This window comes from Pelomonas caseinilytica, assembly GCF_021353235.1.
GTDB classification, from domain to species: Bacteria; Pseudomonadota; Gammaproteobacteria; order Burkholderiales; family Burkholderiaceae_C; genus Pelomonas; species Pelomonas caseinilytica.
The window spans coordinates 1-113,050 of sequence record NZ_JAJTWT010000008.1; the positions used below are offsets into that span (position 1 = coordinate 1).

Consider the following 113,050-nt stretch of genomic DNA (forward strand, 5'->3'; position numbering starts at 1 on the left):
GTTCGACCGACTGGGCCTGCCCCGACTCTCCTGACCTCAAGCGCTCGAACCGCCTGGTGCGGACCCGCATGCCAGGTGGTGTGGCAGGGGCGCCTCCTGAGATGGAGGTCCCCTATGCCGATCATGTCGCCGTCATGGGCGGGTCACACACTGCCGGCATGGATGACATCACAACAACAACAAAGTTCAGCCTGCCGCACCGTGTGAAGGCCTGGTGCGGGCGACAGAGGGAGGCCTACCGGCGCCATGCCTTGCGCACCGCCTGCCCGCGGGCGACCGAAGCGGCCAGCCGGATTCCCGCGGCCGTGCGCGAAGCCTGGCGCGGGCATGCCGCCCGGGAGCTGCCAGGCCTGCCCGTCGATGATGGCGCGTGGCTGCGCTGCAGCATCGGCCTCGCACAGTTCTTCGAGGCCTGCCGCCTGCAGGAGGCGCACGGCCCCTGCGCCCTGCCCAGCCGGGCGGCCGACTCCGTCTGGCATGCCTGGCTCGCCTTCGATCCCGAGGGCCTGGCCGCCTGGCAGCAACGGCACTTCGGCCGCGTGCTTGACCACGTCGAATCCCACGCCCTCGGCGCGCCCCTGGAAGCCTGCCTGGCGCGCAGCTGGGCCGGGGCCTGCCGCAGCGAGGGCCTGAGCCCCCTGGCGCGGCGGCTGCCGCTGCTGTTCGCCCTCGACGGGATGCTCCGGGTGCCCACGGGCTGGGCCTACCGCCACGAGGGCGCCACCCTCGTGCACCAGCCCATCGACGGCTTCGGCCAGGCCAGCGGCGCTGCGGTGGCGCATGCGGCGGTCGGCGCCGCGGCGCTCACGGCCATGAGCCTGGTGACGCCGCTCGAACTGCGCGCCAGGCGTCGGGACGACGGCGCAGGCGCGAGCTGCGGCAGCAGCGTGGCCAGCGACGGCCCGGGCTGCTCCGGCGACGCGGGAGCCGGCTGCGATGGCGGCGGCAGCAGCTGCGGCTCGAGCTGCGGCGGCGGTTGCGGCGGAGGCGGCTGACGCCGCCGTTCAGCGGCGCGCCACCTGGAAGGTACCCACCGCGTTGGCCAGCGACTGGGCCTGCTCCCGCAGGCTTTCCGCCGCTGCGGTGGACTGCTCCACCAGGGCCGCGTTCTGCTGCGTGACCTGGTCGAGCTGGGTGATGGCGATGTTGACCTGGGCGATGCCGTCGGACTGTTCGGTCGCCGCGGTCGTGATCTCGCCCATGATGTCCTTGACGCGCTGCACGGCACCGACGAGTTCGTCCATGGTCTTGCCCGCCTCGGCCACCAGGCGCGCGCCAGCCTCCACCCGCTCGACGCTGCTGCCGATGAGGCTCTTGATCTCCTTGGCGGCGTCGGCGCTGCGGCCGGCCAGCGAACGCACCTCGCCAGCGACGACGGCGAAGCCCCGGCCCTGCTCGCCGGCGCGTGCGGCCTCCACGGCCGCATTCAGCGCCAGGATGTTGGTCTGGAAGGCGATGCCGTCGATGACGCCGATGATGTCGGCGATCTTGCGCGAGCTGACATTGATCTCGTCCATCGTGTGGACGACCTGGGCCACCACCTCGCCGCCGCGCTGGGCGACGCTGGCCGCCGACACCGCCAGCGAATTGGCCTGGCCGGCCGACGCGGCGGAGTGCTGCACGGTGCCCGTGAGCTCCTCCATGGCACTGGCGGTTTCTTCCAGGCTGGATGCGGCCTTCTCGGTGCGGGCGCTCAGGTCCTGGTTGCCGCTGGCGATCTCGGCCGAGGCCGTGTTGATGGACTCCGCCACCTCGCGGATGCCGCCGATCGTCTGGGACAGCGTCTCGCGCATGCGGCGCAGTGTGGTCTGGAGCTGGCCGATCTCGTCCGCCCGGGCGGCCATGCCCTGGCCCGAGGGCACGAGGTTGCCATCGGCCACGCGCTCCGCCAGCTCGTTGGCGGCGAGCAGCGGCTGGGTGATGCCGCGGGTGATGACCCAGGCCGCGCCTGCGCCCAGCGCCAGCATGAGGGCGCCCAGGCCGATCAGCACGGCACGTCCGCTGGCGGCGGCGGCGTCGATGTCGGCGGCCGTCTTGTCGATCTGGGCGCGCTGGAAGTCCAGGAACTCCTGCATGCGCTGGAGGTAGGCCTTGGAGACGGGGATGAAGGTGTCGGTCAGCAGCTTGTCGGCGGCTTCGGCCTGGCCGTCCTTCTTGAGCTTGACGATCTCTTCGCGGGACCGGATGTACTCCTGCCGCACCTTGGCGATGGCGTCGTAGATCGCCTGCTCCTCGGGTGTGCGGACCAGCGCCTTGATCTTCTCCTGCATCTCGCCCGAGGACTTGGTGGACTGGGCCTGGTCCTCCGCGAAGAGCTGGGCCAGCGACGAGTCCGAGCTCTTGGCGATGGCGATGGTGCGGCGCACCCCCGCGTTGATGTTGCGGTTCCAGTCCGCGATCAGCCTTTCCTTGGCCAATGGCTCGGCCATCATCTGCCGCGTGGCCGCAGCCGTCGCCCCCAGGCGCCAGGACGCCAGCGCGATGACCAGTGCCGCCAGCGCGAGGACCAGCGCAAACCCCGCCGCCAGCCGCATTCCTATCGTCAGTTTCATGGTGCTTGCTCCTCGCTCGTTGTCGAGCCCCTCTTGTCGGGGGCTGACCATGCTAGCGCCGCAAGCCTCTGGCAAAGCGATGAAAACCCGGTCGCGGCCGCCTGCGCCTTGTGCGGTGGCCTTCGTTGCCAATTACTCCTCGTCCCGGCCCGGCCGGGGCGCCGGTGCCGTCGGTCAGCGTGACGCCGCCAGCAGGGCGCGGTAGTCGTCGACGCTGGCCAGGCGGGGGTTGGTCTTGTGGCAGTGGTCGACGAGGGCGTGCTCGATGATGCGGTCGTCCAGCTCCGGCCCCACGCCCATCGCGGCCAGGCCGGCAGGCAGGCCCAGGCGGGCGTTCATCGCGGCGATGGCATCGGCCACTGCGTCGGCATCGCGGCCGGGCAGGTCCATGGCCTGGGCCAGGCGCTCGATGCGCCGCTCCCGCCTGACGCCGTCGGCCTGCGCGTTGAAGCGGATGACGGCCGGCAGGAAGACGGCGTTCAGCGTGCCGTGGTGCAGCCGCGGGTTCAGGCCACCCAGGGCATGGCTGAGCGAATGCACGGCGCCCAGCCCCTTCTGGAAGGCCATGGCGCCGTGCACGCTGGCGCACATCATGTCCAGGCGCGCGTCGCGGTCCTGCCCGTCGCGGGTGGCGCGTTCGATGGCGCCCCAGCCGCGGCGCAGGCCTTCCAGCGCGATGCCGTCGGCCGGTGGGTTGAAGGCCGGCGCGAGGAAGGTCTCGATGCAATGGGCGAGGGCGTCCATGCCGGTGGCCGCGGTCAGGGCGGGGGGCAGCTTGAGCGTCAGCGCCGGGTCGCAGATGGCCGCCTTGGGCAGCAGCTCCCAGTTGTGGAAGCCCAGCTTGCGACCGTCGTCGACGATGAGGATGGCGCCGCGCGCCACCTCGCTGCCGGTGCCCGCCGTGGTCGGCACGGCGATCAGCGGCAGCACCCGCGAGGTGATGTCCCCCGCGCCGCCCTCGATGGTGGCGTAGCGCTTGAGCGGCCCCTCGTGCGTGGCCGCGATGGCTACGCCCTTGGCCAGGTCCATGCTGGAGCCGCCGCCGATGGCGATGAGGCCGTCGCAGCCGGTGTCGCGGGCGGCCTGCACCGCCAGCCGCACGGCGGCCTCGGTCGGGTTGGCGGGCGTCTGGTCGAAGACCGGGGGCTTGGCGGCGAAGGCGGCCAGGGCCTCGTCCAGCACGCCGGCCGCGCGCACGCCGGCATCCGTCACCACCAGCGGCCGGCGGATGCCGAGGCGCTCGCACTCCGCCGGCAGCAGGCGGCTGGCGCCGAACTCGATCTCGATGCGGGTCAGGTAAAGGATCTGGGCCATGTCGCTCTCCGCGCTGTGCAGCGGCATCGTAGTTCGCGTGGCCGGGGCGGGAAGTCATGCACGCGACGCGCCGCGGCGCCACGGACAATGCCGTCATGACCGCGCCGACTCAGTTGCTCACGCCGCGCATGGCCGGGTTGCTCGAACGCATCCACCGGGCCAACCGGCCACCTTTGCACACCCTCGCGCCGCGCGAGGCCCGCATCGCCTACCGCATGGGCGCCGAGATCCTCGACCTGCCACGGGCGCCCCTGGCCCGCGTGGAGGACCTGGAGGTCGCCGGCCGGCCGGCGCGGCTCTACGCCCCGAGCGGGGCGGCCCTGCCGCTGATGCTCTACCTGCACGGCGGCGGCTTCACCATCGGCGACCTGGAAACCCACGACAGCCTGTGCCGCCAGCTCAGCCTGCGCAGCGGCGCGGCCGTCGTCGCGCTGGACTACCGGCTGGCGCCCGAGCACCGCTTCCCGGCCGCCGTCGACGACGCCTGGGCGGCCCTGGCCTGGCTGCACGAACGGGCCGGCACGTTGGGCCTGGACGGCTCCCGCCTGGCCGTGGGCGGCGACAGCGCCGGGGGCACCCTCGCGGCGAGCACCGCCTTCTTCGCCCGCGACCGCGGCCTGCCGCTGGCCCTGCAGCTGCTGATCACGCCCGGCACGGCCAGCCAGCCCTGCACGGCCTCGCACCGGCTCTTCGCCAACGGCTTCCTGCTCGACGCGGCCGGCATCGCCTGGTTCTTCGACCACTACATCGACCGCGGCCAGCGCCACGACTGGCGCTTCGCGCCGCTGGAGGCCGAAGACCATGCCGGCCTGGCCCCGGCCTGCGTCGTGCTGGCCGAATGCGACCCCCTCGTCGACGAAGGCCTGGCCTACGCCGACACGCTGAGGGCCGCGGGCGTGGCGGTGCAACTGGAGCTGTTCCGTGGCGTCACGCACGACTTCATCAAAATGGGCCGCCACATCCCCGAGGCCTTGACGGCCCTCAATGCCTGCGCCGAGGCGCTCAAGAACCATCTGACCCCATGAAACGCACCGACTTCCGCCACCTCGAGCCCCTGCGCGTGCGCTGGGCCGAGATCGACGCCCAGGGCATCGTCTTCAACGGCCACTACCTCACCTACCTCGACACCGCCATCAGCGGCTACTGGCGGGCCCTGGCGCTGCCTTATGCGGAGACGATGAAGGGCCTGGGCGGCGACCTCTACGTGCGCCGGGCGACGCTGGACTACCGCGGTTCGGCGCGCTACGACGACCGGCTGGACGTGGGCATCCGCTGCCGCGAGTTCGGCGGCAGCTCCATGATGGTGGACGGCGCCGTCTTCCACGGCGACCAGATGCTCGTGCAGGCCGAGACGATCTACGTCTTCGCCGACCCCGACACGCAGTCGCCGGTGCGGCTGCCCGACGCGCTGCGCCGCGTCATCCTCGACTTCGAGGCCGGCCAGCCGGTCGTCGACGTGGCCGTGGGCCCCTGGAGCGAACTCGGCGAGGCGGCGGGCGCCATCCGGCGCGAGGTCTTCATCGAGGAACAGCACATCCCGGCCGACATGGAATGGGACGCCGCCGACGCCAGCTGCCTGCACGCCCTGGCGCGCAACCGCTTCGGCATGCCTCTCGCCACGGGCCGGATGCTGGAGCACGTGCCGGGCGTGGCCAAGATCGGCCGCATGGCCGTGCGCCGCTCCATGCGCGGCGGCCAGATCGGCCGCCAGGTACTGGACGCGCTGATGGCCGAGGCGCGCCGCCAGGGCTACCGCGAGGTGCTGCTGCATGCTCAGCTGTCGGCGGAGAACTTCTACCTGCGAGCGGGCTTCCAGCGGCGGGGCGAGCCCTTCGAGGAGGCCGGCATCGGCCATGTGGAGATGGTGCGGGCGCTGTGAAGCGCCGACGGCGCTAACCGAGCATCTCGAAGCGTTCCACCTTGCGCTCGCTCGCGAGCCAGCGCTCCAGCGCCACGGCCACCTGCGGTTCGCGGTGGCTCCAGCCTTCGGGGTAGATCTCCATCCACGTCCAGTGGCCGTCTTCGTCCGGCCGCGGGCGCCGCAGCAGCTCGATGGGCGCTTCGACCCGCGCCTTGCGGAAGGCGACGAGGGCCTCCTCGGCATGCTCCGCAGCGACGCGGTAGTACACGTACAGCTGCACGCTCACTCCTGCGGGGGGATTTCGTAGGGCAGGGGGCGCGGGTCCAGCCTGGGGCCTGAGGCGCTGCCGAGATGCAGGCTGCCGCCTTCGAGTGCCGCCAGCTTGATTTCCGCCGCGACGAGGGTGCGGCCTCCGCGCGAGCCGCTGCCGGCCACGACGCCGGCCGGCTGTTCGGGGTCGGCGCTGTGGAAGATCTCCTGTCCCACCGTGGCGGGCGACGCCGCCTCGAAGACCTGCAGCCGCCGCTTCAGCGTGCCGCGGTACTGGCTGCGGGCGACGATCTCCTGGCCCGGGTAGCAGCCTTTCTTGAAGCTCACGCCGCCGAGCACTTCGAAGTTGATCATCTGCGGCACGAAGGCCTCGACGGTGGCGCCGCGCACCCAGGCCATGCCGGCCTCGGCCTCGGCGAAGGCCCAGTCGTCGGGCGACAGGGGAGCGCCGGCCGGGGCGGGCGCATCGGCGGGCTGGATGCGCAGGGCGCGGCCGGCACCGGGCAGGCTCACCTGCACGGCCTGGCCGTCGCGCTGCAGCGTCCAGGCGTCAGCCGCCGGCACGCCCATCAGGCCGTAGACGGCGAACTCGCCGCTCGCATCGCTCAGCTTGCACTTGGCGCGCAGCACGAACATGGACAGGCGCTTGAGTGTCGCGGCGAGCGTCTCCGCCGGCAGGGCCAGCAGGATCTCGTCGTCGCCCTGGCGCCAGCCCACCATCGTCGCCAGCAGGCGGCCCTTGGCCGTGCAGAAGCCGGCGAGCCGGGCGTGCCCGCGGTCGAGCAGGGCGAAGTCCTGGGTCAACTGACCGTGCAGGAAGGCGGCGGCATCGGCGCCCTGGGCGCGGATGACGCCCCAGTCGGAAAGCAGGAGCTGCGAGGTGTGCGACATGGGCGGAATTATCATCGGCGCCCTTTGAACGGCCGGTTGGCAGGGCTATGAAGTGGGTGATGCGGGCGCTGCTCGCGGTGTTGTTGATCGCGGCGCTGGTCGCGGGTGCCGTGTGGCAATGGCTGCGCAGCCCGATGGCGCTGGCGGCGCCGTCGGTGGAGCTGTCCATCGAGCCGGGCACGAATCCGGCCGAGGTCGCGCGCGCCTGGGTGGCTGCCGGCGTGCAGGTCGACCCGCGCTGGCTCTACGAGTGGTTCCGCTGGTCGGGCCAGGCCAAGCTGATCCGCGCGGGCAGCTACGAGGTGCACGCCGGCATCACGCCGCGCGAACTGCTCGACAAGATGGTGCGTGGCGACCAGGTGCTGGAGCAGTTGCGCCTCACCGAGGGCTGGAACTGGCGGCAGGTGAGGGCGGCTCTGGCCGCAGCCCCGGCGCTCAAGGCAAAGACGGCCGCCATGAGTGATGCCGAGGTGATGGCCGAGCTGGGCGAGCCGGGCGTGGCGCCTGAGGGCCGCTTCTTCCCCGACACCTATGCCTACAGCCGTGGCGTCAGCGACCTGACCGTGCTCAGGCGCGCCCATGAAGCCATGCGCCGGCGCCTGGCCGCGGCCTGGGCGGCGCGCTCGCCCGGCCTGCCGCTGAAGAGCGCCGACGAGGCCCTCATCCTCGCCTCCATCGTCGAGAAGGAAACCGGCACCGCCGCCGACCGCAGCCGCGTGGCCGCCGTCTTCGTGAACCGCCTGCGCCTGGGCATGCCGCTGCAGACCGACCCGACCGTCATCTACGGCCTGGGCGAGGCCTTCGACGGCAACCTGCGCAAGCGCGACCTGCTGGCCGACACGCCCTACAACACCTACACGCGCGGCGGCCTGCCGCCCACGCCCATCGCCATGCCGGGCGCGGCCTCGCTGAAGGCGGCCCTCAACCCAGCGCCGGTCAAGTCGCTGTACTTCGTCTCGCGGGGCGACGGCAGCAGCGAGTTCAGCGACGACCTGGACGCGCACAATCGCGCCGTCAACAAATACCAGCGCGGAGGCAAGTGAGCCAGGGCCGTTTCATCAGCTTCGAAGGCATCGACGGTGCCGGCAAGTCCACCCACATCCAGGCCGTGGCCGACTGGTTCCGCGCCCGCGGCGACGACGTGCAGCTCAGCCGCGAGCCCGGCGGCACGCCGCTGGCCGAGACGCTGCGCGACATCGTCCTCAAGCAGCCGATGGGCAGCCTCACCGAGCTGCTGCTGATGTTCGCCGGTCGGCGCGACCACGTCGAGACCGTCATCCGTCCGGCGCTCGCGGCCGGCAGGACGCTGCTGTGCGACCGCTTCACCGACGCGAGCTTCGCCTACCAGGGCGGCGGACGCGGCCTGCCGCTGACCGTGCTGGAGCCCCTGGCCGACTGGGTGCAGGAAGGCACCGAACCCGAGCTGACGCTGTGGTTCGACCTGCCGCCGGCCCAGGCCGCGGCCCGCCGCGCCGGTGCCCGCGAGGCCGACCGCATCGAGCAGCAGGACCTCGACTTCTTCGAGCGCGTGCGCGCGGCCTATGCCGCGCGGGCGGCGAAGGCGCCGCGGCGCATCGTGCGGGTCGACGCCAGCGGCACGGTGGAGCAGGTGGGCCGTGCGGTGCTGGCCGTGCTGTCGGAGCGCTACCCGCCATGCTGAACGCCGACCTGCCCTGGCTGGAAGCGCCCCTGGCCGACGCCCTCGCGCGGGCCCGCTCGCATGCCCTGCTCGTGCAGGGGCCGGCGGGCGTGGGTCAGCTTGAACTGGCCGTCAAGCTCGCGCAGAGCTGGCTGTGCGAGGCCCGCGCCGGGGCCGCACCGGCCTGCGGCCAGTGCGCCAGCTGCCGGCTCTTCGCCAGCGGCACGCATCCCGACTTCCAGCTGCTGATGCCCGAGGCCCTGGACGCCGCGGCCCGCGAGTCCCTCGGTCTGCCCTTCGAGGAGCCCGACGCGCCCAAGGCCGGCAAGGCCAAGCCCAGCCGCGAGATCAAGGTCGAGGCCGTGCGCAGCCTGCTCGCCTTTGCCCAGGCCACGTCGGCGCGCGGCAAGGCCAAGGTGGCGGTCATCTTCCCGGCCGAGGCGCTCAACGGCGTGGCGGCCAATGCCCTGCTCAAGACGCTGGAGGAGCCGGCCGGCCTGCTGCGCTTCGTGCTGGCCAGCCACGACAGCGCCAGCCTGCTGCCCACCATCCGCAGCCGCTGCCAGCCCCTGCCGCTGGCCTTGCCGGCGCGCGCCGCCGCGCTGACCTGGCTGGCGGCCAAGGGCGTGGACGGCGCCGAGGGCCTGCTCGACGCCACCGGCGGCCGGCCGCAGCAGGCCCTGGCCTGGTTCGAGGCCGGCCTCACCGACGCCGCCTGGCAGGCCATGCCCAAGCGCGTCGCCCGCGGCGAGGTGGCAGCCCTGTCCGACTGGGCGCCGCCCCGCGTCATCGACGCCTTGCAGCGCCTGTGCCACGACCTCGTGCGGCGCGCGCACGGCCAGCCGGGCCAGTTCTTCGCGCAGGCGGCCCTGCCGTCGCCGCGCCGCACCGCGCCGCTGCTGGCCTGGGAGGCCGAGCTCCGCCGCGCCGCCCGCCATGCCGAGCACCCGCTCAACGCCAGCCTGTGGATCGAAGCCCTCGTGGCCCAAGCCCAGGCGGCGATGGGGGCGGCTGCCCGGTGAATACACTCGCGGCATGAGCGACGCCACTTCAAAGCCCGGCCCGAACACGCAATTCCAGCCCAGCCAACTGGGCGGGTCGCTGCCGTTGCCCACGGTGGGCGGGCAGGCCGGCTCGGGCGCGCGTCCCAGCGTCATCCAGCTCGTCTTCCGCGAGAAGTCGGCCCTGTACGCCGCCTACATCCCCGCCTTCACGGAGGGCGGCCTGTTCGTGCCGACCACGCGCGACTACAAGCTGGGCGAAGACATCTACCTGCTGCTCGCCCTGCCCGAGGACAACCAGCGCTATCCCGTGGCCGGCAAGGTCGCCTGGCTGACGCCGGCCAACGCCTCGGGCGGCCGCACGCAAGGCGTGGGCGTGCGCTTCCCGGGCGACGAGAAGACGCGGTTGATCCGCGTGCGCATCGAGGAAATCCTCGGCACGGCGGTGTCGTCGAGCAAGCCGACCCAGACCCTCTGATGTTCATCGACTCCCACTGCCACCTCAGCTTTCCGGAGCTGAGGGAGAGGCTTCCCGACATCCTCGCGGCCATGCGCGCCGCCCAGGTCGAACAGGCCATCTGCATCTGCACGCAGATGGAGGAGTTCGAGACGGTGCATGCGCTGGCCGTTGCACACCCCCAGCTGTGGGCGACGGTCGGCGTGCATCCCGACACCGAGGACATGCGCGAGCCCGACGTGGCCGAGCTGGTGCGCCTGGCGGGCCTGCCGCGCGTCGTCGCCATCGGCGAGACGGGGCTGGACTACTACCGGCTGAACGGCCGCAGCGTCGCCGACATGGAGTGGCAGCGCGAGCGCTTCCGCACCCACATCCGCGCCGCCAGGCAGGCGCGCAAGCCGCTGGTCATCCACACCCGGGCCAGCGCGGCCGACACGCTTCGCGTGCTCGACGAGGAGGGCGGCGAGCAGGCAGGCGGCGTCTTCCACTGCTTCACCGAGACGGCTGAGGTGGCCCTGGCGGCGGTCGAGCGCGGCTACTACATCTCCTTCTCGGGCATCGTCAGCTTCAAGAACGCGCAAGACCTTCGCGACCTCGCGCGGCTGCTGCCGCTGGACCGCATCCTCATCGAGACCGACAGCCCCTACCTCGCGCCGGTGCCCTTCCGGGGCAAGACCAACTCGCCCGCCTACGTGCCGCACGTGGCCCAGGCCGTGGCGGACGCCATCGGCCTGCCGGTGGTGGAGCTCGCCGCGCACACGACGGCCAACACGCGGCGCCTGTTCGCCCTGCCGGAGGCCTTGCCATGAAGAGCCGCTTTGCCGCCTTGCTGCTCGCCGGGACCGCCGTGGCGGCCATGGCCGCGCCCATCGACGACCTTGTCATCGCCGCTGAAATGAACGAGCCGCGCGCCGTGCTGGCACTGCTGCTGAAGGGCGTGGACCCCAACCAGCCCGATTCGCGCGGGCGCAAGGCCCTCTTCATCGCCGTGCGCGAGAACTCGCTGCGGGCGCTGGACAGCTTGCTCGCCTCGCCGCAGACCCACGTCGACGAGCCCAACGACAAGGGCGAGACGCCGCTGATGATCGCCGCCATCCGCGGCTCGCTGCCGGCGGTCAAGGCCCTGGTCAAGCACGGCGCGGCCATCAACCGCGAGGGCTGGACGCCGCTGCACTACGCCTGCAGCGGGCCGGACAACGGCGTCGCAGCCTGGCTGATCGAGCACGGGGCCGACATCAACGCCCGCTCGGAGAACGGCACGACGCCGCTGATGATGGCGGCCCGCTACGGCAACGGCGACCTCGTGCCGATGCTGCTCAAGGCCGGTGCCGAGCCCCGCGCCGCCAACGAGCAAGAGCTGACGGCCGCCGACTTCGCCCAGCGCGGCGACCGCGACGTGATGGCCAAGGAGCTGCGCCGCATCATCCAGGAGCGCCAGCGCGCGGCCGATGCGGCCAAGGCGGCCGGCACCGCCAAATAGTTCTCGGCCAGGCGGGCGTGTAAGGCAAAGTCTTACAGCGCCTAGCGCGCTGAGCCGACTGTCGCGGAAAACCGCGGCTGCCTACAGTGGACTCACCGTCAAACACGAGGTCCGCCATGCTGTCCACCACCCCCAATCTGGTCGATCCCTTCGCGATGCTGATCGCGCCCGAACAGGTGATGAACGCCATCGAGCGCTCCGACCGCCTGGCCCGCCTGCAGCGCCGCGTCTACCGCCCGCTGGACCGGCCGTGGATCCCGATGAAGGGCAGCGCCGAGTTCGACAGCGAGATCGATGCCGAGCCCGACGTGCCTGACCTCTCCGACACCGAATGAAGCAAAACGCCCGCATCAGCGGGCGTTTTTCATGAGCGGGCCGCGAGGGCGGTCAGACGCGCTTGCGGTACTCGTGGGTGCGGGTGTCGATTTCGATCTTGTCGCCGTTCTCGACGAACAGCGGCACGGCGATCTCGAAGCCGGTGCCCTTCAGGCGGGCGGGCTTCAGGACCTTGCCCGAGGTGTCGCCCTTGACGGCCGGCTCGGTCTCGATCTCGCGCACGACGCTGGTGGGCAGTTCGACCGAGATGGCCTTGCCGTCGTAGAAGGTCACTTCCACGCCCATGCCGTCTTCCAGGTAGGAGATGGCGTCGCCCATGTTCTCGGCCTCGACCTCGTACTGGTTGTACTCGGTGTCCATGAAGACGTACATCGGGTCGGCGAAGTAGGAGTAGGTGCACTCCTTCTTGTCGAGGATGATCTGGTCCATCTTGTCGTCGGCCTTGAAGACCAGCTCGGCGCCCGCGCCGTTGAGCAGGTTCTTCATCTTGATGCGCACGGTGGCGGCGCCACGGCCGCCGCGGCTGTATTCGGTCTTCAGGACGACCATCGGGTCCTTGCCCTGCATGATCACGTTGCCGGCGCGGATTTCTTGAGCGAGTTTCATGGTGTATCGGGGGTAGAAGGCCGGAACGCTCCGGCTGCAGGCGGCGCACCAGGCTCCCGAAGACTCCGTCCCGGCTTGGCGCGGCAAAGCCAGCTATTCTAGCTGGGAAACCCTAGGAAGCTCCGCAGCTGGCTCAGCAGGTCAGGCTGGGCCGCCAATTGCTCACGCCAGGCCGGCGCATGCGCGTGGGCGGCGTCCAGGCCCTCCAGCGTTGCCGGCAAGGGGGCGAGCCCGTTCCAGCCGCGCCACACGCGGCGCCACGCCCCGGGCAGCGCGGCGCGGTCCATGAAGGCTTCCAGCTTGGCGTGGTGGGCGTCGTCGTGCTGTGGGTAGATGTGCCAGACGAAGGGCTTGCCGGCCCACTGGGCGCGCACGAAGGAGTCCTCCCCCCGCACGAAGTTGAGGTCGCAGGCCCAGAGCAGACAGTCGTAGTCGTCCTGGCTGAGGTAGGGCAGGGCGAGGTGGCGCAGGCCGGGGCGGTCCGCCACCTGCTGCTGCAGCGGGCCGGGGCAGGCCAGCAGCAGCGTGGGCGCCTGGGCGAGGGCATCGAGCAGGGCCGGCAGGCCCGGGTTGGCATAGGCGAACAGGCTGACGACGCGCTCCTGCGGCCGCGGCCCCCAGCCCTGGGTGGCCAGCCAGGTCGGGCCGTCGAAGGCGGCGATGCGCTCCCTGAGGCCGGGCTCGCGCAGCAGCCCGCCGGTGCGCGGCGTGAAGCCCGGGTAGAAGAAGTGCTTGGCCAGCCCGGCGCCCGGGCCGCTGGACTGCGGCGAGGCCAAGCCGTGGCAGCGCTCGACGTAGTCTTCGGCGCTGAGGTATTCGAGGTTGATCCAGCGCGGGGTGGGCTGGCGCGCCGCCATGCGGGCCACGAAGCCTTCCGGCAGCTCGCAGCCGAAGGCTTCGACGACGACGTCGCCGGGCACGACCTCGACGTCCTCTTCGGGCCATGGGCGCACCTCGATGCCGGTGGGCCGCCGCGGCGCCATCCAGGCCAGGGCCGAGGCGTCGTCCACCCACAGTCGCACCGCGTCGCCGCGCGTGGCCATGTCGCGCGCCAGGCGCCAGCACACGCCGATGTCGCCATGGTTGTCGATGACGCGGCAAAAGAGGTCCCAGAGCATGGGCGGATTGTCCCAGGCCAAAATCCCGGCCATGTCCGACACGCCCGTCCCCAACGCCGAGATCGGTGAATCCGGCGCCCAGCAAGCCGCCGACCTCGAAGCCGCCGCGCGCGCCGCCCGGGACCGGGTGCTCGCCGAGGTCAACGCCTTGCCCGCGCTGCCCGGCGTCTACCGCTATTTCGATGCCCGTGGCGAGGTGCTCTACGTCGGCAAGGCCAAGGACCTGAAGCGCCGCGTCAGCAGCTACTTCCACAAGAACCACGGCGGCACCCGCATCGGCATGATGGTCGCGCGCGTCGCGCGGCTGGAAACGACCGTGGTGCGCACCGAGGCCGAGGCCCTGCTGCTCGAGAACAACCTCATCAAGACGCTGAACCCGCGGTTCAACATCCTGTTCCGGGACGACAAGAGCTACCCCTACCTCAAGATCACGGCCCACGCCTGGCCGCGCATGGCCTACTACCGCGGCGCGGTGGACAAGCGCCACAAGTACTTCGGGCCCTTCCCGAGCGCCTGGGCGGTGAAGGAGTCCATCCAGCTGATGCAGAAGGTGTTCAAGCTGCGCACCTGTGAGGACAGCGTCTTCAACAACCGCAGCCGCCCCTGCCTGCTGCACCAGATCAAGCGCTGTTCGGCGCCCTGCGTGCCGCTCGGGCAGACGCCGGAGTACGCCCGCGACGTGGCCAGCGCCGAGCGCTTCCTGCGCGGCGAGACCGACGAGGTGATGGCCTCGCTGCAGGAGCAGATGATGGCCTACGCCGAGGCACAGCGTTATGAGCTGGCCGCCGAGGTACGCAACCAGATCCAGGCGCTGTCCAAAGTGCTGCAGCAGCAGGTCATCGAGGAGAGCAGCGCCACCGGCCGCGACCGCGACGTGGACATCCTGGCCGTCAAGGTGCAGGGCGGCAAGGCCTGCGTGAACCTGGCCATGGTGCGGGGCGGCCGCCATTTGGGCGACCGCGCCTTCTTCCCCAGGCACGTCGACGACGCGACCGCGATGCAGCTGGACGATGAGGAGGCCGTGTCGCCCGAACGCCAGGTGCTGGAGGCCTTCATGGCCCAGCACTACCTGGCCTCGCCCGTGCCCGGCCTCATCGTCGTCAGCGAGCCGGTCGAGCCCGGCCTGGCCGATACCTTGGCGGCCCAGGCGGGCAGCCGCGTCACCGTGCAGGCCCAGCCGCGCGGCCAGCGGCGCATCTGGCAGGAGATGTGCATCAAGGGCGCCGAGCTGGCGCTGGCGCGGCTGCTGGCCGAGGAGGGCTCGCAGCAGGCGCGCACGCGGGCGCTGGTGGACGCGCTGGACCTGTCGGTCGCCGAGATCGACAAGTTCCGCGTCGAGTGCTTCGACATCAGCCACACGGCCGGCGAGGCGACGATGGCGAGCTGCGTGGTCTTCGAGAACCACCAGATGCAGAGCAGCCAGTACCGGCGCTACAACATCGAGGGCGTCGTCGGCGGCGACGACTATGCGGCCATGCGCCAGGTGCTCACGCGCCGCTACAGCAAGCTGGCCGAGGCCGCGCAGCTCGGCACCGGGCGGCTGCCCGACCTCGTGCTGGTGGACGGTGGGCGAGGGCAGGTCAGCATGGCGCGCGAGGTGTTCGAGGAGCTGGGCCTGGACCTCGGCCTCATCGCCGGCGTGGAGAAGGGGGAGGGCCGCAAGGTCGGCCTCGAGGAGCTCGTCTTCGCCGACGGGCGCGAGAAGGTCTACCTCGGCCGCGACTCGGCCGCGCTGATGCTGATCGCGCAGATTCGCGACGAGGCCCACCGCTTCGCCATCACCGGCATGCGCGCCAGGCGCGCCGCCGCTCGCACGGGCGGTTCGCGGCTGGAGGACGTGCCGGGCGTCGGGCCCAAGAAGCGCTCGCAGCTGCTGCAGCGCTTCGGCGGCGTGCGCGGCGTGGCCGGCGCCAGCGTCGACGAGCTGGCCAGCGTGAAAGGCATCTCGCGCGAACTCGCCGAAGACATCTACCGCGCGCTGCATTGACCCGAAATGGGCGCAACATGGCGCCCGCCACGACGGCCCGAGGAGGGGCCCAATCCATGTCCATCGTCCAACGAATCCAGCGCGCCACCCGCTGGCTGCTGGCCCCCGTGCTGGCCGCCTGCGGGGTGGCGCCACGTGCCCCCGCCCCGTCGCCGACGCCCGCTCCCACGCCGGCTCCGGTGGCAGCCCCGGCCGCCACGCCCGCCGCGCCAACCGCGGCCAAGGCGGCCGGCCTGCCGGCACCCAAGGCCGTGCGCACCCATGACGAACTGCGTCGCCAGGCTGCCGAGCGCCTGGTGCTCGCCAACCCGGAGCGCAGCTACATGACGCCGGCGCCGGCCCAACTGCTCACCGTCATCGTGCTGGACGTCGAGGTCAAGTCCGACGGCAGCGTGCGCAAGGTGCATGTCGTCCGCGGGCCCAAGTTCGGCCCCGAGACGCTGCAGATGGCCATCGACGCCATCCACCGGGCGGCTCCCTTCGGCGACGTGCGCCGCATGCCCGAACCCTGGAAGTTCACCGAGACCTTCCTCTTCGACGAGGACCGGCGCTTCAAGCCGCGCAGCCTCGATTGAGCGGGGCGCACGCGCACCTCGGCCGTGCAAGCCCCAGCCTTGTGCACAATCGCCCCATGTTCCTGACCCTGCCGACTCTGCTGACCTGGGCCCGCATCGTGGCCATCCCGCTGATCGTCGGGGTGTTCTACCTGGACCTGAGCCGTGCCCACCAGAACCTTTTCGCGACGGTGCTCTTCATCGTCGTCGCGCTGACCGACTGGCTGGACGGCTGGCTGGCGCGCCGGCTCAACCAGACCTCCTCCTTCGGCGCCTTCCTCGATCCCGTCGCTGACAAGTTCCTGGTCTGCTCCGCGCTGCTGGTGCTGCTCAAGCTCGGCCGGGTGGAGGATTTCGTCGCCCTCGTCATCATCGGCCGCGAGATCGCCATTTCGGCCCTGCGCGAGTGGATGGCGCAGATCGGGGCCTCGCGGAGCGTGGCGGTGCACATGGTCGGCAAGCTCAAGACGACGGTGCAGATGATCGCCATCCCCTTCCTGCTCTACGACGGCCGCCTGTTCGGCCTGATCCCGACGCTGGCCTGGGGGACCTGGCTGATCTACGCCGCCGTCGTCCTGACCATCTGGTCGATGGTCTACTATCTGCAGAAGGCTCTGCCCGAAATCCGCGCCAAGGCTCGCTGAACGGCGCCTGCCGACCGGACATCGAGTTGTATCGGGACTTTTCCCTCCCCGCCTGGCACTGGGGGCGCGTCTAGAATCCGCTTCCCGCGCGTGCCTGGACTCCTTTTTTGGAGGCCGAACAGGCGTGCAGTGCGCGGAACCGCATCTCTTCGCAAACCCTGCTGACCGGCCACCGGAGCAGGGCCAACAGTCCGCTGAATCTCCAAGAGTGGGGGGCACGAGTGAACAAGTCCGAACTGATCGAGCACATCGCCAAGCAGGCCGACATCTCCAAGGCTGCTGCGGGGCGTGCGCTCGAAGCCGTCATCGGCGGCGTCAAGACGACGCTGAAGAAGAACGGCACCGTCTCGCTGGTGGGCTTCGGCACCTTCAGCGTCACCAAGCGTGCCGCCCGCGCCGGCCGCAACCCGCGCACCAACGAGGCGATCAAGATCAAGTCGGCCAAGGTTCCCAAGTTCAAACCGGGCAAGGCCCTGAAGGACGCGGTCAACTGATTTCATCGAGATCGGGCCCCGGCTCGCCGGGTGCTTAGCTCAGTTGGTAGAGCGCCGCTCTTACACAGCGATGGTCGGCGGTTCGAGCCCGTCAGCACCCACCAACCGATCTCCCAGACGACGGTACCCGCCGTCCCCACATAGAATGCGACTCCCTCGAAGGCGAACCCCGGTTCGCCTTCGTTGCGTTTGATCCTTCAAGGCTTTCCGCGATGTTCGATTTCGTCCGCCAGCACAACCGCCTGTTCCAGTTCATCCTGCTGCTGCTCATCCTGCCGTCCTTCGCCTTCGTCGGCATGCAGGGCTACACCAGCATGATGGGCGGCGCCAACGCCGGCGTGGCCAGCGTCGATGGCCGCAAGATCACCCAGGCCGAGTGGGACGTCGCCCAGCGCGAGCAGGCCAACCGCATCCGCAGCCAGAGCCCCAACATCGACGCCAAGCTGCTCGACACGCCCGAGATGAAGCACAAGGCGCTCGAGGGCCTGGTCACCGAGCGCACCCTGCAGGCCGCGGCGGACCACCAGCATTTCACGCCCAGCCCCGAGGCCGTCAACGCACGCTTCTGGAACGATCCGCAGTTCGCCTTCCTCCGCAACCCGGACGGCACCGTCAACAAGGCGCTGCTGGCCGCGCAGGGCATGACGCCCTCCGTCTTCCTGGAGCGGCTGCGCCAGGACTACGCGCTGCGCCAGGTCACGGCGCCGGTCGAGACCGCCCCGGTCGTCGGCAACAGCGCGCCCAAGCTGGCCTTCGACGCCCTGCTGCAGCAGCGCGAAGTGCAGCTGCAGCGCTTCGAGCTCAAGGACTACGCCGCCAAGATCAACCCGAGCGACGCCGACCTCGAAGCCTTCTACAAGGAGCCGGCCAGCGCCGCCAAGTTCCAACTGCCCGAATCCGCCCAGATCCAATACCTGGTCCTGGACGTCGAGGCGCTGAAGAAGGACGTCAAGTTCACCGAGGACGACCTGCAGACCTACTACAAGGAAAACGCCTCCCGCTACGGCGTGCCCGAAGAGCGCCGCGCCAGCCACATCCTCATCAAGGCCGACCGCAACGCCCCCGCCGACGAGCGCGCCAAGGCCAAGGCCAAGGCCGAGGAGATCCTGGCCCAGGTGCGCAAGAACCCGGCCGACTTCGCGGCCCTCGCCAAGAAGAACTCCCAGGACGAAGGCTCGGCAGCCAATGGCGGCGACCTCGACTTCTTCGGCCGTGGCGCCATGGTCAAGGAGTTCGACGCCGCGGTCTACGCCATGAAGCCGGGCGAGATCAGCAACCTCGTCGAGACCGACTTCGGTTACCACATCATCCAGCTGACCGGCGTGCGCGGCGGCGAGAAGAAGCCCTTCGAGGCCGTGCGCGGCGAGGTCGAGTCCGAAGTGCGCAAGCAGCTCGCCCAGCGCCGCTACGCCGAAGCCGCCGAGCAGTTCGGCAATCTCGTCTACGAGCAGTCCGACAGCCTCCAGCCCGCGGCCGACAAGCTCAAGCTGCAGATCCAGACCGCCACCGTCCAGCGCCAGCCGCAAGCCGGCGCCGCCGGCCCGCTCGCCTCGCCCAAGCTGCTGGAAGCCGTCTTCGGCGCCGAGGCGCTGCGCAACAAGCGCAACACCGAGGCCGTCGAGACCGGCCCGAGCCAGCTGGTGTCCGCCCGCGTGACGCAATACAGCCCCGCGCGCGTGCCGCCCCTGGCCGACGTGAAGGACAAGGTCCGCGAGCAGCTCGTCAAGAAGCTGGCCAGCGCCGAAGCCAAGAAGGCCGGCGAGGCGCGCCTGGCGGCCCTGAAGGCCAACCCGGCGGATACCGCTGGACTGGAGCCGGCGACGATCGTGTCCCGCGCCAAGCCGCAGAGCCTCTCTCGCGGCCAGCTCGAAGCCGTGCTGGGGGCCGACGCCGCCAAGCTGCCCACCGCTGTCGGCGTCGCAGCCGAGGACGGCGGCTACGTCGTCGTGCGCATCAGCCAGCTCCTGCCGCGCGACGCTGCCGTCATCGACGACAAGCGTGCCGTCCAGCAATACGCCAACGCCTGGGCCCGCGCCGAAGGCCAGGCCTACCTCGCGGCCCTCAAGTCCCAGTACAAGGCCGTCCTCAAGGTCGCCGCCCCGGCATCTGCCGCCAGCGCACCCTGATTTCTGGGTTATACTTTTTGGCTCTGCGGTGGCTGTAGCTCAGTTGGTAGAGTCCAGGATTGTGATTCCTGTTGTCGTGGGTTCGAGTCCCATCAGCCACCCCAAGTAATACGAAGTCCCCTATGAAGACCGGTTCTCATAGGGGATTTTTCTTTGGCGCCTTGTGCTGACGCGGCTTCCTGAGGCCCACGAGGTCGCCAGCCAGCGGGATGAGGGCGAGGCCCCACCCATCACACCGTTGCAGTCCACCAGGCGGCTGATGCGTCCTCGGTTGAGATGACGATTTCGTCGAACTGCAGCAGCGGCAGCTCGACAAAGCCTTGCCTGCCGATGACCGTGATGGCCAGCGCCAGGCTGCCGGACCGGGTCGACGGCCGGACGGCGCCGTACCAGCTCGCCAGCTCTGCCGCGAGCGTGGTCGCCAGTTGCCCAGGATCATCGATGGCACTGGCAGTCAACAGCGTGATGGGCGCGGACACCAGCAAAGGCATCGTGTCACTGGCGGCGTATCGGCAGGCCACCGATACCTGCAGATGGGTCGCCGAGCCCTGGCCGACTTGAGCGATGGGTGTGAGGATGCCGGCCAGGGTGGCAGTCAGATTGGCGCCACGTGTGATCGCGAGCGGCCCCTGCCGGTGGATCAGCGGCACGACAGGCGACGCAAAGTCGACCCTCGGCGTGCGGTGGATGAAGGTGCTGGCGGTGCGCCGGCCTTCGATCAGGTGAGCATTGCGAACGACCCAGCTGGACAGCATGCCGCTCTGCGCCTGCGTGATCTCCAGTGGGCCGAAGGACAGCGACAGGCGGGTCAGTGACGGCGGCGTCGGGAAGGTGTGAGACTGCGCGAGCCACTGCTCGCCGGCCGGGCTGCCTGCGTCTGGCGCAGGCGAGGGGGGCGAGTCGCCGGGTACCCAGGACTGGCCGTCTGCCGTGGTGAGCGTTGGCCAGTGAAGCGCCGGGTCGCCCAGCCCATGGCGCCCGAACAACGTCAGCTCGAATTCGCCGTTTGCGGCGGTACCTGTCCGCAGGCAGAAGCGCTCCCTCACCTCCGGCGGCCTGTCGGTCAGCGTGCCGGCTTTGACGGTGTGAAGCGCTTCCCAGGCCTCAGTGATGTTCTTCGCAAGGTCGCGGAATGCCTCCACCAGTTCGCGCGTGGAGGTCGTCGAGCCGGTCGGGCTGCCCTCGGCGCCTGCGGGTGTCAGCGCACGGAGCGTCGTGGCGACCGGTGGATACCAGGCCTGGAAGGCCGCGAGTTGCTGGAACAGCTTCCCGACCGTGTCCTGCGGCGCTGGCTGGATCTGCATGCCGGCCGCGGCCTCGTTGTAGGTCATGTCGAAGTGCAGCTGGTCTTGGGCGACGAGCTGCAGATTCATGTCGACGTCGTACAGCCACTGCATGGCCGCGGCGATCTCATCACTGGCGGTTGGCGGGCTGGCCGGCGAGGCCAAGGCCGCGGGCCGTGCGGTCTGTTGCAGCAGCGCGGGTTGCACGGGACTGAAGATCAGCGGCACCGGCAGCACCACCTCGTCAGCGATGGGCATCTGCAGAGGTGCGGCCTGCGGCTGCGCGAACTTCGACCAGGCCCAGGGGACGTAGCCGAGGTGGGCCGCGCCCGGGTCGAAATCCTCCTGGAGATGGCTGACCTCGAAAGTCAGCGGCAGGCCGATCCGGGCCTGCAGGTCGGTCTGCGCGACCGTCACCAGCGTGGACATCCAGGGGCTGCCCTCGACCAGGTCCAGGCTGCCGCTCGACAAGCAGCAGGGGCGGCTGGCTGCGGCAGGCGAGGCACCCGGCAGCGACGGCGCACCGAGGCTGCCGAACAGCCGCGGCGCTGTCGCGGGGCTGGCGGGCGCTCCGCAGCCCGTCACGTGGATGGTGGCCCTTACCTGCAGGACGGTGTTGACCGTGAACGCGCTGGCGAGCTCGCCCAGCAAGGCCTGCTCGAGGCGCTCGCGCGCGGCGGTCAGGTCGCCAGCCGACCCGGTGTCGTCGAAGAGCGGTGACAGGCCCAGTGGGATGGCCTTGGCAAGCCTGTACTTCAGCGCCATGAGCTGTTCGAACAGGGCCTCGTCCTTGCTGCCGGCTTGGCTCTCCAGCAGGGAGATCGCCATTGCTGGCGCCGGGGCCAGCAGGGCATCGAAGGCGGCCAGGAAATCACGGGCCCACAGGTTCAGGTCGATGCCGACCCAAGTCCGGCCGTCGGCCACCGCCGTGATCGGCTTGACGCTGAGCGGTCGAAGCGCAAAGAAGGCGAATTCGCTGCCCAGCTTGACGTCCACGCCATGGCTGGCGCTCCAGCGCACGGCGCGGAGTGTGGGCAGGGCACCGGTGCCCGCGCCGGTGACGCCTGCGCGCCGTGCGAGCTTGAGGCAGCCGCCCTCGCCGTCGAAGTTCCGGAAGGCGCTTTCGAATGCCGCGGCGAAGTCGCTCAGGCCATCGGTGCCGCCGGGCGAGCCGCCTGACAGGTCGGGCGCGATGGCCTGGGCTACCCGAGCCACGCCGGGCAAGGCGGACAGCGCGTCGGGCGCGACCAGGGCCTCGGGGCGCGCCAGCGTGAGGGTCACCGTCAGCGGCACGATGAGCTGCGTCAAGGCCTGCACGGCGGCGTTGGGCACGGCCAGGCACAAGCTGGCGTCCACCGGGTCCACATGCAGCGGGGAAGCCGCCAGCGCAAGCTCGATCTGCGCTGCAATCGCCTGGGTCAGCGTGATCAGGCCGTTCGCCACGGCATGCGGATCGGTGCCGGGAAGGGGCTGGCCGCTGAGGCTGCAGGCCAGGCTCACGCTCATGTGCCGATCGGTGAGCTGGTCGATGATGAGACGGTAGCGAGACAGCGCGGCCTGCCAGGCGTCAAGCGCTCGGTCGCCTGTGATGCCGGCGGCGGGCGGTCCGCCCGCAGACGCTGGGTCCGGCACGATGGCCTGCGGGTCGAAGTTCAGCTTGAGCGCCAGCTGCGCCTGACCGTCTGTGCCCGGCTCGATCCTGTAGTGGATGAGCACCCCGGGCCATTCGGCCGGTCCGATGATCGGATCCTGGTACATCGGCGTCTGCTGGAGTTGCCGCAAGGGCGGCAGGGCATTGCCGTAGATGTCGATGATGCGCAGCGCGAGGCCGAGAGGCCGGCCGATGATGTCGTAACGGTTCACCGCGCCAGAGGGCGGCGGCAAAGAGGCACTGGCCGGGATGCTGCACAGGTATTTGGGCCAGGGACTGGGCGATGAGCCCGACCCGGCGGCGGGTGAGCCCGGCTCGGCGGCCTCCTGCGCCGGGTCGATGGGCGGGCTCCAATCGGACACCTCGTCACTACCTTCGCCCAGCACCGCGAACTGCAGCCGGTGATGGAGCTGGCGCATCGACACCGGGCCGTCATCGGCCGCGGGCGGCCATTGCACCTGCACGGCCAGTGTGCCTGCCGGGTAGTTCGGCGTGCCGACCTGGACGGGCTGGCCCGTGCCAGGGTCACTCAATGCGGCGTACCAAGGCGTGGTGCGGCCATGCGCTCCCACCACCAGTGCGTTGGCGCAGGCCGGAACGGAGGTCGGGGTCGCGGCTGCGCCGAAGGTCAGCACGACGTCCAGCTCGGCCGCTTGGCGGCCACTGCCGACGGGGGCGGTGAACAGCGACGCGGGAAGGTCCGCGCCGCTGGCGGACTGGTAGAAGAGGAAGAAGCCCGGCGCGTTCACCACGCCGCGCTCCCAGATCAACCGCAGGAAGCCCGCGACATCGGCCACCGCGGCGCGCGCCTCGGTGCGTGGCAGCGCAACGGCCTTTGCCGCCGGATCGGCGCCCTCCTGCGGAGCCAGCTCGAGCGAGGACAGGTCGGCCTTGATGAGCTGGACTTGCGGGCTGAGCGCGTCGGACGCCATCGACGAGGCTTGGCGGCCGGCTGATGCGCTCTCCGCCGGCGCCGTGCAGGGGTAGAGCAGCGACAGGCTGGCCTGCGACAGGTCGCCGCCGAGAGCGAGGTGGATCAGGTCCCGCGTCGCTGCGTCGGTGCCGCCGAGCTGGTAGACGTTGGGCAGGATGGACGGCGCATGCGAGCCCTCGGCCAGCGCCCCCGGCGCCGGCGAGCCGTCGGAGGCCATCGCGCCGCCGTGGCTGCACGGCAACTGCGTCAGTGACAAGCGGATATGCAATGCCGCCTGGGCAGGGATGGGCGGCGTGGGCGGAGACGACGGTGGATCGACGTTGAGCGCGGGAGGCAGCCCCTCGCTGATGGCCAGCGTCAGGCCTCCGTGGATCGCCTGCAAGGCGGTGAGGGTCTGGGGCAGCGGCAGCAAGGTCACCGTCTCGGTACCGTCGCCTTGCGGCCGCTCCCAGTCGATTCGGCGCTTCAGCGCCACGTACGCTGGCTGCAGGGTGATGGGGGGCACCCAGTCGAAGACCGGGTGGCCCGCGTGCTGCATCTGCAGGGAGGGTGATCCGGACCCCGCGGGCATGGGCGGTGCGGGTACCTCGGCCGGCGTCGTGGGGCCGCGCGGGGCGGCGTCGAAGGCCGGGCTCAACGCATCGGACATGGTGTCTGCCCTGGTGTGCCCAGGATTTCGTCGGCGGGGGCTGCCGCCTGTCGATGTAACTCGCGAGTTCGGCGGATGTCAATGCCGCGGCGAAGCCGCCGCAGGCCTCGTGAAGTCGCCACGGTCGGCCGGTGCTGCCGAGCTGGCGATGGCCGTTCTCAAACCACGTAGCTCAGCGGCAGCGCCGTCGTCAGCTTGAGTTCCTCCATCGCGAAGCTCGAGCTCACGTCGTGCAACTGCGTGCCGGCGATGAGGCGCTTGTAGACGCGGTCGTAGGCGGCGATGTCGGGCACGACGACGCGAAGCAGGTAGTCCACGTCGCCGCTCATGCGGTAGAACTCGACGACTTCGGGGATGGCCTGCACGGTGGCCTTGAAGGTGTCGAACCACTCCTGCGTGTGCGTGCTGGTGCGCACCGAGACGAAGACGGTCACCCCCACGTTCACCTTCTGCGCATCCAGCAAGGCCACCTGGCGGGTGATGACGCCGGCCTCCTTGAGGCGCTGGATGCGGCGCCAGCAGGGCGTGGTCGACAGGCCCACCCGCTGGGCTACCTCCGCGACCTGCAGGTCCGCGTCCTGCTGGAGGATGTCCAGAATCCGGATATCGATGGAATCCAATTTCATGGATTTGATGATATCCAGCATGGCATGCTCTCATTTGGCGGGTTGGCGCCAGCGTGCGCAAACCGTTTCCCAGCCTCGATGGGAACAATGCGCGCCAGCCTTCCCACTGCCGGCGGATCTGCTCCATGGAAATCTATCTCGACGCCAATGCCACGACCCCCGTCCTGCCGCAGGCCCGCGAGGCGGCCCTGGCGGTGATGGCGGAGGACTTCGGCAATCCCAGCAGCGTGCACAGCACCGGCCTGAAGGCGCGGGCCCTGGTGGACAGCGTGAGGGCGCGGGCTCGGCGCGTGCTGGGGGCGGACACCGGCCGCCTGCTCTTCCTGAGCGGTGCGACCGAAGGCATCCAGACGGCCGTGCTGTCGGCCCTGAGCGCGCTGCGCGAACGCCTCGCGCAGCCCCAGGCGCCCGAGCTGCTGCTCTACGGGGCGACCGAGCACAAGGCCGTGCCTGAAGCGCTCCGGCACTGGAACGCGCTGCTCGGCCTCGACCTCCAGGTGCTGGCCATCCCGGTCGGCCGCGATGGCCGCCACGACCTCGGCTGGCTGCGGGAACACGCGCCGCGGGCCGGCCTGGTCTGCACCATGGCGGCGAACAACGAGACCGGCGTCATCAGCGACCTCGACGGCATCGAGGCCGCTCTGGCGGGCAGCGCGGCGCTCTGGATGGTCGACGGCGTGCAGGCCCTGGGCAAGCTGCCTTTGCGCCTGGCCGGGCGACGCATCGACTACGCGCCCTTCTCGGGCCACAAGCTCTACGCGCCCAAGGGCGTCGGCCTGCTCTACGTTCGCGAAGCCGCGCCCTTCACGCCGCTGCTGGCCGGCGGCGGGCAGGAGGGCGCCCTGCGCTCGGGCACGGAGAACATGTCGGGCATCGCGGCCCTGGGCGCCGTGCTCGCCGCGCTGGAGGACGGCCAGACCTTCCGCGACGCCGCGACGCTGGCCGCCTACCGCCGTGATCTGGCGGAGGCCCTGCACCAGGCCTTCCCGGGCCTGGTATTCAACGCGCCGCCCGACCTCTGCCTGCCGACGACCCTCAACTTCTCCGTGCCCGGGCTCAGTTCCAAGCTGCTGCTGGACCTGTTCGACGCCGCCGAGCTGCGGGTCAGCGGCGGCTCGGCCTGCAGCGCCGCCAAGGCCGCGCCGAGCTATGTGCTCGAGGCCATGGGCCTGCCGGCCTGGCAGACGGCCTCGGCGGTGCGCCTGTCGTTCGGGCCGGTGGCCGACCGCGCCTTCATCGACGAGGCCTGCGCCCGCATCCGCGTCTGTGGCGAGTCGCTGCGCGCCAGTTGCCTGGCCCCCCAGACCACCGGCGAGGCCGCCCCGGCCGACGGCGTCACCCGCTTCGTCGTGGAGGGCGCCTGCTGCTACCTGCTGGCTGACGCCGCGAGCCGCCGCGCCGTCGTCATCGACCCCTTGCCCGAGTTGACCGGGCGCATCGCCCAGTGGCTGGGCTGCCAGGGCTACGCGCTGGCAGCGGTGCTGGACACCCACAGCCATGGCGACCACGCCTCCTCCGCGCCCGAGTTGCTGAAGGCCTTGGCGCAGGACCCCGGCGAAGTCGACGGCCTGGGCTGGCCGCTCGGCCGCGAGGCCATCGCACTCGGTGCGCTGAAGCTGACCCGCCTGGCCGTGCCCGGCCACACCCGGGACTCGACCGCCTACCTCCTCCACGACGCGCAAGGCCTGCGGCTGGCCTTCGTCGGCGACACGGTGATGCCCGGAGCGTTGGGGCGCAGCGACTTCGAACAAAGCGCGCCGCTGGACTACGGCGCCTCGCTGCGCCGGCTGGCCGAGGCCGTCGGCCCGCAGACGCTGCTGCTGCCGGGGCACGACTACGAAGACCGCTTCGCCAGCACCCTGGCCGTCGAATGCGCCGTGCAGCCCTTGCTTGCCGACGTGCTCGGAGGCCGGCTGGACGACGAAGCCTTCGCCTCGGCCAAGGCCGTGCTGGAACGCGACCTCGCCTTGACCCGCTACCAGACCGTCGCCTGCGGCGCCCGGGTCGATGGGGGAGGGGAGTGCACGTCGAGCCAGATCAGCCCCGCCGAATTGAGGCAGCTGCTGGGCGAACCGGCGGCTGTCGTGCTCGTGGACGTGCGCGAGCCCTACGAGCAACGCCTGGGCCAGGTGCCCGAGCTCGGCGCCCGGGTGCAGCGCGAGGCCGTGGCGCTCTCCGGCCTGCCCAATGCCATGGGCCGTTGGCTGTCGCTGCCGGCCGAGACGATGGTCGTCTTCTTCTGCCGCAGCGGCAATCGCAGCGCGCAGGCGGCGCGCGCCCTGCGCCGCCTCGGCCACGAACGCGCGTCGAGCCTGACAGGCGGGCTGGCCCTGTGGCCCCGGCAGAGCGCGGCCTCGGACGCCGCCTTCGCCATCTGAAGCGCGCTTTCCGGCCACCGGCCGGAAAGCGTCCCGGGCCCGTGGGCATTCGCCTTGCCGCGCTGTGGCGGTGCTGGCGGTGTCGTTAGAATAAATTAGACATCTAACGATTAGCCGACGAATCAACCGGCCCCGCCATGCCTACCACCGAAGAGCGCTTTTCCCTGGCGCTGCACAACACCGCCCGCATCTGGCGCCAGGCCATCGACCGCCGGCTCAAGGACCTCGGCGTCGGGCAAGCCGGCTGGCTGGCCATCGCCAACGTCGCCAAGTCGAAGGAGCCCCTGTCCCAGATCGAGTTGGCCAACCGGCTGGGCGTCGAGGGCCCCTCCGTCGTCGCCCTCGTGGACCGCCTCGTCAAGGCCGGGCTGGTGCAGCGCGTGCCGTCCGAGACCGATCGGCGCATCAAGCATGTCGTGCTGACCGAGGCCGGGCGCCAGCTCTACGCCAAGGTCAAGACGGCGGCCGACGCCTACCGCGTGGAGTTGCTCGGTGGCATCGACAAGTCCCGCCTGCAAGCCGCCACCGAACTGCTCGAGGAACTGCAGGCCATGGTGGAGGCCAGCCTGTGACGGGCGCCGACCTGCAACTCCCGCATCGGCCAGCCCATGTGCCGGGAGACGGCGCCCAGGGCGGCAAGGACCGAGGGGTGACAGGCATTGCGCGAACTGGGCGGTGATTGCCGCCCAGTTCGTCCGCTCAAACCCCGCTTTATGTCGGTGCCGACACATGGCGCATACGAAGGCTTGACTCGCACTTTCAAGAATGAACCGTCCCGCCGCGCCGGCGCCGCGGGGCGATCCAAACCATTGAAAGGAGTCCCCAATGAGCACGATCAGCGGCCTGGGCGGTGCCAACCGGTCCTGGGAAAACCTCCCGAACCGTCGGGCCGAAAATGAAGCCCGCATGTTCGCCAAGGTCGACAGCGACGGCAGCGGCGGTGTCGATGCCACCGAGCTGAAGGCCATGCTGGAGAAGGGGCCGCTCAGCGGCCAGGCCGGCGACAGCGCCGAGCTGTTGAAGAAGATGGACAGTGACGGCAACGGCAGCCTGACCAGCGAAGAGCTGAGCCAGGGCATGCGCGATCTGATGCCGCCGCCGTCGACGCTGGAGTTCGCGCAGTCTCGCAGTGCGGCCAACGGCGAAGGCGGCGAGGACGGCGACATGTTCGCCAAGCTCGACACTGATGGCGACGGCCAGCTGTCGCGCACCGAGTTCGAGGCCGGCAGGACGCAGCGGCACGAAGGCGGCCCGCACGGCGCCGGCGGCCCGCCACCCTCCTCGTCGGGCAGCGGTGAGACCAGCGCGACCTCGACCACCTACGACCCGCTGGACGCCAACCAGGACGGCACGGTCTCGCCGATCGAGCGGCTGGCCGGCCAGTTGAAGGAGCTTGCACAAACGGCGAGTTCCGACGGCAACTCCGGCAGCGCCAACGGCGACATCGCTGCCCTGGCGCAGAAGCTCTACGACCAGCTCAGCAAGAACTGGCTGCAGCAATCCGGCGTTGACTCGCAGCTCAGCGTTTCGGCTTGACGCATCAAAGCCGGGCGGCGACCTCTTCGGCCAAGGCCAGCGAGGCCGTCAAGCCCGGCGACTCGATGCCGAAGAGCTGGACCAGGCCGGGCATGCTGGCGTCGATGGCGAAGTCGGCCGCGGGCTCGCCCGGGCCGCTGAGCTTGGGCCGGATGCCGCTGTAGGCCGGCTGCAGGGCGCCCGGCGGCAGGCCGGGCCAATAGCGGCGCACCTCGGCCTCGAAGGCCGGAGCCAGGGCCGGGTCGACGGCATAGTCCAGCTGCGCGGGGGCCTGGCCGTCCAGCCATTGCACATCGGGCCCGAAGCGGGCTTGGCCGCCGAGGTCCAGGGTCAGGTGCACGCCCAGGCCGCCTTCCACCGGCAGCGGATAGATCAGCCGCGAGAACGGCGCCCGGCCGGGCAGCGAGAAGTAGTGGCCGCGGGCGAAGCGCAGCTGCGGCGCCGGTGCGCCCAGGGACCGGGCCACCTGCGCCGCGAACAGCCCTGCGGCATTGACCACGTGGCGGGCGCGCAGCTCGAAGCCCTCGGTGCTCAGCCGCCAGCCCGTGGCATCGCGGGCGCCGCCGGTCACCGGGCTGGCGAGGGCCAGGCTGGCACCCGCGGCTTCGGCGTCGCCCAGCAGGGCGGTCATGAGGCCGTGGCTGTCGACGATGCCGCTGGCCGGCGACCACAGCGCGCCAGCCGCCTGCAGGGCCGGCTCCAGGGCCAGCGTTTCGGCCCGGTCCAGCAGGCGCAGCCCCTCCACGCCGTTGCCGGCGGCATTGGCGGCCAGGGCTTCCAGGCGCGGCAGGTCCTCGGGCCGCGTGGCCACCACGAGCTTGCCGCAACGGCGGTGGGCGATGCCGCGCGACTCGCAGTAGGCGTAGAGCAGGTGCCGCCCGCGCACGCACAGCTGCGTCTTCAGGCGGTCGGTGCGGTCGTACAGCCCGGCGTGGATGACCTCGCTGTTGCGCGACGAGATGCCGGTGCCGAAGGCGCCGGCCGCCTCGATCACGACGACCTCGCGGCCTCGCTGTGCGAGCTCGCGGGCCACGGCCAGGCCCACGACGCCGGCGCCGATGACGGCGACTTCGATTTCATCCATGGCGGATCGGGATGACGCAAAGGCGCGAGCTTAGGGCCGCTCCGTAGAATCGCCGCCGCGCCGGGTGCTTCGCCGCGGCGCCGTCCCTGCCGAGGGGTGCTGCGACGGAAGCCCGAAGCGCTTCCGCCACGCTCGGTGGCGACGTTTGGACAAGGGCGCCCTCACGAGGGCCTCCATGCATCCATCGTCTTCCCCGCCTTCCGCTTCCGTCCGAACCATCCTGCCGCTGGCTTTCGTCACCGGCGTCAGCATGGCCGCCATGGACCTCTACCTCCCTGCGGTCCCGGCCCTGCAGGCGGACCTGGCCGTCAGCGTGCCGCTCGCCCAGGCGACCGTGGCCGTCTACCTGGCGGGCCTGGCCGGCGCCCAGCTGCTGTGGGGCGAACTGCTCAACCGCATGGGGCCGCGCCGCTGCATGGAGGTCGGCCTGGCCCTGCTGGCCCTGACCAGCCTGGGCTGCGCGCTCGCGCCGGGCATCGAGCTGCTGCTGGCGATGCGCCTGCTGCAGGGCGTGGCGGCGGCTGCCGCCACGGTGGTGGCTCCGACGGTGGTGCGCGCCACGCTGGGCGATGCCGACGTGGTGCGCGGCATCGCCGCGATCTCCATGGTCGAGGCCATCGTGCCGGCCGCGGGGCCGGTGCTTGGCGCGCTGATGCTGCCGCTGATCGGCTGGCGCGGCACCTTCTGGCTGCTCGCCTCGCTGGCCTTGCTGGTGCTGCCCTGGGTGGTGCGCATCGCGCCGCGGCGCCTGCCCGGCCTGGATTCTTCCCACGATGCCGGTTGGCTGGGCCTGCTGCGCAACCGCAGCTACCTGCGCCTGGCGGCCTCGCATGCGCTGTGCATCGGCGCGCTGCTGACCTTCCTGGCCAGCGCGCCGCAGTTGCTGCTGCACAGCCTGGGCCAGGGCCCGGCGGCCTTCGCGGTGCTGCAGGTGCTGGGCGTGGGCTCGTTCATGCTCGGGGCGACCCAGTCGGGCCGGCTGGCGGCCCGCTTCGGGCATGCCCGCGTCGTCCAGTGGGGCAGCGGGGCACAGTTGCTGGCCTGTGGGCTGGCCCTGGGCGTCACGCTCGCCTGGGGGCGTCCGCCCTATGCCGTCGTGCTGGCTTATTGGATGAGCTTCTGCGGCGCCCTCGCCGTCCGCGGCCCGGCGACCTTCGGCGACGCCCTGGCCGTGCCACCGGCGCAGATGGGCCGCGGCACGGCACTGCTGGTGCTGGCCCTGCTCGCGGCAGGCTCGATCGGCACCCAGGCCGTCGCGCCTTTCATGGGCCGGACCGACGGCGCGGCACCCCTCTTCGCCAGCGTGCTGCTGATGCTGGCGGCCAGTGCCGCGCTGGTCTGGCGTTATCCGCGCATCAGGCGTCCAGGGGCTCCGTCCGCCTGAGCAGCCAGTCGCGCGCCGCGCCGTCCACCAGCGGCAGCAGCCGCTCGCGCACGGTGGCGTGGTAGCTGTCCAGCCAGGCGATCTCGTCGGCGCCCAGCAGGCTGGCGTCGATGCAGCGGGTGTCGATGGGGCAGAGCGTCAGCGTCTCGAACTCCAGCATCTCGCCGAAGGCGTTGTGCTCCGGCGTCTCGACGGCCACGTTCATCACCAGGTTCTCGATGCGCACGCCCCACAGGCCCGGCCGGTACAGGCCCGGCTCGATGGAGGTCACCATGCCGGGTTCCATCGCCATGGCCGGCTCGGCCACGGCCTTGGAGATGCTCTGCGGGCCTTCGTGCACGTTCAGGAAATAGCCCACGCCGTGGCCGGTGCCGTGGCCGTAGTCCAGCCCGTGGGCCCAGAGCGGCGCGCGGGCGATGCTGTCGAGCATGGGGCTGGGCGTGCCGCGCGGGAAGCGGGTGCGCGACAGCGCCAGCGTGCCCTTGAGCACCAGGGTGTAGTCGCGCCTTTGCCGGTCGCTGACCTCGCCGATGGGCCAGACGCGGGTGATGTCGGTCGTGCCGCCGAGGTACTGGCCGCCGGAGTCGATGAGCAGCAGCCCGTCGCCTTCGATCCAGGCGAAGGACTCGGGCGTGGCGCGGTAGTGGGGCAGGGCGCCGTTGGCCATCCAGCCGGCGATGGTGGCGAACGACAGGCCGACGAAGCCCGGGCGCTTGCGGCGCTGCGCGGACAGGCGGGTGTCGATGTCCAGCTCGCTCCAGCGCTCGCCGCGGGCCAGCGAGGCCTCGAACTCGGCGTAGAACTCGCACATGGCGGCGCCGTCCTGGGCCATGGCCTCGCGGATGAAACGGGCCTCCTCGGGCGTCTTGCGGCTCTTGAGCAGGGTGCTGGGGTTGATCTGCTCGACGACCTCCACGCCGGCCGGCACGGCCTCGCGCAGGCCCAGGGTGACGCGGCGCGGGTCCACCAGCAGCTTGGCGCCGGCCGGCAGCGCGCCGAGGGCGGCGCGGGCCTCGCCGTAAGGCGCGAGCTGGATGCCGTCGGCCGCGAGACGGGCGGCCACGTCGGCCGGCACCTTGCCCTCGGCGACGAAGAGGCGGCCACCCTGGGCGTCGAGCAGCAGGTGGGCGATGAAGACGGGGTTGCACTCCACGTCGGAGCCGCGCAGGTTGAGCAGCCAGGCGACGTCGTCGACGGTGGACACGAGATGGTGGCTGGCGCCGATGCTCGCCATGGCTGCGCGCACGCGGGCCAGCTTGTCGGCGCGGGCGACGACGGCATGCGGCGCGGCGTGCTCGTAGACGGGCGCCTTGGGCAGGCCGGGCCGGCCGGGCCAGGCCTGCTCGACGAGGTCGAGGTCGGTGCGCAGCTGGATGCCGGCGCGGGACAGGGCCGCGCCCAGGGCCTTGGCCAGGGCCAGGCCCAGTACCTGGCCGTCCACCGCCAGCACTTCGCCCGGCTTGAGGGTCCGGGCGATCCAGTCCATGTACTGCGTCGAGGCGCCCGAGGTCATCTTCTCGAGCTGGACGCCGCTGCCGGCGAGCTGGGCTTCGGCCTGGGCCCAGTAGCGGCTGTCAGCGAAGAGGGCGGCGTGGTCGCGCGTGACGACGAGGCTGCCCACCGAGCCGGTGAAGCCCGACAGCCATTCGCGGCCCTGCCAGCGCTCGGGCAGGTACTCGGAGAGGTGGGGGTCGCTGGACGGCACCAGGACGGCGTGCACGTCGTTGGCGGCCAGGGCGTCGCGCAGGTGGTCGATGCGCAGTCGGGTTTCGGAGGTGCGGCTGTCCATGGCAGGGCTTGTTAGCGTGGAAGCCGCGAGTTTAGTTTTGCGGCTTCCCCCTGCCGGAAGGAAGGTTCCCGGCCGCCCGGCGGCGCCGGAGCGTCAGGCCAGGGCGGGGGCCGGCGTCAGCATGCGCTCCAGCAGCTCGCGCACGCTGCGGATCTGGCTGCCGAAGGGCAGGGCGCCGGCGCCGCGGAAGAACAGGCCCTTCTTCACGTCGCCACGCAGGGCGGCGGCGAGCTGGTTGTCGATGCAGAACTGGCCCCAGTCCTTGAAGCCGTCGCGCAGGCCGCACTGGGCCAGGCAGTCGAAGGCCTTGGTGCAGCGCTGCTTGACCTGGGCGACCGACTGCAGGCGGGATTCCAGCTTGAGATAGGTCTTGAGCCAGGGCGTGGCCACGGCGCGGGCGGGCAGCCCGGCCACGCTGGTGAACTCGACCATGTCCTCGTCGCCGGCCTCAGCCAGCACGCGTTTGAACTCGGGGTGGGCGTCCCCCTCGCTTGTCACCGCGAAGGGCGTGCCCAGCTGCACGCCGGCCGCGCCCAGGTCCTGCAGGCGGCGGATGTCCTCGAAGCTGCGGATGCCGCCGGCGGCGATCAGCGGGATGTCGCGCTCCAGGCCGGCCTGCTTGAAGAACTCGCGGCAGGCGGGCAGCACCTGGTCGAAGTCAAAGCGCCGGTCGTTCACGTCGGCGATGCGGGCTGCGCCGAGGTGGCCGCCGGCCAGGCCGGGGTGCTCGATGACGATGGCGTCGGGCAGGCGCTTCTTGCGCTCCCACTTCTTGACGATGAGCTGCACGCCGCGGGCGTCGCTCAGGATGGGGATGAGCAGGGCCTTGGGGTGGTCCTGGGCGAGGTCGGGGAGGTCCAGCGGCAGGCCGGCGCCGACGACCACGGCATCGACGCCGGCCGCCAGCGCGCGCTTCACGGACGCCGCGTACTCGCTGACCGCGCGCATGACGTTCAGCGCCACCAGGCCGCGCCCCTGCGAGCGCTCGCGGGCGCCGGCGATCTCGCGGTCCAGGGCGACGAGGTTGGCCTCGTTGATGCGGCGCTTGGCGTCCTCGCCGGCATTGCAGCCTTCGGTGGCGGCCATCAGGTCGGGGTGGTGGCGGCGCAGGTCGACCGAGCTGAGCGTGCCGATACCGCCCTCGGCAGCCACGGCGCCGGCCAGGCGCTGGGCGCTGACGCCGATGCCCATGCCGCCCTGCACGATGGGCAGCAGCTCACGGCCCCCCAGGCGCAGCGGGGCCAGGCCGGTCCGCGCCAGCAGGGCGCCGAGTTCTTGGGAGACGTGGGGGAAGGGGTTCATGGCGGCACGCGTGGCGGGCGGCCACGGGTCGGATCAAAAGGGCCCGAGACTAGCCGCCCCCGCCGCCTGGGGTTTTGACCCAGATCATGCGCGCTACAGATCCGTTCGCAGGGCCCACAGCTCGGGGAAGAGCACCACGTCCAGCATCTTGCGCAGGTAGCTGACGCCGCCGGTGCCGCCGGTGCCGCGCTTGAAGCCGATGACCCGCTCGACCGTCGTGACGTGGCGGAAGCGCCAGAGCCGGAAGGCGTCCTCCAGGTCCACCAGCTCCTCGCCCATCTGGTAGAGGTCCCAGTGGTCCTGCGGCGCCCGGTAGACGGTCAGCCAGGCGGCCTTGACGCCTTCGTCGGCGGCATGGGGCTGGGTCCAGTCGCGCTCGAGGTGGGTGGCCGGCACGTCGATGCCGCGGCGGGCCATGAGCTTGAGCACCTCGTCGTAGAGCGATGGCGCCTCGAAGGCTGCCTTCACCTGTGCATGCAGGTCGGCGCGGTGCTCGTGGGGCTTGAGCATGGCCGGGTTCTTGTTGCCGAGCATGAACTCGATGCGCCGGTACTGGGCGCTCTGGAAGCCGCTGCTCCGGGCGAGGTAGGGCCGGATGGCGCTGTACTCGGGCGGCGTCATGGTGGCCAGCACGTCCCAGGCGTGGACGAGCTGCTCCATGATGCGCGACACCCGGGCCAGCATCTTGAAGGCCTCGGGCAGCCTGTCGGCCGAGACGTGGGCGACGGCGGCGTGCAGCTCGTGCAGCATCAGCTTCATCCACAGCTCCGAGGTCTGGTGCTGCACGATGAAGAGCATCTCGTTGTGGTCGGGCGAGAGCGGTTTCTGCGCGTTCAGGATGGCGTCGAGCTGGAGGTAGTCGCCATAGCTCATGTCCTTGGAGAAGTCGAGCTGGGCGCCGTGGTGTTCGATGGTTGACATGGGAATGCGTAGTGCCTTACTGAGTGACTGCCGTGGAACCGGCTTTGACGGGCCACTGGCAGTGCCCCCTTGAGGGGGCTCGCGAAGCGAGTAGGGGGTGGTTCAAGTCACCTTGGAGCGGCTGGTGAATTGCGGGGCTTTCCAGCTGCCCGATTCGACGATGCCGGCCAGCACGTCCACGGCGCGGGCGACGTCGGCGAAGCCGTTGTACAGCGGCGCGAAGCCGAAACGCAGCAGCTCCGGCCGGCCGGCCCGGAAGTCGCCGATGACGCCCTGCGCGATCAGCGCCTGCATCACGGCATAACCGTCCACGCCCTTGGCGAGGGAGAACGACACCTGCGAGCCGCGCATCGCGGCGTCGCGCGGCGTGGCGATGGTGGCGCCGGGCACGCGCGCCTCCACGCTGTCGATGAAGGCTTCCGTCAGGGCCAGCGACTTGTTGCGCAGGGCCTTGATGCCGCCGAGTTTCTGGGCGGCGTCGAAGACGTCCAGCGCCGTGTCCAGCCCCGTCATCGCGAGCACGGCGGGCGTGCCGCACTGGTATTGCTGGATGCCGGGGGCAGGCTGGTATTCGCTGTCGAAATCAAAGGGGTTGGCATGGCCCAGCCAGCCGGTGAGCGGCTGCCAGACCTGGCCTTCGTGGCGCGGGTGCATCCAGACGAAGGCGGGGGCGCCCGGGCCGCCGTTGAGGTATTTGTAGCCGCAGCCGATGGCGAAGTCCGCCGCGCTGCCGAGCAGGTCGATGGGCACCGCGCCGGCACTGTGCGCCAGGTCCCAGACGGCCAGTGCGCCGGCCTGGTGGGCCCAGCGCGTCAGCAGCGACATGTCGTGCATGCGGCCGGTGCGGTAGTTCACGTGGGTGAGCATCAGCACGGCGCAGCGCTCGTCGAGCAGGGGCGGGATGTCCTCGGGCGACTCGGCCAGGATGAGCTCGCCGCCGTGGGCGCGCACGACGCTCTGGGCAATGTAGTTGTCGGTGGGGAAGTTGCTGCGCTCGCTCACCACCACCCGGCGCTTGCCCTGCTGAAGCTGCAGCGCGGCGTGCAGCACCTTGTAGAGGTTGATGGAGGTGGAGTCCGCCACCAGCACCTCGCCCGGCCGCGCGCCCAGCCACGGCGCCAGGCGGTCGCCGAGGCGGCGCGGCAGGTCGATCCAGCCGGCGGTGTTCCAGCTCTTGATGAGGCCTTCGCCCCATTCCTGCTCCACCGCGCGACGGATGCGTTCGGGCGTGGCGCGGGGCAGGGCGCCGAGAGAGTTGCCGTCGAGATAGGTGATGCCTTCGGGAAGCTGGAAGAGGTCGCGCAGGGAGTGCAGGGGGTCGGCGGCGTCGAGCCGCTGGGCGTCGTCGAGGTTCATGGGGTCAGCTCGCGGAGGATGGCGCGCACGGGCGAGGCGCAGGCGCCCTGCAGCTTGAGCGGCAGGGCGATGAGTTCGTAGTCGCCCTCGGGCACGTCGTCGAGCACGAGGTTCTCCAGCACGCGCAGGTCGTGGCGGCGCAGCTGCTGGTGGCTGTCCAGCGCCTTGGAGTCGGCGGGGTCGACGCTCGGGGTGTCGATGCCGATCAGGCGCACGCCGCGCGCCGCCAGCCACTCGATGGCCTCGGGTGCATAGGCGGTGAAGGCAGGGTTCCACACCGTGTCGGCCTTCTCGCAGCAGCGCACGAGCACGCGCGGCGGCAGGGCGGCTTCGGCATGGCGCAGGTGCTCGACCGTGACGAGGGGCGCGGCACCCAGGGCGTGGATGACGCGGCAGGGTCCGAGATAGGCGTCCAGCGGTACCTCGGCGATGGCGGGCGCGTCGTTGGCGTAATGCAGCGGTGCATCGGCATGGGCGCCGACGTGGGGCGACAGGGTGATGGCGCTGAGGTTGACCGGGCAGCCCGGCGCCAGGCGCGCCGTCCAGGCCAGGCGATAGGGTTCATCGCCGGGGAAGATGGGGGCGTCGGGCGCGACCAGGGGGGAGATGTCCCACAGGCGCGGCGAGGCCTGGGGCCGGGGATGGGAAGGGGCGGTGGAAGGCATGGCGGCGGCACCATAAACGCGGTGGCGGCCTCGTGGTGTCGGTTAATTCCAACTGCCTGTCAACCGCGGGCCCCGGCTCCCCGGCGCTGCCTTCAGCGCCGGAACTTGCCGGAGTGGTCGATGATGGACAGGTCGACGTATTCCAGGCCGGTGTGGTCGGTCGGGCTGTAGCCCAGCTCGATGCCGCCGACGTCGTAGTGGCTCATGCCCTCCAGTGCCTTGCGCAGGCTTTCCCGCGTCGGCTTGGGGCCAGCTCGCTTCAATCCTTCCACAAGCACCTTGGCCGAGACGAAACCTTCCACCACCGTGGGCGTCAGCTCGACACCGGCCTTCTGGGCCGCCTCCGAAGCCTCCTTGATGATGGGCTTGGCGATGGAGCGCTCGTAGGGGAAGACCTGGCTGACGATGACCCCATAGGCGATGTCGCCGAGGTCCTTGATGAAGCCGGCCGAGGCGTTGTTCGACAGGGTCACCAGCTGTGCCGTCGAACCCGCGGCCCGCACGGCCTTCATGCCCTGCACGACGGCCGTGCCCGAGCCGATGAAGACGATGGCCTGCGGTTGCCGGGCGAGCAGCCTGGGGATGATGGGCGCGAAGTCGGGCTTGGCGCGGTCGTACTTCTCGTGGGCGACGGCCGTCTTGTTCACCTTGGCCAGGCCCGAGAGCGCACCGGCGGCGGCGTCCTCGCCGAAGCTGTCGTCCACCTGCACGAGGGCGATGCGCTCGATGCCGATGAGGCTCAGGTGCTCGATGGACCGCTCCGCCTCGCGCTGGTAGGTGGCGCGCACGTTGAAGAGCCAGGGGTGGACGGGCTTGTGCAGCACCATGGCCCCGGTGGACGGACCGACCAGCGGCACCTTGTGTTCGGTGAGCAGCGGCATGACGGCCTGGGTGTGCGGCGTCCCGCGGTTCAGGAAGAGGGCGATGACGCCCTGGTCGATCAGCGTCTTGGCGTTGGCGACGGCCAGCTTGGGGTCGAACTTGTCGTCCAGTGACACGAGGGTGATCTTCTGGCCATTGACGCCGCCGGCGGCGTTGACGATGTCGAAGTAGAGCCTGGCGCCCTTAGTCGCCTCACCGACGCTGGAAGCGACGGCGCCGCTGATGCCGGCCGTCTGGCCGACGGTCAGCTGGGCATGGGCGGCGCCTGCCAGGCCGGCCGCCACCAGGGGGGCGAGCAGCAGGCGAGCCGCGAGCTGGCGAATCGAGGTCATGGTGTCGTCTCCTGGCTGCCCCGTGCTGCGGCGGGCTCTGTGGAAAGCGGGTGGCCTGCTCGCGGGACTGCCATTCAAACACGGCGGCAGGTCGGATCGGGCCGGATCGCCCCTGAAAGCGTCAGCCGGGGCGTGCGGCAAGGAATTGGTCACGCAGCACGGCCGGCGCGTCGCGTCGCCAGGCCGCGAACACGGCCGAGGGTTCGATGGCTTCCGCCAGGGGCCGGAACACGGCGCCCTGCACGCCCGCGCGCAGGAAAGCCGCCGGCACGATGGACACGCCCAGGCCCTGGGACACCAGCGAGACCACCGAGAGCCAATGCCGCCCTTCATGCTGCAGCCGAGGGTAGAAGCCCTCGCGCCGGCAGATGTCGACGATGCGGGCGTGGTAGTCGGGCGAGCCCTTGCGGGAGAAAAGGATGAAGGGCTGGTCGCTGAGCGCGGCCAGCGGCAGGGTCTCTCGCGCCGCGAGCGGATGGTGGGCCGGCAGGCAGGCGAGGAAGGGCTCGCTGTAAAGCGGCTGCGAGGCCATGCTGGGCGGCAGGCGGTCGGTATGGACGAGGCCGAGGTCCAGTTCGCCGGCCAACAGGGCGTCGATCTGGTCCTGGGAATTGAGCTCGACGACGATGACTTCCACCTTGGGGTGCCGCGCCTGGTGGGCCTGCAGCCAGCTCGACAGGCCGGTGAACAGCGTCGAGCCGACGAAGCCCAGCCGCAGCCGGCCCACTTCGCCGGCCTGGACCTCCCGCGCGAGGGCACTGGCCTCCTCAGCGCCCGCGAGCAGGGCGGCGGCCGGGCCGCGGAAGGCCTGGCCGGCCGGCGTCAGGCGCACGCCCTTGCTGTCGCGGTCGAAAAGCCGCGCACCCACGCTGGCCTCCAACTGCTGGATGGCCACGGACAAGGGCGGCTGCGACAGGCCCAGGCGCTGGGCCGCCCGGCCGAAGTGCAGCTCATCGGCCACGGCGATGAAGCACCGCAGGTGGCGGAACTCCAGGGCGCGGGCGTTGGCCGCGTTGTCGATAGGCATGGCGAATCGTCGTAGTGGTTTCTTGAATTGGACACGAATCGAGGCCGGCGCAATACTCCCGTCATTCGCGCCCGGTGATTTCCGCCGGGCGTTCGCGCATTCAGGAGACGCCGCATGGCCACCAAGGCAAGCTTCCACTGGGACGACCCGCTGCTGTTGAACGAGCAGCTCACCGACGACGAGCGCATGGTGCGCGACGCCGCCGCGGCCTATTGCCGCGACCGGCTGCGCCCGCGGGTGCTGGAGGCCTTCCGCAAGGAGCAGACGGACGTGGCCGTCTTCCGCGAGATGGGCGAACTCGGGCTGCTCGGCCCGACGATCCCGACCGAGTACGGCGGCGCCGGACTCAACTACGTCAGCTACGGCCTCATCGCCCGCGAGGTGGAGCGCGTCGACTCGGGCTACCGCTCGATGATGAGCGTGCAGTCGTCCCTCGTCATGGTGCCCATCTTCGAATTCGGCAACGAGGCGACCCGCCGGAAGTACTTGCCCAAGCTGGCCACGGGCGAATGGATCGGCTGCTTCGGCCTCACCGAGCCCAACCACGGCTCCGACCCGGGCAGCATGGTGACCCGCGCGCGCAAGGTGGACGGCGGCTACGAGCTGACGGGCAGCAAGATGTGGATCACCAACAGCCCGATCGCCGATGTCTTCGTCGTCTGGGCCAAGGACGATGGCGGCCAGATCCGGGGCTTCGTGCTGGAGAAAGGTGCCAAGGGCCTGTCGGCGCCGGCCATCCACGGCAAGGTGGGCCTGCGCGCCTCCATCACCGGCGAGATCGTCATGGACAAGGTGTTCTGCTCCGAGGAGAACGCCTTCCCCGAGGTGCGCGGGCTCAAGGGACCGTTCACCTGCCTGAACAGCGCCCGCTACGGCATCGCCTGGGGTGCCCTGGGTGCCGCCGAGGACTGCTGGCACACCGCCCGCCAATACACCCTGGACCGCAAGCAGTTCGGCAAGCCGCTGGCGGCCAACCAGCTCGTGCAGAAGAAGCTCGCCGACATGCAGACCGAGATCGCCCTGGGCCTGCAGGGCTGCCTGCGGCTGGGCCGCATGAAGGACGACGGCACCGCCGCCGTGGAGATCACCTCCATCATGAAGCGCAACAGCTGCGGCAAGGCGCTGGACATCGTGCGCATGGCGCGCGACATGCTCGGCGGCAACGGCATTTCGGACGAGTTCGGCATCGCCCGCCATCTCGTCAACCTCGAGGTCGTGAACACCTACGAGGGCACGCACGACATCCATGCGCTGATCCTGGGCCGGGCGCAGACGGGCATCGCGGCGTTCTGAGGAAGAGCGACATGACTTGCGCCACACGGGCGCATTGCGGCCATCCTGCGGTCAGCCCTTTTGGAGACCGCAGATGACCACACGCCGCCATGCCCTGCTCGCTGCCGCCAGCCTGCCCGCGGTGGCGTCCGCAGCCAAGCCTGAAGGCTGGCCCGCGCCCGACGAGATCAACCGCCGCATCTCCGAGGTGACGGCCACCGAGATCGCCTTCGCGGCCCGCATGGCCCACCGCGACGCGGCCGGCTTTCGCCGCTTCCTCGCGCCGGACACCATCTTCGTGAACGGCCGCAACCCGCTGCACGGGCCGGACGCCGTCATGGAGAAGTGGCAGCGCTTCTTCGAGGGGCCGCAGGCGCCGTTCGCCTGGGCGCCGGACCTCGTCGTGGTGCTGCCCAGCGGCGACCTGGCCCAGAGCAGCGGTCCGGTGACCGACCCCGACGGCAAGGTCGTGGCGCGCTTCCAGTCCGTCTGGCGGCGCAAGCCGGCCGGCGGCTGGGAGATCGTGTTCGATCAGGGCAGCGACGTCTGCCGCTGAAGTGAAACAGCCCCCGGCCCAACCCCGCGCGCTGAACGCGGCGCGGGTCTGGTCCGCCCCCCCGAGGGGGCGGCGATGCTCGCAGCTTCGAGCCGCAAGCACATCGCCAGCGCGGGCCGGCTCGGGAGCGGCCCAGCGCTTGGCCCGCAATGCATCCGTTTCATGCGTCGTGGGTGCCGCGAACGCGGAATGGACAACTGAGATGCGGCTCCAGCGCCGGGCTCAGCGAGCCGGCTTGGTCAGCTTGATCTCGAACAGCCTGGGCCAGAGCTTGCCGGTGACGAAGAGGCGCTTGGCCTTGGCGTCGTAGGCGATGCCGTTGAGCACGGCGTCGGCGTTGAGCTTCTGGTCGTCGGGCAGCAGGCCGGCGAGGTCGATCCAGGCGGTCACGCGGCCGGTGCGTGGGTCGATGCGGGCGATGCGGTCGGTCTGCCAGACGTTGGCCAGGATTTCGCCTTCCACCCATTCCAGCTCGTTGAGCTGGTAGACCGGCTGGCCGTCGGCCGTGACCTTGAGCCGGCGCAGCTCCTTGAAGCTCACCGGGTCGAGGAAGCGCAGCTCGGGCGAGCCGTCGCTCATGATGAGTTCGCGGTCGTTGTGGGTCAGGCCCCAGCCTTCGCCGGCATAGCTGAACTTGCGCCAGAGCTTGAAGGACTTGAGATCGAGCACATAGGCGGTCTGGTCCCGCCAGGTCAGGCCGATGAGGCGGTCGCCCCAGCGGGTGATGCCTTCGCCGAAGACCTCGGGCGGCAGGGCCGCCTCCTGCAGCACCCGGCCGGTCTCGACGTCGAGCCTGCGGATGCTGGAGCGGCCCTGCAAGCCGGTGCCTTCGTAGAGGAAGCCGTCATGAAAGAACAGGCCCTGCGTGAAGGCCTGGGGGTCGTGTGGGTAGGCCTTGACGACCCGGTAGCCCTGCACGGGCGTGGCGGCGGCGGCCGGCAAGGCGGATGTGGCCAGGGCGGCGGCGAACAGGGCCAGCGCGCAGCGGCGGCCCAGGGCGCCGGCTTGAAGCAGGGGTGGCAGAGATGTGGAGCGCATCCCGCCAGCCTAACCCGAGCTCGCGCGGCCTGGCTGTCTGCAGCGCTTCGGCGCCCGTCCGCCGTCAGGCGCCGCCCAGCGCCTTGAACAGCAGGGCTTGCACCTGCCACTGGCGCAGCCGGAGCTGGATGCGGGTTTGCTCGGCGTCGAGCCGCGCGCTGCGGACCTGCAGCCAGTCGGCGCGCGAAATGGCGCCGACTTCGTAGCGCAGCGCCGCCAGGCGCTCGTTCTCGGTGGCCTCGCGCAATCGGCCCGCATTGGCGGCCAGTTGCTGGGCGGTGCGCTCGGCCTCGACGCGCTGGGTCTCGATGTCGGCCAGCGCCTTCTGCAGGGTGTCGCGCAGAGCCAGCGCGGCGCTGTCGAGTTCGCTGCGCGCACCTTCGCGCTGCAGGTCCAGCCGCTTCCAGTCGATCATGGGCACGACGAGGTTGGCGGCGAAGGAGGCCAGGGGCTGGGCCAGCCAGTCGCGTGCCAGCGTGCCGCCGGTGTTGACGCCAGCCGAGAAGCTCAGGCGTGGATAACGGTCGGCCTCGGCGGCGCGCAGCCGCGCCAGCGCGGCGTCCACGCCGAGGCGAGCCTTGAGCACGTCAGGCCGGCGCGCCAGCACCTCGGCCGGGTCGGACAGCCGCCAGTGCGGTGGCTCGCCAGTGGGCAGGGCCGCCGCGGGCGCTGGGCCGGGGAGCGGCTCGTCCAGCAACAAGGCCAGGCGCTGGCGCTGCAGCAGGGTGTCGGCCGCCAGGTCGGCCAGATGGGCTTGCGCTGCCTGCACGTTGACGGCGATCTTGTCGACCTCGATGGGCAGCAGCTTGCCTTCGAGCACGCGTTGGCGGGTCAGGGCCAGCGTCTCGCGGGTTAGCGCGAGCTGGGTTTCGGCGAGCGGCTGCTGGGCCTGCAGGGCGGCCAGCGTCCAGTAGGCGTCGGCCACCTGGCTGCGCAGCGACAGCCGGGCGGCCTCGACGTCGGTGCGAACGGCCTCGGCGTTGGCGCGTTGGGCGGCGTCGGCCTGGGCGATCCGGTCCCAGAGGTCGAGCTCATAGCCCACGCCGATGGAGGCGCCATAACTGCGGCTCCAGCCGGTGGAGGTGGTGACCGGCACGGTGACGCCGCCGACGTCGACGTTGCGCGTCGTGGTCTGCGTCTGCAGCGGCCGGCTGGCGTTGGCCGACAGGCCGGCGCTGGGCGTCCAACGCAGCGCACTCTGCTCGGCCAGCAGCCGGGCCTGCTGCCAGCGCAATGCAGCCTGGGCGAGGTCGCGGTTGGCTTCCAGCGCCCGGGCCTGGAGTGACGCCAGCGTGGCGTCGAGGAGGCCGGCCCAGTCGGGCGTGCGGTCGCCGTCGGACACCGTCCAGGACCCGGGCGGTGCGACCTCGGGTGCAGGCACCTCGGGGCCGTGGGCGCAGCCGGCCAGCAGGGCGGCGGCAAGGGCAAGGCAGGTCAGCTTCATCGTCTTGGCCTTCATTCGCGTGCCAGGGCGTCCACCGGGCTCAGTGCGGCGGCGCGCCGCGCCGGCAGGGTGCCGAACAGCAGGCCCACGCCGCTGGACACCGCGAAGGCCACGCCGAGCGCGGCCCAGCTGATGTCGACGTGCAGGAAGGATTGGGCGGCGTTGGCGACCTGGGCGGCCAGCCAGCTGAGCATCACGCCCACCAGGCCACCCAGGCAGCACAGCACCACGGCCTCGATCAGGAACTGCAGCCTGACGTCACCCTGGCGCGCACCGATGGCCATGCGGATGCCGATCTCGCGGGTGCGCTCCGATACCGACACCAGCATGATGTTCATGACGCCCACGCCGCCCACCAGCAAGGCGATGGCGCCGACGCCCGCGAAGACGGCTGCCATCGCACCAGTGACGCTCTGGAACTTGCGGAACTCCTCCTCGCCGTTCCAGGTGCCGAAGTCCTCTGCGCCATGGAGGGCCTTGAGGCGGTGGATGATCTGCTCGCGCACCTGCTGGGGCGGCACGGTCAGGTCCAGAAGCACATCGAAGTTGTCCACGTCGGTGCGGGCGTCGAGCTTGCGCGCGAAGGTGGTGTTGGGCAGATAGAGCTGGCCCATCCAGCTGCCGAAGCTGAAGGCGCCGCCCTCGGGCAGGGCCACGCCGATGACGGTGAAGGGCAGGGCGGCCGTGGGTGGCGGCGCAGGCAGCCCGCCCGGGACGGCGGCGGGCTCGGCGGGGCCGCCACCGGCGCCCATGGGGTTGACGAAGACGCGGCGGCCCAGGGGCGACTCGTTCTTCTTGAAGAGCGCGTCACGCGACTTCTCGTCGAGCACGATGACCTGGGCACGCGACTCGTAATCCATGGCGTTGAACCAGCGGCCTTGAGCCAGCTTGAGCTTGCGAGCCTTCAGCGTGTTGGCATCACCCCCGACGGCTTCCAGCGCCGCGTCGCGGGATTGGTGGCGGGCGGTCAGTTGCATCTGGCGGTTCAGCGTCACGCCCTTGACGCCGGGCAGGGCGCGCAAGGCGTCGATCTCGTGCGGGCGGAAAGGCTGGGGCACGGCGCCGGGCGGCAGCGAGGGATTGCCGCGCCAGACGGGGATGCGGCCGGAAATGAGGCTGGAGAGATCGCCCTCGATGGAGGAGCGCGCTGCGCTGGTCAGCGCGACGATGCTGACCACCGAGGCGATGCCGATGCTGATGCCGAGCATGGACAGCGCCGTGCGCAGCCGGTTGCCCCTGAGGGCCAGCACGGCCGTGGCAAGGGCTTCGCGCCATTGCACCTGCAGGCGCCGCAGGGCACCGCCCTGCCTCACGGGCGGGGCGTCGCTGGGCAGGGATTCGGGCGGCCGGTGGCCGGCCGGCGTGCCGCTGTCGGCGACGACCTTGCCGTCCCTGAGTTCGATGATGCGGCGCGCATGCGCGGCCACGGCGGCGTCATGGGTGACGAGGATGACGGTGTGCCCACGGTCGTTGAGTTCGCGCAGCAGGCCCAGCATCTCCGCCCCGGAAGCGGAGTCCAGCGCGCCGGTGGGCTCGTCGGCCAGGATGATCTGGCCGCCGTTCATCAGCGCCCGGGCGATGGACACGCGTTGCTGCTGGCCACCGGACAGCTCGCTGGGCCGGTGGTGCAGCCGCTCGCCCAGCCCCAGGCGCTCCAGCAGCGCCCGGGCGCGCTCGCCCCGAGCGCCGGCGGCGACTCCGGCATAGACGGCCGGCAGCGCGGCATTGGCGCGGGCGTCCAGGTGGGGCAGCAGGTGGTAGCGCTGGAAGATGAAACCGAAGCGTTCGCGCCGCAGCGCCGCGAGCTGGTCGGGGCCGAGGGTGCTGGCGTCGCGGCCGTCGATGAGGAAGTGGCCGTGGGTGGGGTTGTCCAAGCAGCCCAGCACGTTCATCAGGGTGCTCTTGCCCGAGCCGGACTGGCCCATGATGGCGACGAACTCGCCGGCCTCGATGGCCAGGCTCACGCCGTCCAGCGCGGGGACGTCGATCTCGCCGAGCTGGTAGTGGCGGGCGACGTCCTGGAGTTCGATCAGCGGCATCGAGAGCTCTCAGTTGCTGGCCGCACTGCCGGCCGACGCCGCCGCATCCCCAGCGCTCGGCGGCGCCAGCAGCACCTTCTCGCCGACCTTGACGCCGTCGAGCACCTGCACCTTGGCGCCGTCCTGCAGGCCCACCTTCACTTGCCGAGGCACCTGCTTGCCAGCGGCGTCCAGCACCTGCACCGTGAAGCGGCCATCCTTGCCGCGCTCGCCCAGGGCCACGACCGGCATGGTCGGCACCTGGGTGACGGCACCGGTCTCGATGTCGACCTGCACCGTCATGTCGCTGAACAAGGCGCGGTCGCGGTTGTCGACTTCGAAGAGCACGTTGTAGAAGACGGCGTTGCCGGCACGCTCGGGCACGGGCTGGATGACCCGCACCTTGCCCTCGTAGCGCTTGCCTTCGCCGGACAGCGTCGTGAAGCGCGCCACCTGCCCGGGCTTGACGGACTGGATGTCGGCTTCGGGCACCTTGGTCCGCACGGTGATGGTGTCCAGGTCGGCGAGCGTCAGCATCACCGGCGTCACCTGCACGGCGATGACGGTCTGGCCGGCCTGCACGGGCAGGTTGACGACGGTGCCGTCCATGGGCGCGGTGATGCGGGTGTAGGACAGCCGCAGGCGGCGGTTGTCCAGTTCTGCTTCCAGCCGTGCGACGGTGGCGGCCTGGCCGCGCAGGGCGGCTTCGATCTTGGCCAGCTCGGTCTCGGCCTTCTCTGCTTCCGTCGCGGCGGTGGCCTGGCCGGCCAGCAGCCGGCGTTGGCGGGCAACCTCGCGGCGTGCCGCCTCGGCGTCGACCTTGCTGCTGTCGAGCTGGGCCCGTGCCTGGGCGAGGGCCGCCTCCGACTGGGCGACGTCGCTGCGGGCCAGCTCGGGGTCGAGGCTGACGAGCAGCTCGCCCTTGTGCACCTGCTGGCCGAGCTGCACGTGAAGGGTCTGGATCTGGCCGCTGACCTGGGCGCCGACGTCGACGCGGTTCTTGGCCTGCAGCACGCCGGCGGCCTGCACGGTCTGGGTCACGTCGGCGAGGGCGACGACGCCACTGGGCGGTGGTGGCGGTGGCGGCGGGCGGCGCAGCCACCACCAGGCTCCGGCACCCAGGGCGAGCACGGCGACGACGATCAGGCGCGTGCGCCAGCGTTTGAAGAAGGCTTTCATGGGGCTCCCTGGACCTGCGGCGTCTGGTGCGCCGCTGGCTGGCTTCAAGTGAGGACCGGGAGGCCTGCCGCCCGGCCGGACCGATGGTGGGCAGCCGCGCGCTGCCTGGCGAAAGTCATGCGCTCAGCGGCTATGCGAAGTCAGCCGCGCCAGCGGCGAGGCGGTGCTGACGCCCGGCGCGGCGTTGCTGCCGGTACCGCGGGGTGCCTTGGCTTCGTCGTCGTCGGGGCCGCCAGACAGCGCGGCGATGCTGTCGGGGCTGCGCCGCATGGCGACGCCGACGGCGAGGATGTCGATGACCAGCAGGTGCAGGATGCGGCTGACCATGGGCAGGTGGGTGGCGATGTCCTCGACGTGGTCGACGATCAGGGTCACGTCGGCCTTCTTGGCCAGCGGACTCTGGCTGGCGGTGATGGCCACGACCTTGGCGCCGCGCTCCTGCGCCTTTTCCACGACCGAGAGCAGCTCGGGCAGGCGGCCGCCGCTGCTGATGACGACGGCCACGTCGCCTTCGCGCAGCACGTCGGCGGCCAGGGCCTGCAACCGCGGATCGGTGTAGGCGCCGCAGGGCATGCCGAAGCGCAGGAACTTGAACTGCGCATCCTGGGCCACGACACCGTAGTGCCCGAGGGCGAAGAACTCGATGCGGTGGGCCGCCAGCAGCATCTCGATGGCGCGGTCGATGGTGTCGCGGTTGAGGTGGCTGCGCACCTGCAGGATGGCGCTGGCGGTGTTGCCCAGCACCTTGGCGCCCAGCTCCAGCATGGAGTCGTTGGTGTTGACCTGGGTGTGGGTGACGGGCACCGTGCCCGTCAGGCCCGAGGCCAGGCGCAGCTTGAAGTCCGACAGGCCCTCGCAGCCGAGGGAGCGGCAGAAGCGGATGACGGTGGGTTGGCTGACGCCGGCGGCGCGTGCGATCTCGGCGATGGGGTCGTTGAGCACCGAGCGGGGCTGGGCCAGCACGAGGTCGGCCACGCGCAGCTCGGCCGGCGACAGTTCGCTGCGCGCGCGGCGGATCTGGCCGAGGATGGCCGAGCCGGGCGATGCCTGCAGCGTGCGCAGCTGGTTCTCGAGGATGGCCGAGGCGCCCTTGAAGGTGGCTTGCTCGGCGGTGATCACGAAGGTGGGGATGGCCGAGACGTAGTCGTGGAAACGCCCCTTGTCCTCGAAGCGAGCGCGAAAGGGGCTGCGGTCGAAGTACTCGCCCAGCCGCGGGACGATGCCGCCGCCGATGTAGATGCCGCCCAGCGACCCCAGCGTGACGGCGAGGTTGGCGGCGGCCGTGCCCAGCAGGCCGCAGAAGACCTCGAGCGTCTCGAGGCAGAGGGCGTTCCCGTCCTCCAGCGCGCGCTGGGTGATGGCCGGCGCCTGCAGCGGCGGTGCATCGACCTTGTTGCGGTCGGCCAGGGCGCGGTGGATGAGCTCCAGGCCGGGGCCGGAGATGAGGCGCTCGTAGGAGACGTGGTCCAGCGATTTCCACGCGAACTTCAGGATGTCCATCTCCCGTTCATCGCGTGGGCCGAAGTTGACATGGCCGCCTTCGGTGCCGAGCGCGATCCAGCCTTCGCCCGCGGGGATGAGGCCCGACACGCCCAGACCCGTGCCGGCCCCGAGCAGGCCGATGACGCTGGGCCGGCGCGCCTGGCCGCCGCCCACCTGGCGCACGTCGGCCTCCGCCAGGCGCGGCAAGGCCATGGCCAGGGCCGTGAAGTCGTTGACCACGACCAGGGTGTCCAGCCCCAGGCGCTGGCGCATCTCGTCGATGGAGAACTGCCAGTGGTAGTTGGTCATGCGCACCTGGTCACCCTCGACCGGGTTGGCGATGGCTACGGCGGCGTGGGCGATCTGCTGCGGGCCGCCGTCCTGCCAGTTCAGCGACTCCAGATAGGCGCGCACGGCGGCATGGAAGTCGGCGTGGTCGGCGCAGCGCAGCGAGGCCAGTTGCGTGAATTCGCCGGGAGCGGTTTCCAGCGCGAAACGGGCATAGGTGCCGCCAATATCGGCAAGCAGGCGGGGGCTGTCGAAACGGGGCATGGAGAGCGTCGGGAAACTGGGGAAACAGGCGGCCGATTATTCAGCGGATCGAGGGGCGTGACGGAGGCGGCGGCGCGCAGATGCCAGCGCTCGAAGCAGAAGGAAATGGGGTTGTAGCTTCACTACAGCGCCCTGGGCAGCGAATTTTCCCCTGGGCAGCGGCCTGCCTCTCGGAAGGCGCCGGCGTTATGGCCCATGCGAAGGGGAATCTCGGGGTGGTCCAGTATTGTCGAAGTGATGTAGTTTTGCTACCGTCCGCGCCGACCGAAATTTTGCCTTTTCCAGATACCGTGGCTGCTCAAACCCGAATTCCGAAATCCCTGTCCTGCATTTCTGAAACCTGCGCATCGGAGGGTCGGTCGTGAGCGCCGCCTATCCCTGGCTGGTGGCCGACGTCGGCGGCACCAATGCCCGCTTCGGCACCGTGGCCGGCCCCGGCGAACCGGTGCAGGACGTGCGCGTGCTGCCGGTGGCGGCCCATGCCGGCCCGGCGGCGGCCGTGAAGGCCTATCTGGCAGGTCAGGAGCCCGGTCGGCCGGCGCCGCAAAGCGCGGCCTTCGCCCTGGCCACGGCGTTGGATGGCGACCTCATCGAACTCACCAACGGGGCCTGGAGTTTCTCCCGCTCCGGCACACAGGCCGAACTGGGCCTGCGCACACTGCTGTGCCTGAACGACTTCGAAGCCCAGGCCCTGTCGTTGCCCAAACTTCGTCCGGAGCAATTGCGCCCCTGGGATGCGCCGCCGCCGGCTGCCGGCGAAGTCGCGACCGGCATGGTCATGGCCGTCATCGGCCCGGGCACCGGGCTGGGCGTGGGCGGCATCGTGAGGGCGCCGGGGCGCTGGATTGCATTGCCGGGGGAGGGTGGGCATGCGACGCTGGCGCCAGCGGACGATTTCGAGAGTGCGGTCCTGGGCCAGGCGCGGCGGGAGTTCCCTCATGTCTCGGCCGAACGCTTCCTCTCGGGTATCGGCCTGCCGGTGCTGTGCCGGTCTGTGGCTGCCGTGCTTGGCGAGGGCGAGGACGTCTCTGCGCTGCCGGCCGAGCAGATCGTGGCGCGTGGCATGGCCGGCGAATCGCCCGCCTGCGTCCGCACGCTGGACCTTTTCTGCGCCCTGCTCGGAGGCTTTGCCGGCAACGTGGCGCTGACCTTGGGATCCCGGGGCGGTGTCTTCATCGGCGGCGGCATCGTGCCGCGGCTGGGCGAGCACTTTTTCCGGTCGGAATTCCGGCGCCGCTTCGAGGCCAAGGGCCGCTTCCAGTCGTATCTGGCGGGCATTCCCACGGTGCTCATCACCGACACGCTGGCGGCCCTGTCGGGCGCCGCGATGGCGCTGGAGCAGGCCGACGCCTGAACCGCTCGCGGGCCCGACCCGCCTTCGAACCCTTCCGACCCGCGCCGGGCAGTGGCCCCCGCGGGTTTTCTTTTGCCTGTCGCCGACCTTGCGCGCGGGTCGGCGCGTCCGCAAGGCGCGTTTCCGTGGCGTTTTTGCGCCATGTCAGCGCTGTCTTCTGTGATTGGTGACGATGTAGTTGCGCTACAGAATGGGCCGTTTCATGGCTTTGCATAACCGGCGAGCGCTGCATAACTATCGATTCCATACGTGGTTACCCTCGGTATTGGCGCGAAATCGGGTCGTTTCTTCGCAACTTCTAGGGTTTACGCAGGTGCGTTGAAAAATCTAGTTTTGATACAAACCTGGTTGAGACGTTGGGTTCTCGCCCTTTCGCGCACGCTGGTGGCACCGGTGGCGCCTGCGGGCCAGGCCGTTTTCCAATGAACCAGAGGAGACATCCATGACCATGAGCAAACACCAGGGCGGTTGGGGTACCGCGAACTCATTCCGCGTCCATCCGGTGGCCATCGGCTGCACGCTGCTGATCGCTGCGGCGGCTGCAACGGCGCAGCAGCAGCCCGCCCAACAGCTGGAGACGGTGACCGTCACCGGCATCCGCAGGGGGATCGAGGCGGCCATCTCGGTCAAGAAGAACTCGGACAACATCGTCGAGTCGGTGTCCGCCGAGGACATCGGCAAGCTGCCCGACGTCAGCATCGCCGAGTCCATCGCACGCCTGCCGGGCCTGTCCGCCCAGCGCGTTGCCGGCCGCGCCCAGGTCATCAGCGTGCGCGGTCTGTCCCCTGACTTCGCCACATCGCTGCTGAACGGCCGCGAGCTGGTCAGCACCGGTGACAACCGCTCCGTCGAGTTCGACCAGTACCCCTCCGAGCTGCTGGCCAGCGTCAACGTCTACAAGACGCCTGACGGCGGCCTGGTCGGCCAGGGCTTGTCGGGCACCATCGACATGAACACGGTGCGCCCGCTGAACTTCGGCAACCGCGTTGTCGCCCTGAACGTGCGCGGCCAGCGCAACTCCCTGGGTGATGCCGCCAATGCGAAGGCCACGGGCAATCGCGTCAGCGCCAGCTACATCGACCAATTCGCCAACCGCAGCTTCGGCCTGGTGTTGGGCTATGCACACCAGGAGACGCCGGTCCAGGAAGAGCAGGTCGGCCTCTACGAGCCCTGGCAAGCCCTCGGCGCGGGCTGGCGCCCGGGCGTGGCCGCGGGCACCTACTACTCCGACGGCATCAAGGCGCTGCGCCGCACCGGCGTGACCAAGCGCGACGCCTTCCTGGCGACCGCCGAGTTCCGTCCGAGCAAGGAATTCACCAGCGTGGTGGACTACTACCACACCAAGGCCCATCAGGAAGACACGGCCAACCAGTTCGAGGTCCACCTCGGCGGCTACAACGGCGGCTACAACCCCGGCCTGAGCGTCAGCAACGTCGTCGTCAACAACAACAGCACCTTCGTCGGGGGCGCCGCCAGCGGCGTCTACCCGTTGGTGCGCGGCATGTACAACGACCGCCACGACACCATCGACGCCTTCGGCTGGAACAACAAGCTCAGGCTGGCTGGCGGCGGCACGCTGACGGCCGACGTGAGCTACTCCAAGGCCGATCGCCGCGAGACCAGCCTCGAGAACAACACCCAGCTTCCGCCCACTGGCAGCGTCGCGCCGCTGGACACGTTGACGGTCAATTTCGCGACCGGCGGCTTCCCCACGCTCACGCCTTCGCGTAGCTACTCCGACCCGACCAAGCTCTTGCTGCGCGGCACGATCTACGGTTCCGGCTATGGCAAGACCCCGAGCGTCAAGGACGAGCTCAAGTCCCTCAAGCTGGCTGGCAACTTCCCGCTGCCGCAGTCCATGCAAGGCTTCTTCCAGGACATCGACGTCGGCCTGAACTACGCCGACCGCTCCAAGAAGAAGCACCAGCCCGAAGGCAACATCAACGTCGGCGCGCAGGGCGACACGCCCATCGCCAGCGACCTGCAGTACTCGCCGGTCGATCTCGGCTTCGCCGGCGTGGGCGTCATCCCTGCCTGGAACGTGCCCGGGGCGGTCGCGAAGTACATGACCTTCAACCCCAGCGAGACGAGCGCTGCCTATCTCATTCCCAAGGCCTGGAACGTCTACGAAAAGACGACGACCGCCTTTGTGAAGGGCAACATCGAAGCGGACTGGGGCGTGCCGGTGCGCGGCAACGTCGGGCTCCAGGTGGTTCGCGTCGACCAGTCGTCCACGTCCAACTACTGGGACAACAACGCTGCGGCGGGCAGCAACATCAAGCCCAACACCAGCGGCAAGGTGCGTACCGACGTGCTGCCCAGCATGAACCTCGCGTTTTCGCTGACCGATGACCAGACCGTGCGACTGGCCCTGGCCCGCCAGATGGCGCGTCCGCGTGTCGACCAGCTGCGCTCGGGCATCGAGTTCGGCGTCGACAACGCAACCGGCAAGCCTGGCGCCAGCGGCGGCAATCCCAAGGCCGACCCGTGGATCGCCAACGCCTTCGACGTCTCCTACGAGAAGTACTTCGGCACCAAGGCCTATGTCTCCGCTGCCGCCTTCTACAAGGACCTGAAGAGCTACATCTACACGCAGAAGCAGGACGGCTACGACTTCAGCGACTTCGTGAAGAGCTATGTGCCGCCCAGCACCTGCACGACGCCGGCCGGCCCCAACCAGCCCTGCCCGGCGGCCCTGCCCACCGGCACCTTCACCGCGCCCTTCAACGGCAAGGGCGGCAAGCTCAACGGCGTCGAACTGGCCGCGTCCCTGCCGCTGGATCTCGTAACGCCGGGCCTCAAGGGCTTCGGCATTCAGGCCAGCGCCAGCTTCACGCACAGCAGCATCAAGGTCCAGGATCCCGAAAGCGCCTCCAGCGTTGGCGGCGGCGACATCGCCCTGCCGGGTCTATCCAAGCGGGTCTACAACCTGACGGCCTACTACGAGATCAACGGTTTCGAAGCTCGTGTCAGCCAGCGCCGCCGTTCCGACTTCATCGGCGAGATCGGCAACTTCAATGGTGCTCGCACGCTGCGTTATGTCGTCGGCGAGAACATCACCGACATGCAGGTGGGCTACACCTTCAATCAAGGATCCCTCAAGGGACTCGGCCTGCTGTTCCAGGTGAACAACCTGACGAACGCCGCCTACCAGACCTACGCCGGCACCAAGGATCGCCCGCTGGAGTACATCAAGTGGGGCCGCACCTATCTGCTCGGTGCCAACTACAAGTTCTGATCCTCGCGTCCCTCTTCAAGCCCCGCTCGCGCGGGGCTTTTTTGATTTGCCCGGTCGACCGGCCGGGCTGGTGCGGCGACGCACGAGGACCGCATCGGCGAGCGCTGCAGGGCGCCGGTTTAGCATCAAGGAAAAAGGGGCTCGCACAAGAATAAGACGAAGCGACAGGGAGGAGACATGACTCACAGGATGAAGCGCCGCGAGTTTGCGGCGCTGGCCACGCTTGCGGCCTGGCCGCTCGATCGCATCGAAGCCCAGGTACCCGCCGCCGACCCCGCGCTGTTCTTCGCGCGCCCGCAGATGACGGGGGCCGCGTTTTCGCCCAATGGCAAACGCCTGGCCATGCGCAGCCGCAACAAGGAAGGCCGGGCCATGCTGAGCGTGCTCGACCTCGAGACGCTCACGCCATTTCCGCTCTATGCCGCGGAGTCGGACGACGTGCAGAGCTTCTTTTGGGTCAACAACGAGCGCCTCGCCTTCACGCTGGGCGACCTGGAGGCGCCCGTCGCCGATCAGGACGCGGCGCCGGGCCTGTTCGCCGTCAACCACGATGGCAAGAATTTCCGCCAGCTCGTGGAGCGCCAGCGCGCCTGGCTCAAGGTCGGCGGGGACGTCCGCAACCTTCAGCCCTGGAATACCGTCCCGCTGTCTGCCGACACGTCGACGCAAGGCGCCGAGATGTGGGCTTTCCGGGTCGATGCCTACGATGGCAAGGACTACGGCTTCATGCGGTTGTTGTCCCTCAACACGGCCACCGGCTCGGCGCGCGAGGTGGACGCGCCGCTTCATGGCGAGCATTGGTGGTTTGACAGGGGTGGGCGCCTGCGCCTGGCGATGACCCGGCACGGGAACCGGTCGGCGCTGCTCTGGCGCGCCGACGAAGGCAGCGCCTGGAAGACGCTCCGGGAATTCGATCCCTACGTGGATGACGGAAACCTGGCTGTCGTCGGCCTCGGCGTGGATGACAGGCTCTACGTCGCCGCGCGACAGGGCAGCGACAAGCTCTCCGTCTGGACCCTCGATCCGGACACCGGCAAGCTGTCGGATCAGCCGCTCGTCCGGTCGCCGCAGTACGACGTGCGTGCTGAGCTGATCCAGCGCGAGGACAGGGTCCTCGGCCTGCGCTTCGCCATCGATGGGGAAGTCACGCAATGGGTGGACGCCGACATGAACGCATTGCAGCAGCAGATCGACAAGGTGTTGCCGCGTACCGTCAATCGGCTCAGCGTGCCGCGAAGCGGTGCCGAGCCGTGGGTGCTCATCGAGTCGTTCAGCGACGTGCAGCCCTCGGTGTACTACCTCTTCAACCGCAGCACGCGCAAGTTCACCAAGCTCGGTGCCAAGCGGCCCGATCTTGACGCCAAGAACCAGGCCAGCATGGACATTCACTGGATCAAGTCTCGGGACGGCCGCGACTTCCCGGTCTGGGTCAGCCTGCCCAAGGGCAGCGCCGGCAAGAACCTGCCCACCTTGGTTCTGGTCCACGGTGGGCCCTGGGTCAAGAACGCCACGTGGAACTGGGATGCCGAGGTGCAATACCTGTGCGCTCTCGGCTACGCGGTGGTGCAGCCGCAGTTTCGCGGCACGCAAGGACTCGGGGCGGCCTGGGAGAGTGCGGCCCGCAAGCAATGGGGGCGGGCCATGCAGGACGACGTGGCGGACGCGACGCGCTGGGCCATCGCTCAAGGAATTGCCGACCCGAAGCGCATCGCCATCCTGGGGGCGAGCTACGGCGGGTATTCGACGCTGATGGGCCTGGCGCGCGATCCCGACCTCTACCGTTGCGGCGTGGCCTGGGTTGCGGTGACCGATCTCGACCTGCTCTATGGCGCCCATTGGAGCGATACCTCCGACGCGTACAAGCGTTTCGGCATGCCCACACTGGTGGGCGACCGTGTCAAGGACGCGGACATGCTCAAGGCCAATTCGCCCATCCACGTGGCCGGCAGGATTCGTCAGCCTGTGCTGCTTGCCTATGGCGAGAAGGATGTGCGCGTGCCCGTCGAGCACGGCAGGGCGATGCGCAAGGCGCTCGCGGATGGCGGTAACACGCAGGTCGAGTGGTTGACGTATCCCAAGGAGGGGCATGGCTGGATCGAGGCCTCGACCAAGGCCGACTTCTGGGCCCGTGTCGCCACCTTCCTTGCCAAGCACCTCGCCTGATTCGCGAGATGCTCCCAGGCCTTGTTCGTGAAGTCTGAAGGCCAAGTGCCGGCTCAGCCCTCGCCAGGCTGCAGCCAGAGTTCCCGCCGTTGCAGCGGTGTCTGGGGCGGCAGCAGCGGGTTGCTCAGGCGCAGCACGCGGTCCCGCGAGACGGGGTGGGCTTTCAACAAGGGGCCGTAGTGCTCGCGGTGCAGGCGCTGCAGGCTGCCGTCGGCGACGGCGGCTTCCAGGCCTGTCTTCAACTCGGCGGCGAGGTCGGGCCGCGCGGGGCTCACGAAGAGATAGGCCGCCGTGGGGTAGTGCAGCATCAGGTTGGGGGCGATGGCCAGGGCCGGATGGCGGTCGCCCGCCATCTCCGCGTCGATCTCCAGGATGGACCGCGGGAAGTAGTCGACACGCCCCGCGGCCAGCATGCGGAACAGCGCCTCGTAGCCGCTGCTCGTGCCCACCTGCAGGCCGTTGGCGCGCAGGATGGTGGTGTCGGGCCAGTCGTGGCCCTGGCCGGCCAGGCGCTGGGCCAGGGCTTGCAGGGTGTGCACCTCGCGCCATTGCGGCAGTTCGCTGCGGCGCACCAGCAGCAGCCGCCAGCCCATCAGGCCGCGGTCGATGGGAATGCGCACCGGCAGCAGGCCCGAGGCCTCGCGCTGGCGGTCGGTCACGGTCCACATCAGGTCGACGGGGCTGTGGCCGGTGGCCAGCTCGATGAGGGTGCGGCCCTGGGCCATGTCCAGGTCGACGGGTTGGATCTCCAGCCGGCTACCGGCTCGGTTGAGCGCCAGCTCCACCACGCGGCGCACGTAGTGGAGCTGCGGGTCGGGCATGCTGACGTGGCGCGGCAGCCGCACCGGCTCGCCCGGCTGGGCGGCCAGCGGCCTGCCCACCAGCAGCAGCGGCAGGGCCAGCAGCGGCCGGCGGCGCAGAGGCGGCCGTTTGGAAATCGTTGTCATCACCCCGCATCATGACGCCGGCAGCACCGGCAGGGCGCTGGCGTCAACCCCAAGCGGGCCGCGCAGCACTCAGGGGGTGAGGAGGACTCGGCCGAACAGCGGCGATACCGTGAGCAGGACTTCGCCATCCTGCACCGCCACGGCGGGCCCGCCGAGGGCGTCGAGCAGGCGCTCGGCAGGCATGGGCAGGGCGAACTTCACGGTGCGCGCCTGAGGGCTGTTGTTGGTGGCGGTGATGGCCCAGCGATCGCCGTCCTGGCGTGCCAGCACCACGACGTGGTCGTCGACGTGCAGGGGCGGCCCGAGGCGGCCATGCCGCAGCATGGGCTGGTCATGACGCAAGCGGGTCAGGCGCTTGAAGTCGGCAAGCAGGGCGGCGTCGGGCTGGCCGCCTTCGTCGGCCCAGGGGTAGGGCGCGCGGTTGAAGGGGTCCTCCCCGCCGCCCAGGCCGACTTCGTCGCCGTAATAGATGGCGGGTGCGCCGGGGTAGGTCATCTGGAAGAAGACGGCCAGGCGCAGGCGCTGCTTGGCGAGGGCCAGGTCACGGTCCTCGCCCAGGTGGTGCAGGGCGCGTGGCTGGTCGTGGGTCGAGAGCAGGTTCATCAGCGCCGAGAAGGCCTGGGGCGGGTAGGCCTCGCGCATCAACTCGAGGTTGGCGGCCATCGTCCGGCCCGATTTGCCGGCCGCGTAGTCCAGCACCGCGTTGCGGAAGATGTAGTTCATCGTGCTGTCGAACATGTCGCCGAGGAAGTACTTGCTGGCGTCGAACCAGGTCTCGGCGATGGTCAGTGCGTCGGGCTTGGTGGCCTTCACGACCTGGCGCCACTCGCGCCAGAAGTCGTCGGGCACCCAGGGCGCCACGTCCATGCGCCAGCCGGAGGCGCCGCGGTCCAGCCAGAGCCGCGTGACCGAGTCCTCGTCACGGTAGGCATAGGCACGGAAGGACGGGCTGGCCTTGTCGATCTCGGGCAGGTCGCTCACGCCGACCCAGCCCTGGTACTGCTTGTCCGGGTCTTTCTCGTCCGGCTTGAACTTGAACCAGCCGTAGTACGGCGAGGCGGGGTTGATCTTGCCGCCATCGAAGGCGCCGCCCGAGGGGTAGTTGCCGAAACGGTTGAAGTAGGGCGAGTCCGCGCCGACGTGGTTGAGCGAGGTGTCGGGAATGACGCGGATGCCGCGCTTGGCGGCCTCGGCGCACAGGCGTGCGAAATCGTCGTTGGTGCCGAAGGCCGGGTCGATCTGCTTGTAGTCCGCGGTGTCGTACTTGTGGTTGCTGGGCGCGCGGAAGATGGGCGTCATGTAGATCGCATTGACGCCCAGGCTCCGGATGTAGTCGAGTTTGTCGATGAGGCCCGCGAGGTCGCCACCGAAGAAGTCGTTGTTGTAGACGGCGTCCGAGCCGTCGCCCTTCTGTCCAGGTCCGGCGGGCTTGAAGGGCTTCTCGTTCCAGCGGGCATGGCGTTCGACGTCGTGGTCCTGGTAGCGGTCCTGGAGCCGCCCGCCGCCCGGGCGCGGGTCGTTGGACTTGTCGCCATTGCGGAAGCGCTCGGGGAAGACGTAGTAGTAGACGACGTCGCGCGCCCAGTCCGGCACCTGGAAGTCCGGTGCGTGGATGGTCTGGCGGTAGCGGCGGATGCGTCGGGCATCAGCCGGCAGGCGCTCGACGGTGGCCGGGCCCATCGAGCCCTTCTCGCGGGTCCAGTAGATGGCGTCGGTGTTGTTCTGAAGGGCGTAGCGGCCCTCGGCCGTTTCCAGCTCGAACCAGTAGCCGTAGATCCCCACCTCGGCGAAGCGGTAGCGCGCCGAGAAGCCCACGCCCAGGCCGCGCGAATGCGGCGTCATGTCGATGCGGGCCAGGGGTTCGTAGTCGAGCTGCTCCTGGTTGCCGCTCATGCGGCGGCGCTCGATGACCAGGGTGGCGCGCTTCAGGCCGGGCACGTCGTTGCCGATGCTGAAGCTGATCTCGCTGCCGGCCGGCTGGGCGCCGAACGGTGTCTTGAACTCGTCGTTGCGTGAGTCGAAGTGGGTGGTCAGGGCTGCGCGGTCGGTGAGGGGCCGGGCCGGCGTCGGCTTGAAGGTCTGCGGGCCGACGGCCAGGCGTGCGCTGCCGTCGGTGGCCAGGCTCAGGCGCAGGGTGTGCTTGCCATGGAAGTCGCGCGTCAGGTTGCCGGCCGCGCCGCGCTCGGGCTGGCCCTGGGCGCCGCCGCCGAAGGTGAGGCGCGGCGTCCAGTCCTCGTCGGCGATCTTGAAGGCCTGAGGGCCCTTCGCCTCGAGGTTGAGGTAGTAGGCGTCGCAGCGGTACTCGAAGGTCTGGCCGTTCTGGGCCGCCCAGTTGTTGAGGTTGCCGCGCAAGTAGAGCACGGCGTCGCCGAGCGGGGCCGGCTTGCACTCGGCGGCCCGGGCCGCCGGCGCGAGCGAAAGCAGCGCTGCACACAGCGCGAGGGTCTTGAACATGGAGATCAGCCCTTGACGCCGCCGGCCGTGAGCCCGGAGACGATCCAGCGCTGGGCAAGCAGGAAGACCGCCGTGATCGGCAGGCCCGAGAGCACGGCCGCGGCTGCGAAGTCGCCCCAGAGAAAGCGCTGGTCGTGCAGGAAATACTTCGACCCCACGGCCAGCGTCAGGTTGCCCTCCTCGCGCAGCAGGACGGAGGCCACCGGGTACTCGATGATGGTGCCGATGAAGGCCAGCACGAAGACCACCATCAGGATGGGCACGGCCATGGGCAGCAGCACGCGCGAGAAGGCCTGCCAGTGCGTGGCGCCGTCGACCTTGGCGTTCTCCTCGATCTCGACCGGGATGGTTTCGAAGTAGCCCTTGATGGTCCACACGTGCGTCGCGATGCCGCCGAGGTAGGCCAGCACGAGGCCGGCGTGCGTCTCGACGCCCAGCGCCGGCACGTAGGTGCCGATGGTCTCGAAGATCGCAAAGATGGCCACCAGCGCCAGCACGGGCGGGAACATCTGCAGCAGCAGCATGCCGTTGAGCACGGGCTTGCTGAAGCGGAACTTGAGCCGCGCGAAGGCGTAGGCCGCCGTCGTGGAGATGGCCACGATGAGGAAGGCCGAGGCGGTGGCGATCTTGATGGAATTCCAGAGCCAGGTGAGCACGGGGAAGGGCGGCTGCACGAGGCTGCCGTCGGCGGCCTGGTAGGGGATGCCGAGGGCCAGCTTCCAGTGCTCCAGGCTGATCTCGGCCGGGATCAGGCTGCCGGTGGCGAAGTTGCCTGGCCGCAGCGAGATGGACACGACCGCCAGCAGCGGGAAGAGGGTGACGGCGATGAAGATCCACATCACGGCGTGGGCCGCGAAGGAGCGCCAGCGGGCTTGCTTGCCGAGGACGATGGCCATTCAGGAACTCCCAAAGACATTGGCCACAGAGGCACAGAGACACAGAGAAGGACAAAGGAATTTCCCCTGTGCCTCTGTGCCTCTGTGGCTGTGTTCGGTTTTCATTTCTGCGCCTTCGCCGACAACCGCAGATTGATCAACGACAGCGCCGCGACGAGGAAGAAGATCAGCGTCGAGATCGCCGCAGCCAGGCCGAAGTCCGAGCCGGAGTCGCGGAAGGCGATGCGGTAGGTGTAGCTGACCAGGATGTCGGTCTGGCCCGCCGGCAGCTTGGTGGAGAGGAAGTCCGGCCGGCCGTCGGTGAGCAGGGCGATCAGCACGAAGTTGTTGAAGTTGAAGGCGAAGGCGCTGACCAGCAGCGGGGCCAGCGGCTTGATGATCAGCGGCGCGGTGATGCGCAGGAAGTTCGTGGCCGGGCTCGCGCCGGCCAGGGCCGAGGCCTCGTACAGGTCGGCGGGGATGGCCTTGAGCAGGCCTGAGCACAGGATCATCACATAGGGATAACCCAGCCAGACGTTGACGATGAGGAGCATGGCCTTGGCCAGCAGCGGGTCGGCGAACCAGGCGGGCTTCACGCCGAAGAGGGCGTCCAGGATGGCGTTGATCTCGCCGAAGTTCTGGTTGAACAGGCCCTTGAACACGAGGATGGAGATGAAGCCCGGCACCGCATACGGCAGGAAGAGCAGGGTGCGGTAGGTGGTGCGGAACCGCATGCCCTCCCAGTTCAGCATCACCGCGAAGAGCATGCCGATGGCGGTGGAGAAGACGACGGTCAGCGCGGAGAACACCACCGTCCAGCTGAAGATGGACAGGAAGGGGCCGCGGAACTCGTCGTCGAAGAGCATGCGGGCGTAGTTGCCCACGCCGATGAAGGCCTTGAAGCCGGGCTGCAGCGTTTCGCCGGTGGCCGTCTGGAAGAAACCGGTGTCGCGGTTGGGCTTGAAGACCGCGCCGTCGGCGGTGCGCGTCAGGCTGCCGTCGCCGTGGGCCGTCCATTGCGGCTTGACCGGTCCGAATTCGCGCAGGCCGAGATAGTGCAGCTCGGTCTTGTCGGGCAGGACGAGCACGAGTTGCGACAGCGCCTCGCGGTGCTGGATCAGCTCGGGCAGGGACAGCGCCGCCCCGCCGGGCCTGGTGGCTGCATCGGCCGGCGTGGCTTCGACCCGCAGCGGCTTGCCGGCGCGCAGCGCCAGGGGCGGCGACACCCATCGCGGAGCGGTCTCGCCCTCGGCACGCAGCACGAGCCGGTATTCGGCGCCGCTGGCGTGCAGGCTGTAGGCCAGCACCTGGTCTTCGACGGCGTCGTGCTGTTCCAGCAGGTATTCGCGCACACGCGCCTCGCTGAGCAGGTGGGTGCTGGAGTAGTTCGTGAAGCCGATCTGCGCCGTGTAGACCAGCGGGAAGGCGATGAACACCAGCATGCCCGCCACGCCCGGGAAGAGGTAGCGCCAGGCGAAGCCGCCTCGGCTCAGGTAGACGTAGAAGCCCGCCGTGAAGAGGACCAGCAGCCCGGCCGCCCAGGCCGCCTGGCCCGTGGCATAGACGACGAAGACGAGGTAAAGGGCCGCCAGCATGGCCACGATGGCGGCGGGCCAGTGCAGCCAGCGGGCCAGCTTCTCGGCCGGCGTGGGAGGCCGCGTCGTGTAGCTGCCCTGGCCCAGGGAGGAGGAAGTGGCGGCGTTCATTTGTTCAGCAGCATCCGCGCGGCGGCGCCGTCGAGGGCGTCCTTGGGGCTTTGCAGTCCGTTGGTGATGGCTTCCAGCGCCGCGTCCATCGCGGTCCAGAAGCGCCCCACCTCGGGGATGTTGGGAATGGGGGCGCCGTTGCGGGCGTTGGTCATGCTGGCCGCGATCAGCGGATTGACCGACAGCTCGGCATAGAAGGCCTTGTTGGCCGGCACGCCGATGGGGACGTCGGCGTCCAGCACCTTCAGCGCCTCTGGGCGCATCAGGTGGTTCTCGATGAACTCCTTGGCGATGTCCTTGTTGTGGCTGGGCGCGGAGATCATGCAGCCCAGCACGCCGACGAAGCTCTTGCTCGGCTTGCCCGGGATGACGGCGGGAATGGGGCCGACGCCGATGTCGACCTTGGCCTTGCGCGCGTTGTCCCAGGCCCAGGGGCCGGAGATCATCATCGCGATCTCGCCGCGGGCGAATGCGGATTCCATCTCGGCGTAGTTGGCGCCCTTGGGCATGTGGCCGTCGCGGATCAGGCGGTCCAGCATGCGCGCGGCCTGCACCGCCCCGGGGGTGTTGACGCCCACCTGGCGCGGGTCGAAATCGCCTTGCGCGTCGCGGCCGAAGATCTCGCCGCCGGCGCCTGCCAGCATGGGCCAGGTGAAGAAGCTCTTGTTGTAGTGCCAGAGGATGGCGTGCCGGCCCTGGGCCTGCAGTTGCTTGTCGAGCGCGATGACCTCGTCCCAGGTGGCGGGCGGCTGCTTGACGAGGGCCTTGTTGTAGATGAGCGCCGTCGTCTCGATGGCGATGGGGTAGCCCCAGATGCGCCCCCGATAGGTCATGGCCGTCCAGGCCTGGTCTTCGACCTCGGCCTTGAGCCGGGCCGACGGCCGCAGCGGCGTCAGCAGGCCGGCCTTGGCCCACTCGCCGACCCGGTCATGCGGCCAGCAGAAGATGTCCGGCCCCTTGCCGGCGCCCGCGGCCTGCTGGAACTTGTCGGTGGCATCCACCGGGTGCTCCACCACCACCTTGACGCCGGAGGCCTTTTCGAAGGCGTCGCCCACCTTCTGCAGGCCGTTGTAGGCCTTGTCGCCGTTGATCCAGACCAACAGCCGGGGAGTGGGCTCTGCCTGGGCCGGCTGCAGGAATGCGCCACAGAGGCACAGAGCCACAGAGGTGCTCAGGCGCTTGAAAAGGCCTGCTTTCTCTGTGTCTCCGTGTCTCTGTGGCTGTGTTTGGAATTTCTTCATGCCGACAGCTCCGGTGCCGCCATGCGGCGCATCGCGCGGCCGTCGCTGTCGAACACGTAAAGCGCCTCGGCCGGGAGGTGCAGGTCCAGCGCCTGGCCGCTGCGCAGGCGGTCGGCACCATTGCGGCCCTCGAACTGGCAGGTCAGGGGCTCCTCCAGGCCCGGGTAGGGGCAGTAGGCGAAGGTGATGCCGCCGAGCGACTCGACGAAGGCCACCGTGCTTTGCAGCAGGTTGCCCGCTCCCCCCTGACGGATGTGCTCGGGGCGCACGCCGAGCGTGACCTTGTCGCCGGGCTGGGCACCGGCGGCGTCGACCCGGGCACGCAGGGTCACGCCGCTGCCCGCCAGCTTCACGTCGACATGGCCATGTTCGACGGCGGCCAGCTCGCCCTCGATGAAATTCATCTTGGGGCTGCCGATGAAGCCGGCGACGAAGAGGTTGCACGGGTGCTCGTACAGCTCCAGCGGCGAGCCCACCTGCTCGACCTTGCCGGCTGACAGCACGACGATGCGGTCGGCCAGCGTCATGGCCTCCACCTGGTCGTGCGTCACGTAGATCATCGTGGTCTTGAGGTCCTCGTGCAGCTTGGCGAACTCGTAGCGCATGCGCACGCGCAGGGCGGCGTCGAGGTTGGACAGGGGCTCGTCGAACAGGAAGACCTCGGGCTTGCGCACGATGGCCCGGCCGATGGCCACGCGCTGGCGCTGGCCGCCGGAGAGATCCTTGGGCTTGCGGTCGAGCAGATGCTCGATGTGCAGGATGCGCGCCGCGTTGCGCACGGCGGTCTCGATTTCGGCCTTGGGCACCTTGGCCAGCTTCAGGCCGAAGGCCATGTTGTCGAACAGGTTCATATGCGGGTAGAGCGCATACGACTGGAAGACCATGGCGATGCCCCGCTCGCTCGGCGGCACGTCGTTGACGACCCGCCCGCCGATGGTCAGCTCGCCGCCGGTGATCTCTTCGAGGCCGGCGATGGAGCGCAGCAGCGTGGACTTGCCGCAGCCTGAAGGGCCCACGAACACCATGAACTCGCCGTCGCGGATTTCCAGGTCGATGCCGTGCAGGATGCGGATGTCGCCATAGGCTTTTTCCACGCCGGTCAGTCGAACGTCTGCCACTTGTCGCCTTTCTGTCGCCAGCCGCCGCGCGGCCTGGCCTGTCTCGTTGCTCGACGCCGAAATACCCGTGTTTCGACCGCCTGTGTAGACAATATACAGCTCTGATGCGCTGGCAACAACAGAGTAGACCCGCTGAAATCTTCTCTAAACCATTGTGGATCAATGGTTTACCGTGCGGTTCGGGTTTTCCCGATGTAGTCAAACTACACAACCGCTCGGACCTACCCGATACTTCGCCCAGCGCTGCCGCTCGGGTAGCATTCTTGCCCCCGTCACTGGGGCCGGCACTGATGAACACCCCAACACGTCTCAGCTCCGGGCTGACCGTCCAACGCAAGCCCGGCGCCAAGGCCGCCTCCGCGATGAAGAAGCCGACCGTCCTGACATCCGAAGACAAGGCCCTGCGCGCCGCCTTCGAGAGCGCCTACGAGCGCGAGCTGTCCCAATCCAGCCATGGCGCGACGCCGCAGGCGGCCTTGCACGCGGCCGCCATCGCCTGCCGTGAAACCCTGGCGCGCCGCTGGGCCGCGACGCAGGCTGCCGACGCCCAGCGCGGCGAGAAGGCGCCGGTGCGCCGCGTGCACTACCTGTCGATGGAGTTCCTGATGGGCCGGGCGCTGTCCAATGCGCTGGCCGCCTTGAAGCTGGTGGAGCCGTTGGAGGCGAGGCTGGCCGAGCAGGGCCTCGCGCTGGGCGACGTGCTGGAGCGCGAGCCCGATGCGGCCCTGGGCAACGGCGGCCTGGGCCGCCTGGCCGCCTGCTTCCTCGACAGCTTCGCCGAACTGGAGCTGCCGTCCTTCGGCTACGGGCTGCGCTACCGCTACGGCACCTTCGCCCAGGTCATCCAGCAGGGCCGCCAGCTCGAGCAGCCCGACGACTGGACGCGCGACGCCCCGGCCTGGGAGCTGCCCCGCCACGACCTGCGCTACCCCGTGGGCTTCGGCGGCCGGGTGGAGGTGGATGCATCCGGCGTGCGCCGCTGGATGCCGGCCGACATCCTCGAGGCCCAGGCCTTCGACTTCATCGTGCCGGCCCACCACAGCGAGCGTGTCTCCACGCTGCGCCAGTGGCAGGCCACGGCGGCGCCCATCGCCTTCAAGCCCTTCTGCGAGGGCGACTACCCGCATGCGGCCCGCCACCAGGTGCTGGCCGACGCGATCAACTGGGTGCTCTACCCGGACGATTCCACGGAACATGGGCGCGAGCTGCGCCTGAAGCAGGAGGCCTTCCTCGTCAGCGCCTCGCTGCAGGACCTGCTCGCCCGCCACCTGCGCGAGTTCGGGTCGCTGCACAACCTCGGCAAGACCAACGCCATCCACCTCAACGACACGCATCCGGCGCTGGCGCCGGCCGAGCTGATGCGGCTGCTGCTCGACGAGCATGGCCTGGGCTGGGACGAGGCCTGGAAGATCACGCGCCAGGCGGTGGCCTACACCAACCACACGCTGATGCCCGAGGCGCTGGAGACCTGGCCGGTCCGCATGTTCGAGAACCTGCTGCCGCGGCACCTCGAAATCATCTACGAGATCAACCACCGCTTCCTGGAGGAGCTCAAGGCGCGCTTCCCCGGTGACCACGGCCTGGCCTCGCGCGTGTCCCTCATCGACGAAGGCAGCCATGGCGGCGAGCGCCGCGTGCGCATGGCTTCACTCGCCCTGGTGGCCTCGCACCGTGTCAACGGCGTCGCGGCCCTGCACTCCGAGCTGATGGTGCAGACCATCTTCGCCGACTACGCCCGCATCTGGCCCGAGCGCTTCCACAACGTCACCAACGGCGTCACGCCACGGCGCTGGCTGCAGCAGGCCAACCCGCGCTTGTCCGCGCTGCTGGACGGTCGCATTGGCGACGGCTGGCGCAAGGATCTCGCGGAGCTGGGCGAGCTGAAGGCCCTGGCCGGCAACCGCGAGCTGGGCGAGGAGTTCCTGGCCGTCAAGCGCGCCAACAAGGAAGACCTGGCGGCCGTCATCCGCCGCGAACTCGGGCTTTCGGTCAGCGTGGACAGCCTGTTCGACATCCAGATCAAGCGCATCCACGAGTACAAGCGCCAACTGCTCAACCTGCTGCACGTCATCGCCCGCTACCAGGCCATCCGCGACAACCCCGAGGCAGCTTGGGTCCCGCGCACCGTCATCATTGCTGGCAAGGCGGCTTCCGCCTACCAGATGGCCAAGAGCATCGTGCGCCTGGCCCATGACGTGGCCCGCGTCGTCAACAGCGATCCGCGCGTGGGCGACAAGCTCAAGCTCGTCTTCCTGCCCAACTACAGCGTCACGCTGGCCGAAAGCATCATCCCGGCGGCCGACCTGTCCGAGCAGATCTCCACGGCCGGCACCGAGGCCTCGGGCACCGGCAACATGAAGTTCGGCATGAATGGCGCGATCACCATCGGCACCTGGGACGGCGCCAACATCGAGATGGCCGAGGCCTGCGGCGTGGAGAACATGTTCGTGTTCGGCCTGCGCGCCGATGCCGTCGCCAAGATCAAGGCGCTGGGCTACGACCCGCGGCTGTACGTCGAAGAGAATCGCCAGCTCAAGCGCGTCATCGATGCCATTGCGGCGGGCGTGTTCAGCAACGGCGACACCGAGCGCTACCGCCCGCTCGTGGACAGCCTGCTGCACCGCGACGTCTATCTGCTGATGGCCGATTTCGCCGATTACGTCGCCACCCAGGCCAAGGTCGATGCCCTGTTCGCCGACCGCGCCGCCTGGGCCGAGCGAGCCTTGCGCAACATCGCCGGCATGGGCCCGTTCTCGTCCGATCGCACGATCGCCGAGTACGTGGACCGTGTCTGGTCCGTGAAGAGTTTGAACTGACGATGATCACCGACGCCGACCTCGACGCCTTGCTGGCAGGCCGCCATGCCGATCCCTTTTCCCGGCTCGGCCTGCATGCGGACGACAACGGTCGGCTGTGGGTGCGGGCGCTGCTGCCGGGCGCCGCGGAGGTGGCCTTGCTGGACGCGGGCAGCCACAAGCGCATCGTCGGCCTGGAGCAGAGGCGCGCCGGCTTCTTCGAGGCCCTGGTGCCGCGGCGCAAGCACCGTTTCGACTACCGGCTGGCCGTCAGCTGGCTCGGCGGCGGCGAGGGCGTCTACGCCGACCCCTACAGCTTCTACCCCCAGCTGGCGGACGACGAACTCAAGGCCTTCGCCGAGGGGCGCAACTTCCGCCCCTGGCTCAGCCTGGGCGCGCATCCGGTGCAGCACGGCGACGTGCCGGGCGTGCGCTTCGCCACCTGGGCGCCCAACGCCCGGCGCGTCAGCGTGGTCGGCAGCTTCAACAACTGGGATGGCCGCCGCCACCCGATGCGGCTGCGCCATGCGGCCGGCGTGTGGGAGATCTTCGTGCCGCACGCGGCCGAGGGCGACCTCTACAAGTTCGAGATCGTGGGCGGCAACGGTGCGCTGCTGCCGCTCAAGGCCGACCCCTACGCCAGGCGCGCCCAGCTGCGGCCGGACAACGCCAGCATCGTCGCGGCCCTGCCCGAGCCCACGCCGCTGCCGCGCCAGCGCGACCGCGCCAACCAGCGCCACGCGCCCATCAGCGTCTACGAGGTGCATGCGGCCTCCTGGCGGCGCGGCGCCGAGGGCGGCTTCCCGACCTGGGACGAACTCGCCGCGGAGCTGCCGGCCTACGCGGCCGACTTGGGCTTCACCCACGTCCAGCTCATGCCCATCACCGAGCATCCCTTCGATGGCTCATGGGGCTACCAGACCCTGGGCCTGTATGCGCCCAGCGCCCGCTTCGGCCCGCCCGAAGGCTTCGCGCGCTTCGTCAAGGCCTGCCATGACCAGGGCCTGGGCCTGCTGCTCGACTGGGTGCCTGCGCATTTCCCGATGGATGCCCACGGCCTCGCGGAATTCGACGGCACGCGGCTCTACGAATACGCCGATCCCAAGGAAGGCTTCCACCGCGACTGGAACACCCTCATCTACAACTTCGGCCGCACCGAGGTGCGCGAGTTCCTGATCGGCAGCGCGCTGTACTGGATCGAGCGCTGGGGCGTGGACGGCCTGCGCGTCGATGCCGTGGCCAGCATGCTCTACCGCGACTATTCGCGGCCCGAGGGACAGTGGATCCCCAACATCCGCGGCGGGCGCGAGAACCTCGAGGCCATCTCGCTGCTGCGCGAGATGAACGAGCACGTCGGCGAGATCCAGGGCGCCGTCACCGTGGCCGAGGAGAGCACCAGCTTCCCGGGCGTCTCGTCGCCGACCTACGCGGGCGGCCTGGGCTTCCACTACAAGTGGAACATGGGCTGGATGAACGACACCCTGCGCTACATGGCGGAGGACCCGATCAACCGCCGCTGGCATCACGACAAGATGACCTTCGGCCTGATCTACGCGTTCAGCGAGAACTTCATGCTGCCCATCTCGCACGACGAGGTCGTGCACGGCAAGGGCGCCATGCTGGCCAAGATGCCGGGCGACGACTGGCAGAAGTTCGCCAACCTGCGCGCCTACTACGGCTTCATGTGGGGCCATCCGGGCAAGAAGCTCCTCTTCATGGGCCAGGAGTTCGCACAGCGCGACGAATGGAACCACGCCGAGCCTCTGCCCTGGGGCCTGTTGGAGGATGAGCGCCACGCCGGCATGCAGCGCCTCGTGCGCGACCTCAACAAGCTCTACCGCGAGCACACGGCCCTGCATCGCCTGGACTGCGAGAGCGGCGGCTTCGAGTGGATCAGCGCGCACGACGCCGAGCACTCCATCTACGCCTGGGTGCGGCGCGACGGCACTGGGCGCATGGTGGTGGTCGTCTGCAACTTCACGCCGGTTCCGCGCGAGGGCTATTCCCTCGGCGTGCCGGACGGCGTCACCGCCTGGCGCGAGGCACTCAACACCGACTCCGCCTACTACGGCGGCAGCAACATGGGCAACGGCGTGGCCGCGGCCGGCCTGCCCGTGCAGGCGCAGCCGGCGCACGGCCGGCGGCTGTCCATCACGATCAACCTGCCGCCGCTGGCGACCTTGTTCTTCGTTCCGATCTGAAAACCAAAGGCAACCACAGAGGCACAGAGCCACAGAGGAACTCCATGCAGGCCGCTTCTCCGTGCCTCTGTGCCTCTGTGGTTGCATTTCCTCCGTCTCTCTAGATGGCGCATCTCCCCAACCTCCAACCCGGCTGGCACGAACCCCTCGGTGCGCTGGCCCGCGACGGTGGCGTCAACTTCGCCGTCTTCAGCGAGAACGCCACCCGCATCGAGCTCTGCGTCTTCGACGCCGAGGGCCAGCGCGAGCTGCGCCGCTACACCCTCGACGGGCCGCACGATGGCGTGTGGCACGGCTTCCTGCCCGGTGTCGGGCCCGGTCTGGTCTACGGCCTGCGGGCCCACGGGCCCTACGCGCCCGAGCAGGGCCACCGCTTCAACCCGCACAAGCTGCTGCTCGACCCCTATGCCCGCGAGATCGTCGGCCACTTCGGCTGGCGGGCGGAGCACCACGGCTACGAGCTGGGCCACCCCGACGGCCCGCGCTCCCTCGACACGCGCGACAACGCCGCGCAGGCGCTCAAGGCCCGGGTCGCACCGCCGCTGCCGCCGGTGGTGCGACGGCCGCGCCTCGCGCCCGACCAGGTCGTGCTCTACGAAGTCCACGTCAAGGGCTTCTCGCGCCTGATGCCTGGCGTGCCGGAGGAGCTGCGCGGCACCTACGCCGGCCTGGCCCATCCGGCGTCCATCGCCCACTTCAAGCGCCTGGGCGTGACGACGCTGTCGCTGCTGCCCGTGCATTACTGCATCGACGAGCCTCATCTCGCCGAGCGCGGCCTGCACAACTACTGGGGCTACAACACCCTGGGCTTCTTCTGCCCCGACCCGCGCTGGGCGCAAGCCGCGCACCGCCATGACCCCACGGCCGTGACGGCCGAGTTCCGCGGCATGGTCCAGGCCCTGCACGAGGCCGGCCTGGAGGTCGTGCTCGACGTCGTCTACAACCACACGCCAGAAGGCAACGAGTTCGGTCCCACCCTGTCGCTGCGCGGGTTGGACAACAAGACCTACTACCGCCTCGTCGCCGGCGACTGGAGCCGCTACGAGAACCTCACCGGCTGCGGCAACACGCTGCACTGCTCGCATCCGCGCGTGACGCAGTTCGTGCTGGACTCGCTGCGCCACTGGGTGGCCGAGATGGGCGTGGACGGCTTCCGCTTCGACCTCGCGCCCGTGCTCGGCCGCGGCTCGCACGGCTTCGACCCGGGCGCTGCCTTCTTCACCGCACTGCGCCAGGACCCGGTGCTGGCCGGCGTGCACCTCATCGCCGAACCCTGGGACGCCGCCTACGACGGCTACCAGGTCGGCCGCTTCCCGGGCCGCTTCCTGGAGTGGAACGACAAGTTCCGCGATGCGGTGCGGGGCTATTGGCTGGGCGCGGGGCCGGGCGTGGGCCGCGGCGAGCTGGCGCGGCGCTTCATGGCCTCCAGCGACGTCTTCCATCACGGCCAGCGCCTGCCCACGGCCAGCGTCAACTTCGTCGCCGTGCACGACGGCTTCAACCTCGCCGACCTCACCAGCTACGGCGCCAAGCACAACCAGGCCAATGGCGAAGACAACCGCGATGGCCGCGACGGCGAACTCTGCGCCAACTTCGGCGCCGAAGGCCCCACCGACGACCCGGCGATCCAGGCCACGCGGCGCCGCGTGCGCCGGGCGCTGATGGCCACCCTGCTGTTGGCGCAGGGCACGCCCATGCTGTGCGCCGGCGACGAGATCGGCCACAGCCAGGGCGGCAACAACAACGCCTACTGCCAGGACAACGCGACCACCTGGCTCGACTGGCCCGGCGCGGACGGCAGCATGACCGAGCTGGTGGCCCAGTTGCTGGCACTGCGGGCGGCGGAGCCGCTGCTGCGCCACCCGCGCTGGTTCGCCGGCACGGCCGGCGACGCCTGCATCGCCTGGCATGCGCCGAGCGGCCACGAGATGGCGCCGCACGACTGGCACGACGCCGGCCAGCGCGCCTTCGGCGTGCAACTGCGGGAGGCGGGTGCGGCCGAGCCGCGGCTGATGATCGTCTTCAACCCCGACCCCTCGGCGCTGCCCTTCCTGCTGTGCCACGGCCCCTGGCAGCTCGTGTTCGACAGCAGCGGCGAGGCCGCGGCCACCGTTGTCCTGCCCGGCCAGCCGCTCGGCGTGCCGGGCCGTTCCCTTCTCGTCCTGCGACACGCACCGACATGAACCTCGACCAACGCTCCTCCGGTGTGCTGCTGCACATCACCTCGCTGCCCGGCCCCCACGGCATGGGCGACTTTGGTCCTGACGCCTACCGCTTCGTCGACTGGCTGCAAGCCGCCGGCCAAGGCATCTGGCAGCTGCTGCCCACCACCCCCATCGGCCCGGGCGACAGCCCCTACCAGGGCGTGTCGGCCTTTGCCGGCAGCCCCTGGATGGTGGCCCTCGAGCCGCTGGTGGCCAAGGGCTGGCTGCAGCCGCCCCAGGTGCCGGACTTCAACTGCGAGCGCGTCGACTACGGCCGCGTCACCCCCTGGCGCGAGCAGCAGCTGCGCGGCGCCGCGGCCGGTTTCTTCGCCTCGGCCGCTGCGGACGACCGCCAGGCCTTCGCGGCCTGGTGCGAGACGCAGAAGAGCTGGCTCGACGACTACGCCCTCTTCATGGCCATCCGCTCGCCGCTGAACGGCCAGCCGTGGTGGACCTGGGAAGACGGACTCAAGCGACGCGCTCCCAAGGCCATCGCCAAGGCCCGCAAGGACCATGCCGACGAGATCGCCTTCTGGCAGTTCGTGCAGTGGCAGTTCGACGTGCAGGTCGGCGCGCTGAAGGCCTATGCCAACGAGCGCGGCGTGCACCTCATGGGCGACCTGCCCATCTTCGTCGCCCATGACAGCGCCGACTGCTGGTCGCGGCCCGACCTCTACGAGCTGGACGACGACTTCCAGACCGCCGTCGTCGCCGGCGTGCCGCCGGACGACCTCGGCCCACTGGGCCAGCGCTGGGGCAACCCGCTCTACCGCTGGGACCGCATGGCCGCCGAGAACTACGCCTGGTGGACGGCGCGCATCCGCCGCGCCCTCAGCCAGGCCGACGTCTTCCGCATCGACCATTTCCGCGGCTTCGCGGGCTACTACGAAATCCCCGGCGACAGCCCCGACGCCACCCGCGGGCGCTGGGTCACCGGTCCCGGCATGGCCCTGTTCGACGCCATCCGCCAGGCCCTCGGGCCCCTGCCCATCGTCGCCGAGGACCTGGGCTTCATCACCGACGACGTGCACGCCCTGCGCGACGGCTGCGGCTTCCCGGGCATGAAGATCCTGCAGTTCGCCTTCGGCGCCGAGGGCGACCACGAGTTTCTGCCGCACATGTGGTCCAGGGCCTCGGTCGCCTACACGGGCACCCACGACAACGACACCGTGCGCGGCTGGTGGAACCAGGCCAAGCCCCGTGAGCGCGCCTTCGCCGGCTCCTACCTCGCCTGCGGCGAGCACGACGTGCACTGGGCCATGATCCGCGCCTGCGCCAACTCGGTGGCCAACATGGCCGTCTACCCGTTGCAGGACGTGCTCGGCCTGGACAGCAGCCACCGCATGAACGTGCCGGGCGTGCTGGGCGGCAACTGGGGCTGGCGCTTCCGCTGGGACATGCTGGGCGCCGAGCCGACGCGGGTGCTGGGCCTCATCACGGCCGCCGCCGGCCGCGGGCCTTTCGAGCTGCTCAGGCTGCCGGCCTGCTGAGCGGCCGGCCGGGCCTCGGAGCTTTCGCCGGGGCCTGGGTGTTCAGCGGCTGATCTCGAGGATCAGCGGGCTGCGGGCAGGCACGCTGACGGTGGCGCCGACCTCGAAGGCCTGGCCCGTCATCACGTCGCGGGCGTGGTCTCCCACCCGCAGCCGCTCGGGGAAGCGCGCCGTCGGCAGCGTCGCCGTCTTGCCGCCCTTGTTCAGCGCCACCATCACTGTGCGTCTCGCGTCGTAGCGGAAGAACACGTAGCAGCCTTCCAGCGGCGCGTACTGCATCAGCGCGCCGTCGTGGACGACGCCGGTGGTCTTGCGCCAGTTGAACAGGCGCCGCACCCAGTCCTGCATGGCGCGCTGTTCGGCCGTCAGGCCGGCACCGGTGAAGGCGCTGGCCTGGTCGCCGGGCCAGCCGCCGGGCATGTCGGCCCGCACGCGGCCGTCGTCGCGCTCGACCGGGCTCTCCATCAGCACCTCCGTGCCGTAGAACATCTGCGGGATGCGCCGCGTCGTGGCGAGGTAGGCCAGCGCGATCTTCGTGAGGCCGACGTCACGCTTCATCAGCGAGAACAGGCGGGGCGTGTCGTGGTTGCCGTCGAAGAGCACGAGGTTGGCCGGGTCAGGATAGACGAAGTCGTGGGCCAGGCCCTCGTAGAGCTTGGTCAGGCCGGTGTGCGGGCCGTCTTCCTCCGTCAGCGCCGCCAGCAGGGCGGTGTTCATCGGGAAGTCCATCATGCTGGGCGCCTGCGAGGCGTAGCCGTCGTGGTTGCGCTTGCCGCGCTGCCAGTAGGCCACCACGGCCGGATGCGGGCTCCACTCCTCGCCGACGATGTTCAGCCGCGGGTACTCCTGCATCACGCGGGCCGACCAGCGGGTGAGGAAGTCGCGGTCGGAGTAGGAGTAGGTGTCGGTGCGGATGCCCGAGAGGCCGGCCGTCTCGATCCACCACAGCGTCATCTGCGTCAGGTAGGTGGCGAGTTCGGGCCGGCGCTGGTTGAGGTCGGGCATGTGGGGCGTGAACCAGCCGTCGGTGAAGCGCTTGCGGTCGCTCGGCGCGGCATAGGGGTCCTGCAGGGTGACGCGCGCATGGTGGGTCTCGGTGTATTGCGGCCACTGGTTCAGCCAGTCCGGCGCCGGCAGGTCGGCCATCCACCAGTGGCCGGCGCCGATGTGGTTGAGCACGATGTCCTGGATGACGCCCACGCCGAGGGCCCGCGCCTCGGCCGCCAGGGCCAGGAAGTCGTCGTTGCTGCCGAAGCGCGGGTCGACGCGGTAGAAGTCGGTCGCCGCATAGCCGTGGTAGCTGTAGGTGGCGCTGTCGTTGACCACCAGAGGCGTCGGCCAGAGCTGGGTGAAGCCGAGCCCGGCGATATAGCCCAGGTGCCGGCGCAGGCCGGCGAGGTCGCCGCCGTGGCGCCCGCCCGGGTTGGCCCGGTCGACGCCTTCCTTCAGGCCGTCCTGCCGGCCGCTGCCGCCCTTCGCGAAGCGGTCGGGCACGACGAGGTAGATGGCGTCCCGGGGTCCGAAGCCCTGGCGTTGGGCCGAGCCCGGCGCACGCGCCCGCAGCGGGTAGCGCAGCGGCTCGCCGCCGTCCAGGCTGAGCGCCAGCTCGCCGGGCCGGGCCTCAGGCCCGATGTCCAGGTCGACGAAGAGGTAGTTGGGGCTGTCGGCCCGGTGGCTGCCCACCAGCCGAACGCCCGGGTAGGGCGCCAGCGCCACGCGCGCGTCGGCGACGCCGGGGCCGTGCAGCATCAGCTGCAGCGCGGGTTCGCGCATGCCGACCCACCAGTGGGGCGGCTCGACGTGCTGCAGGGGGGCGGCGGTCAGGGGGAGGTTCATCAGCAGGGTGGTCGCAAGGGAGAACAGGGTTTTCTTCATGGGGCTTCGATCCGGTAGACCCGCAAGGAAAGCGGCGGCAGCGTGATGCCGGCCTGACCGGAGGCATCCGCCTTCAGCGTCGCCGCCTGCTGCGGATAGGCGGCCCGGCCGCGGGCTCTGGAGGGCAGGCCCTGGACGCGCAGCTGCGCCGGTCGGTCGCCGTAGTTGATGACGACGAGGCTGCGCTCCCGGCCGTGCACGCGCTGGAAGCTCCAGGCCTGGCCGACGACCTGGTCGGCCTCGTAGCGGCCCAGGGCCAGCGAGGGCAGGGCGCGCCGCAGGGCGATCAGGCGGCGGTAGAAGTTGAACAGCGAGTCGGGGGCGCGCTGCTGGCTTTCGGCGTTATGTCGGCTGCGGTTGAGGGACAGGGGCCGGTAGGGCACCAGGCTGGTGCTGAAGCCGTCCGGACCCTCGTTGGCCGGCGTCCAGCTCATGGGGGCGCGCAGCGGGGCGTCGTCCCGGGGCGTCTTGCCGTCGATGCCGGCCAGGCCGATCTCCTCGCCGTAGTAGACGAAGGGCGTGCCGGGCAGCAACAGGTAGCTGGCGGCCGCGAGGCGGTAGCGGGCCTCGTCGCCGTGGAGCTGGTCCCAGACGCGCTGGCCGGTGAAGATGTCGTGGTTGTGCAGGAAGGTCGCCATCGTCGGCGACATGCTGCGGTAGTAGTCCGCCACGCGCTGCACGGCCTCGGCCTCGCCCTTGGCCGCTGCCATCATGTCCGCATGCAGGTTGAAGGCGAAGGCGCCGCCGCAGAGTTCCGGTGCGCCGTAGTCGATGGGCTTGGCCGTGGCCTCGCAGACGACGTAGCGGCCGGGGTAGCTCTTGATCAGGTCCTGGAAATGCTTGGTCAGCGCGCGGCTCTCGGGCTGGTCGTTCCAGTCCCGGGCGTTGTTCTCGATGAGATGGGGTGCGGCGTCCAGCCGGTAGCCGTCCAGGCCGCGGTTGAGCCAGAAGCGCAGCGAATCCTCGTGGTAGCGCACGACGGCCGGGTTGCGCAGGTTGAAGTCGGGCATCTGCGGGCCGAAGGTGCCGAAGTAGACGTCGGGCGAACCGGGCCGAGGTGCCGGCATGTCCTTCAATTCGCCGTCCCAGGCCCAGGGCCGGGTGGCGGCGTCGTACCAGGGGTATTTGCCCCAGATGTCCCAGCCCGGCCCCGGGTCTGGGTTCCAGACGAACCAGTGGCGCCAGGGGCCGTCACGGTCCTGCAGCGCCGCCTGGAAGGCGGGGGACTCCCAGGACGCGTGGTTGATGACGTAGTCCATGACGATGCCGATGCCACGCTTGTGCGCCTCCCGCACCAGGGTGTCGAAATCGTCCAGCGTGCCGTACTGCGGCTCGATGCGCCGGTAGTCGGTCGTGGCATAGCCGTGGTCGTGATCGGAGCTGGCCGTGATGGGCATCAGCCACAGGCCGCTGACCCCCAGCTTCTTGAGGTAGTCCAGCCGCCGGATGAGGCCGCGCAGGTCGCCGATGCCGTCGCCGTCGCTGTCCTGGTAGCCGCGCACGAAGATTTCCATGAACACGCCGTGCTGCCAGTCCACGGGCAGGGCACTGGCCCGCGGGAGCGCGGGTACGGGCTGGACGTCCAACTGGGCCCGTGCCGTGCCGGCTGCGGCGAGAAGTGCAGTTATCAGCAGTTTCTTGGTGTTCATGTATTCAAACTACGTAGATTGCTGGCGCCGAGCATATCGGCTCTCCCAATGGAGTCGCCACAAGGATTTCCATGTATGTAGTTTTGCTACTATCGATCTCGCCACCCAGGAGACCTTCCATGCCTGCTCGTCCCGCGCTCGTCGCGTTGTTGGGCCTGATGCTGATTGCCGGCCCGGTCCGGGCTTCGGACCTCGACGACTGCGACGCCGCCGTCCCCATGCCGGCGCCGGCCGCCACGCCCCGCGCCGAGGCCTACTGGCTGGACGGGCGCCATCTGCAATGGCCAGGCCTGGAACTGCGGCCCGGCGAGCGCGTGCGCCTGCACCATGCGCGCGCGGCCGGCATGCGGGCGACGCCGGGCGAGCCGGTCTCGGGCAGCGACGGCGCGATCGAACTGGCCCCGAGCCCGGGCGTGCCGCCGCCGGCCTTGCGCTTCATTGCCGAGGGGCCGCGGTTCGAGGTCGTGCAGGGCGACGTCGCCTCGCTGCTGCGCGAGCAATTGCTGCTGGTGCGGGAGTCGGCCGACGGTCACGTCGTCGCGGCCACCGGCCTCCAGCTCGCGGGAGCGCTGGACGACCTCTACGCGACGGCCGAGCGGGTGGACGACCTCGGCGTGCTTCCGACGCCGGGCGGCACGGCCTTCGCCGTCTGGGCGCCAACCGCGCAGCGCGTGCAGCTTTGCCGTCATGCCGGCCCGGAGTCGCCGGCCATCGCCGTCGATGCGATGGTGCGGGACGCCGACACCGGCGTGTGGCGCGTGAAGCTGCCCGGCGACCTGAGCGGCCAGGCCTATCGCTATCTCGTCGACGTGGTGACGCCAACGCATGGCCTGGTGCGCAACCTCGTGACCGATCCCTACTCGGTGGCGCTCACTGCCGATTCCCGGCGCAGCCTGGTGGCCGATCTCGCCGCGCCGGCGCTCAAGCCGCCCGGCTGGGACGCCTCACACCGCCCCGCGGCGGCCAGGGCGGCGACCGACCAGGTCATCTATGAACTGCATGTGCGCGACTTCTCGACCAGCGACATGAGCGTGCGGCCGGCCTGGCGCGGCAAATACCTGGCCTTCACCGAAGCGGGGTCCCGGGGCATGCGGCACCTGAGGGCGCTGGCCCGGGCCGGCGTGACCGACGTGCATCTGCTGCCCGTCTTCGACCTGGCCAGCGTGCCGGAGCGCGGCTGCAGGACGCCCGAGGTGCCCCGCGCCGCGCCCGACAGCGAGGCCCAGCAGGCCGCCGTCACGGCCCTCGCCGCCGAGGACTGCTTCAACTGGGGCTACGACCCCTGGCACTACGGCGTGCCGGAGGGCAGCTATGCGACCGACCCGCGCGACTTCCGCCGCATCGTCGAGTTCCGCCGCATGGTCATGGCCCTGCATGCCGCGGGCCTGCGCGTGGGCATGGACATGGTCTACAACCACACGGCCGCGGCCGGACAGCATCCGCGCTCGGTGCTCGACCGCCTGGTGCCGGGCTACTACCACCGGCTGGATGTCCGGGGCCAGGTCGAGCGCTCGACCTGCTGCGACAACACCGCCACCGAGCACCGCATGATGGCCAAGCTGATGATCGACACGGCGGCCCGCTGGGTGCGGGAGTACCGCATCGACGGCATGCGCTTCGACCTCATGGGCCACCAGCCGCGCGAGGCCATGGAGCGGCTGCAGGCGCGCGTGAACGCCGAGGCGGGGCGGCCCGTGCCCCTGCTGGGGGAGGGCTGGAACTTCGGCGAGGTGGCGAACGGCGCGCGCTTCGTGCAGGCCTCTCAGCTGAGCCTGAACGGCAGCGGCATCGGCACTTTCAGCGACCGTGGCCGGGACGCGGCGCGCGGTGGCAGTGCCGGCGAGGCCGGCGACGACAGCGTGCGGCACCAGGGCTGGCTCAACGGCCTCGTCTATGCGCCCAACGCGCTCGCCGCCGCCGGGCCGGAGGAGCTGCTGGCGGCGGCCGACATGATCCGCGTCGGCCTGGCGGGCTCGTTGCGCGACGTCGAGCTGACGACCTGGCGCGGCGAAAGGCGCCGGCTCGACCAGATCCCCTATGGCGACCAGCCGGCCGGTTATGTCTCACAGCCCGGCGAGGTCGTCAACTACGTCGAGAACCACGACAACCAGACGCTGTTCGACGTGAACGTGCTCAAGCTCCCGCTGGCCACCTCGCGCGCCGACCGTGCCCGGGTCCAGGTGCTGGGCGCGGCCCTGGTGGCCTTCAGCCAGGGTGTGGCCTATTTCCACGCCGGCCAGGACATCCTGCGCAGCAAGAGCCTGGACCGCAACAGCTACGACTCGGGCGACTGGTTCAATCGCCTGGACTGGAGCTACCGGACCAACCACTTCGGCACCGGTCTGCCGCCGCGCCAGGACAACTTCGGCAAGGACGGCCGCGACTGGGCACTGGACCGCGAGCGCCTGCGCGACCCGGGCATCGCGCCCGGTCCGGCGGAGATCGCCTGGGCGCGCGACGTCTTCCGCGACCTGCTGCGCATCCGCGCCAGCACGCCGCTGCTGCGCCTGCCCACCGCCGCCGAGGTGAAGGCGCGGCTGAGCTTCCCCGGCAGCGGCCCCGGGCAGAACCCGGTGCTCGTCGCGACCCGCATCGACGGCCGCGGCCTGCCCGGCTTCAAGGCCGTGATCGCCATGATCAATGTCTCGCCCCATGCCCAGGTGCTGGAACTTCCCGGCGAGGCGGCCTCGCACTGGGAGCTGCATCCGGTGCAGCGGCACGGGGCCGACGCCCGGGTGCGACGCGAGGCCCGGGCCAGCGCGGGGCGCTTCGAGGTGCCGGCCCGTAGCGCGGTCGTCTTCGTCCTGCGCTGACGCCGCGGCGCCGTGCGGCTGCGGTGTCAGCGCAGGTCTTCGGGCCGGGCCTTGAGGCCGTAGAGCCTGAAGAGCCGCTCCACGCTGCCATCGGCGAGCAGGGCCTCGTGGGCCTCGCGCAGGCGGGCCGCCTCGGCCTCGGTGACGCCGCCCTGGGCCGCCAGCCAGATGTCTGCGGACTCCAGCACGAGGCCGGCGTGCAGGTGCGCCGGGTCTCGGCCGCTGCGGCGCCAGGCGTCGGTGTGGATGAGCTCGCTGCCGAAGATGGCATCCACGAGGCCGCGTTCCAGCGCCCTGTGCATGTCGGCGATGCTGGCGGCCTGGTAGACCCGTTCGGCGGGCACGCCCTGCTGCTGCAGGCTGGCGAGGTTGGACGAACCGCGCAGTCCGCCCACGCGGGCCTGACGGGCCTGTTCCAGCGTCTCGACCCGGGGCTTGCCGGCCAGGGTCAGGAAGGCGAAGCGCTGGGCGTACAGCTTGAGCAGCCACTGGAAGCGCGCTTCACGGTCCGCGGTCCGGTTCAGCGGCAGGATGAGGGTGCGCGGCTGTTCGCCGGCCAGCAGCATGGCGCGCGCCCAGGGGAAGAACTCCACCTGCAAGGGCAGCTCGGCGCGCTTGAACACCGCCTCCACGAGATCGAGCAGCACGCCGCGCCTCCCGGGCTCGCCCGGCATGGCCATGGGCGGCAGATCGCCGGTCACGAGGCGCAGCGGTGCCTGGCCTCGTTCCGTCGACGCGGTGGCTGACCAGCACAGGGCGGGCAGGGCGGCGAGGGCGAGGCGGCGTCCGGTGTGCATCGCAGCATCGTCTCAGCACGGGAGCTGCCGGGCAAGTGCAGGAAGCGGGAAATTCAAGCGGCGACCGAAGAATCTCGTTGCCACCTGCTACGCCGGTTAGCGTGACTCAAGACAGCAGGTCACGGCAGGACTAAGCTGTCATCAGATTCACACGTTTGTCACTGTTGCTGAAAGGTGGCGGCGCATGGATCTCGAATCAGCGAGGAGACTCCCATGAAGATTCGTGTACTGATTGCCGGCTTGGCGCTGACGGGCCTTGTCGGTTGTGCGGTCGAACCCAAGCAGCCGCCGACCGTCGACGTGTTCGATGACGCAGCGTTCACCCGGCCGGATGTGTCTTTCGATCCCGCCCAGGCGCTGGAGATCACTCCGGCGATGAAGCGCTTCGCCGACGTCGAGATGGCGCCGATGGTCCGCACCAAGGGTTTGCGCAATGGCCTGATCGAGTCGCTCTATACCAAAGGGCGGCTCCAGATCGACTATGACGCTGAGGTGACGCGCACGGCGTCAGAAGCGTTCGAGGCCAGGCGAGGCAACTGCATGTCGCTGGTCCTGATGACGGCAGCGTTCGCGCGGTACCTCAATGTTCCCGTCCGGTTCAACAGCGTCTACACCGAAGAGAGCTGGACACGCTACAACGGCATCTTCTTCGTCGCCGGCCACGTGAACATCACCCTCGTTCGACGGCCCACCACGGGGCAGTCGATCATCTTCGGCGACCCGGAACTGCTGACCATCGATTTCCTGCCGCCAGACCAAGTCCGCAACCAGCGCAGTCGGGTGATCGATGAATCGATGGTGGTTGCGATGTTTCTCAACAACCGTGCCGCCGAGGCGCTTGCGGTCGGGAAGATCGATGAAGCCTATTGGTGGGCGAAGTCAGCGATCGCCACGGATGCCCGTTGGCTCGCCGCTTACAACACCCTGGCCGTGCTGTACCGACGCAAGAGCATGCAAGACCGTGCAGAGACGGCCTTGCGCCTGGTACTGGAGCGAGAGCCGTTGAACACTCAAGCACTGTCCAACCTGGCGTTGGTGCTGAGCGAGCTCGGGCGTCGCGAGGAGGCCCAGGCCGTCGCCAATCAGATCGCCCAGATTCAGCCGGTGGCTCCGTACAAGTTCTTCGACGAAGGCGTAGAGGCGATGAAGGCTGGCGAGTTTGCCGCAGCGCGGCAGCTGTTCCGCAAGGAGGTCGCTCGAGCGGCGTATGTGCCGGAGTTCCACTTCTGGTTGGGGCTCGCCAATTGGGGTCTTGGCGACGTGCCGGGCGCGCGCGGCGAGATTGCCAAAGCCCTGGAGAACAGCGCCACTGCCCGGGATAGGGAGATCTACGGCGCCAAACTGGCCTGGCTGAATGCTGTTAGAGAACAGCAGCAACGACGCCGCGAACCATTGATGCAGCGTCCGGGTTCATAGGCCGCTCATAGCGGCGCAAGCCCATGCCGCGCCCGGGCCCGCGCGCAGGCGTCGTCGCCGATCCCCATGGGCGCGCGCTCGCCGAACTCCCGGCAGGGCGAAGGCCGCCATTCGTGGATGCCGCAGGCGGCCTTGACGCCGACCTGCCCGCTGAAGGCCGCGCAGCGGGGCTGGGCGTGGTCGGTGCCGCGCATGCGCACCAGCCGGCCGGTCAGCTCGACGGCGAGGCCATCGGGCACGCTTCCACCCTCGCTCAGCAGCTCGCTGCGGTCGAAATCGACCCGGAAGCTCATGCAGCAGGCGCCGCAGCTCAGGCAGGGGTTGTCGCTCATGCCGCCAGTGTAGGCAGTCAGGCGGGGCGGCTCAGCGGGCGAAGGGGTTGGCCGTGGCGAACCACAGGCCGACGCCGGTGGCGATGATGAAGGCGCCGTCGGTCACGCCAACCGCCAGGAAGAACTTGGTCTGCAGCTCCGGCGCGACCTCGGGCTGGCGGGCGATGCCTTCCAGCAGCTTCATGCTGGCCAGCCCGATGCCCAGGCAGGAGCCGAAGGCGGGAATGCCGATCAGCAGGGCGACGGCGAGGGGCAGGACATCGAAGGTGGGCATGTGGGACTCCTGGGTTGATGCCCAGGAGTCTGGCCGCCGGCACGCACGGCGTCGATGACCTCCGAGGTCATGGCGTATGAAGCAGGAGGTCTTGCGGGCCGAGCGCTGGGCCGTTCCCGAGCCGGCCCGCGCCGTCCCCTAGGGGGACCGGCTGGGCTTGCCGGCGTTCAGCCGGAGCAAGACCAGGCGAGGGGCTTCAGCTTACCTCGATGCGTCGCGGCTGGGCATGGGCCTGCTTCGGGATGCGCAGGCGCAGCACGCCGTCCTTGAGCTGGGCTTCTATGCGCGAGGCGTCCAGCTCGCGGCTCAGCGTGAAGGAGCGGCGGTAGCGCGGCAGGCGCACTTCCGCGTAGACGGGTTCGAGGCCCGTGGGAGCGGCGGCGTCCACCCGGCCTTCGATGCGCAGAGTGTCGCCCTCGACCTGCAGCTCGAGCTGCTCGCGGGCCACGCCCGGCAGGTCGGCGGTCAGCGTGATGCCCGTGTCGTCCTCGCTCACGTCCACGCGCGGCATCAGGGCGCGGTCGCTGTCGGCCTCGGCGCCCTGGCGTGCCGGCGTGCGGTCGTGGCCGGCGTCGGTCTGTACGGCAGTGGTGCTCATGGTGCAGTCCTCCTTGGATGGCTCACTGGACGGTGATGCGCCGGGGCTGGGCCTCGGCTTGGCGTTCGACGCTGATGCGCAGCACGCCGTCGCGGTAGCTGGCCTGCACCTTGGACGCGTCGGCGTCGTCGGGCAGGCTGATGGCGCGGCGGAAGCTGCCGCTGAAGCGCTCGCGGCTGTAGGTGCGGGTGCCCTCCTGCTGGGCCGGGGCTTCGCGCTCGCCGGCGATGCTCAGCACGCCGCGGTCCACGGTCACTTCGAGCTTGGCCGGGTCCAGGCCCGGCGCGAAGGCGTAGACCTCCACGCTCGTCGGCGTGTTGCCCACGTTGATGGCCGGGAAGGTGCCGGGCGCCACGGAGCGGATGCTCGACGGCGCGCCGTAGCCGCCGAAGTGCTCGTCGAAGACGCGGTTCAGGCGGTCGAAGTCGGAGAAGAAGTTGGAAGGGAAGGTCCAGAGGGATGAGTACATGAAAGCCTCCTTTCGGGTTCGACGCCGCGAGGCGGGCAGGCCTGGCGCGGCATCGCAGCCGAATTAGGGCTGGGCTCGAGGCTTTCAAGGGGCGGCGGCAGGGCGGCTGTTTCGTCGTGAAACAGCCCTGCGGCGCCGCTCAACCGGCGGGTTCGCGCACGACGGTGACCGTGCAGTCGGACTCGGCCACCACCTGGGCCGACACGCTCCCCAGGTAGCGCCGCAGCGCCGAGGCGCCGCGGGCACCCATGACGATGTGGTCGACGCCGTTGCGGTGGGCGAAGTCGATGATGGCGCCCGCCGCGTCGGGGGCCTCCAGCACGTGGAAGGTCAGCCGGCCGTCGTCCAGGCTCAGGGCCTTGCTGATGGGGCGGGCCCAGTGCTTGAGGGCGATCAGCTGCTTCACGTGCACGCTCTGGCCGTGCTTGTCGGTGAGTTCGTCGATGCCGATGCGGTTGACCTTCATGATGGACACGCAGGCCAGGCGGGCGCCGGCTTCGGTCTGCACGATGCGCCGGACGGTTTCACGCAGCTGTTCCAGCAGCTCGGGGGTGGCGTGGTCCACGTCAACGGCGGCCATGACGATGGGGCTGCGCGCCAGCTGCTCGCCGACCGGCGTGGGCGGAGCGGGCTCGGCGCCGAGCGCGAAGAACCAGCGCTTGAGCCGCCGCATGGCGCCGCTGGCCTGGAGCTTCTCGGAGCGGGCCGTCAGGGCCACGCCGGCCGGCTCGCGCAGGTCCAGGGCGAGCTGGGCGGCGCTCTGGTAGCGGCGCTCCGGCTTGACCTCCAGGCAGTGCAGGATGACCTCCTGCAGCCAGGCCGGCAGCTCCGGCCGGATGGCGCGCGGCGGCACGGGCTCGACGTAGAGGCGGCGGCGCAGCCCGCGCACCGAGCTGGGCTGGCCGAAGGGCCGCTCGCCCGTGGCCAGGTGGTAGAGCATGACGCCCAGGGCGAAGAGGTCGCTGCGCGGGTCGTTGCGCACGAACTGCACCTGCTCAGGGCTCATGTAGGGGCCCGTGCCCATGGGCAGGGTGAACTCCTCCTCGAGCAGGTCGGGCAGGTGCTCGTGGCGGCTGAGGCCGAAGTCCACCAGCACGGCCGTGCCGTCGGGGCGGAACATGATGTTGCTGGGCTTGATGTCCAGGTGCACCACGTGCTGGCGGTGCAGGGCGGCCAGGGCGGTGGCGACGCGGGCGCCAATGTCGGCCACCTCCTCGGGAGGCAGGGGAGCGTCGTCCAGGCGCGGGCGCAGCGTCTGCCCCGGGATGTGCTCCATGACGATGTAGGCCTGCTTCGTCCAGTCGCCGCGGGCGACGAAGCGCGGCACGTGGGGGCCGCTGAGTTGCGGCATCAGCATCTGCTCGACCTCGAAGCCGACGATGGTGGCCGGGTCCTCGCCGCCCTTGATGCGCGGCACCTTCATGAGCAGTCCCATGCCCTCGTCGGCGTCGGGGGCGGGCTCCAGCCGGCTCACGCGCCAGAGGTTGGCCATGCCGCCCTGGTGCAGCCTCTCCTCCAGCCGGAAGCCGTCCAGCACCTGGCCGGCTTCCAGCGGAGCCGGGGGAGCGGGCTGGGCGGCGGGCGGGCTGGTGGTGCTCATCATTCCCCCTGGCTGAGGCGGCGGGCGAGGCGTTCCGCGATGGGCGCCGGCAGCGCACTGGCCCGCAAGGCGGCGCAGGCGGCGTCGACGTCGTAGGCGACGCGGCGGAAGGTCACGCGGGCGTCGTTGAGGTCGGACTTGGCGGGGTCGAACAGCGCGTAGCAGGCGGCCGGATTGCCGTCGCGCGGCTGGCCGCAGGAGCCGGGCACGATGAGCCACTGGCGGTGCCCTGGCAGGGGCATGGGCACGTCGGCCACCGGCCGGAAGTCGCCCGCCTTGCCGGTGCCCGACAGGTGGTAGAGCATGGGTTCGTGCATGTGGCCGCAGGCCTGGATGCGCGCCGGGCTGGCATGCAGGCTCTTCACGGCCTCGGCGCGGCCCTGCACGTACTCCCAACCCTTGGGGTCGTAGGCATTGGCGTGCACGAACAGACAGTGCCCCGGCTCGCCGTGGGCCTGCAGCGGCAGCCGGGCGAGGAAGCGCAGGGCATCCTCGCCGAGCTGGGCACGCGTCCAGTCGACGACGGCGCGGGCGTCCGGGTGCATGCCCGGCGTGCTGCCCTGCACGACCGCCTCGTCGTGGTTGCCCTGGATGGCGATGGCGCCGTCGGCCACGAGGGCTGCGGCCTGCTCGACCACCCAGGCCGGGTCGGCGCCGTAGCCGACGAAGTCGCCCAGCAGGGCATAGCGTGTCGCGCCCTGTGCCCGGGCGTCGGCGAGCACGGCCTCGAAGGCCTGGCGGTTGGCATGGATGTCGGTGATGAAGGCCCAGCGCATCCCCGGAGCTTGCCACGAAGGACTGACGCCGGGCCAACAGGCCTGCCGGTCAGGATGGGGCGAGGTCGGGGCGGATGCGGCCGAGGGCTTCGCGCAAGGCCTGGGCGGCGGCCGGGTCGCGGGGGGCCAGGGCTTGCGCCAGGCGCCGCAGCGGCTCGGCCGCGGGCAGGAAGTCGGGGCTGCGGCGCAGCACGGCCAGCAGCGGCTGGCCGACGCGGGCCAGCATGACGGCCGGGTCGGCGCTGGCCTGCGTGTGGCGGCCGAGGGCCAGGTAGTCGCGGCGGGCCTGGGCGTAGGCGGCCAGGCGCCCGGCCAGTGCGGCATCGGTGGTCGCGAGCAGGTTCGCGGGGTCGATGCCCACCTCGCCGAGCAGGGCCAGCAGCCGGTCGCGGGGGGCGGAGTCGGGCGCGTAGGTCGCGCGCGGCGCGCGGTAGGCCACCCAGGGGCGGTCGTCGGTGTTCAGCGGGGCGCTGCCGGCCAGGCGGCGCAGGGCGGGGGCGTCGGCAATGAAGCTGCCGAGCACGGCGAAGTCGTCGCCCAGGCCGAAGCGGCCGGCCAGCTCCGGCCACGCGGCCCGGGGCTGGAAGCGCGTGCCGCCCTGGCGCCCGATGAGGCCGACCGTGGGGGTGTCCAGGCTGTTGCTGGCCAGCGCGGCGGCGCCGTCGGGGAAGGCCTGAAGGAAAGCGGCGGTGATGCTGCGCAGGGTGTCGAGGTCGAGCTGGTGCAGGGGCAGCCACTGGCAGAACAGGCCGCCCGGTGCCAGGCGCTCGCGCACCGCGCGAAAGTGCTCGACGGTGTAGAGCGCGCCCGAGCCGCTGCGCGCGGGGTGGAAGTTGTCGGACACGACGACGTCGTAGGGCTGGCGGGCCGTGCGCACGAAGCGGCGGGCGTCCGCGGCGTGCACGCGTGGCGGCGGCCCGTCGCCCAGCGTGGGGCGGAACAGGGCCGAGGCCTCGATGACCTCTGGCAGCAGCTCGACGGCGTCCACCTGCACGCCCGGCAGCCGGGCCGCCACGCCGGCGGTGATGCCCGAGCCCAGGCCCAGGAAGAGGGCGTGCCGCGGCGCCGGATGCAGCAGCAGCGGCAGCAGGGCCTGGCGGCCGTCGACGAGCAGGGTGGCGCTGCTGCCTTCCTGCTGGCGGTTGTTGATGCGCAGCCGCGCCACGCCGGCCTCGTCCTCGACGACGCTGACCGCCGCCATGGCACCGTCGCGGTAGCTGAGCAGCCGGCCGCCTTCGGGCAGGTCGACGAAGGCCAGCGGCGGGGTCAGCGCGGCGAGGGCCGCGGCAACGCCGGCCGGCAGCCACCACCCGGCGCTGCGCCATGCCGGCAGGATGAGCAGATAGCCGGCCGCGACCAGCAGCAGCGCGGCCTTGGGGCCGAGCGCCGGCGCCAGGCCGACGCCGAAGACGGGCGCGGCCAGCGCGGCCCCGAGGGTGTTGATGCCCAGCGCCCGGCTGAAAGGGATGCCGGCCGCCGCGGCGTCGGCGCAGAGCCGGCAGAACAGCGCGCCCATGATCCAGGTGGGCAGCGCGAACACCGCCAGCGCGAGCAGGGCCTCCACGGCGAGGGCGCCCGCCAGCCCGGCAGGCAGGCGGGCTGCCAGCGCCTGCTTGAGCGCCTCGGCGCCCCAGAGCGCGGCCATGCCCAGCAGCACGGCGCAGGCCAGGCCCTGCAGCAGGCGCGCGGTGCCATAGCGCGCCGGGGCGCGCGCGAAGGCCGCGGCCCCCAGGGCGCTGCCGCCCAGATAAACGGCCAGCAGCAGGGCGAAGGTGTAGACCGTGTCCTCGGCAACCTGGCTGAGCACCCGCACGGCCAGCACCTCGTAGGCGATGCCGAGCAGGCCCGTGGCCGCCAGCAGGGCGAGGGGCCGGCTGGAGCCGCGGGGGGCGGTCAAGGGCGGCGGCCCGGCCCGCAGCACCGTGCCGGCCAGCACGGCGCAGGCCAGGTTCAGCGCCGCGCACAGGCCGGCGCTGCGCGTGAGCCCCGCTTCAGGGATGAGCCAGAAGGCCGTGGCCAGCACGCCCGCCACGGCGCCCAAGGTGTTGGCGGCGTACAGCGGTGCCAGCCGCGCCGCAGCGATGCGGGCCATGGCCGGCAGCGTGGCGCCCATGGCCGCCGTGGCGGGCAGCAGCAGCAGGAAGCTGGCGCCGAACGCGACGCTCCACTGCCACGCCGGCGAGGCCTCGGGGCCGATGAGGGCCAGGGCCGCGTTGCCCGCGGCCGGCATCGCCGCCATCAGCACCAGTCCCCACAGGCCGATCAGCGCTTCGAAGCCGGCATACCAGCGCAGCGGCCGGGCGCTGGCCTCGATGCGCGACCCGAGGGCCAGCGCACCCAGCGACAGGCCGCCGAAGAACGCGGCGACGACGGCCAGGACGGCCGCGCTCTCGTGGCCGAGCACGAGGCCCAGCTGCTGCGTCCAGACGATCTGGTAGCCCAGGCCGGCAAAGCCGGAGGCCACCATCAGCAGCAGTGCAAGACGGCTCATCCAGTTGTCCCTGTGCGCTTCGGGCAAACAACACAGCCACAGAGGCACAGAGACACAGAGGCAGCGGGATGAAGATCTCTCTGTGTCTCTGTGCCTCTGTGGCTTTGTTTGGATTCCGCTTCAGGCATTGAAGCTCAGCGTGTAGCCCCAGCTCTCCAGCCGCGTCGGGATGGCGTTGAAGGCCAGGGTGATGCGCCGGCCGCCGGCGTTGGGCGGCACGGCATGCATCAGGTAGCTCGGGAAGAGGATGAGGTCGCCGGGCTCGGGCGAGGGGCTCACCCATTTCTCGGCGTTGTAGGGGCCGGTCGCCACGCCGGCGTGGTCGTTCTTCAGCGCGAAGTCGTGGCCGCCGGGAGATTTCATGAACACCGTGCGGGCCGAGTCGTCGGTCTTCGTCAGGTAGACCACGCCCGAGGCGAAGCTGTTGGCGTGGTTGTGCATGGCCTGGCGGCCACCGGTGTCCAGCACGTTGACCCACATCTCCTTGATGGCCCAGCCCAGGGTCTCGCCGAAGAGCAGCCGGCCGAAGTCGGTGATCTTGGGTGTGACGAGAGAGGCCGCCTGCACGAGCAGCGGGCTGTCGGCCGGCTGCAGCATGCGGGTGTGGGACAGGGCGTCGGAGCTGTTGTTGCGCTCCAGGGCCCGCGTGCTGAAGTGGTCGACCAGGGCGTCGACCAGGGCCGGCGGCAGCACGCCCGGGGCGCGCAGCAGCGGCGTCGGGAACAGGCCGATGACTTCGTCGCTCATGACAGCAGCGCAGCGATGCGCAGCCACGACCAGTAGGCCGCCACGCTGCCGATGGCGTAGAGCAGGGCCGTGCGCAGGCGCTGGGCGGCCGGCCAGCGGCTGGCGAAGCGCCACAGCATCCAGCAGGCGGCGACGGTGAGCAGCTGGCCGAGCTCGACGCCGACGTTGAAGGTCAGCAGCGCGACGAGCAGGTGGTTCTCCGGCAGGCCGATTTCCTTGAGCGCGCCGGCGAAACCCAGGCCGTGCACCAAGCCGAAGAGGAAGGCGACGACGGCCGGCCAGCGGCGGGCCAGGGTGTCGCGCTTGTGCAGGGCTTCGCCGGCGACCAGCACGATGGACAGGGCGATGCTGGCCTCCACGGGCGGCGAACGCAGCACCAGCAGGCCCAGGGCCGAGCAGGCCAGCGTGAGGCTGTGGGCCGCCGTGAACGCCGTGATGGTCCACAGGAGCCGGCGCTGGAAGCCGACGAGGAAGAGCAGGCCGATGACGAAGAGCAGGTGGTCGATGCCGGTGAGGATGTGCTCCACGCCGAGCAGGGTGTAGGCGCGGGCGATCTCGCCCATGCCGCGCGGGTCGTCGGCGGCGCCGTAGAGCTGCACGCTGGGCTGGCCGGCGGTCAGGGTGTAGACGCGGCTCTGGCCGTCGCGCCACTGGACCTTGACGAGGGCGGCCGAGTAGCGCTCGCCGACGCCCCTGATGTGCAGCGTGCCAGCCAGGCCCTGCTCGCCGCAGCGCAGCAGGTTGGCGTCGGCCGTGCAGCCCTCGGGCCAGACGGGGGTGAGGTCCTGGGCGGCGGGGCGCTTCTCAGTGGCCATCCACTGCCACAGGAACTCGCCGCGCGCCGTCTCGCGCAGCTGCATCTCGGCCATGCTCATCTCGTGGGCCGGCGAGGGCAGGGCGGCGACGGCCAGGGCCAGCATCAGCGCGGCCCGCCAGGCGATCAGCAGCCGCTTCATTTCGAGGCGGCCTCGACCTTGACGACGTACTTCTTCGCCAGGGCCGCGACGGCGGCGCTGCGCTGCTCGGCCAGGGTCGCGTCGGTCCAGTCCTGCAGCACCACGCCGCGCAGGTTTTCGAAGCTCGCGGGCCTGGCGGTGCTGGCCGCGTCCAGGCGCACGGCGCGCCAGCCGTCGCGGCTCTTCAGCGCCAGCCAGCTGCCGGGGGCGGCGGCTTCCAGCGCCTTGGCGAAGTCTTCGCCATAACTCTGCAGCAGGTTGGCGTGCGGGCGGCCCTTGAAGACGCGCAGGCCGGCCTTGGCGTCGCCCGGCGCGCCGTTGTTCAGGCTGTCGACGAATGCCCGCACCGCGGCTTCGCCGGGCTCGCCCGGCAGTACGGCCTCCTGGAAGTCGAAGCGGGCCGGCTCGTCGTACTTGGCACGGTGCTGCTCGAACCAGGCGCGCAGCAGCTTGTCGTCGGCCGCGGGCAGCTTGGTGCCACTGTCGACGACGCTCAGGGCCTTGAAGATGACGCGCTCGCGGATGGCGGTATCGCCCTTGTCGAGTTGCAGGGCCAGGCCCTCGCGGTAGAGCACCTCGTTGTCCAGCCACACCTTGCGCAGTGCGGCCATTTCCTCGGCGTTGGGATCGCGGTTGCGCGTGGCCTTGAAGAGCTGGCGGGCCTCGTCGTCGACCTCGGCGCTGATGACGATCTCGTCGGCATCCCCGGCGCGCCGGTTGACGGCGTGGTCGACGCCGAAGAGCAGGGCGCCGAGCAGCAGGAAGTGCAGCAGGGGTTCACGGGTCCACCCCGGCAGGGCCGGTCGGGAGCGGGTGGGCAGGGCGACGGGAGGCAGGACGCTGGACATGGACTGCGATGCTAGGCAGCGAACAAGACAGAACGAAGACAGCCGCCCGCGGCGCGAGGCCACGGGCGGCTGCCGGGAGCGCGGCGCGGCGGCTTACTTGACGCCGGCGACCGTCACCGAGTTGGCCACTTCGACGTAGATCGGGTTGCTGTAGAACCAGAGGTCGGCCCAGGCCGCCACGTCATACGACACCGCCTTCTGGCCGGCGATGGGGCTGGCGCCCGAGGCCGTGGCCAGGTGGGCGGGGCAGCCGTCGATGGTCCCCTTGTCCTGCGACCAGGTCCCGCCGTTGGCCGGCACGTTGGTGCCGACGGTCGTGCAGGGGATGCGCAGCATCGAGGTGTCGTTGGCGTTGGTGTAGATGTCCGACAGCGGGTTGCCGCTGGCGTCCGTCTCGTAGGGCACGGCGGCCGGCAGGTTGCTGCCGCGCAGGCGCACGTACTGCGAGGCTTGCACCGCCGGGATGCGGAAGCTCATCTTCAGGAAGGTGGTGTTGTCCACGCCGGAGTGCACGGTCGTCCACGGCGTGCTGCCGTTGCCGCTGAAAGTCTTGACGATGGCGGCCGAGGTGTTCTTGGCGGCGGCCGGCACGGCGGACAGGCCCGTGGTGGTGCCGTCGGCCTTGAGCCAGTTGGTGTTGCGCGGCCACTCGCCGGCGTAGTCGGCCGTGCCCGGCGTGCGATAGCCGGTGACCAGGCCGCGGATGACGTCGACGTGGTCGAGCACCGGCTTGTTCATCGGCTGGTTGATGCCGACCTGCAGCAGCGACGGATTGGGGAAGCTGTAGGGCGCGAAGTTCGCGCCCTCCGGGTCGCGCACGGCCACGGCCACGACGATCTCGGCGCCGGGGCGGACCTTGAGCTTCTCGCCCATCGTGGCGCAGCCGCTGGCGTCGATGTCGGTGCCCTTGGTGGCGGCGGCCACCGCCAGGGCTTCGACGGCGGCGTTGCTGCGCGCGCCCGGGCCGGCATAGGAGGCGCAGGCGACGAAGGCGAGGCGGTCGATCAGCTGGCCGGTGGCCGACCAGGCGTTGCCGGTGCGCAGGCCGTCGACGATGCTCTGCGGGCGCAGCTTGTCCGCGCCGTTGCGCACCAGCACGTGCGTGCGCTGGTATTCGCCGGGGTAGAAGTCCTGCGTGGAGCGGCGGTCGTCCGGGCCGAAGCTGCCGCGGTTGTGCCAGTCGGAGCTGGCGAAGAACCACCAGTTGCGGCCTTCGCCGAGCAGGGCGTCCCAGACGCCGCCGACCTGGCCGGCGTAGACGCCGGTGCCGCCGTAGGTGGTGCCGCCGACGGAGTCGGTCAGCACGCCGGCGAAGCTGTTGCGCTTGACCTGGTACTCGCCGCGGTTGTTGGCTGCGCCGTGGCCCGGCTGCGACTCGAAGCCGAAGGCGATGTCGGGCGCGGCGTTGTTGAAGTTGCGCAGGTGCTCGATGTTGAAGCCGTTGTTGCCGTCCGGGTTGAAGGGGCCGGCACGCTCCAGGTGGGCGGGCACGTAGTAGCTCTGCTGGCCGTGGTACTTGGCCATCCACTTGAGGGCTTCGACCGTCTTCAGGTGGCCGCGGCTGCCGACACCCGCGCCGCTGGCGGGCAGCAGCTTCTTGGCCGTGTCGTTCCAGCCGAGGGCGGCGGAAGTCGAGTCGGCGCTGTCGGGGTTGGCGCAGTTCCAGTTGTTGCCGACGCTGGAGCCGGTCACGTTGCCGCGGCTGGTGTCGGTGTCACCGCGGTCGAAGCAGTAGGACCATTGCGCCAGGGCATTGGCGTTGCCCAGCGGCGTGTAGCCGGGGGCGGTGGGCAGGGAGGCGTTGTCCACGCCGGCCGGCATCTGGCCGGTGATGACGGACATGGAAGTGTGCTCGTGGCCCGCGACGACCGACTCCAGGCCGACGAACAGCGGCACGTTGCGCTGCGCCGAGAGGTATTCGACGAGGGGGTACTGGTACTCCTGGATGGACTGCCAGCGCCACATGTTGCCGTTGCCGCCGACACCGCCGCCGTTGCCCTTGATGTTGGCCGCGCCGATGCTCTGGGTCCAGGTCGTGCTCGGGCCGGCGTACTGCGAGGGCGAGGCGGCCGTGCCGGTGTTGTAGGGCGTGTTGCCGGTCAGGTAGGGATAGGCCGGCGTGGCCAGCGTGGCGTCCTCCACCAGGGTGCAGTTGCGGTTGCCGGTGCCGCCGTGGCCGGCCTGCACGAACCAGTCGAGGCCCCAGGGCGTCTCGACCTTGTCGGTCACCTTCTTCACCAGCTTCTGCATCGAGATCGAGCCGTCCGAGCAGGTGGTGTGGTTGTGGAAGTCGCCGGAGACGTACTTGCCCGCGGTCTTGCCGGCGGCGGTGGCGACGGTCGGCGCGATGACGACGGCGCTGCCGATGGCGGCGAGCGCGGCCAGGGCGATCTGGCTCTTGCTGAAGAGTTGGGTCATGGAAGCGGCTCCAGGATGTGGGGAGGGCTGAAAAACGGGGCGGATGCTAGGAAGCCGCCGTGACCGAGGCGTGACGTTTCGGCGGCAGCTTCGGCGCGTCAGCGCAGCCCGGCGTAGTCCACGTTGAGCAGGGCGTTGACCGGCTCGGCCGCCTCGAAGACCAGGCGTAGCGGGTAGCTGCGGCCGATCTGCAGCGGCTGCTGCAGGTCCAGCAGTTCAAGGTGCAGGCCATCCTCCGTCAGCGTCAGTTCCTGGCCTTCGCGGATCAGCAGCGACAGCGGCGCGGCATCGTCGGGCAGGCCCGGGCCGGCCAGGCGCACCCCCCCGGCCACGGGGGTCTCGACGCCGATCAATCGGTCGGTTCGGTTCACTTCGTCGAAGCGCATGCAGAGCTTGGCCGTCTCGGCGTCGACTCGGGTCGCCCGCGTCCAGGGGTGCCAGATGCGCAGGTGGCTGCTGAAGAAATCGCAGGCCGGGGCCGGGCGGGAGAGGGCGGCGGCGCCCAGGGCGAGAAGGAGGTGGCGGCGGGTGGTCATGGCAGGGCGGGAGAAGCCGGGCCGCCGACCATCGCAGCCCTGCGTGACGGCGGCATGAAGGCGGCCGGCCAGGTGCCGCGTGACACCGGCGGCGTCACGAACCTGTCGTCTTCACTGACCACACTGCGGGCCGACCTCGACGCCGCGGCCTTGGCCGCCCCATCATCAAGTTCTGGAGTCCTTCAATGAAGCTCGCCACCCTCGCCCTGGCCTTGGGCCTCGCCTCGCCGGCCTTCGCCGCCGGCCCGCTGTCCATCGATTTCGAAAAGAACTGGTCCTACGGCGAGGAAGTCGCCAACGCCTATGCCGACCAGGGCGTGACCTTCACCAACGTGCTGGGCGTGTCCAACGACGCCAACTTCACGTATTTCGGCAATGCGCCCTCGCCCCTGGGCGTGGCCTTCGCGCAGCTGGACGGCACGGTCAACACCAGCGCTTTCATGAACGTGGCCGGCGGCGTGACGGGCGGCCTGAGCTTTTTCTACTCGACGCCGAGCGACGCCCCCGTCGCCGTCAAGGCCTACTCCGGCCTGAACGGCACCGGCACGCTGCTGGGCACCATCGACCTGACGGCCAACTCGGCCGACTACTCGGCCTGGAACAAGGCGGTGCTGAGCTTCAGCGGCACGGCCATGTCCTTCGACCTGACCGGCACGGCCAACGTCGTCGCCCTGGACAACATCGCCGCGGTGCCCGAGCCGAGCAGCGTCGCGCTGCTGCTGGCCGGGGGCGCGCTGCTGATCGCTCGCCGCCGTCGCAGCTGATCGGCGTTTCGCCAACGAAAAGCCGGCTGCATGCAGCCGGCTTTTTCATGGGTGAAGCGCTTCAGCCGATCCGGCCGAGCAAAAGGTACTCCATGAGTGCCTTTTGCACGTGCATCCTGTTTTGGTGGGCACCCGCCGCTGCGCGGCTTCACTTTGCGTTCGCAAAGTGAGTGCCCCCCGAATCGCATGCCGGCCCTGGCGGACCACCGTATCGGCCTCTAGCCGATCCGGCCGAGCAAAAGGTACTCCATGAGTGCCTTTTGCACGTGCATCCGATTCTCCGCCTCGTCCCAGACCACCGACTGCGGTCCGTCGATGACGTCGGCCGACACCTCTTCGCCGCGATGCGCCGGCAGGCAGTGCATGAAGAGGGCGTCGGGCTTGGCGCGGGCCATCATGTCGCGGTCCACGCACCATTCGGCGAAGGCGGCCTTGCGGGCCTCGTTCTCGGCCTCGTAGCCCATGCTGGTCCAGACGTCGGTGGTGACGAGGTCGGCACCGACGCAGGCCTCGCGCGGGTCCTGGAAGACGCGGTAGCAGCCGGCGTCCTTCACGCCCGCCACGGCGGGGTCGATCTCATAACCGCTCGGCGTGCTGACATGCACCTTGAAGCCGAGGATCTCGGCCGCCTGCAGCCAGGTGTTGGCCATGTTGTTGCCATCGCCGACCCAGGCCACGACGCGGCCCTTCAGGCAGTCCATGTCGATGGCGCCGCGGCGGTCCATGCCGCGGGCCTCGATGAAGGTGAAGAGGTCGGCCAGGATCTGGCAGGGGTGGTATTCGTTGGTCAGGCCGTTGATGACCGGCACGCGCGAGTGCGCCGCGAAGCGCTCGATCTTGCTCTGCTCGAAGGTGCGGATCATGACGATGTCGACCATGCGGCTGATGACGCGCGCGGAGTCTTCCACCGGTTCTGCGCGGCCGAGCTGGCTGTCGCCCGTCGTCAGGTGCACGACCGAGCCGCCCATCTGGTACATGCCTGCCTCGAAGCTCACGCGGGTGCGAGTCGAGGCCTTCTCGAAGATCATGGCCAGCGTGCGGTCCTGCAGCGGCTGGTATTTCTCGTAGTTCTTGAAGCGGCGCTTGATGATGGCGGCGCGGTCGAAGAGGTGGGCGTATTCCTCGGCCCGCAGGTCCTTGAACTGGAGGTAGTGGCGCATCAGTCCGTCCCCCGGCTTCATGGCTTGGGCTGCGCGAGCAGCGACTTGATGAGGGGAACCAGGCGGGCCGCGATCTCGCGGGCCTCGTCGTGGGTGAGGATGAGGGCGGGCAGCAGGCGCACCACGCGGTCGGCGGTGATGCTGATCAGCAGGCCCGCGTCCAGGGCCTGGCCGAGCAGCACGCCGGCCGGGCGGTCGAGTTCGATGCCCAGCATCAGGCCCTGGCCGCGGATCTCCACCACGCCGGTCTCGCCGGCGAGGCCCTCGGCGAGGGCGGCCTTGAGCGTCGCCCCGACCGCTTCCGCGTTGGCCAGCAGGCCGTCCTCTTCCATGATCTTCAGCGTCTCGACACCGGCACGCATGGCCAGCGGGTTGCCGCCGAAGGTGGTGCCGTGGTTGCCGGCCTTGAGCACGCCGGCCGCCCGCGGCCCGCAGATGACGGCGCCGATCGGCACGCCCGAGCCCAGGCCCTTGGCCAGGGGCATGACGTCGGGTTTGATGCCGGCCCACTGGTGGGCGAACCACTTGCCGGTGCGGCCGATGCCGCACTGCACCTCGTCCAGCATCAGCAGCAGGTCACGCTCGTCGCAGATGCGGCGCAGGGCCTGCAGGAAATCGATGCGGGCCGGGTTGATGCCTCCTTCGCCCTGGATGGTCTCCAGGAAGATGGCCGTGATGTTGGGATGAGCGTCCAGCGCGGCCTCGACCGCGGCGATGTCGTTGAGCTTGACGCGCACGAAGCCCTGCACCAGCGGGCCGAAGCCGGCCTGGATCTTGGGGTTGGCCGTGGCCGACAGCGTGGCGAGGGAGCGGCCGTGGAAGGCGCCCTCGAACACCAGCACCTCCGGCGAGGTATTGCCGCGGTCGTGGCCGAACTTGCGGGCGATCTTGAGCGCCGCCTCGTTGGCTTCGAGTCCGCTATTGCAGAAGAAGACGTTGGCGAGGCCCGAAAGCTCGCAGAGCTTGTCGGCAAGCTGCTCCTGCAGCGGCACGCGGTAGTAGTTGCTGGAGTGGATGATCTTGCCGATCTGATCCTGCAGGGCGGGCACCAGGCGCGGGTGGTTGTGCCCGAGGGTGTTGACCGCGATGCCGCCCAGCCCGTCGAGCAGTCGTCGGCCCTGCGTGTCCCAGACCCAGCAGCCCTGGCCGTGCGACAGCGCAACGGGCAGGCGGCCGTAGGTCGGCATCAGGTGGGCGTCGGACGGGAGGGGATCAGCGTTCAATCGAGTCTCCGATGGAATGGGAAAAGCGTGGATTTTTGATTCTAGGGTGCGCGGCCGTCGATTTGCTGCGCCGCAGCAGACGAGGCCGTACCGAGGCACAATAGCGGCTTTTGTCAGCGGCATCCCGCTGCCTCCCCGAAGCCCTGTCCATGACCGTTGCTCCCCCGCCGCGCGAAGTCTTCATCCAAGGTGTCACTCTGGATGGACGCACCTTCCGCCCGAGCGACTGGGCGGAGCGGCTGGCCGGGGCCATGTCGTGCTTTCGGCCCGGCGGCGTCCGTTCCGGTATCGGCGCCCACATCGGCTATTCGCCCTTGTGCGTGCCGACCGTCATCAATGGCGTGAAGTGCGTGATCGTCAACGAGGAACTCAAGCGCCTGGAGCCCATGGCCTGGGACTTCGTCATGAACTTCGCGCGTGACAACAACCTCCAGGTGGCCGACGCCTGCCTGCTTCCCGACGCCAAGCCCGACCCTCACCCGAGGGGCTGACCTGCGTTGTCTTAGCGACATTCCCAGGCCGAGGCGGGCCGGGGCGCCGTTATCCTCGCCGGCAACGTTTGGAAACATGCCGATGAACTTCAGCGCCGCCGCCCCCGCCGTCGCCGACCCGTTGCGGGCTGCGCCGGCCACGGGTGCGGTGGACCGCGTGCCGGTGTGGGTGCTGCTGCGAGGCTTGTCCCGCGAGAGCGGGCACTGGGGCATCTTCCCGGAGCATCTGCTGCGCGAACTGCGGCTGCTGCAGCCGGCTTCGCAATTGCTGCTGCTGGACTTGCCAGGCACGGGCACGCTGCGCCGCCAGGCCAGCCCCACCCAGGTCTCGGCCATCGTCGACGCCTGCCGGGCCGAACTGCAGCGCCGCGGCGTGGCAGGGCCGGTGTCGATGGTCGGCATGTCGCTAGGTGGCGCCGTGCTGACGGACTGGGCCAACCGCTACCCGGACGAGGTCGAGGCCGGCGTGTTGATCAACCCCAGCCTGCGACCCTTCAGCGAACTCTTCCGCCGGCCCAGGCCCTTGAACTACCTCGGGCTCGCCCTGCTGTCGCTGAGCCGCTTCAGCGCCCGCCTGCGCGAGGAGCGCGTGCTCAGCCTGACGACGCGGCTGACGCCCACCCAGGCCGTCATCGATCGCTGGGTGGAGTTGCAGCGCCAGCATCCGCTCGGCGTGCGCAACACCGCCCGCCAATTGCTGGCCAGCGTGCGCTATCGCGCCAGCCGCACCCGTCCGGCGGCGCCCATGCTGCTGCTGTGCAGCAAGGCCGACAGCCTCGTCGACTGGCGCTGCTCACAGGCCATCAGCCGAGCCTGGGGCGCGCCGCTGCGCCTGCACACCAAGGCGGGCCATGACCTGCCGCTGGACGATCCCCAGTGGGTGGCGAGGGCGGTGGCGGAATGGCTGCGCGACCGCAGCATCCAGGGGGTCGGGCCGGGGGAGTGGCACTAGACGGCCCACCCCGTACCGGCTTCGCCGGCCCCCTCGAGGGGGCGCCCCCGCCTGCCCGGCAAAGCCGGATCAGCGGGATCCGCTGGAGGAATGGCGGCGCTGCGCCGCCATGCGGCTTGAAAGCCGCAAATGCAAAAGGCCCGCTTGCGCGGGCCTTTGCTTGCACCAGAGCTGGATCGCGAATCAGGCGGCGAGCGCCTTGATCTTGGCGGACAGGCGGCTCTTGTGGCGAGCGGCCTTGTTCTTGTGGAAGATGCCCTTGTCGGCGACGGAGTCGATGACGGCCTGGGCGGTCTTGAACAGGTCGGCGGCCTTGGCCTTGTCGCCAGCCGTCACGGCCTTTTGCACGTTCTTGATGACCGTGCGGAATTTGGAGCGAAGCGCCGTGTTGGCGGAGTTGAGCTTGACGTCCTGGCGGGCGCGCTTGCGACCCGATGCCAGGCGAACCGTCTTCTTCTTGGCTTTGGAGCTGGTTGCCATTTTCTTAAATTGCCAGATGGTGCAAAGACAGCGAGTATAGCATGGCCCAGGGGTTTCGGCCAAGTACTCGGGCCGGGTTTGGCGAGAGGCGGCATGGGCGGCACAGATAATCCGCCGCCATGAATCTGCTGCGAGCCGCGTCCACCATTTCCCTGCTGACTCTGGCTTCGCGCATCACCGGCCTCATCCGGGAGCAGATGGTGGCCGGCCTTTTCGGCGCCAATGCGATGACGGACGCCTTCCTGGTGGCCTTCCGCATTCCCAACCTGCTGCGCCGCCTCTTCGCCGAAGGCGCATTTTCGCAGGCCTTCGTGCCGTTGCTGGCGGGCACGCGTGCCACTGAGGGCGACGAAGCCACGCACCGTCTCGTCGACGCCGTCGCCACCGTCCTGCTCTGGGCGCTGGCCGCGACTTCGGTGATCGGCATCGTCGGCGCGCCGGCGCTGGTGTGGCTGCTGGGCTCGGGCCTTTCGCCCAAGGCCTTCGACGCCTCCGTCGCCATGACGCGCTTCATGTTTCCCTACATCGGCTTCATGTCGCTGGTGGCGCTGTCGGCGGGCATCCTCAACACGTGGCGGCGTTTCGTCGTGCCCGCCGCCTCGCCCGTGCTGCTCAACCTCAGCATGATCGGCATGGGCTGGGCGCTGGCCGGTCCGCTGGAGCGGGCAGGGCACCCGCCGATCTATGCCATGGCGGCCGGCGTCATGCTCGGCGGCGTGCTGCAGCTGGCGGTGCAGTGGCCGGCCCTGGCGCGCATCGGCATGCGCCCGCGCATGCGCTGGACGTGGCGCGGCCTGCGGGAGTCGCGCGCCCACCCGGGCGTGGGCCGCATGTTGCTGGCCATGGGCCCGGCCCTGCTGGGCGTGGGCGTGTCGCAGCTGTCGCTGATGATCAACACCCAGATCTCCAGCCACCTGGCCGAGGGCGCGACCTCCTGGCTCAACTATGCCGACCGCCTGATGGAGTTCCCCATCGGCCTGCTCGGCGTGGCCCTGAGCGCGGTGCTGACGCCGCAGCTGTCGGCCGCCCAGGCTTCCGGCGAGTCGGAGCGTTACAGCCGCCTGCTCGACTGGGGCTTGCGCATGGTGCTGCTGCTGGCCTTGCCCTGCGCCGTGGCGCTGCTGGTGTTCGCCGAGCCGTTGACGGCGGTGCTCTACCACCGCGGCAAGTTCCTGGCGTCGGACGTGGCCCACACCGCCCAGTCGGTGATGGGTTGGGGCGTGGGGCTGATGGGCCTCATCGCCGTCAAGGTGCTGGCCCCCGGCTTCTACGCCCGCCAGGACACCGGCACGCCGGCCCGCATCGCCGTGGCCGTGCTGGTGCTGACCCAGGGCTTCAACCTCGTCTTCGTGCCCTGGATCGGCGTGGCGGGCCTGGCCCTGTCCATCGGCCTGGGGGCCCTCGTGAATGCCAGCTGGCTGCTGTGGGGCCTGAAGAAGCTGGGCAGCTACCGGCCCGAGCCGGGCTGGGCCGGCTTCGCCCTGCGCGTGGCGCTGGGCTGCCTGGCGATGGGCCTCCTGCAGTGGCAGTTGGCCGAGCGGCTGGACTGGATCGGCCTCGGCCGCCATGAAATCCAGCGCGCTTTCGTCATGGCGGCCAGCCTCGCGGCGAGTGCGGCGGTCTATTTCGCCGTGCTGCTGGCGGCCGGCCTGAGGCCCCGCGCGCTGGGCCGCCCCGGCTGATGATGCAGTTCGTGGCGCCGACCCCGCTGGACTACTTCGCCACGCTGGTGGCGGAGGATGCCGGCCTGAACCTGCTCGAGGCGGCCATCAGCCTGGCCCAGGACGACGAGCCGCGCCTGGATGTGCAGGCCGTGCTGGCCGCGGTCGACGGCCTGGCGCGGCGGTTGCGCGAGCGCGTGCCGCGCGACGCTTCCGCGGCTCACCGGCTGCGCCTGCTGACGCGGTTCTTCCACGGCGAGCTGGGCTTCGCCGGCAACCTGAACAACTACTACGCGGTCGACAACAGCTTCATCCACCGCGTGCTGGAGACCCGCCGCGGCCTGCCCATCGCCCTGGCCGTGCTGCTGCTCGAACTCGGCGAGCAGATCGGCCTGCGCGTCGCGGGCGTGGCCTTTCCCGGCCACTTCCTCGTGAAGTGCAAGGTCGGCCTCGGCGAGGCGGTGATCGATCCCTTCACCGGCGAGTCGCTTTCGGCGGCCCGGCTGGACGAAAGGCTGGCCTTGTACCGCCAGGGCAGCGGCCTGCCGGACGACCTGGAACTGCCGCTGGAGTTCTTCCTGCGCGCGGCCAGCAAGCGCGAGATCCTGGCCCGCATGCTCCGCAACCTGAAGGAAGTGCACCGCGCCGCCGAGGACTGGCCGCGCCTGCTCGCCGTGCAACAGCGCCTCGTCGTGCTGCAGCCAGACGACCCGGCCGAGAGGCGCGACCGCGGGCTGGCGCTGGATGCCCTGGGCGCGGGCGCGGCGGCGGCGTCCGACCTGGCGGCCTATCTGGCCGTGCGCGGCGACGCCCCGGATGCCGCGGCCCTGCGCGCGCGGCTTGCCGTGCTGCTCGAACAAGGGCCTCCGCCGCTTCAGTGACAATCCGCGCCCTTCGCCGACCGCCATGATCATGCTCAGCAAATCCCAACGCATCGCCCTGGCCTGGGCCGGCGTGGCCGCGCTGGCGGCCCTGCTGTTGTGGCTGCTGTCGCCGGTGCTCGCTCCTTTTGTCGCCGCCCTGGTGCTGGCCTATGCCCTGGCGCCCGCAGTGCAGGCCCTGGCCGCGCGGAGGGTGCCGCGCATCGTCGCCGTGCTGCTCGTCGAGGTGCTGTTCATCGTGGCGCTGCTGGCCTTGGTGCTGCTCGTGCTGCCCATCCTCAATCGGGAGATCCCGGCCTTGCGCGAGCAGCTGCCGGCCCTGGCCAAGGTCGCCAACGACAAGTTGGCCCCCTGGCTGGCCCAGTGGGGCATCCCGCTGCAGCTCGACCCGGCCAACATCCGCACCTTCGTGCTGAAGTACCTGGACGCCAATCTCGAGGAATGGCTGGCCACCGCCCTCAGCTCGGCGCGCATCGGCGGCAGCTTCCTGCTCGCCCTCATCGGCAACGCCGTGCTGCTGCCGGTCGTGCTCTTCTACCTGCTCAACGATTGGCCGGTGCTGATGGCTCGCCTGGCGTCGCTGGTGCCGCCGTCGGTGCGCGGTTCGGTCAACGGCTTCCTGGCCGAATGCGACGCGACGCTGGGCCAGTATCTGCGTGGGCAGTTGCTGGTGATGGGGGCGCTGGCCCTGTTCTACAGCGTGGGCCTGAGCCTGGCCGGCTTCGACCTGGCCCTGCCCATCGGCGTATTCACGGGCCTGGCGGTCTTCATCCCCTACATCGGCTTCGGCCTCGGCCTGCTGCTGGCGTTGCTGGCGGGGCTGCTGCAGTTCGCCAGCCTCTACGGCATCGTGGCGGTGGCAGTCGTCTTCGGCATCGGCCAGCTGCTGGAGGGCTTCGTGCTGACGCCGCGATTCGTCGGCGAGCGCATCGGCATGAGCCCGCTGATGGTCATCTTCGCGCTGCTGGCCTTCGGCCATCTGTTCGGCTTCGTCGGCGTGCTGATCGCGCTGCCCCTGTCGGCGCTGGCCGCGGTGGCCTTGCGGCGCCTGCACGGGGCGTATCTCGGCAGTGCCCTGTTCCGCTGAACCGTGATGAGGCAGATTCCGCTCGCGCTGCTGGCGCCGCCGACGCACCGTTTCGACAACTTCCTGCCCGGCGCCAACGCCGAGGCGCTGGCGTATCTGCGCGGTCTTTCGCCCGGCGACCCGCCCGTGCTGCTGTGGGGGCCCACCGGCTCCGGCAAGACCCACCTGCTGCAGGCCCTGGCCGAGCACTGGCAGGCCGGCGGCCAGCGCGTGGCCTGGTACGACGCCGACACGCCGCTGCCCTGGGAACTGCCGGCCCACGAGAGCCTGCTGCTGCTGGACGACTGCCAGCGCTTCGACGCCGGCCAGCAGCATGCGGCCTTCGCGCTCTTTGTGGCGTCGGCAGGGCAGGGCTACAACATCGTCGCCACCGCGGACGTGCCGGCCGTGGACCTCGACCTGCGCGAGGACCTGCGCACCCGGCTCGGCTGGGGGCCGAGCTTCGCGCTGGAACCCCTCGGCGAAGCCGAGATGCGCGCCGTGCTGAGGCGTGAGGCGGATCGGCGCGGGCTGCTGCTCGGCGACGAGGTGCTCGGCTATCTGCTCACGCGTTTCGAACGCAACCTCAAGGGTCTGATGACCTTGCTGGACCGCCTCGACCGGTTCGCCCTGGCCAGCAAGCGCGCGCTGACGCTGCCGTTGCTCAAGGCCATGCTGGCCGATGAGAAAATTGACTCTGACCCCAATTTATGAATCTGACCTTGTTCGACCTCGACGGGACGTTGATCCCGGTGGACTCCGACCATGCCTTCGGGACCTTCATGGTGGACGTGGGCTGGGTGGACGGCGCGGCCTGGGGGGCGCGCAACGACGAGTTCTTCGCCCAGTACAACGCCGGGACGCTGGACCTGCCCGCCTATATCGAGTTCGCGACTTCGGCCTGGCGCCAAAGGCCGCTGCCCGAGGCGCTGGCGATGCGCGAACGCTTCATGGCCGAGGTGATGCAGCCGGCCCTGCGGCCGGAGGCCGTCGCCCTCGTCGAGAAGCATCGCGCCGCCGGTGATCTCATCGCCCTGGTCACTGCGACCAACGAGTTCGTCACGACGCCCATCGCCGAGGCGTTCGACATCGAGCACCTCATCGCCGTCCAGCTCGAGCGCGACGGGGCAGGGCGCTACACCGGTGCCATCCGCGGCGTGCCGAGCTTCCGCGAAGGCAAGATCGCCCGCGTCGATGACTGGCTGGCGGGCCTCGGGGCACAATGGCGCGATTTCGAGCGCGTGAATTTCTACAGCGACTCGACCAACGACCTGCCCCTGCTCGAACGCGTCAGCCATCCGGTGGCGACCAATCCCAGCCCGGCCCTGGCGCAGATCGCCAGCGAGCGTGGCTGGCCTCAGCTGCACCTCTTCGCATGATCAAGAAGTTCATCGACAAGCTGCTCGGCAAGCCTGCCGCAGCCAAGAAAACCAGTCCGCTGGGCAAGCGGGTCGAGGTTGGCGCCGAGGTTCACGGCATCAACCCCGACCTCCTCGACGAACGCGCCGTCAAGGTCGTCAAGACGCTGGCGGACGCCGGCTTCGAGGCCTACATCGTCGGCGGCGCCGTGCGCGACCTGCTGCTGGGCATGCGGCCCAAGGACTTCGACGTCGCCACCAACGCGACGCCCGAGCAGGTCAAGGGTTTGTTCCGCCGCGCCTTCATCATCGGCCGGCGCTTTCGCATCGTCCACGTCGTCTACGGCCGCGGCCGCGAGCATGAGGTCATCGAGGTCTCGACCTTCCGTGCCCTGCCGACCGAGTCGGAAGCCGTCGCCGGCAACGAGAAGACGGCCAAGGCCGAACTCGACGGCAAGCACCACGCCGTGGACGCCAGCGGCCGTGTGTTGCGCGACAACGTCTGGGGTCCGCAGATCGAAGACGCCGCCCGCCGCGACTTCACGGTCAACGCGATGTACTACGACCCGCAGCGCCGCCTCGTCGTCGACTACCACGGCGGCCTGGCCGACGCCAAGGCCAAGGTGCTGCGCATGATCGGCGACCCCGAGACCCGCTACCGCGAGGACCCGGTGCGCATCATCCGCGCCGTGCGCTTCGCGGCCAAGCTGGGTTTCGAGCTCGAAGCCAAGACCCTCGCGCCCATCAAGGCCTCGTCGGCGCTGCTGGCCAACGTGCCGGCCTCGCGCCTGTTCGACGAGATGATCAAGCTGCTGCAGACCGGCCATTCGCTGGCCAGCCTCGCGCAACTCAAGAAGCTGGGCCTGGCGCGCGGCGTCTTCGCCGTCCTCGACGCCATGCTCACCGAGACCGGCGACCTGCCCGAGGGCAAGCGCGGCAGCTTCCTGCGCCAGGCCTTCGAGGACACCGACCGCCGCGTCAACGAGGGCCGCGGTGTCAGCCCGAGCTTCATGCTGGCCTGCATGCTCTGGCACGAGGTGCTGGACCGCTGGACCCGCATCCGCGCCGGTGGCGAGCCGGCCGTGCCAGCCCTGGCCCAAGCCATCGACGCCGTCTTCGATGCCCGCATCGGCGACATCTCCGGCCGCGGCAAGCTGGCCGCCGACATGCGCGAGATCTGGATGATGCAGACCCGCTTCGAGCGCCGCAGCGGCTCGGGCGTGTTCAGCCTCATCGAGCAGCCCCGCTACCGCGCCGGCTTCGACTTCCTGCGGCTGCGCGCCGATGCTGGCGAGATCGACCCGGCGCTGGCCGACTGGTGGGAGGACTTCGCCCTCGGCAGCGACGACGACCGGCAGGCGCTGTTGGCTGAGGCCCGTGCCGCGCAGCAGAAGGCGCCGCGCGCCGTCCGTGCGCCACGGCCCGAGCCGTCGGCCCCTGCGGAGGGCGAGCCGGAGTCCGACGTCGCCGAAGCCGCCGAGGCCATCGACGCGCCGGCCAGGAAGCGCCGCCGCCGTCGCCGCAAGCCGGCCGGAGGCGGGGAGGGCGCGGCCCCCGCGCCGGCGTCCGCCGCCGAGTGAGTTCGCGCGCCTACGTCGGCCTGGGCGCCAACCTCGGGACCGACCTGCTCGCGACGCTGACTCAGGCCGCCCAGGCCCTGGCCGCGCTGCCCGGCACCCGTCTCGTGGCCTTGTCCAGCGCCTGGCGCAGCGCCCCGGTGGATGCCGGCGGTCCGGACTTCCTGAACGCCGTCGCCGCCCTGGAGACGGCGCTCGCGCCGCTGGAGCTGCTGGATGCGCTGCAGGCCATCGAGCAGGCCCATGGCCGCGAGCGGCCCTACCGCAACGCGCCGAGGACCCTCGACCTCGACCTGCTGCTCTTCGGTGATCTCGTGACGGACCACCCGCGGCTGACCCTGCCCCATCCGCGCCTGGCCGAGCGCGCCTTCGTGCTGCGTCCGCTGCTGGAAATCGCTCCCGGCCTGTCCGCGTGGGCGGCGGGCGAGGGCTGGCGGCAGCAGCGCATCGAGCGCGCCGGTCCGATCCCGTTCCAGGCATCCGCACCGCGGCCGGAGGGGGCGGCGTGATCCGGGCTCTCGCGCGCGTGCTGCGCGGGCTGCGCGAAGACCGCTTCTTTCTGATCCTGCTCGCGGCGCTGGTGGCGTTCAGCGTCTTCGATCCTGGCCGCATCCCGCGCTACGGCGCCCTGGTCGACTGGCCGACCATCGCCGCGCTGGCCGGCCTGCTGCTGCTGACCAAGGGACTGGAACTCAGCGGGGCCCTGCGCCGGCTCGGCCGCCTGTGGGTGGGGGCCATGTCGACCGAGCGCGCCGCGGCGCTGTCCCTGGTGACGGCCGCGGCGCTGCTGTCCACCGTCTTGACGAACGACGTGGCGCTCTTCGTCGTCGTGCCGCTGACCCTGGGCGTGTGCCGCCTCACCGGCATGCCGGCGACCCGGATGGTCGTCTTCGAGGCGCTGGCGGTCAACGCGGGTTCGGCCCTGACGCCGATCGGCAATCCGCAGAACCTCTTCATCTGGCAGCTCTCCAAGGTCTCGTTCGGCGAGTTCGTCTGGCAATTGCTGCCCCTGGTGGCGGCGCTGATGGCCGCGCTGCTCACGCTGACGGCCTGTTCCTTCAGCGGCCGGCCCATCCGGGTGGAGGAGCACGAAGACGTGCCCGTCGACCGCCTGCTGCTGTGGGCCTCGCTGGCCCTGTACGTCCCCTTCCTCGTCGCGACCGACATGCATCTGGCAGGCTGGGCGGTCGCGGCGGTGCTGGCGGCCTACCTGCTGATGCGTCCGGCCGTCGTGGCGGAGCTCGACTGGGGCCTGCTGCTGGTCTTCGTGCTGATGTTCGTCGACCTGCGCCTGCTGGCCGGCCTCGATGCGGTGCGTGGGGCGATGCTGGGCCTGGGCCTGCAGCGGCCGGAGAACCTGTACTGGGCGGCCATCGGCGCGAGCCAGCTCATCAGCAACGTGCCTGCCGCCATCGCGCTGGCCGAGTACGCGCGGGACTGGCGCGTCATCGCCTACGGCGTGAACGTCGGCGGCTTCGGCTTCATGGTGGGCTCGCTGGCCAACCTCATCGCCCTGCGGCTGACCGGGGACCGCAAGGCCTTGCGGACCTTCCATGCCTATGCCGTGCCGGCGCTGCTGGTGGCGGCGGTGCTGGGCTACGCCATCCTCTTCTTCGCGGGGTGCTCGTGAGGCGTCATGATGCTGTCATGGTGACCGGCTAGGTAAACTCGCGCCCTTCCCATCAGAACGAGTCAAAGGACGGCCATGCTGTTCGGCAAACTGCTGCCCCGCGAGGGCAATTTTTTTGAGCTGTTCAACGAGCACGGCAACCACATCGCCGAAGGCGCGCGCTCTTTCCTGAAGATGATCGAGAACTACGCCGATGCGGCGCAGCGCCAGAAGTACGCCGACGAGGTGGATCAGTCGGAACATGCGGCCGACCGCATCACGGCCGAGGTCAACCGGCTGCTGCATCGCACCTTCATCACCCCCATCGACCGCGAGCAGATCCACAGCCTGATCAACGCGATGGACGACATCCTCGACCTGCTTCAGGATTCGTCGGAGACGCTCTCGCTCTACGACGTGCGCACGGTGCCCGAGCAGGTGCTGCAGCTGGCGACGCTGTCGGTGCGCTGCTGTGAGCGCGTGCAGCATGCCGTCACGCTGCTGCCCCACCTCAGCAAGCCGGCCACGACGGAGGCCGCGCTCAAGACCTGCGAGGAGATCGATCGCCTGGAGTCCGATGCCGACCGTGTCATGCGCTCGGCCATGTCGCGGCTGTTCCGCGAGCAGGAGGACGTGCGGGAGCTGATCAAGCTCAAGGCGATCTACGAACAGCTGGAATCCATCTCCGACCGCTGCGAGGACGTGGCCAACCTCATCGAGGGCATCGTCCTCGAGAACTCCTGAGCCGGGAGCGACCATGCCTCAGGCAGAAATCGCCTTCTGGGTGGTGGCTTTGCTCGTCGTGCTGGCCCTGCTGTTCGACTTCATGAACGGCTTCCACGACGCGGCCAATTCCATCGCCACCGTCGTGTCCACGGGGGTGCTCAAGCCGCAGCAGGCCGTATTGTTCGCGGCCTTCTTCAACGTCGTGGCCATCGCCATCTTCCAGCTCAAGGTGGCAGCGACGGTGGGCAAGGGCATCGTCGAGCCCGGCATCGTGGACCACCACGTTGTTTTCGGCGCCCTCATCGGCGCCATCGCCTGGAACGCCATCACCTGGTGGTGGGGCATCCCGTCGAGCTCGTCGCACGCCCTCATCGGCGGCATCGCGGGCGCCGTCGTCGCCAAGGCCGGCCCGCAGGCCCTGATCGCCAGCGGCATCTGGAAGACCGTGGCCTTCATCATCGTCTCGCCTCTGCTGGGCTATCTGCTGGGTTCGCTGATGATGGTCATCGTCGCGTGGATCGTGCGGCGCAAGTCGCCCTTGCGGGTGGACCGCTGGTTCCGCAGGCTGCAGCTCGTCTCGGCCGGGCTGTACAGCCTGGGCCATGGCGGCAACGACGCCCAGAAAACCATCGGCCTGATCTGGATGTTGCTGATCGCGGCCGGCATGGTGGGCGTCGGCGAGAAGGCGCCGCCGGCCTGGGTCATCGTCGCCTGCTACATCGCCATCGGCATGGGCACCATGTTCGGCGGCTGGCGCATCGTGCAGACCATGGGCCAGCGCATCACCAAGCTCAAGCCGGTCGGTGGTTTCTGTGCCGAGACGGGCGGCGCCCTCACGCTGTTCCTGGCGACGGCGCTCGGTGTGCCGGTGTCCACGACGCACACCATCACGGGCGCCATCGTCGGCGTGGGCTCGGTGCCGCGCCCCTCCGCCGTGCGCTGGGGCGTGGCGGGCAGCATCGTCTGGGCCTGGATCTTCACGATCCCGGCGGCCGCGTTGATGGCCGGCGTCTGCTATTGGGTCAGCTTCGCGTTGTATTGACCCCCCCTACGGCCTGACGGCCGCCCCCTCAAGGGGGCACTCCCGACGGACCGGCGAAGCCGGATCCGTGGGAGTCGCTGGAGGGGCGGCGGCGCTGCGCGCGCCTGGGTGTCAGGATGAAGTTGCCTGTGACTCGAAATAGCGTTGGGCGCTGAAGGCGATGGTGGACATCAGCGCGATGCCGCCGACGAACAGGCAGAGCACGACGCCGATGATGGCGCCCCAGCGCGCGGGCGGAGCCGGGTGACCCGGGTTGAAGCGGGCGTTCCAGCGCTCGTCGGGCGTGAGGCCGTAGACGATGCCGCCGAGCAGTGCCGCGACCAGGCTCAGGCCCAGCCAGGGGATCAGCAACCAGGCCAGGCGGTCGTCCTGGCCGAGGGCGTCCATGCGGTGCACGCCCGCGAGGCCGACCAGGGTGGGCAGCGGGAATAGCCAGGCCCAGCGGTCCTTCAGGCCGTGCAGGTAGAAGCGGTGGAGGCCGAAGATGCCGACCAGCAGGGCCAGCCAGGTGGCGACCGCCTTGTGCTTGACCCCGCCGTTCATTCGGCGGCGGCGCTGTTGCCCTGACCCAGCGTGCGCTGCATCAGCACCACGTCCAGCCAGCGGCCGAACTTCCAGCCGGCGCTCTTGAGCACGCCGGTGTGCTGGAAGCCCAGGGCCGTGTGCACGCCGATCGAGCCGGCATTGGCCGCATCGCCGATGACGGCCAGCATCTGCCGCGCACCGGCCGCCTCGCAACGGGCGATCAACTCGGCCAGCAGCAGCCGGCCGACACCCTGGCCTTGGGCGGCCGGGGCGAGGTAGATGGAATCCTCGACGCAGAAGCGATAGGCCAGGCGAGGGCGGAAATAGTTGGCGTAGGCATAGCCCAGCACGCGGCCGTCGCGCTCGGCGACCAGCCAGGGCAGGCCGCGGCCCAGCACCTCGGCGCGGCGCCGGCCCATTTCCTCGGTGCTCGGCACTTCGGTCTCGAAGGTGCCGGTGCCTTCCAGGACGGCCTGGCCGTAGATGGACTGGATGGCGGGGAGGTCGGCGTCGGTGCTGGGGCGGATGTGCAGGGGGGAGGCAGGCGAGGTCATGGTCTCAAGTCGTTTTCGATCAGTTTATAATGCCGGGTTCTGGCGCTGGCCGCGGGGAGCTGCGGCGTATCTACGGGGCCAGGGACGGTGGCAACACCGGCGGGGACTCGCCGCGAACCGATCACTTGATCGAACCGATCTGCTCGCCCTGAGTGTCTCCTGGTGCGGTGATCGCAACCTCATCATCAATTAAGGAAACATCATGGTTGTCATTCGTCTCGCCCGCGGCGGCTCCAAGAAGCGCCCCTTCTACAACATCGTCGTCGCCAACAGCCGCCAGCGCCGTGACGGCCGCTTCATCGAGCGCGTCGGCTTCTACAACCCCATCGCCTCGGGTGCCGCCGAGAAGCTGCGCGTCGAGCAAGACCGCGTGAGCTACTGGGTCGGCGTCGGCGCCCAGCTGTCGCCCACCGTCGCGCGCCTGGTCGGCGAAGCCAAGCAGGCTGCCGTTCCCGCCGCCGCCTAAGACGTGGCCGGCCACAAGCCTCGGCAAGACGGCGCTTCGGCGCCGTCTTTTGCTTCTGACGGCGCCGACCCGCCCTGGCCGGCCGACGCGGTCCAGGTCGGCCGCATCCTCGACGCCTGGGGCGTCAAGGGCTGGTTCAAGGTGCAGGCCTACTCCCAGCAGGCCGACGCACTCTTCGCCGCCAAGCACTGGTTCCTCAGGAGCGACGGCCCCAAGCCGGGCCGGCGCACTTTGAAGATGCTGTCGGTGCGCGAGCACGGCGAGGGCATCGTCGCGAGCGCTGAGGGCGTCGCCGACCGCAACGGCGCCGAGGCGCTGCGCGGCTGGGAACTATGGGTGTCCCGCACCGACTTCCCCCGCGCCGGCGATGGCGAGTACTACTGGATCGACCTGATCGGCCTGGACGTGGTCAACCGCGAGGCTCAGCCGCTCGGTCGCGTCATCGGCCTCATCGACACCGGCCCGCACGCCGTGCTGCGCATCCTGCCGCCCGGCGTGGCCGAGCCGGCCAAGCCCGACCAGGAGCGGCTGATCCCCTTCGTCGAGGCTTTCGTCGACGACGTCGACCTCGCCGCGAGGCAGATTCGCGTCGACTGGGGCGCGGACTACTGAGCGGCGTGCCGGCCATGCGCTTCGACGTCCTGACGATCTTCCCGGAGCTGTTCGCCCCGCACCTGACGCACGGTGTCACGCGGCGGGCCTTCGAGAGCCGCCAGGTCGACGTGCGCCTGTGGCCGCTGCGCGATTTCGCCGAGGACAACTACCGCCGCGTGGACGACCGGCCCTATGGCGGCGGTCCCGGCATGGTGATGCTGGCCGAGCCGCTGGAGCGGGCGCTGGCCGCCGTGCGGGCCGACCGGGGCGAGGAGGGCGCCGCCGTCATCCATTTCACGCCCACAGGCGCGCGGCTGGACCAGGCCAGGGTCCAGGCCCTGGCCGGCGGTCCCGGCGCCATCCTGCTGTGCGGCCGCTACGAAGGCATCGACCAGCGCGTACTGGACCGTCACGTGACGCTCGAACTGAGCCTGGGCGACTTCGTGCTCTCCGGCGGCGAACTGCCGGCGCTGGCGCTGCTGGATGCCGTCGCGCGGCTCCAGGACGGCGTGCTCGGCGACGCCCAATCCCACCAGCAGGACAGCTTCTCCGATGGCTTGCTGGACTGCCCGCACTACAGCCGTCCCGAGGTGCTGCCCGACGGGCGCGAGGTGCCGGCGGTGCTGCTGTCCGGCCATCACGCCGACATCAAGCGCTGGCGCCGCGAACAGTCGCTGGCGCTGACCGCCGCGCGGCGGCCCGACCTCATCGAGGCGGCGCGTGCCGCCGGCCGGCTCAGCCGGGCCGACGAGGCCTACCTGGCCAAGTCTAGGCAAAACCCGTAAACGCGGGCTATACTTGCGGGCTGTCCGATCCTCTGGCGGGTCGAGTGGACCGGGCCCTTCAATGCAAGGGGCCGGCTGCAAACCCAACCGATAAATAGCGGCCCGCCAAGATCCTTAGGAGTACAGATGGATCTCATCCAAACCCTCGAGCAAGAAGAGATTGCTCGCCTGAACAAGACCATCCCGGCCTTCGCCCCCGGCGACACCGTGATCGTCAGCGTCAACGTCGTCGAAGGCAGCCGCAAGCGCGTCCAGGCCTACGAAGGCGTCGTGATCGCCAAGCGCAACCGCGGCCTGAACAGCAGCTTCATCGTCCGCAAGATCTCCAGCGGCGAAGGCGTCGAGCGCACCTTCCAGCTCTACAGCCCGCTGATCGCCTCGATCGAAGTCAAGCGCCGCGGCGACGTCCGCCGTGCCAAGCTCTACTACCTCCGCGAGCGTTCGGGCAAGTCGGCCCGTATCAAAGAAAAGCTTGCCTGAGCGAAGCTCAGAGGTGGCCGCAGGCCACTGTGGATTGCGCAGCAATTCACCGCGAGTTTTGGGCGGAGTCCATGTCGCTTGCGACGTGAACGCAGCCAAAAGCTGGCCCAGCACTCAAGCCGCCCGGAGCTACGCTCTCGGCGGCTTTTGCTTTTGCGCCGCATGAACCGTCCCGCCATCACCCAACCCCAGCTCGCGCCCGTCACGGGCATCGACGCCCACCTGCCGGCCGTCCCGCCCGAGAGCATGACGGCCGAAGCCATTCGCGCGCGCCTGGCCGCCTTGTCCGCCTGGACGCCGGAATTCGCCGGGGATGGCGGTCGCTTCGCCGACCGCGAGCCTGCTGGCGCGGCCGTCCTCGTGCCCCTGGTGCAGCGCGACGAGGGCCTGACCTTGTTGCTGACCCGCCGCACCGACCACCTGCGCGACCACGCCGGCCAGATCAGCTTCCCCGGCGGGCGCGTCGAACCCGAGGACGACGGCCCGGTGGCCACCGCCTTGCGCGAGACCGAGGAGGAGATCGGCCTGTCGCGCAGCCACATCGAAGTCCTCGGCCAGCTACCCGTCTATTCGACCGTCACGGCCTTCCAGGTGACGCCCGTCGTCGGCCTCGTCGAGCCGGGCTTCACGCTGACCCTGGACAGCTTCGAGGTGGCCGAGGCCTTCGAGGTGCCGCTGGCCTTCCTGATGGACCCCGCCCACCACCGGCACCATCGCGTCGAGTTCGCAGGCGCCGAGCGGCGCTTCCTCTCCATGCCCTGGCCGGGGCCGGAGCGCGAGTACTTCATCTGGGGCGCGACGGCAGCGATGTTGCGCAACCTCTACCGTTTGCTCATGGCGGCCTGACCCGGGCACTATCATCCGCGCCCATGAATTTCTTCGCGGTGCTGCTGGCCCTGTTGTGTGAGCAACTCAAGCCCCTGAGGCATGGCAACCGCGTGCACCAGTCCGTCATCGGCTGGGTGCGCTGGACGGGCCGCAACTTCGACGCCGGCGACGAGCACCACGCCGTCATCGTCTGGTCCATCACCGTGCTCGTGCCGGGCGTGGTGACCGCGGCGGTCTACTGGGGCCTGCGCCATTTCAGCGTGCTGCTGGCCCTGGCGCTGGACGTGGTCATCCTCTACCTGACGCTGGGCTTCCGGCAGTTCAGCCACTACTTCACCGACATCCGCGACGCCCTCGAGCGCGGCGACGACGCCACCGCGCGCCAGCTGCTGGCCGAATGGCGCCATCTCGACGCCAGCGAGCTGCCGCGCACCGAGCTGATCCGCCACGTCATCGAGCACTCGCTGCTGGCCGCCCATCGCCACGTCTTCGGCGTGTTCTTCTGGTTCGTCGTCTGCTCGACCATCGGCCTGGGGCCGGCCGGCGCCGTGGTCTACCGGATGGCGGAGTTCGCGAGCCGCTACTGGGCCTTCAAGAGCCGCACCCTCGATGCGCCGACCAACACCCGCCTGCTCGCGCTGTCGCGCCAGGCCTTCACCGTCATCGACCACCTGCCGGCGCGCCTGACGGCCACGGGCTTCGCCATTGTCGGCAACTTCGAGGAGGCGGTGAACGGCTGGCGTCGCGATGCCAGCCTCTGGCTGCATTCCAACGAGG

At 70.2% G+C, this 113,050-nt stretch carries 96 protein-coding genes, 2 tRNA genes and 1 riboswitch (1 of these 99 cut by a window edge); of the genes, 51 read left to right on the forward strand and 47 right to left on the reverse strand.

From position 1 onward, the window contains the following. The first annotated feature begins 158 nt into the window (after window positions 1-158). Window positions 159-995, forward strand: coding sequence for a glycine-rich domain-containing protein (locus LXT12_RS18125; RefSeq protein WP_233393932.1), 837 nt, complete (start codon window positions 159-161; stop codon window positions 993-995). A gap of 9 nt (window positions 996-1,004) precedes the next feature. Here the strand turns inward: LXT12_RS18125 and LXT12_RS18130 are convergent, their stop codons facing one another. After that, window positions 1,005-2,552: a methyl-accepting chemotaxis protein gene (locus LXT12_RS18130; RefSeq protein ID WP_304622771.1), complete on the reverse strand. Its 1,548-nt coding sequence runs from the start codon at window positions 2,550-2,552 to the stop codon at window positions 1,005-1,007. 174 nt (window positions 2,553-2,726) lie between these two features. Then, on the reverse strand, window positions 2,727-3,866 hold the full coding sequence (locus LXT12_RS18135; RefSeq protein ID WP_233393700.1) for an iron-containing alcohol dehydrogenase: 1,140 nt from the start codon (window positions 3,864-3,866) through the stop codon (window positions 2,727-2,729). A 95-nt stretch (window positions 3,867-3,961) separates the two neighbouring features. On the opposite strand from LXT12_RS18135, the gene LXT12_RS18140 reads away from it, so the two are divergent. After that, the gene (locus LXT12_RS18140) at window positions 3,962-4,891 is read left to right on the forward strand and encodes an alpha/beta hydrolase (protein ID WP_233393701.1); all 930 of its coding nucleotides are present in this window, start codon (window positions 3,962-3,964) and stop codon (window positions 4,889-4,891) included. Beyond that, window positions 4,888-5,745: a YbgC/FadM family acyl-CoA thioesterase gene (locus tag LXT12_RS18145; protein ID WP_233393702.1), complete on the forward strand. Its 858-nt coding sequence runs from the start codon at window positions 4,888-4,890 to the stop codon at window positions 5,743-5,745. Before LXT12_RS18140 ends, LXT12_RS18145 begins: the two co-directional genes overlap by 4 nt. 13 nt (window positions 5,746-5,758) lie before the next feature. Here LXT12_RS18145 and LXT12_RS18150 read toward each other — a convergent pair whose 3' ends face one another. Continuing rightward, complete coding sequence (locus LXT12_RS18150; protein ID WP_233393703.1) at window positions 5,759-6,007, reverse strand: DUF4936 family protein; 249 nt, start codon at window positions 6,005-6,007, stop codon at window positions 5,759-5,761. Window positions 6,008-6,009: 2 nt separating this feature from the next. Beyond that, window positions 6,010-6,888: a CAF17-like 4Fe-4S cluster assembly/insertion protein YgfZ gene (ygfZ, locus tag LXT12_RS18155; RefSeq protein ID WP_233393704.1), complete on the reverse strand. Its 879-nt coding sequence runs from the start codon at window positions 6,886-6,888 to the stop codon at window positions 6,010-6,012. 47 nt (window positions 6,889-6,935) lie between these two features. On the opposite strand from ygfZ, the gene mltG reads away from it, so the two are divergent. From mltG to LXT12_RS18190, 7 genes are all read left to right on the forward strand, one after another. Continuing rightward, the gene (gene mltG, locus LXT12_RS18160) at window positions 6,936-7,931 is read left to right on the forward strand and encodes an endolytic transglycosylase MltG (protein WP_233393705.1); all 996 of its coding nucleotides are present in this window, start codon (window positions 6,936-6,938) and stop codon (window positions 7,929-7,931) included. Then, window positions 7,928-8,548, forward strand: coding sequence for a dTMP kinase (tmk, locus tag LXT12_RS18165; protein ID WP_233393706.1), 621 nt, complete (start codon window positions 7,928-7,930; stop codon window positions 8,546-8,548). The genes mltG and tmk overlap by 4 nt, the downstream gene beginning before the upstream one ends. Further along, on the forward strand, window positions 8,542-9,549 hold the full coding sequence (locus tag LXT12_RS18170; protein WP_233393707.1) for a DNA polymerase III subunit delta': 1,008 nt from the start codon (window positions 8,542-8,544) through the stop codon (window positions 9,547-9,549). The genes tmk and LXT12_RS18170 overlap by 7 nt, the downstream gene beginning before the upstream one ends. A 13-nt stretch (window positions 9,550-9,562) precedes the next feature. Further along, a complete protein-coding gene (locus LXT12_RS18175; RefSeq protein ID WP_233393708.1) occupies window positions 9,563-10,006 on the forward strand; it encodes a PilZ domain-containing protein in 444 nt (147 codons plus the stop codon). Beyond that, window positions 10,006-10,794, forward strand: a complete 789-nt coding sequence (locus LXT12_RS18180; RefSeq protein WP_233393709.1) for a TatD family hydrolase — start codon at window positions 10,006-10,008, stop codon at window positions 10,792-10,794. Before LXT12_RS18175 ends, LXT12_RS18180 begins: the two co-directional genes overlap by 1 nt. Beyond that, window positions 10,791-11,465, forward strand: coding sequence for an ankyrin repeat domain-containing protein (locus LXT12_RS18185; RefSeq protein WP_233393710.1), 675 nt, complete (start codon window positions 10,791-10,793; stop codon window positions 11,463-11,465). Before LXT12_RS18180 ends, LXT12_RS18185 begins: the two co-directional genes overlap by 4 nt. 116 nt (window positions 11,466-11,581) lie before the next feature. After that, window positions 11,582-11,800, forward strand: coding sequence for a hypothetical protein (locus LXT12_RS18190; RefSeq protein ID WP_233393711.1), 219 nt, complete (start codon window positions 11,582-11,584; stop codon window positions 11,798-11,800). 52 nt (window positions 11,801-11,852) lie between these two features. Here the strand turns inward: LXT12_RS18190 and efp are convergent, their stop codons facing one another. Both efp and earP read right to left on the reverse strand, forming a co-directional pair. Further along, a complete protein-coding gene (gene efp, locus LXT12_RS18195; RefSeq protein ID WP_233393712.1) occupies window positions 11,853-12,407 on the reverse strand; it encodes an elongation factor P in 555 nt (184 codons plus the stop codon). A gap of 98 nt (window positions 12,408-12,505) precedes the next feature. Continuing rightward, a complete protein-coding gene (gene earP / locus LXT12_RS18200; protein ID WP_233393713.1) occupies window positions 12,506-13,525 on the reverse strand; it encodes an elongation factor P maturation arginine rhamnosyltransferase EarP in 1,020 nt (339 codons plus the stop codon). A gap of 31 nt (window positions 13,526-13,556) precedes the next feature. On the opposite strand from earP, the gene uvrC reads away from it, so the two are divergent. The 7 genes from uvrC (at window position 13,557) to LXT12_RS18235 (ending at window position 19,434) form a co-directional block, all read left to right on the forward strand. Next, the gene (gene uvrC / locus LXT12_RS18205; protein ID WP_233393714.1) at window positions 13,557-15,512 is read left to right on the forward strand and encodes an excinuclease ABC subunit UvrC; all 1,956 of its coding nucleotides are present in this window, start codon (window positions 13,557-13,559) and stop codon (window positions 15,510-15,512) included. Between the two features lie 56 nt (window positions 15,513-15,568). Further along, the gene (locus tag LXT12_RS18210; protein WP_233393715.1) at window positions 15,569-16,087 is read left to right on the forward strand and encodes a hypothetical protein; all 519 of its coding nucleotides are present in this window, start codon (window positions 15,569-15,571) and stop codon (window positions 16,085-16,087) included. A gap of 56 nt (window positions 16,088-16,143) precedes the next feature. Next, window positions 16,144-16,710, forward strand: coding sequence for a CDP-diacylglycerol--glycerol-3-phosphate 3-phosphatidyltransferase (gene pgsA / locus LXT12_RS18215; RefSeq protein ID WP_233393716.1), 567 nt, complete (start codon window positions 16,144-16,146; stop codon window positions 16,708-16,710). 221 nt (window positions 16,711-16,931) lie between these two features. Further along, entirely contained in the window at window positions 16,932-17,204 is a 273-nt protein-coding gene (locus tag LXT12_RS18220) for an HU family DNA-binding protein (RefSeq protein ID WP_233393717.1), read from the forward strand. A 28-nt stretch (window positions 17,205-17,232) separates the two neighbouring features. Beyond that, window positions 17,233-17,308 (forward strand) — tRNA-Val (locus LXT12_RS18225). A gap of 108 nt (window positions 17,309-17,416) precedes the next feature. After that, window positions 17,417-19,330 carry a peptidylprolyl isomerase gene (locus tag LXT12_RS18230; RefSeq protein ID WP_233393718.1) on the forward strand — a complete coding sequence of 638 codons (1,914 nt, stop codon included), beginning with the start codon at window positions 17,417-17,419 and terminating at the stop codon, window positions 19,328-19,330. A gap of 28 nt (window positions 19,331-19,358) precedes the next feature. After that, window positions 19,359-19,434 (forward strand) — tRNA-His (locus tag LXT12_RS18235). 126 nt (window positions 19,435-19,560) lie between these two features. Here LXT12_RS18235 and LXT12_RS18240 read toward each other — a convergent pair. After that, entirely contained in the window at window positions 19,561-23,673 is a 4,113-nt protein-coding gene (locus tag LXT12_RS18240) for a hypothetical protein (RefSeq protein WP_233393719.1), read from the reverse strand. Window positions 23,674-24,005: 332 nt separating this feature from the next. Further along, window positions 24,006-24,473: an Lrp/AsnC family transcriptional regulator gene (locus tag LXT12_RS18245; protein WP_414708901.1), complete on the reverse strand. Its 468-nt coding sequence runs from the start codon at window positions 24,471-24,473 to the stop codon at window positions 24,006-24,008. Window positions 24,474-24,598: 125 nt separating this feature from the next. Here LXT12_RS18245 and LXT12_RS18250 point away from each other — a divergent pair, with 125 nt between their 5' ends. From LXT12_RS18250 to xopAW, 3 genes are all read left to right on the forward strand, one after another. Next, window positions 24,599-26,851: an aminotransferase class V-fold PLP-dependent enzyme gene (locus LXT12_RS18250; RefSeq protein ID WP_233393720.1), complete on the forward strand. Its 2,253-nt coding sequence runs from the start codon at window positions 24,599-24,601 to the stop codon at window positions 26,849-26,851. Between the two features lie 137 nt (window positions 26,852-26,988). Then, on the forward strand, window positions 26,989-27,423 hold the full coding sequence (locus tag LXT12_RS18255) for a MarR family winged helix-turn-helix transcriptional regulator (protein WP_233393721.1): 435 nt from the start codon (window positions 26,989-26,991) through the stop codon (window positions 27,421-27,423). 253 nt (window positions 27,424-27,676) lie between these two features. After that, window positions 27,677-28,387, forward strand: a complete 711-nt coding sequence (gene xopAW / locus LXT12_RS18260; protein ID WP_304622772.1) for an EF-hand domain-containing protein — start codon at window positions 27,677-27,679, stop codon at window positions 28,385-28,387. Window positions 28,388-28,391: 4 nt separating this feature from the next. Here xopAW and LXT12_RS18265 read toward each other — a convergent pair whose 3' ends face one another. Beyond that, window positions 28,392-29,471 carry an NAD(P)/FAD-dependent oxidoreductase gene (locus tag LXT12_RS18265; protein ID WP_233393723.1) on the reverse strand — a complete coding sequence of 360 codons (1,080 nt, stop codon included), beginning with the start codon at window positions 29,469-29,471 and terminating at the stop codon, window positions 28,392-28,394. 85 nt (window positions 29,472-29,556) lie between these two features. Further along, window positions 29,557-29,639, forward strand: a riboswitch (S-adenosyl-L-homocysteine riboswitch). Between the two features lie 7 nt (window positions 29,640-29,646). On the opposite strand from LXT12_RS18265, the gene LXT12_RS18270 reads away from it, so the two are divergent. After that, the gene (locus tag LXT12_RS18270; protein WP_255763693.1) at window positions 29,647-30,855 is read left to right on the forward strand and encodes an MFS transporter; all 1,209 of its coding nucleotides are present in this window, start codon (window positions 29,647-29,649) and stop codon (window positions 30,853-30,855) included. On the opposite strand, the gene LXT12_RS18275 is transcribed toward LXT12_RS18270, so the two are convergent. The 7 genes from LXT12_RS18275 to LXT12_RS18305 form a co-directional block, all read right to left on the reverse strand. Next, a complete protein-coding gene (locus tag LXT12_RS18275; RefSeq protein ID WP_233393725.1) occupies window positions 30,827-32,644 on the reverse strand; it encodes an aminopeptidase P family protein in 1,818 nt (605 codons plus the stop codon). The genes LXT12_RS18270 and LXT12_RS18275 overlap by 29 nt on opposite strands. Window positions 32,645-32,737: 93 nt before the next feature. Next, window positions 32,738-33,946, reverse strand: coding sequence for an NAD(P)H-dependent flavin oxidoreductase (locus tag LXT12_RS18280; RefSeq protein WP_233393726.1), 1,209 nt, complete (start codon window positions 33,944-33,946; stop codon window positions 32,738-32,740). Window positions 33,947-34,039: 93 nt separating this feature from the next. Next, window positions 34,040-34,867, reverse strand: a complete 828-nt coding sequence (kynA, locus tag LXT12_RS18285; RefSeq protein WP_233393727.1) for a tryptophan 2,3-dioxygenase — start codon at window positions 34,865-34,867, stop codon at window positions 34,040-34,042. Window positions 34,868-34,969: 102 nt separating this feature from the next. Further along, window positions 34,970-36,223 (reverse strand): kynureninase, encoded by a 1,254-nt coding sequence (kynU, locus tag LXT12_RS18290; protein WP_233393728.1) that lies wholly within the window; start codon window positions 36,221-36,223, stop codon window positions 34,970-34,972. Then, on the reverse strand, window positions 36,220-36,888 hold the full coding sequence (gene kynB, locus LXT12_RS18295) for an arylformamidase (protein ID WP_233393729.1): 669 nt from the start codon (window positions 36,886-36,888) through the stop codon (window positions 36,220-36,222). The genes kynU and kynB overlap by 4 nt, the downstream gene beginning before the upstream one ends. 92 nt (window positions 36,889-36,980) lie before the next feature. Continuing rightward, window positions 36,981-38,102, reverse strand: coding sequence for an ABC transporter substrate-binding protein (locus tag LXT12_RS18300; RefSeq protein ID WP_233393730.1), 1,122 nt, complete (start codon window positions 38,100-38,102; stop codon window positions 36,981-36,983). A gap of 121 nt (window positions 38,103-38,223) precedes the next feature. Beyond that, window positions 38,224-39,096, reverse strand: coding sequence for a LysR family transcriptional regulator (locus LXT12_RS18305; protein ID WP_233393925.1), 873 nt, complete (start codon window positions 39,094-39,096; stop codon window positions 38,224-38,226). A gap of 147 nt (window positions 39,097-39,243) precedes the next feature. On the opposite strand from LXT12_RS18305, the gene LXT12_RS18310 reads away from it, so the two are divergent. Beyond that, entirely contained in the window at window positions 39,244-40,422 is a 1,179-nt protein-coding gene (locus tag LXT12_RS18310) for an acyl-CoA dehydrogenase (RefSeq protein ID WP_233393731.1), read from the forward strand. A 73-nt stretch (window positions 40,423-40,495) separates the two neighbouring features. Then, window positions 40,496-40,957: a YybH family protein gene (locus LXT12_RS18315; protein WP_233393732.1), complete on the forward strand. Its 462-nt coding sequence runs from the start codon at window positions 40,496-40,498 to the stop codon at window positions 40,955-40,957. Between the two features lie 222 nt (window positions 40,958-41,179). On the opposite strand, the gene LXT12_RS18320 is transcribed toward LXT12_RS18315, so the two are convergent. The 5 genes from LXT12_RS18320 to LXT12_RS18340 form a co-directional block, all read right to left on the reverse strand. Continuing rightward, the gene (locus tag LXT12_RS18320) at window positions 41,180-41,995 is read right to left on the reverse strand and encodes a glutaminyl-peptide cyclotransferase (protein WP_233393733.1); all 816 of its coding nucleotides are present in this window, start codon (window positions 41,993-41,995) and stop codon (window positions 41,180-41,182) included. Window positions 41,996-42,059: 64 nt separating this feature from the next. Continuing rightward, entirely contained in the window at window positions 42,060-43,439 is a 1,380-nt protein-coding gene (locus LXT12_RS18325; protein WP_233393734.1) for a TolC family protein, read from the reverse strand. A gap of 11 nt (window positions 43,440-43,450) precedes the next feature. Further along, a complete protein-coding gene (locus LXT12_RS18330; protein WP_233393735.1) occupies window positions 43,451-45,478 on the reverse strand; it encodes an ABC transporter permease in 2,028 nt (675 codons plus the stop codon). 9 nt (window positions 45,479-45,487) lie between these two features. After that, window positions 45,488-46,636 (reverse strand): efflux RND transporter periplasmic adaptor subunit, encoded by a 1,149-nt coding sequence (locus LXT12_RS18335; protein ID WP_233393736.1) that lies wholly within the window; start codon window positions 46,634-46,636, stop codon window positions 45,488-45,490. Window positions 46,637-46,759: 123 nt separating this feature from the next. Then, window positions 46,760-48,670, reverse strand: coding sequence for a glucokinase (locus tag LXT12_RS18340; protein ID WP_233393737.1), 1,911 nt, complete (start codon window positions 48,668-48,670; stop codon window positions 46,760-46,762). Window positions 48,671-49,031: 361 nt separating this feature from the next. Between LXT12_RS18340 and glk the strand changes: the two genes are divergently transcribed. From glk to LXT12_RS18355, 3 genes are all read left to right on the forward strand, one after another. Further along, the gene (gene glk / locus LXT12_RS18345; protein WP_233393738.1) at window positions 49,032-50,024 is read left to right on the forward strand and encodes a glucokinase; all 993 of its coding nucleotides are present in this window, start codon (window positions 49,032-49,034) and stop codon (window positions 50,022-50,024) included. 442 nt (window positions 50,025-50,466) lie between these two features. After that, the gene (locus LXT12_RS18350; protein ID WP_233393739.1) at window positions 50,467-53,262 is read left to right on the forward strand and encodes a TonB-dependent receptor; all 2,796 of its coding nucleotides are present in this window, start codon (window positions 50,467-50,469) and stop codon (window positions 53,260-53,262) included. A gap of 189 nt (window positions 53,263-53,451) precedes the next feature. Continuing rightward, window positions 53,452-55,425: a S9 family peptidase gene (locus tag LXT12_RS18355; protein WP_233393740.1), complete on the forward strand. Its 1,974-nt coding sequence runs from the start codon at window positions 53,452-53,454 to the stop codon at window positions 55,423-55,425. Window positions 55,426-55,478: 53 nt separating this feature from the next. On the opposite strand, the gene LXT12_RS18360 is transcribed toward LXT12_RS18355, so the two are convergent. From LXT12_RS18360 to LXT12_RS18385, 6 genes are all read right to left on the reverse strand, one after another. After that, the gene (locus LXT12_RS18360; protein ID WP_233393741.1) at window positions 55,479-56,372 is read right to left on the reverse strand and encodes a type 2 periplasmic-binding domain-containing protein; all 894 of its coding nucleotides are present in this window, start codon (window positions 56,370-56,372) and stop codon (window positions 55,479-55,481) included. 69 nt (window positions 56,373-56,441) lie between these two features. Then, entirely contained in the window at window positions 56,442-58,826 is a 2,385-nt protein-coding gene (locus LXT12_RS18365) for a glycoside hydrolase family 13 protein (protein WP_233393742.1), read from the reverse strand. A gap of 5 nt (window positions 58,827-58,831) precedes the next feature. Next, entirely contained in the window at window positions 58,832-59,722 is an 891-nt protein-coding gene (gene malG / locus LXT12_RS18370) for a maltose ABC transporter permease MalG (RefSeq protein WP_233393743.1), read from the reverse strand. Between the two features lie 101 nt (window positions 59,723-59,823). Beyond that, on the reverse strand, window positions 59,824-61,407 hold the full coding sequence (gene malF, locus LXT12_RS18375) for a maltose ABC transporter permease MalF (protein ID WP_233393744.1): 1,584 nt from the start codon (window positions 61,405-61,407) through the stop codon (window positions 59,824-59,826). Then, on the reverse strand, window positions 61,404-62,648 hold the full coding sequence (gene malE / locus LXT12_RS18380) for a maltose/maltodextrin ABC transporter substrate-binding protein MalE (RefSeq protein ID WP_233393745.1): 1,245 nt from the start codon (window positions 62,646-62,648) through the stop codon (window positions 61,404-61,406). The genes malF and malE overlap by 4 nt, the downstream gene beginning before the upstream one ends. Continuing rightward, on the reverse strand, window positions 62,645-63,766 hold the full coding sequence (locus LXT12_RS18385; protein WP_349255037.1) for an ABC transporter ATP-binding protein: 1,122 nt from the start codon (window positions 63,764-63,766) through the stop codon (window positions 62,645-62,647). Before LXT12_RS18385 ends, malE begins: the two co-directional genes overlap by 4 nt. 290 nt (window positions 63,767-64,056) lie before the next feature. On the opposite strand from LXT12_RS18385, the gene LXT12_RS18390 reads away from it, so the two are divergent. The 4 genes from LXT12_RS18390 to malQ all read left to right on the forward strand — a co-directional run bounded on the left by LXT12_RS18390 (window position 64,057) and on the right by malQ (window position 72,456). After that, window positions 64,057-66,582: a glycogen/starch/alpha-glucan phosphorylase gene (locus LXT12_RS18390; RefSeq protein ID WP_233393746.1), complete on the forward strand. Its 2,526-nt coding sequence runs from the start codon at window positions 64,057-64,059 to the stop codon at window positions 66,580-66,582. A 2-nt stretch (window positions 66,583-66,584) separates the two neighbouring features. Continuing rightward, entirely contained in the window at window positions 66,585-68,762 is a 2,178-nt protein-coding gene (gene glgB, locus LXT12_RS18395) for a 1,4-alpha-glucan branching protein GlgB (RefSeq protein ID WP_233393747.1), read from the forward strand. A gap of 104 nt (window positions 68,763-68,866) precedes the next feature. Further along, a complete protein-coding gene (glgX, locus tag LXT12_RS18400) occupies window positions 68,867-70,945 on the forward strand; it encodes a glycogen debranching protein GlgX (protein WP_233393748.1) in 2,079 nt (692 codons plus the stop codon). Then, window positions 70,942-72,456, forward strand: coding sequence for a 4-alpha-glucanotransferase (gene malQ / locus LXT12_RS18405; protein WP_233393749.1), 1,515 nt, complete (start codon window positions 70,942-70,944; stop codon window positions 72,454-72,456). Before glgX ends, malQ begins: the two co-directional genes overlap by 4 nt. 42 nt (window positions 72,457-72,498) lie before the next feature. Here malQ and LXT12_RS18410 read toward each other — a convergent pair whose 3' ends face one another. Both LXT12_RS18410 and LXT12_RS18415 read right to left on the reverse strand, forming a co-directional pair. Beyond that, window positions 72,499-74,331 (reverse strand): glycoside hydrolase family 13 protein, encoded by a 1,833-nt coding sequence (locus LXT12_RS18410; protein WP_233393750.1) that lies wholly within the window; start codon window positions 74,329-74,331, stop codon window positions 72,499-72,501. Further along, window positions 74,328-75,980: an alpha-amylase family glycosyl hydrolase gene (locus tag LXT12_RS18415; protein WP_233393751.1), complete on the reverse strand. Its 1,653-nt coding sequence runs from the start codon at window positions 75,978-75,980 to the stop codon at window positions 74,328-74,330. The genes LXT12_RS18410 and LXT12_RS18415 overlap by 4 nt, the downstream gene beginning before the upstream one ends. Window positions 75,981-76,099: 119 nt before the next feature. Between LXT12_RS18415 and LXT12_RS18420 the strand changes: the two genes are divergently transcribed. Next, window positions 76,100-78,793: an alpha-1,6-glucosidase domain-containing protein gene (locus tag LXT12_RS18420; protein WP_233393752.1), complete on the forward strand. Its 2,694-nt coding sequence runs from the start codon at window positions 76,100-76,102 to the stop codon at window positions 78,791-78,793. 26 nt (window positions 78,794-78,819) lie between these two features. Here LXT12_RS18420 and LXT12_RS18425 read toward each other — a convergent pair whose 3' ends face one another. Further along, complete coding sequence (locus tag LXT12_RS18425) at window positions 78,820-79,590, reverse strand: substrate-binding periplasmic protein (protein WP_233393753.1); 771 nt, start codon at window positions 79,588-79,590, stop codon at window positions 78,820-78,822. Window positions 79,591-79,803: 213 nt separating this feature from the next. Here LXT12_RS18425 and LXT12_RS18430 point away from each other — a divergent pair, with 213 nt between their 5' ends. Beyond that, a complete protein-coding gene (locus tag LXT12_RS18430; RefSeq protein WP_233393754.1) occupies window positions 79,804-81,006 on the forward strand; it encodes a tetratricopeptide repeat protein in 1,203 nt (400 codons plus the stop codon). 5 nt (window positions 81,007-81,011) lie between these two features. Here the strand turns inward: LXT12_RS18430 and LXT12_RS18435 are convergent, their stop codons facing one another. The 12 genes from LXT12_RS18435 to LXT12_RS18490 form a co-directional block, all read right to left on the reverse strand. Further along, window positions 81,012-81,338 (reverse strand): YkgJ family cysteine cluster protein, encoded by a 327-nt coding sequence (locus LXT12_RS18435; protein ID WP_233393755.1) that lies wholly within the window; start codon window positions 81,336-81,338, stop codon window positions 81,012-81,014. 31 nt (window positions 81,339-81,369) lie between these two features. Continuing rightward, on the reverse strand, window positions 81,370-81,612 hold the full coding sequence (gene atpE, locus LXT12_RS18440) for a F0F1 ATP synthase subunit C (RefSeq protein WP_233393756.1): 243 nt from the start codon (window positions 81,610-81,612) through the stop codon (window positions 81,370-81,372). Window positions 81,613-81,808: 196 nt separating this feature from the next. Further along, on the reverse strand, window positions 81,809-82,210 hold the full coding sequence (locus LXT12_RS18445; protein ID WP_233393757.1) for an Hsp20/alpha crystallin family protein: 402 nt from the start codon (window positions 82,208-82,210) through the stop codon (window positions 81,809-81,811). Window positions 82,211-82,232: 22 nt separating this feature from the next. Continuing rightward, a complete protein-coding gene (locus tag LXT12_RS18450; protein WP_233393758.1) occupies window positions 82,233-82,679 on the reverse strand; it encodes an Hsp20/alpha crystallin family protein in 447 nt (148 codons plus the stop codon). Between the two features lie 139 nt (window positions 82,680-82,818). Next, window positions 82,819-84,279 carry a bifunctional serine/threonine-protein kinase/universal stress protein gene (locus LXT12_RS18455; protein ID WP_233393759.1) on the reverse strand — a complete coding sequence of 487 codons (1,461 nt, stop codon included), beginning with the start codon at window positions 84,277-84,279 and terminating at the stop codon, window positions 82,819-82,821. Then, on the reverse strand, window positions 84,279-85,055 hold the full coding sequence (locus LXT12_RS18460) for a metallophosphoesterase family protein (protein ID WP_233393760.1): 777 nt from the start codon (window positions 85,053-85,055) through the stop codon (window positions 84,279-84,281). Before LXT12_RS18460 ends, LXT12_RS18455 begins: the two co-directional genes overlap by 1 nt. A 49-nt stretch (window positions 85,056-85,104) precedes the next feature. Continuing rightward, complete coding sequence (locus LXT12_RS18465; RefSeq protein ID WP_233393761.1) at window positions 85,105-87,546, reverse strand: spermine/spermidine synthase domain-containing protein; 2,442 nt, start codon at window positions 87,544-87,546, stop codon at window positions 85,105-85,107. Window positions 87,547-87,666: 120 nt separating this feature from the next. Continuing rightward, window positions 87,667-88,293, reverse strand: coding sequence for a putative 2OG-Fe(II) oxygenase (locus tag LXT12_RS18470; RefSeq protein ID WP_233393762.1), 627 nt, complete (start codon window positions 88,291-88,293; stop codon window positions 87,667-87,669). Next, on the reverse strand, window positions 88,290-89,249 hold the full coding sequence (locus tag LXT12_RS18475; RefSeq protein WP_233393763.1) for a HupE/UreJ family protein: 960 nt from the start codon (window positions 89,247-89,249) through the stop codon (window positions 88,290-88,292). The genes LXT12_RS18470 and LXT12_RS18475 overlap by 4 nt, the downstream gene beginning before the upstream one ends. After that, window positions 89,246-90,097, reverse strand: a complete 852-nt coding sequence (locus LXT12_RS18480; protein ID WP_233393764.1) for a peptidyl-prolyl cis-trans isomerase — start codon at window positions 90,095-90,097, stop codon at window positions 89,246-89,248. Before LXT12_RS18480 ends, LXT12_RS18475 begins: the two co-directional genes overlap by 4 nt. Before the next feature lie 93 nt (window positions 90,098-90,190). Then, window positions 90,191-92,515: a hypothetical protein gene (locus LXT12_RS18485; protein ID WP_233393765.1), complete on the reverse strand. Its 2,325-nt coding sequence runs from the start codon at window positions 92,513-92,515 to the stop codon at window positions 90,191-90,193. 98 nt (window positions 92,516-92,613) lie between these two features. Continuing rightward, window positions 92,614-93,051 carry a copper chaperone PCu(A)C gene (locus LXT12_RS18490; RefSeq protein WP_233393766.1) on the reverse strand — a complete coding sequence of 146 codons (438 nt, stop codon included), beginning with the start codon at window positions 93,049-93,051 and terminating at the stop codon, window positions 92,614-92,616. Window positions 93,052-93,236: 185 nt separating this feature from the next. Between LXT12_RS18490 and LXT12_RS18495 the strand changes: the two genes are divergently transcribed. Further along, window positions 93,237-93,815, forward strand: a complete 579-nt coding sequence (locus LXT12_RS18495; protein WP_233393767.1) for a PEP-CTERM sorting domain-containing protein — start codon at window positions 93,237-93,239, stop codon at window positions 93,813-93,815. A gap of 218 nt (window positions 93,816-94,033) precedes the next feature. Here the strand turns inward: LXT12_RS18495 and argF are convergent, their stop codons facing one another. Together argF and LXT12_RS18505 are read right to left on the reverse strand one after the other, a co-directional pair. Further along, window positions 94,034-94,975 carry an ornithine carbamoyltransferase gene (gene argF, locus LXT12_RS18500; RefSeq protein WP_233393768.1) on the reverse strand — a complete coding sequence of 314 codons (942 nt, stop codon included), beginning with the start codon at window positions 94,973-94,975 and terminating at the stop codon, window positions 94,034-94,036. A gap of 17 nt (window positions 94,976-94,992) precedes the next feature. After that, window positions 94,993-96,198, reverse strand: a complete 1,206-nt coding sequence (locus LXT12_RS18505) for an aspartate aminotransferase family protein (protein ID WP_233393769.1) — start codon at window positions 96,196-96,198, stop codon at window positions 94,993-94,995. Between the two features lie 149 nt (window positions 96,199-96,347). Here LXT12_RS18505 and LXT12_RS18510 point away from each other — a divergent pair, with 149 nt between their 5' ends. Next, window positions 96,348-96,689: a DUF3579 domain-containing protein gene (locus LXT12_RS18510; RefSeq protein WP_233393770.1), complete on the forward strand. Its 342-nt coding sequence runs from the start codon at window positions 96,348-96,350 to the stop codon at window positions 96,687-96,689. 82 nt (window positions 96,690-96,771) lie between these two features. Beyond that, window positions 96,772-97,641: an alpha/beta fold hydrolase gene (locus LXT12_RS18515; RefSeq protein WP_233393771.1), complete on the forward strand. Its 870-nt coding sequence runs from the start codon at window positions 96,772-96,774 to the stop codon at window positions 97,639-97,641. Window positions 97,642-97,824: 183 nt separating this feature from the next. Here LXT12_RS18515 and rpsT read toward each other — a convergent pair whose 3' ends face one another. After that, complete coding sequence (rpsT, locus tag LXT12_RS18520; RefSeq protein ID WP_233393772.1) at window positions 97,825-98,121, reverse strand: 30S ribosomal protein S20; 297 nt, start codon at window positions 98,119-98,121, stop codon at window positions 97,825-97,827. 119 nt (window positions 98,122-98,240) lie between these two features. On the opposite strand from rpsT, the gene murJ reads away from it, so the two are divergent. The 10 genes from murJ (at window position 98,241) to LXT12_RS18570 (ending at window position 108,041) form a co-directional block, all read left to right on the forward strand. Next, complete coding sequence (murJ, locus tag LXT12_RS18525; protein ID WP_233393773.1) at window positions 98,241-99,803, forward strand: murein biosynthesis integral membrane protein MurJ; 1,563 nt, start codon at window positions 98,241-98,243, stop codon at window positions 99,801-99,803. Then, window positions 99,803-100,663 (forward strand): SirB1 family protein, encoded by an 861-nt coding sequence (locus LXT12_RS18530; RefSeq protein ID WP_233393774.1) that lies wholly within the window; start codon window positions 99,803-99,805, stop codon window positions 100,661-100,663. The genes murJ and LXT12_RS18530 overlap by 1 nt, the downstream gene beginning before the upstream one ends. A gap of 25 nt (window positions 100,664-100,688) precedes the next feature. Then, a complete protein-coding gene (locus LXT12_RS18535; protein ID WP_349255038.1) occupies window positions 100,689-101,750 on the forward strand; it encodes an AI-2E family transporter in 1,062 nt (353 codons plus the stop codon). A gap of 6 nt (window positions 101,751-101,756) precedes the next feature. After that, window positions 101,757-102,443 (forward strand): HdaA/DnaA family protein, encoded by a 687-nt coding sequence (locus tag LXT12_RS18540; protein WP_233393775.1) that lies wholly within the window; start codon window positions 101,757-101,759, stop codon window positions 102,441-102,443. Continuing rightward, window positions 102,440-103,108 (forward strand): histidinol-phosphatase, encoded by a 669-nt coding sequence (locus LXT12_RS18545; RefSeq protein ID WP_233393776.1) that lies wholly within the window; start codon window positions 102,440-102,442, stop codon window positions 103,106-103,108. Before LXT12_RS18540 ends, LXT12_RS18545 begins: the two co-directional genes overlap by 4 nt. After that, complete coding sequence (gene pcnB / locus LXT12_RS18550) at window positions 103,105-104,667, forward strand: polynucleotide adenylyltransferase PcnB (RefSeq protein WP_233393777.1); 1,563 nt, start codon at window positions 103,105-103,107, stop codon at window positions 104,665-104,667. Before LXT12_RS18545 ends, pcnB begins: the two co-directional genes overlap by 4 nt. Beyond that, window positions 104,664-105,173, forward strand: a complete 510-nt coding sequence (gene folK / locus LXT12_RS18555) for a 2-amino-4-hydroxy-6-hydroxymethyldihydropteridine diphosphokinase (protein ID WP_233393778.1) — start codon at window positions 104,664-104,666, stop codon at window positions 105,171-105,173. Before pcnB ends, folK begins: the two co-directional genes overlap by 4 nt. Beyond that, a complete protein-coding gene (locus LXT12_RS18560) occupies window positions 105,170-106,294 on the forward strand; it encodes an SLC13 family permease (RefSeq protein WP_233393779.1) in 1,125 nt (374 codons plus the stop codon). Before folK ends, LXT12_RS18560 begins: the two co-directional genes overlap by 4 nt. A gap of 75 nt (window positions 106,295-106,369) precedes the next feature. Then, window positions 106,370-107,017, forward strand: coding sequence for a DUF47 domain-containing protein (locus LXT12_RS18565; RefSeq protein ID WP_233393780.1), 648 nt, complete (start codon window positions 106,370-106,372; stop codon window positions 107,015-107,017). A 13-nt stretch (window positions 107,018-107,030) separates the two neighbouring features. Next, entirely contained in the window at window positions 107,031-108,041 is a 1,011-nt protein-coding gene (locus LXT12_RS18570; protein ID WP_233393781.1) for an inorganic phosphate transporter, read from the forward strand. A gap of 111 nt (window positions 108,042-108,152) precedes the next feature. On the opposite strand, the gene LXT12_RS18575 is transcribed toward LXT12_RS18570, so the two are convergent. Further along, window positions 108,153-108,584, reverse strand: coding sequence for a TM2 domain-containing protein (locus LXT12_RS18575; protein WP_233393782.1), 432 nt, complete (start codon window positions 108,582-108,584; stop codon window positions 108,153-108,155). After that, window positions 108,581-109,120 (reverse strand): GNAT family N-acetyltransferase, encoded by a 540-nt coding sequence (locus LXT12_RS18580; protein ID WP_233393783.1) that lies wholly within the window; start codon window positions 109,118-109,120, stop codon window positions 108,581-108,583. The genes LXT12_RS18575 and LXT12_RS18580 overlap by 4 nt, the downstream gene beginning before the upstream one ends. Window positions 109,121-109,322: 202 nt before the next feature. Between LXT12_RS18580 and rpsP the strand changes: the two genes are divergently transcribed. From rpsP to LXT12_RS18610, 6 genes are all read left to right on the forward strand, one after another. Continuing rightward, window positions 109,323-109,586: a 30S ribosomal protein S16 gene (rpsP, locus tag LXT12_RS18585; protein WP_233393784.1), complete on the forward strand. Its 264-nt coding sequence runs from the start codon at window positions 109,323-109,325 to the stop codon at window positions 109,584-109,586. Window positions 109,587-109,589: 3 nt separating this feature from the next. Next, window positions 109,590-110,198 (forward strand): ribosome maturation factor RimM, encoded by a 609-nt coding sequence (gene rimM / locus LXT12_RS18590; RefSeq protein WP_327572283.1) that lies wholly within the window; start codon window positions 109,590-109,592, stop codon window positions 110,196-110,198. Between the two features lie 14 nt (window positions 110,199-110,212). Further along, a complete protein-coding gene (trmD, locus tag LXT12_RS18595) occupies window positions 110,213-110,965 on the forward strand; it encodes a tRNA (guanosine(37)-N1)-methyltransferase TrmD (protein WP_233393785.1) in 753 nt (250 codons plus the stop codon). A gap of 126 nt (window positions 110,966-111,091) precedes the next feature. Next, window positions 111,092-111,445: a 50S ribosomal protein L19 gene (gene rplS, locus LXT12_RS18600; protein WP_195793304.1), complete on the forward strand. Its 354-nt coding sequence runs from the start codon at window positions 111,092-111,094 to the stop codon at window positions 111,443-111,445. A gap of 162 nt (window positions 111,446-111,607) precedes the next feature. Continuing rightward, window positions 111,608-112,291 carry a CoA pyrophosphatase gene (locus LXT12_RS18605; RefSeq protein WP_233393786.1) on the forward strand — a complete coding sequence of 228 codons (684 nt, stop codon included), beginning with the start codon at window positions 111,608-111,610 and terminating at the stop codon, window positions 112,289-112,291. 23 nt (window positions 112,292-112,314) lie between these two features. Further along, window positions 112,315-113,050: the 5' portion of a CobD/CbiB family protein gene (locus LXT12_RS18610; protein WP_233393787.1), read on the forward strand. Its footprint extends 254 nt past the window's final position; the window shows 736 of its 990 coding nt (coding positions 1-736); the start codon lies at window positions 112,315-112,317; its stop codon lies off the right edge, out of view.

Bases quoted from the DNA above. Each gene is read 5' to 3' on its own strand.
- LXT12_RS18575 (WP_233393782.1), bottom strand. From the start codon at position 108,584: ATGAACGGCGGGGTCAAGCACAAGGCGGTCGCCACCTGGCTGGCCCTG.
- LXT12_RS18410 (WP_233393750.1), bottom strand. From the start codon at position 74,331: ATGAAGAAAACCCTGTTCTCCCTTGCGACCACCCTGCTGATGAACCTC.
- rplS (WP_195793304.1), top strand. From the start codon at position 111,092: ATGGATCTCATCCAAACCCTCGAGCAAGAAGAGATTGCTCGCCTGAAC.
- LXT12_RS18335 (WP_233393736.1), bottom strand. From the start codon at position 46,636: ATGAAAGCCTTCTTCAAACGCTGGCGCACGCGCCTGATCGTCGTCGCC.
- LXT12_RS18420 (WP_233393752.1), top strand. From the start codon at position 76,100: ATGCCTGCTCGTCCCGCGCTCGTCGCGTTGTTGGGCCTGATGCTGATT.
- LXT12_RS18365 (WP_233393742.1), bottom strand. From the start codon at position 58,826: ATGTTCAAGACCCTCGCGCTGTGTGCAGCGCTGCTTTCGCTCGCGCCG.
- LXT12_RS18540 (WP_233393775.1), top strand. From the start codon at position 101,757: ATGAGGCAGATTCCGCTCGCGCTGCTGGCGCCGCCGACGCACCGTTTC.
- ygfZ (WP_233393704.1), bottom strand. From the start codon at position 6,888: ATGTCGCACACCTCGCAGCTCCTGCTTTCCGACTGGGGCGTCATCCGC.
- atpE (WP_233393756.1), bottom strand. From the start codon at position 81,612: ATGCCCACCTTCGATGTCCTGCCCCTCGCCGTCGCCCTGCTGATCGGC.
- LXT12_RS18435 (WP_233393755.1), bottom strand. From the start codon at position 81,338: ATGAGCGACAACCCCTGCCTGAGCTGCGGCGCCTGCTGCATGAGCTTC.
- LXT12_RS18480 (WP_233393764.1), bottom strand. From the start codon at position 90,097: ATGTCCAGCGTCCTGCCTCCCGTCGCCCTGCCCACCCGCTCCCGACCG.
- LXT12_RS18570 (WP_233393781.1), top strand. From the start codon at position 107,031: ATGCCTCAGGCAGAAATCGCCTTCTGGGTGGTGGCTTTGCTCGTCGTG.
- malE (WP_233393745.1), bottom strand. From the start codon at position 62,648: ATGAAGAAATTCCAAACACAGCCACAGAGACACGGAGACACAGAGAAA.
- LXT12_RS18325 (WP_233393734.1), bottom strand. From the start codon at position 43,439: ATGAAGCTGACCTGCCTTGCCCTTGCCGCCGCCCTGCTGGCCGGCTGC.
- LXT12_RS18445 (WP_233393757.1), bottom strand. From the start codon at position 82,210: ATGAGCACCACTGCCGTACAGACCGACGCCGGCCACGACCGCACGCCG.
- LXT12_RS18230 (WP_233393718.1), top strand. From the start codon at position 17,417: ATGTTCGATTTCGTCCGCCAGCACAACCGCCTGTTCCAGTTCATCCTG.
- rpsT (WP_233393772.1), bottom strand. From the start codon at position 98,121: ATGGCAACCAGCTCCAAAGCCAAGAAGAAGACGGTTCGCCTGGCATCG.
- trmD (WP_233393785.1), top strand. From the start codon at position 110,213: ATGCGCTTCGACGTCCTGACGATCTTCCCGGAGCTGTTCGCCCCGCAC.
- LXT12_RS18495 (WP_233393767.1), top strand. From the start codon at position 93,237: ATGAAGCTCGCCACCCTCGCCCTGGCCTTGGGCCTCGCCTCGCCGGCC.
- LXT12_RS18415 (WP_233393751.1), bottom strand. From the start codon at position 75,980: ATGAACACCAAGAAACTGCTGATAACTGCACTTCTCGCCGCAGCCGGC.
- LXT12_RS18280 (WP_233393726.1), bottom strand. From the start codon at position 33,946: ATGAACCCCTTCCCCCACGTCTCCCAAGAACTCGGCGCCCTGCTGGCG.
- LXT12_RS18175 (WP_233393708.1), top strand. From the start codon at position 9,563: ATGAGCGACGCCACTTCAAAGCCCGGCCCGAACACGCAATTCCAGCCC.
- LXT12_RS18475 (WP_233393763.1), bottom strand. From the start codon at position 89,249: ATGAAGCGGCTGCTGATCGCCTGGCGGGCCGCGCTGATGCTGGCCCTG.
- efp (WP_233393712.1), bottom strand. From the start codon at position 12,407: ATGAAACTCGCTCAAGAAATCCGCGCCGGCAACGTGATCATGCAGGGC.
- LXT12_RS18170 (WP_233393707.1), top strand. From the start codon at position 8,542: ATGCTGAACGCCGACCTGCCCTGGCTGGAAGCGCCCCTGGCCGACGCC.
- mltG (WP_233393705.1), top strand. From the start codon at position 6,936: ATGAAGTGGGTGATGCGGGCGCTGCTCGCGGTGTTGTTGATCGCGGCG.
- LXT12_RS18510 (WP_233393770.1), top strand. From the start codon at position 96,348: ATGACCGTTGCTCCCCCGCCGCGCGAAGTCTTCATCCAAGGTGTCACT.
- LXT12_RS18315 (WP_233393732.1), top strand. From the start codon at position 40,496: ATGACCACACGCCGCCATGCCCTGCTCGCTGCCGCCAGCCTGCCCGCG.
- glgB (WP_233393747.1), top strand. From the start codon at position 66,585: ATGATCACCGACGCCGACCTCGACGCCTTGCTGGCAGGCCGCCATGCC.
- LXT12_RS18180 (WP_233393709.1), top strand. From the start codon at position 10,006: ATGTTCATCGACTCCCACTGCCACCTCAGCTTTCCGGAGCTGAGGGAG.
- LXT12_RS18320 (WP_233393733.1), bottom strand. From the start codon at position 41,995: ATGCGCTCCACATCTCTGCCACCCCTGCTTCAAGCCGGCGCCCTGGGC.
- LXT12_RS18350 (WP_233393739.1), top strand. From the start codon at position 50,467: ATGACCATGAGCAAACACCAGGGCGGTTGGGGTACCGCGAACTCATTC.
- rpsP (WP_233393784.1), top strand. From the start codon at position 109,323: ATGGTTGTCATTCGTCTCGCCCGCGGCGGCTCCAAGAAGCGCCCCTTC.
- LXT12_RS18360 (WP_233393741.1), bottom strand. From the start codon at position 56,372: ATGACAACGATTTCCAAACGGCCGCCTCTGCGCCGCCGGCCGCTGCTG.
- LXT12_RS18530 (WP_233393774.1), top strand. From the start codon at position 99,803: ATGATGCAGTTCGTGGCGCCGACCCCGCTGGACTACTTCGCCACGCTG.
- LXT12_RS18190 (WP_233393711.1), top strand. From the start codon at position 11,582: ATGCTGTCCACCACCCCCAATCTGGTCGATCCCTTCGCGATGCTGATC.
- LXT12_RS18490 (WP_233393766.1), bottom strand. From the start codon at position 93,051: ATGACCACCCGCCGCCACCTCCTTCTCGCCCTGGGCGCCGCCGCCCTC.
- LXT12_RS18210 (WP_233393715.1), top strand. From the start codon at position 15,569: ATGTCCATCGTCCAACGAATCCAGCGCGCCACCCGCTGGCTGCTGGCC.
- LXT12_RS18565 (WP_233393780.1), top strand. From the start codon at position 106,370: ATGCTGTTCGGCAAACTGCTGCCCCGCGAGGGCAATTTTTTTGAGCTG.
- LXT12_RS18135 (WP_233393700.1), bottom strand. From the start codon at position 3,866: ATGGCCCAGATCCTTTACCTGACCCGCATCGAGATCGAGTTCGGCGCC.
- LXT12_RS18310 (WP_233393731.1), top strand. From the start codon at position 39,244: ATGGCCACCAAGGCAAGCTTCCACTGGGACGACCCGCTGCTGTTGAAC.
- LXT12_RS18140 (WP_233393701.1), top strand. From the start codon at position 3,962: ATGACCGCGCCGACTCAGTTGCTCACGCCGCGCATGGCCGGGTTGCTC.
- pcnB (WP_233393777.1), top strand. From the start codon at position 103,105: ATGATCAAGAAGTTCATCGACAAGCTGCTCGGCAAGCCTGCCGCAGCC.
- LXT12_RS18460 (WP_233393760.1), bottom strand. From the start codon at position 85,055: ATGCGCTGGGCCTTCATCACCGACATCCATGCCAACCGCCAGGCCTTC.
- malQ (WP_233393749.1), top strand. From the start codon at position 70,942: ATGAACCTCGACCAACGCTCCTCCGGTGTGCTGCTGCACATCACCTCG.
- LXT12_RS18450 (WP_233393758.1), bottom strand. From the start codon at position 82,679: ATGTACTCATCCCTCTGGACCTTCCCTTCCAACTTCTTCTCCGACTTC.
- LXT12_RS18245 (WP_414708901.1), bottom strand. From the start codon at position 24,473: ATGAAATTGGATTCCATCGATATCCGGATTCTGGACATCCTCCAGCAG.
- LXT12_RS18250 (WP_233393720.1), top strand. From the start codon at position 24,599: ATGGAAATCTATCTCGACGCCAATGCCACGACCCCCGTCCTGCCGCAG.
- kynU (WP_233393728.1), bottom strand. From the start codon at position 36,223: ATGAACCTCGACGACGCCCAGCGGCTCGACGCCGCCGACCCCCTGCAC.
- malG (WP_233393743.1), bottom strand. From the start codon at position 59,722: ATGGCCATCGTCCTCGGCAAGCAAGCCCGCTGGCGCTCCTTCGCGGCC.
- kynA (WP_233393727.1), bottom strand. From the start codon at position 34,867: ATGTCAACCATCGAACACCACGGCGCCCAGCTCGACTTCTCCAAGGAC.
- LXT12_RS18275 (WP_233393725.1), bottom strand. From the start codon at position 32,644: ATGGACAGCCGCACCTCCGAAACCCGACTGCGCATCGACCACCTGCGC.
- LXT12_RS18255 (WP_233393721.1), top strand. From the start codon at position 26,989: ATGCCTACCACCGAAGAGCGCTTTTCCCTGGCGCTGCACAACACCGCC.
- argF (WP_233393768.1), bottom strand. From the start codon at position 94,975: ATGCGCCACTACCTCCAGTTCAAGGACCTGCGGGCCGAGGAATACGCC.
- LXT12_RS18265 (WP_233393723.1), bottom strand. From the start codon at position 29,471: ATGGATGAAATCGAAGTCGCCGTCATCGGCGCCGGCGTCGTGGGCCTG.
- LXT12_RS18430 (WP_233393754.1), top strand. From the start codon at position 79,804: ATGAAGATTCGTGTACTGATTGCCGGCTTGGCGCTGACGGGCCTTGTC.
- LXT12_RS18455 (WP_233393759.1), bottom strand. From the start codon at position 84,279: ATGAGCACCACCAGCCCGCCCGCCGCCCAGCCCGCTCCCCCGGCTCCG.
- LXT12_RS18300 (WP_233393730.1), bottom strand. From the start codon at position 38,102: ATGACCTCGATTCGCCAGCTCGCGGCTCGCCTGCTGCTCGCCCCCCTG.
- LXT12_RS18270 (WP_255763693.1), top strand. From the start codon at position 29,647: ATGCATCCATCGTCTTCCCCGCCTTCCGCTTCCGTCCGAACCATCCTG.
- LXT12_RS18390 (WP_233393746.1), top strand. From the start codon at position 64,057: ATGAACACCCCAACACGTCTCAGCTCCGGGCTGACCGTCCAACGCAAG.
- LXT12_RS18130 (WP_304622771.1), bottom strand. From the start codon at position 2,552: ATGAAACTGACGATAGGAATGCGGCTGGCGGCGGGGTTTGCGCTGGTC.
- LXT12_RS18485 (WP_233393765.1), bottom strand. From the start codon at position 92,515: ATGACCCAACTCTTCAGCAAGAGCCAGATCGCCCTGGCCGCGCTCGCC.
- malF (WP_233393744.1), bottom strand. From the start codon at position 61,407: ATGAACGCCGCCACTTCCTCCTCCCTGGGCCAGGGCAGCTACACGACG.
- LXT12_RS18580 (WP_233393783.1), bottom strand. From the start codon at position 109,120: ATGACCTCGCCTGCCTCCCCCCTGCACATCCGCCCCAGCACCGACGCC.
- LXT12_RS18535 (WP_349255038.1), top strand. From the start codon at position 100,689: ATGATCATGCTCAGCAAATCCCAACGCATCGCCCTGGCCTGGGCCGGC.
- pgsA (WP_233393716.1), top strand. From the start codon at position 16,144: ATGTTCCTGACCCTGCCGACTCTGCTGACCTGGGCCCGCATCGTGGCC.
- LXT12_RS18340 (WP_233393737.1), bottom strand. From the start codon at position 48,670: ATGCCCCGTTTCGACAGCCCCCGCCTGCTTGCCGATATTGGCGGCACC.
- LXT12_RS18515 (WP_233393771.1), top strand. From the start codon at position 96,772: ATGAACTTCAGCGCCGCCGCCCCCGCCGTCGCCGACCCGTTGCGGGCT.
- LXT12_RS18605 (WP_233393786.1), top strand. From the start codon at position 111,608: ATGAACCGTCCCGCCATCACCCAACCCCAGCTCGCGCCCGTCACGGGC.
- earP (WP_233393713.1), bottom strand. From the start codon at position 13,525: ATGCTCTGGGACCTCTTTTGCCGCGTCATCGACAACCATGGCGACATC.
- LXT12_RS18355 (WP_233393740.1), top strand. From the start codon at position 53,452: ATGAAGCGCCGCGAGTTTGCGGCGCTGGCCACGCTTGCGGCCTGGCCG.
- LXT12_RS18185 (WP_233393710.1), top strand. From the start codon at position 10,791: ATGAAGAGCCGCTTTGCCGCCTTGCTGCTCGCCGGGACCGCCGTGGCG.
- LXT12_RS18145 (WP_233393702.1), top strand. From the start codon at position 4,888: ATGAAACGCACCGACTTCCGCCACCTCGAGCCCCTGCGCGTGCGCTGG.
- kynB (WP_233393729.1), bottom strand. From the start codon at position 36,888: ATGCCTTCCACCGCCCCTTCCCATCCCCGGCCCCAGGCCTCGCCGCGC.
- LXT12_RS18425 (WP_233393753.1), bottom strand. From the start codon at position 79,590: ATGCACACCGGACGCCGCCTCGCCCTCGCCGCCCTGCCCGCCCTGTGC.
- LXT12_RS18545 (WP_233393776.1), top strand. From the start codon at position 102,440: ATGAATCTGACCTTGTTCGACCTCGACGGGACGTTGATCCCGGTGGAC.
- uvrC (WP_233393714.1), top strand. From the start codon at position 13,557: ATGTCCGACACGCCCGTCCCCAACGCCGAGATCGGTGAATCCGGCGCC.
- murJ (WP_233393773.1), top strand. From the start codon at position 98,241: ATGAATCTGCTGCGAGCCGCGTCCACCATTTCCCTGCTGACTCTGGCT.
- LXT12_RS18125 (WP_233393932.1), top strand. From the start codon at position 159: ATGGATGACATCACAACAACAACAAAGTTCAGCCTGCCGCACCGTGTG.
- glgX (WP_233393748.1), top strand. From the start codon at position 68,867: ATGGCGCATCTCCCCAACCTCCAACCCGGCTGGCACGAACCCCTCGGT.
- xopAW (WP_304622772.1), top strand. From the start codon at position 27,677: ATGAGCACGATCAGCGGCCTGGGCGGTGCCAACCGGTCCTGGGAAAAC.
- LXT12_RS18330 (WP_233393735.1), bottom strand. From the start codon at position 45,478: ATGCCGCTGATCGAACTCCAGGACGTCGCCCGCCACTACCAGCTCGGC.
- LXT12_RS18465 (WP_233393761.1), bottom strand. From the start codon at position 87,546: ATGAGCCGTCTTGCACTGCTGCTGATGGTGGCCTCCGGCTTTGCCGGC.
- LXT12_RS18470 (WP_233393762.1), bottom strand. From the start codon at position 88,293: ATGAGCGACGAAGTCATCGGCCTGTTCCCGACGCCGCTGCTGCGCGCC.